Here is a 115,343-nt window from a genome sequence, read left to right as displayed (position 1 = left end):
TCTTTATTACAACAGGTAGAGCAACCCGCGTTAATTATTGCGCTAATAAGACGCATGTTAGGTGATAAACTCGATCAGCTAGTGGAGTACGATATCCAGCGACTCGCTTGGCAAGGTGATGAAAGCGCGTTAATAGATTTTCAGCAGCAGTTAAAACATAACTGGCCTAAATATGAAACCGCCATGTCGAGTTTACGACTGATTGCAGGGCACCCTCTTGATGAAGTGCCTAATGCCATTTATTTATCGGCCATGGATAGCTATAGCCAAGGGGTGTTTAATTTATATCGCTATTATCAACATCTCGCTGCCAATAAAACTCAGGACGAGGTGGCATCATGAGTGCATTTTCAATCGAGATGGTATGCTTTTCTGTCCCAAATATTAGCAGCGTAGACACATTATTATTTGACGATAACAGTGCTGTTTTTAATGAGTTGCAATGGCAGTCTTGGGATGCATGTGTTTACGATTGCATAATTAAATCTAAAGAATTAATGGCAGAAGTCACAGACAGCACATTGCCGATGATTTGGTTACTACCGGCATTATCATTTCAAGATGAGCTAAAACAGTTATTAGCTCAAAGCTTACAACAGTTATACCCCGATCATAGCAACGAGCTGATTTTTCATGGAACAACAGGTGCACACTCTGCTATAGCTTTGGCTGGTGAAAAAAAATGGCAAAAATTTAATGTAATTGCTTTAGATGCAACTTTTAAAGCAAATAAACAGCAACAGTTTGTATATCAAGGTGTAGGTGGTGCGTTGGCTGTAGTTGAAATGGTGCCTTGCGGGTGGTCGCAGGTAAGCCATGAGATTGCAGCATCTATTGATTTTAGCAAACATAATCAGCTAGCAGGTATGCTTACGCGATTAGCTGAACAAACAGAGAATAAGATTGATCTAATTTTTGCACCGGGAAATGGGGTAGATGATGATAGTTGGCTAAACAATTTACAGCTACTTATTAGCTTAATTGATGAGCACACATATTACGAACTACCCAATTATAAATTAGGGAAAATAGGCGCACTAGAAGGGTTAGTTAATTTGTACCAATTAACCACAAGCCCTGCAATTGTTGAGCATTTTAGTTATGCATTAATGCTCTCCCAAGAGCAAGCTAAGCATCAAGGTGCAGCATCATACTTATGGATAAGTGAGGAAGTAGACAGCTAATGCAAAGTAATACCGTTGTTTTACAAGGAATAAGTTACCCAATTTGCCTCGTCGCTGGTAAAGGTTCTGCGCCGTCGGGCTTTGTTGCTGTAGCAGCTAACACGCCTGAAAGTGCCAAAAATCAAATTGCGCAAATAGGCAGTGCGCTTACTAGCGACGCCGCTAAACGTTTAGACGTTATTAACTTGCTTAACCTTGCAGGAGTGAGCTGTTCGCGCGGTGCGTCAGCCCGTGAAACCGCGAGTGTATTAACCCAAGCTTTGGTTGCAGATAAAATTAGTTGTTATCACCAAAAAGCTAAGTCGGCTATTCAAGTAAGCGATAACACTAATAGCGGCGCAGCAGGTAAAAAGCCAAGTAGTAAGAGCAGTTCAACAGCCTCAGGTAAAAGTGCCTCTCAAGCGCCGGCTAAAAACAGTGGCGGTGCAAGTAATAATACCCCAAGTGAAGAACCAATCACCAAACAAGAGTGCCGCTCTGATCCAGTTTCTATGCTCTCGGGTGAAGAAATACTGCCGCTTATTGATTTCACCTTAGCAGGTAGCAAACAATTAATTTGGCGACGCCTATACCGTTCATCGCATGCGGATGTATGCAGTGTAATGGGGAATGGTTGGCGACATGACTTTATGGTGCAGCTAACTGAGCACTATTTACCGCCACCTAAAGTAGGCCCAAAACAAAAAGGCACCTACTGGTTAGAATACCAAGATGAGCATGGCGCTAAACACCGCTTTGAAAAAGTAAAACCGGGGCAATCGAGCTATCAGCTAAGCAGTAATTTAGCGTTGCATTACCAAACTAATGGTAAGCAAGTATTGGTAACCCCAGATGATCAGCATCTTACGTTTAAAGCTGGCGAAAACTTATGGTTGCTCGAAAAAGTTATTAACGAAAAAGGCCAAAGTATTGGTTTTTATTACGATGCGAAAGAGCGCTTGCATCGCGTTGAGGTAAATAAAGCGCGTGGCTGTATTTTAAAATATAACCCGCAAGGGTTGCTGGCAAACATTTCGGCTTATCGTACAGGTGATAACAACAAGCCAGTATTACTAACGCCGTTACTTGCGCAATATGATTATGATGAAAACAAAAACCTCGTTCGCGCGACCAATCAACAAGGTGAAACAGAGCATTATGGCTATAACGCCGCTAACTTATTAACTAAGCGTACTCGTGCCAGTGGTTTTAGCCATCATTTTGAATGGGACAGTTACTCATCGAGTGCTAAGTGTATAAAACAGTGGGGCGATAACAACACCTATACGTATCAGTTTGAATATAATTTAGACGCTGGTGAAACAACCTGTATAGACTCGCGTGGGCATAAAGAACACTTTGTACATAACGCGCAAGGTAAGTTAGTTAAGCACACCGACCCAAATGGTAATGTGTGGCAATACAGCTATAACGCACAAGGTCAAAAAGTTACTGAAATAAAGCCAGATAGCAGTGAAATAAAGTACAGCTATACCCCTTACGGTCAGTTAGAATCAATAACGCAGCCAGATGGCAGTGTCACTAAATTTGCTTACAACCAATTGGGTCAGCGTGTATTAACCACCTTGCCTGATGGCCAAACTATAACCCGTAAATACAGCGTGGCGGGTTTGCTGCAAAGTGAAACCTTTGGCGACGGTCGCACTGTACTTTACAGCTATGACAAATTTGGCCAACTAACCCAGCACATAAATAAAAATGGTCAAGTCACTAAATTTGTATGGAACGAACAAGGTGAGCTATTAGCAAAACACCATAACGATGAGCTTATTCGTTACAGTTACGACAGTTTAGGCCGTGTAAATGCCACCATTAATAACGCAGGTTTGTTGACTCAATATAAATACAATGAGCACGGTCAGCTTGCGCAAACTATTGCCTTTGACGAAAAAGACCCTGAGAACAAACAGTATCAACATTTTAGTTACGATGATGCGGGTAGGCTAATTAGCTCAAAAAACAGCAAGGGTGATACCACCGAGCAATACTTTGAAGGGCTAAGCCAGCCACATTGTGTTATTCAGCCCGATGGCAGCGCACTGCATTTAACTTACGATAAAGAGCGTAACTTAACCGCCATTGAGCGCAGCGACGGCCATGTATACCGCATAAGTTATGACGCTAACGAAAACCCAACGCAAGTTACTGGGTTTGACGGTACGCTACAGCAATATAAATACGATGCCTGCAATCGCTTAACCTCTGTTACACAGAGCGATAAACGCCATGTAAAAATAGAGCGTGATAAATTAGGCCGCGTGATTGCGCAGCATGCAAGTTTGGCAACCGATACTCACATCGTAAATAATGCCAATTACTACAACTATAACCTGCAAGGTAAAATTACTCGTGCGCACAATGCACAATCAACCTTAAAGCAGCAGTTTGATAAAGGCGGGCGATTACTGCGTGCTAAGCAAGTGCATAACCAGCAACAAGCGCATACCTTAAAATACAGTTACGACGACTACGGCAGAAGGCAATCACTGACCTTGCCAGATTCAAGTACGCTTAAATACAGCTACAATAAATTTGGTCAGCTAAGTGCTATTCATTTACAGCAAGCTAATAGCACGGCTGTTGAACTTGCAGCGCTTAGCTATGACAGTCAAGGTAATATTCAAACGCAAAAGTTTGGTAATGACATAACCCTTACCCAACAATTTGATGTATTTAACCGCCTAACACAACAGCAGTTAACCCATCCTGCGCAAGCACTATTCGATACCTGTACGTACAATTACGACAGCATCAACCAGTTGATTGCGCGTAAAGAGGAAGGCGTTAGTAGCCATAACATTAATTTTGAGTACAACAGCCTAGGCCAGTTAATTCAGCAAAATCTAGTAAGTTCTGAGAACACAAAAACCACGCAATACCAGTGGGACAGTTTTGGTAACCCAGTTAGCCAATCAAAAATTCAAAATAACGAGTTATCCGAACAACAAGCTACTCAGCACAATGATGATAGCGATGCCATCAATAAGGTTGAAAGTAATCAGTCAGAAAGCACACGTAATGTAATTCATAGTGAGTACAGTGATTCAAGTACAGCAACGGTTGCTAGTGAGCTAAGCGAAGACGATGGGGTTATTACAGGCATCACTGATGCAGACCGTTTAACCCACTTTGGCGACAGCGACTTTCATTATGATGAATTCGGTAACCAAATACGCGAAACCGGTAAAGGCATAAAAACCCGCCGTGAATATAACGCATTTAATCAGCTAAGTTGTTTTAATAACAACGGTACGCTTACTCAATACGACTACGACCCACTCGGTCGTCGTATTGCCAAGCACACCGAGCAGGGCAAAATTGACTACATTTGGGATAACGACCAGTTAATCGGCGAATACCAACACGGTGAATATACCTGGTATATCAACCTGCCAAATCAATTTCACCCAGTCGCACTGATTAAAAAAGGCGAGGTGTACTACTACCACCTAGACCAACTGAATACTCCACGTTTTGTAACCAACAACAAAGCAGAAGTCGTGTGGGAAAACCAAGCTGATGTGTATGGTTATGAGGAGTCAGAGGTAAGCACTACAAATAGCTTTACTCAGCCAATTCGTTTTCAAGGGCAATATTTAGACGAAGAGAGCGGCTTACATTACAATCGCTATCGTTATTACAGCCCTAAACAACAGCGCTTTATAAATCAAGATCCGATTGGATTAGTGGGTGGGATAAACCACTATCAATATGCACCGAATCCGGTTAATTGGGTTGATCCGTTTGGGTTGAGTTGTAAGGAAAATGCCTGGAATACGTTCTTAAAAAATACCAAAGGGCATTTTAATAGCACCACTGAAGCTGCAGATAGCTACAAAAAGGTAAAAGAAGTTTTACTTACACCTAAAGCTGAGCGACCAGAACCGTCGACATATTTACCACAATCATATATAGATGCACATATAGCGCAGTTTAATCAACAAGGTGCAGGTTTTATTTCTATTCAAAGTTGGATGCTAAACCCTGAGTACCCCACTTTACCGCCAAGAAAGTTTGTAGGGCTTAAAAGTGAAATGGACGCTATTATCGCTAAATACACTCAATCAGGAAATGATTGGAGAATACTTAGAGATGAACTTAGTTTAGGCGAAAACACAGACTTAAGTAATGATGAAATTACTTATATTACAGTCGAACCTGGCGATGAGCGATTTGAGTATGATATTCCAAATGGTCGCGAAGGTGGTGCATACGATGGGGAATGGGTCCCAGGAGGCAAAACCAAAGGTGGTATCACAGAGGCCGCGTTAATTAATTCTGAAACTGTCGTTCATAATAACAGTCTTGAAGAGCTATCTAGTAATTTCGAAAGTACAGCAAAACTGCAATCCGATGAGGATGATAAAAAAATGGAATTGCACAAGGTTGCATGCTTTAAGAAAAATACAAAAGGTACAGAAGCAGAATATGATCGTCAATTGAAAGGCCAGCAAGACGGCATTAATGATATGACAGTGAAAAAATATCTAGATAATCGTGAGGCCTATACAGAAATCGGTCGAAAAGGAACTGGATCAGCACAGAAAAAATCCAGAGAACGATTTAAATCGAATTTAATAAAAAAATATAAAAAAGAGCTCAGAAAAACCGAAAAATTGAGAGGGGAAAAGCTGACAATTAAAGCTGAATTATTGGCCAAAAAAGATATGAAAACACTCAATGCGCTCCATAATCCTGATATGGTTGCTGGTGGTAACGATGATAATGGCGATTTACTTGACTTAGGTGATGCGAGTGTTAATCAATCAATTGGTTCTCAATGGAAAAATAAAGGGGTTAACGATTTTGGAGATAAAGAGTCGTTAAGTCGAGTCGAAGCTATGGATGCTCAGGCTAAGAGTACGTTAGAAAAGTTGGGACCAGATGCAATGATGAATGTAAATTTACATAGGTGCTAGTAATGAATGAATATTTTGATGATTTTTACAATTATGAGGGGTTTGGCCCTTCAATTAAAGCAAGTATACCTAATCAAGAAACACTTGACTTTTATAAAGGTAGACTGCCAGAACGTTTAATAGAATATTGGAAAGAATATGGTTTCTGTGGGTGGGGAGATGGCATTTTTTGGCTAGTTAACCCTAGTGAGTACCATGACATTCTGCAAACGTGGTTGCAAGGAACTGAATTTGCCAAACGAGAAGAGCAAGGTATCGATAGTTATTATGTTATTGGGCGAAGTGCGTTTGGGGACTTAATTGTTTGGGGTAGCACATCTGGCCAGAGTATAGATATCAATTCAAATTTTGGTATGCTATTTCCTACCGATAATTCTACAGATTTAGAAGAAGATGGTGAAACATTAACGGTCGATTTATTTTTTGCATCAATGAGTAAAGAACCTCTAGATGAAAAAGACGTCGATGAGAAGTTATTGTTTGAAAGAGCCTACAAGGAACTAGGCCCCTTAGATTCTGATGAAATGTATGCGTTTGTACCTGCATTGGCCTTAGGTGGCACAAACAAACTAGAAAATCTAAAAAAGGTAAAGGTTATTGAGCATCTAAACTTTTTAGCTGACTTAGGTGAAAAACGGGTAATGGCTGATATTGTTGCTATGTCAAATGAGTTACATAAAAAGTAGATATGATTTTAGTAAGTTGCTAACTAAAAATATAAGTTGAGCAATTACACCTTTACTGTCATTGACTAAGAGATTTTACATGACAAATTTATTTGAAGTTTCGATAAAAAAAAATGAGACAAATAGCTTTTTTCGTGGAGAAAAAAACTATTTTGTAAGAACTCCCGATTTTGACCAGCATAATCATGGTGCAAACCTTGGCGGACATGTTGAATCTTTTTTAAGATCGGGTAATGGCAACGCTGAAGTTTTCGATAAAGCTTTTCTAAAGTTTTTGGAGTCTTTAGAGGTAAATAAAGAAGATTTGACACATTTTATGGCAAATCTTTCAGCTTTTTTTGCTTTAAAAAATAGAGGTAGATTGGAAGGTTCAACGCTCTTTAGAAGCCTCAATAGCAACGAATCAAAATTAGTTAAAAGCTATTTAACACAGATATCAAACAGTGAAATATATTTCAGTGAAAAGGATAGAATATATATACATGCAAATTTCATCTCTAAAAATGGTAATGATCTTTTATTAAATGTGCTGAAAGAAATAGATGGTATTAAATAAAGGTGGTATACGTTCTGGTTTTTTAAACTAAAAATAAACAGAAAACCTAAACTCCCAGTAGTTGAACACTATACTGTGCGGTAATTATATAATTTAAATAAACTTATATGGAAATAAAATGAATAAAATAAACACGGATGTAAATTACAGAACAATGGCGGGCAATGCGCGTTTAGTTATGCTGGGCGAATCGAGCCATAGTGCTGCCGGCTATAAATATGAAGCTATAAAAGCGATTAGGCAGTTAAAGGCTGCGGGTTTTACACATTTTGCTATAGAAATGCTGCCTAGCTCGATGCAGGAAAAAATAGAATTTTATCAACGAACAGGTAAAGGCTTTAATATAATACAGCAATATTTTGATAAATATTGGACACATGGTGATTTTACTCCTCAGGCCTATGGTGAGCTGGTAAAGGCGGCACGTAATGCAGGAATGAAGATAGTTGCATTGGATGTTTCTGTAGAAACGATGGAAGTAATGGACAGTGTATGCCCATCGACAAAAGCCGTGACTGGAGAATGTTTTGATGCGCATACGTTTAGAAACGATCTTTGGGCTTACAATTTAGCTACAATCCTCAAGAGATCTAAGCAGAATAAAATTGTTGCTTTTATGAGTCGATGGCACGCAGTTAAGAATTTAAAGTATCAAATAGGTGTTGATTCTTTAATTAAAGAGCACGGTATTCAAAATGTTCGTTTTATTGATTTTATTGGTGGCTTATCTTGTTACAGCGACAGGCCGTGTAAGGGAATGTCTAGCCAACAAGAGACTTTGAAAGGACAATACTTCTACAAAGAGGGCTTTCCGTATGAAAGTACGGTTAAATCATTTCAAGTCCACCTACCAGAAAAGCGTATTAATAATGATGGATCATTCCAATGGTAAAAGCACTAGTGACACTTGTGTTAGCAATTAGTTTTTTTACTTTTACGGATGTTAAAGCGTCTATGTTTGCGAATATTGATATTAATGATCCGAATTTAACCGTTGAAATTGCAGCTAAGCAATGCGAAAAAAGCTATATGCATGCACCTAACAAATTAGAAGAATGGTGTGAAAAAGCTTACGAAATGGGTCACTTGGAGTCCTTGTATTATATTGGTATGTATACTGGGGATGGTTCTCGTTATTTAGATGAATTAAATACTCGAATTGAACAAGGTGAAGCTAATGCTATTAACACATTAGCTTGGTTATACCAAAGCGGCCGTTTAGTTAAAAAGGATTTAAGTGAAGCTATACGCTTATACAAGCTTTATTTAGCACAAGAAAATAATCAAGCAATTACACTTAAAACTTCTACACATTTTGAGTTAGCTACAATTTATAGAAAGCTGGGTATGTGGGATAAAGTAATAACTCATACTCAATATGTAATTAATAATGCAAAAAGAGAGGGTCGTAGGGAGCTTGCACAGAGATGGCGAGATGAGGCTGAAACATACTTGAAAGAAAGTAATTTGTGAGTTTTTCACGCGTATTTAGCTTTTCACTTGGAAGTCATGTGACAAAGTATTTATTAATTAGTGCACTGTTTACTTTTAGCTTAATTAGTAATGCCGCTGGCCCTCGATGGGATAATTCAATAGATATAAATGCTCCTGATTTGACTGTATTAGCTGCCGCAGAGCAGTGCCATAAAAGCTTAATTAACGCGCCTGAGTATCACGAAGAGTGGTGTGAAAAAGCTTATGAAATGGGATACTGGAAGGCACTGGTTACGCTAAGCCTTCATAATGGAGATGGAACTCGATTATTAAAGGAGGCCAAAAAGCGGGTTGCGGCAAAAGAGCCAAAAGCTTATTCAACTTTAGCTTGGTTATATGGCAGTGGTATGTTTGTGGAGCAAGATATTAATTATGCTATTTCCCTTTACAAAGAATTTTTAGCATTAGATGCAGAATTGCCAAATTCGTTAGTTGCGGCTGCGCACTTTAAGTTAGCAAACTTATATGAATCGCAGCAGAATTGGCTTGCAGTAAATGAGCATGCACAATATGTTATTGACCACAGCCCTTTAGCTTATGATAAAGAACGAGCTGTTGATTTGTTAGAGTTAGCTAAAAAAGAAATTTTGATTAAGAATAAATCATTGAATGAATAGACTAGACACCCATTCTAATTTTGCAGTTTAGTAAACAAAGTACTACCACTTTATATAGCGTTTCGTTCGGCGTGCATTTTGTATAGTGATGAGCATTCTACAGGTCAACCCTCAATTTTCGCAGAGGCTGAGTTGAAGATAAGTTGCTTAAGCTCGAAAGGTGTTTTGTATTGATGTATGTGTTTACGCAGTTTTGAGTAACCACACTCAACACGCAGAGATAACTATAAGATTAAAGTTGTAATGAAATATGTAAGTCGATGCGCTTATCTAAGCGAGCTAATATAGAGGGAATGATTTGTTTTTTAGTGATAAGCAAAAAAATAAAGTGGAATTTTATGCACTTGTATATGTAATCTCGTTTTTATTGCCATTTCCTGCTTCGCTATATTCTGTTGCATTATCTCAATTAGGTGGTGTAGCACTTTGGCTGATTGGCTCAATAACATATATGATTGTTTACCTGCGAGTCGTGTCAGAATTACCAAAAGAAGATAGGTATTTTGTTACATGGGGTCAAGCAAGCTATTTTCCTCAACTGCTTTTTAAAGTAGCCCCTGTATTAATATTTATACTTCTTTGCTTGTTGGGAAGTTTATAGTGTTTAAAAACGATGAGGTGTTTTTATTATTCGCCCCATGGAAGCTTTTACGTAGGTTCTTATTAGTAACAATCATCTTACTTTTGGGAACGGTTTATTCAGGCATGACATTGTTAACACAGTACTTTGATACAAGTCCAGAGTGGCTGTTGGGCATTTTGTTTTCCGTTGGAATTATGTTTTGCTTTTTTAACTTTAAAGTTAGTCAAGGCTCTTTTCTATGTGCAAAGATATTGAAATACTATGCTCTATTTTTAGCTTTGATTTGCTTACCATCATTTATGATTTTAGAGGGAAGTGGTTATCATATAGCTACAGTTGCTAATATAGCCTTTATGCTGCTGTCTTTTTATCTCATTAAAGGAAATAAATACCAAGGCTTAATTAAATATCAATATAATTTTTTTAAGGATATAAAAGACGCTCGGGCCGCTGTTGAAAAAGAGATGGCTAAAGGAAATAAGAGGAAGAAAAAGTAAGGCTGCATAGCTTTGCTTACTTAATTGAAATATAAAGGAACATAGAGAAAAATGGGGTGACGAGTATTTTAGCCGCGCAATGTCATTATGGCGTGGAGTAAAGGAATGTTATTCAAAAAGTGAAGAATGTAACTTCACTGCACAAGAACTTTTATTTGCAATGAGCTATGAATATGCAGTTGCTCCTTACAGCTCTGAGAATAATAACGCTATTGAATCTTATAGATGGTGTTTTGAAAATTTAAATAAAAAACAAGGATAGGTAATGAATAAAATAAACACGGATGTAAATTACAGAACAATGGCCGGCAATGCGCGTTTAGTTATGTTAGGCGAATCAAGCCACAATCCCGCAATCTACAAATATGAAGCCATAAAAGCACTTAGGCAACTTAAAACAGCTGGCTTTACCCATTTTGCAATTGAAATGTTACCTCGTTCTATGCAAGAAAAAATAGAGTTTTATCAACGAACAGGTAAAGGGTTTAATGTAATTCAGCAATATTTTAATGATAATTGGGCTTGGGGTTATTTAGTTCCTAAAGCATATGGCGAGCTGGTTAAAGCCGCTCGGGAAGTAGGCTTAAAAATAATTGCGCTTGATTTGACTTTGGATGAGATGGAGGTTATTGATAAATCGTGTGATTATGATAATTCATTAGCAGGTAATTGTTTTAATAGTCACACCATTAGAAATATGGTTTGGGCTCAAAATATAAGTAATATTTTAAATCAAACTAATCAAAATCGCGTTGTTGCTTTTATGCATCGTTGGCATGCTGTTAGATCAACTAAATATCAAGAAGGTCTTGATACACTTGTGAAAATGGAAGGCACGCTAAAACTTAGATTTATTGACTTTATTGGTGGTACTGCTTGTTACTCACAAAGAAGTTGTGAGGGTTATTCTGATGAAAAGGGTAATCTTAAAAAGCAATATTTTTCACGAGAAGGTTTTCCATTTCAAACTGCAGTAAAATCTTATCAAGTACACCTGCCTGAAAATACCTCGATAGTAAAAGGTATATAGTAGTGAAAAAGTTAATTTATACTTTTTTTATACTTATATTATGTTCCGACTCATTTGCTGGAACTTTATTTCCAAAGCATGATATTAATGATCCTAAGTTATCCAAAAACACAGTGATACTTCAATGCCAAAAAAGCCTAATGTATGCGCCTAGACAGCTTGAAAAATGGTGCGAAAAAGCATACGAAATGGGGTATTGGCAGGCGCTAGAAGTTGTAGGTTTACATACAAGTGATGGAAGCCGTTATATCACGGAGGCTCAAGTACATGCTGAAAATGGTGATCCTGATGGAATTTTAGCATTGGCTTTTGCATATGAGTCTGGGCGTTTTGTTACTAAAAACCTACATAAATCGATTGCTTTATATAGTCAATACTTAAATGAAAACCAAGGTATTGAAGAAGAGAAAATGAGAGTAACCAGAACCCATGAAGCACTATATTTGATATATACAAAGTTAGGTGATATTGAAAACGCAGCTAAACAGAAACGCTTTTTAGATGAAAGTAATTATAAAGAAAATAAAGAAGCTATATTAAAAAAACAAATGCGAGAAGCGGGAATATCTATTGACTCAGAACAATAAAATGCAATTTTAGTAAAATTGATACTTTGATATTCGCATGACAGATTTAATTGAAATAAAAAGGAGCTATAAACGCCAAATTAAGGCGTTATAGAATTATTATGGAACAACAACACCAACAAACACTAACCAACCTTGTATACGATATTTACGAGGATCCAACTAAAATTGAAGAGCATCAAGAGCTTATTCAGCCATTACTGAGCGATTTAGTTGCAACTGCCCCTGCGGGTTTTGAAGGCATGGCGACGATGATCAATACTCATATTTCAAACGGGTTTAAGTTTAAAAACCCTAAAATACAAAAGTTTGAGCTCGAGTCGGGCTTATTAAAGCTTAAAACCTATCTTCAAAAAATAAACCTTTAATTAGTTTCGTAATTGCCAATACTCTCGGCGCAGTGTGTTGGCTGTAATCAAGGATGATAAATGACTCTTATAAACACCTGCATTTTAATGCTGTTTTTACAGCCATTATTTGTTTATTTAGCACTTTTTAAACAGTCAAAATATAGCGTTGAGCCAAAAAGCTCGTTAGATAATGAAGATTCAATGTTTTTATTTATCGCCCCTGGCTTATCGGTTTTTTACCTTGATCAGTTTTGGGTCGCGCTGCTTTATTTAGGTAGTGTGTGCTTATTGGGTGTATTGCTAGCTAAAATTGTAGAAAGCAAAGCAAACAAGCGATTAACCAGAGATGACTCAATAGGGTTTATGGTCGCCAGTTTTATCTTTTTTGGAATGATAAAATTAATTATTGTCGCGGTAGCGTATTTTTTTACCGATGACGCTTCAAGCGCGATAACAGAAGATTTAAGCCCAGCTAAAGAGCCCTCATTGACGATTAGCCAAATGTTTAGTGTGGATTATTTATACAGCCAATTTAAACCTACGGTTTATTTTTTAGCATTAATGGTAGTGACCTTAGTGCTCAAAATTATTGAGTACAAGTTTTCTTTGAAAGAGGCGCTTTCAGGCATACTTATTATGCTAAGCGCTATATTAGTCGGTATTTCCCCACTATTTGGCGAAGCTTATATATTAGGCTTAATTGCTAACTTTTTTATTTTTTTTATAGTGTGCTCTACATGTATTGAAATAGACAAAATAGGGGATGCATCGGGTGGCGCTATTGCTATTTTATATGGCTATATATTAATGATGGGACTTGGGTTTAGCATTATATGTAAGCTTGTTTATGAATTGTTTTTTTAGGGAATGATTTATTGCTTGTTTTTTGCTCTAAATGCTTGCAGTGCGCTTTGTACCCAATTAGAATAAATTTTAGTTGAAATGGTAATTTCATTAACGCTGATAGTTAAGAGTTTAAAACGTCATTAAATAGCAATACGACACGTGTATTTTGAGGCTAATAGTTGGGAGTTGTATATTTTGTTATCACGTTTTAAAGCTTACTTTTTGGTAATTATATCTATTACTATTATTTTTACTACAACACAGGCTTGTGCAGATATGTTTGGTTTTTTTAATAAACAGGATTTTGTTTTATCGGCTCCGATGAAGGGGCAGTTGTTAGATAAAGGGCAGCCTGTTGCAAATACTAAGGTTGTACGTGCGCTTACTTATGGTGATGAATATAAAGATGAAGCAATAACCGATGAAAATGGTTTTTTTACCTTCACAGAAAAATCTATAAAAACGAGTAAGCCTGCAAACATGTTTGATAATGAATCACTGGTTCAGCATGTTTACCTAGAAAATGGCACGCCTGAGGGCGTTGTTCTTTGGTACACAACCGTGTCTATGCACGAGGGGAGTGATACCCTAAAAAACTTACTCGCTAACTTAGAGTGTGATATTGCCGAAGAGCCACAAACATACGACATACCTATAGAAGAAGCGCCAGAGCATTTCTTTACGATATATGGTGCATGTAAAATGTAACTTTTAACATAATCATTTAAAGGGAATTTTATGAATACTTTAACTCCTACACAAGCTGTACAAGTTGCTTTGCTTGCTTATAAAGCAAAGAGTATTAAAAGTACCACGTTACTTAATAATTCTTTGCATCCTTCTCTGCGAGGTAGCTTTAACTTTGGGGTGAGCCCTGAAGCAGTGCAAGGAATATCTGGTGGTTTTTTCTCTCATTTATTTGGTTTAAGCACTGGTTTTGGTTTGCTAGGGCATGGCCAAGGGCTGTATCAGGGTGATTCAGTAATCACAATTCGTGGGACGGCTTCTCTTAGAGATGGCCTAACAGATGCACATTTTGGGTTAAGCGGTGGCTCTAACGGAAGTATGGTACATGCTGGGTTTAATAAAACCTTTTATAGTATGAAACCTGCACTACAAGAGTTCGTTGCTGCAAATATAAGAGATAAAATGACCGGCTGTGTGCACATTGTTGGTCATAGTTTAGGTGGGGCATTGGCTACGCTTTCAGCCGATTGGATAAAAGCAGAGTATTCGTTGCCGGTTAAATTATATACGTTCGGCTCACCAAGAGTGGGGCTTGATAACTTTTCACGGGCTGCCACTTCTCGTATTGATAAAATATACCGCTGTACACACGGCGCTGATCCAGTTACAAAAGTGCCTTTGTGGCCATTTTCACATGCGCCCTACAATGGCCAAGAAATTCGTCTTGATAATGGTCAGGGCCTTAAAGGCGCAGCACACAAGTTAAGTGGTACGCCAGGCTATGTTAATACTGCAAACAGTAATGATTGGGGTAATTTAACTGTAAAAGCAAACCACTTTTTAAGCACGCCGGTACGTTTGAAGTTTGAAGACAGAAATCAAGCTTCATTTAGTTCGCATTGGGCAGATAAACTTGGCGCTGCGTTAGTTACCTTATTAAAAGATTCGGGCTACTACAGTGCTGTTGCGGCGCAAGCAGCCATAGGTACAGGTTTAACTTTTTACGATATGCTCGCGCGAACGCTTGATAAAATAGCCAAAGCGTCAGCTTCATTTGCAACACAAACCTTAGGTTTACTCGGCCACATGTTAGTGTTTGCTGGCAAAGTTATTAGTAAAGCCGTAGAGCTGACTTACAGTTTTATTAAATCGGTATTTGATTCAACTCTAGGGGCATTATATCGCGCTGCCCGAGAAGGCTTAAATGGTCTAGATTAAGGTCTTATAAGCCTTAATCTCGCTCTAACAAAATGGCACCACTTTGGGTTTCACCTAAGTGGTCGTCTTTGTTATAAATAGGGCACTTACTCATTGATAAACACCCACAGCCAATACAGCCATCAACCCGCTCACGTAGACGTTGCATATAAGCAATGCGCTCATCAAGCTGTGCTTGCCATTGTTTTGAAAGTGCAGACCAGTCTTTTTGGGTAGGTGTGCGCTGCTCTGGTAACGTTGCCAGTGTTTGTTTAATTTCTTCCAGCGTGATCCCCATCGCTTGTGCCGCTTTTATAACTGCGACTCGCCTTAGTGCATCTGGTTTAAAGCGTCGTTGGTTGCCACTGTTTCGCCAACTGCGTATTAGCCCTTTATTTTCGTAAAAGTGCAGTGTAGATACCTTAACGCCACTGCGTTTAGCGACAAACCCAACCGTTAAGTTGGCTTCAGTAAGCTTTTTTTGTACCGCCATCACTTTAATTCCTTTTAAAAATTAAATTATTTTTTATTGACCTGAACTTAACTTGAGGTTTTAAGCTTTGCTCCATCATAAAAAAAGGAGCTAACCCAATGCAAGAAAAATCAGCACACAATATTGCAATCATATATTCAAGTGGTCGTAAAAATGGCAATACTACCGCGCAAGTTAATGCCTATAGTAAGCAACAAAGCGGCATTGTTTTTTGCTTAGATGATTATGTTATTTCACCTTATCGCTACGATAAGCAGTATCACAATGATGATTTTTATAATTTGTTTGAAGTGTTACTTCGCTACGAACATTGGGTGTTCGCATCGCCTGTGTACTGGTATAACACTACGCCACAAATGAAAGCATTTATTGATAGGATCACAGATTATATGGATGATGAGGCGTTAAAACCGAAGCTTAGAACTTTACGTCAAAAGCAGTTTTCACTGCTGTCTAATGCCGCATCTCCCTCTGCGCCAGATGCATTTATCGATATGTTTAAACATACCTTTAATTATTTAGGAATGACTTTTAAAGCGCATTCACATGTTCAGGCTAGTTAATCACGTTAAATAGCGTTAGGCTAAACAAAAAGTAAAAAGGATGATGTATGAAAACGTTACTTATTGGCTCAAGCTTACTTTTGGCTAGCTTTAGTACTCTTGCTGCAGAGCCTGCGCCTGTTATTAAAGACTATGGTTATTTTTATAATGTGCCCGAGCATGTGTCTGATTTAAGCCAAGCGCAGTTTAAGATAGCTTTTGATGTAGGTAAAGGCGCTGAAAAGGGCGCGCAAAATAATCATATTAATTCGTTAGCGCGATTTATTAATATGCATGTGGCTCACGGCGTAAAACCAGAAAATATTCAGCTTGCGCTGGTGGTACACGGTGGAGCCAGCGTTGATGTACTGCAAAACAGTGATTATAAAGCTCGGTTTGAAAAAGATAACAAAACCGAATCTTTAATTAAACAGCTGCTTGCTAATAACACGCAGGTATATGTATGCGGGCAGTCGGCAATGCATATGAAGGTAGCAGCAGATCAGCTTATACCTGGGGTGAAAATGGCGCTTTCTGCGATGACTACGCATGCGCAGTTACAGCAACAAGGCTATACATTGAATCCGTTTTAATGAATATTCTGTGTTTTGGTGATTCCAATACCTTTGGTATTTCTCCTGTTGATGGCAAACGGCTGAGCGAAATTGAACGCTGGCCTACTTTATTAAAGCAGCAGTTGGGCACCGGCTTTGAAGTGATTGAAGCCGGGGAGCCTAATCGTACTTTAGTCAATAACCCCCCGTTTATGGGAGATAAATCGGGCATTAAATATTTAAAACCGTATCTGGAAGCGCACACTGTTGATGTTGTTATTATTCAGCTTGGCACCAATGACTTAAAAGCACGTTTTGCACTGTCTGCTATCGATATTGGCAAAGCGCTTGAGGAGTTAATTTTAGCCATTAAAGCCTTTTATCATTGTAAAACAATATCAAAGATAATCATTATAAGCCCGCCAGAGGTTTATGAGGTTGGAAGTTATAAAAGTATTTACGCAGGTGCAGGTATAAAAGCTGAACAATTATCCATTGAGTTCAAAGCTGTCGCTGATCGTCACGCATGTGTGTTTTTAGATTGTTATCCGCTGATAAAGCCATGTAATAAAGAGGGCATACACTTACCCGTTAGTGCGCATAAAGAGCTTGCAAATAGTTTGACACCTATAATAAAAAAAGCCGCCGTGTACTAGGGTCTGTTGACCTTTGCGGATTAAAATTTGTTTAAACTAGGGGCGGTTTAATCGCGGCGCTCGGATTGTAACCTAGTGGGCTAAGTAAAAGCCGAGCAAAGCTTCCGCGTCCTGCTCACGCCCCTTACCTACATCCATGTAGGCAACAAAGAGTAAATCGCCCCTAGGCAGAACCCGAAGGGCAGCGTCTGTTTGGTATTGATGCTGCGTTATCGCCTATTTATGGGGAATAACCACACCACATAGGCTCTGCCTTGCCTAAATACCAAACAGACTGCTGCAAATTTAACCTTGAAAGATCAACAGACCCTAAACACAGCGGCTTTAATTTTTTGCTTAGGGAGTGTATTAAAATGCGTAACTAACGCTTAAGCGTGTTGTACGCGGCATAATGTAACGGCCATTGGGGGCGTCGGCATTGCGTGGGTCGCCTTCAGTGATGCCTTGCTCGTCGGTTAGGTTATCTATGGCTAATTGCAGTTTAATGCCTTCCATTGGTTCAATAATTAAACCTAAGTCTACTTTTTCGTATCCATCAAGTGTCACGGTGTTTTCGTTATTACCAAAGCGGTCATCCACCGCTGAAATTGTTCCATATAAAGTGGCGTACATGCCGTCTACTTCAAAGTCATAGCTTGGTGTTACGCGTACTTGCCATTTAGGCTGGCGCTGTGCTTCATTGCCTTTATTTTCTGGACTTTCAGTTATTTCGGTTTGTTGTAATGTGGTATTTAAATTAACAGAAAAGCCAGATTCATGATTAAAGTTGTAATCAAGTTCAACACCATACGCTTCGTTGGTTAAAATTTCAGCCGGCACACCCGGGCGACTTACAAAGGTATCGCCTTTTACTTCATTGACAAAAAAGGTGGCATAGAAGTCGGTAGAGTCTGAAATAAGCTTGTAACCTAGTTCGCCCTGCGTTACTTCTTTAATTAGTTTTTCACCCCCTTGGTATGCGCCAAAGTTATCTCTAAAGTCATCAAAATATGGCATTTTATAACCACGGTTAACACGGGCAAACACGCCCATGTCGTCATTAATTGAATAGTTTAGACCAGTTGTCCATGAGGTTTTACTTTCATCGTAATCAACAGTTTTAGTGATAATACCGTCAAGGTCTTCATCAACACTGTACTGCACATCATGGTTTTCTTTACGTACACCTAAATCAAGCGTAAATGCATCTGCAAATTTATATTGGCTTGTAAAGTAAAGGGCATTGGTGCGTGCATCGCCTGTTGAGCTAATATCGTAATTAAAACCACACCCGTCAGTGTTTTGGTTACATTCAATACCATTTAATAATTCACCACCGGCTTCCAGCACGTGATACGCCGTATTACCTAAGCTCCACCAATCACTCGCAGATGTGCTTGCGGTGTAATAACCAAAAGTGGCCGATAAATCGCCAAATTGCTTTGAAAAGGCTAAGTCGTTAGTAAACGAGCTTATTTCTTTTAATACTACCCAGCGACCCAGTTGCTGAATCGCGGTATCACTAGCGTATTCGGTATCAGTTACCGCACCGAATGCCGTTTGGCCATTGTCGGCCACTTCACCAACGGTTGTTGCTGAACCATTAGGTACTAGGCCAAATGTATTGGCATCGCCTTTGGTAATATTGAAGCGATCAATAAATTGCCAGCCATTATCAAATTCAAGTTTAATACTACCGCCGGATACATGGCCATCCCATCCTCGGCCATCACCTAGGTCAATGTCGTGTGGTTGCGCATTTGGGCCGGTAAAAATCGTCGCTTGACGGTTTAGTGTGCCAAGTTGGGTATATTCAGCATCAATGCCATTAACATTGAGTGGTGTTGGTAAGTACCATGCGCCATGATCGTCTGTTTGACGGGTATAAAAGTTAAGCTCGCCATTGTCTAACTCTTTAGTAATGTTAATTGTAAATTGGCTGCCTTTTTCAGAAGTAAAGCCTGCATCACGAATACCCGGTGAGCTTTTAACATAGCCGCCTACCATAAAATATAGGTCGTCGGTGATTTCACCACTTACTACAGCATCAACACGCTGTAAGTCGTAATCTGAGGTGGTGTATTTAAATAAGCCTTGAGTATCTTCACTGCCACGTTTTAATCTAAAGTTGGTTGTTAAACCAGGCTGACCATTGGATAGCACAGGATTAGGACCACCACGCAGTGCTTCCATTGTTTCAATCGTTTCATCGATTCTAAATAACGATGAGTTTTCTAAAAATGAAAGAGTAGGCGCGGGGTAAACTGGCGAGCCTTCAATACTGAGTGTTAAAAATGGCGCATCACCACCTCCTGGAAACCCACGCACAAATACGTTGGCACCAGACTCACCGCCAGAGCTTTCAACCCACACACCGGGAACGGCTTTAAATAAGTCAGCAGTACTTTTAGGTGATAATTTTATAATTTGTGATGAATCAATATTTGTTACAGCGTAGCTGGCATCAATCTTTCTGATCCCAACACCTGCGGGTGTACCAGAAACGACAATTCGCTCAACTTTTTTTTCTTTTGCTTGTTCTGCTGCAAGAGCAGCGTGTGTGCTTAGGGCTAAAGTAATTGCACAGGCTAGCATGCTTTTTGCTCTATTGAATTTCATGTGTGAGATCCCGTTTTTAGTGTGTTAAACAGTGTGTATTACAGCGAGGTTGATTAAATTTTAATGTAAACAGGCTGTATAAATTGAAACTCTAGAGATAAATGCAAACGTTTGCAATATTTATTTGTAAATTATTTATTAATAAGGGCTGTTGTTTTATTGAGCGTAATTACACAAGAGCGTAATTTTTGAGTTAATGGGCAAGCCAGTAAAAAATAATAATGCTATATTGTCAGTAAGTTAGATATAGCAACAGCCGCAGTGGAGCGTTTAGGGTTTTATGAATAATAAAAAAATTAAATTAGCTGATTTAGCAAAGCTTGCTGGGGTGTCTACCTCAACGGTTTCGCGCGCGCTGAATAATAACCCGCTCATTAAGCAAGAAACCCGCGACAAGCTTCAGCAGCTTGCAAAAAAACATAATTTTAGCCTTAACACGGCGGCTAGCCGTTTGCGTACGCAAAAGACCAATGTTGTTGCCGTCATTATTAATCTTGATGAGCAAACCGAGCAATCAATCAGCGATCCATTTTTACTCAAGGTAGTGAGCGAAATTAACCTTGCGCTTAATCAACAGGGGTTAGAGTTGTTGTTATCTAACTCTATTATGGCGCAAGATGACTGGGCTAATTACTTTATTAATGGCCGCCGAGCAGATGGCATTATTGTTGTGGGGCAAGGAAAAAACCAAACTAATATAGAAGCGGCTGCCGATGCAGGTATTCCTTTAGTTGTATGGGGGGATCCAAAAACACAAAGCAATTATCCTATTGTCGGCAGCGATAACTACTTAGGAGGAATGCAAGCGACCGCTCATTTAATAGAACACGGTGCTAAAAATATTTTATTTTTAGGCGATCCTGAGCATGGTGAAATTAGTGAAAGGCATCGTGGTTACGCTGCTGCACTTTCTACCCATAAACTTGAGCAGCATGTTATATCCATTGATCTTACCAGTCGCTCTGCGTATCAAGCAATTAACCAGTTATTACGTGAAAAAGGGTTGTATTTTGATGCGATTATGGCCTGTAGTGACATGGTTGCACTGGGGGCGATGAAAGCGCTGAAAGAGCGCTATGTGAGTATTCCCAACGATGTGGCTCTGGTTGGATTTGATGACATTGCCATGGCTGATATCAGCCATCCTTCACTTTCTACAATTAAACAAAACACCCAATTTGCTGCGACTTTGTTAGTTAAAAAGTTAATACAGCAGTTTTCAGGTGAAAAAGTCGAATCACAAGTTATTGATATAGAATTAATTACTCGCCAGTCAAGCAAACGTTAATCTAGTATGCATGTATATTAATTGTTAAATTTAAAATGCAAACGATTGCAATGATATTTATTCTACTCTAAACTCAGGATTCACTGACTAACACACACGGTAATTTACCAGCTATGGGTAATTTGCTTTATAAACGTTATGGCCTATGTCGCTATAAACGAGGCACGCAATGAGTAAAATAAAAATCACACTGGCAATTGCTGCAAGCTATTTTATTTTCGCAATATTATTAAATAGCGTAGGCACTGTTATTTTGCAGGCTATAAACACATTAGGAGTAAGCAAAACCGAAGCCTCGGTTTTAGAGGGGTTTAAAGACTTATCTATTGCAATAATGTCATTTGTTGTTGCTTCATTTATACCACGTTTAGGCTACAAGCTTGCAATGCTGCTAGCACTGATAGTTGTCGCTATAGCGTGTTTGAGTACGGCTGTAATAAGTGACTTTTACATGTTTAAAGTGTTATTTGCTGCTGTGGGTTGTGGTTTTGCGGTCGTTAAGGTGTCGGTTTATTCAATTATTGGCCAAGTGACTGAGGATGCAAATAGTCACTCATCATTACTGAACACCATAGAAGGCATTTTTATGGTGGGCGTATTAAGTGGCTATTGGGTATTCACCGCATTTATAGACCCTGTTGATAGCAATGCCTGGTTGAACGTTTATTACGTATTAGCAGCGCTTACGCTTTTGGTGATTATCAGTGTCGTAATAGCACCAATAAAGCCTGCTATCAAAGGTCAAAAAAGCAACTCGGGTTGGAATGACTTTATTGCTATGCTCAAACTTACCTATCAACCGTTAGTGCTGATTTTTATTATTAGTGCATTTTTGTATGTGTTAATCGAGCAAGGGGTAGGGACTTGGTTGCCTACATTTAATAATCAAGTTTTGCAATTACCAGTAGCCATTAGTATTCAACTAGCGAGTATTTTTGCCGCAGCTCTTGCTTTTGGGCGCTTAGTGGCGGGCCAAGTATTAAAGCATATTCATTGGTTTGTAGTACTTAGCTGTTGTTTAGTTGCTATGGCTGCATTGATCATTATTACCTTACCACTAACGGAAAACTTACCTAAAAGCGAGGTGAATAGTTTATTTGATGCGCCTCTGGCGGCGTTTGTTTTGCCATTAATTGGCTTTTTTATGGCGCCCATTTATCCGGTACTCAACTCAGTCATGCTCAGTGCGCTTCAAAAGCATCAACATGCTGCAATGACAGGGTTAATCGTTGTGTTTTCAGCACTTGGTGGCACCACAGGGTCGGTGATAACCGGGTATGTATTTGAGCACTTTAGTGGCCAGTATGCTTTTTATCTTTCACTTGTGCCCATTAGTTTAATTTTTATTAGCGTGATTATTTTTAAAAAACGCACCCATGCCATTTCACAACACGCAGTCAATAGTTAATAGATTAGGACAGTTATGAGTTTTTTTAATAGCCAATTATTTAAAGATGTACAAACACAGCACATATTTAGCGACTGTAAAACGTTTGCTGATGCAACAGCGCGTGTTGATTGGCAAAGTGCCTGTAAACAGTATGAGCAAATAGCACCCCTTGATAAAACTCAATTAAGAGACTTTGTTGATGCGCATTTTATAACAACACCTTTATTAACAATGAAAGGGGCTGCAAATACCACAAGTGTAAAAGGCTACATAAACTCACTGTGGAGCGGCCTTCGACGTGAAGCCGATACACCCAAAGCTAATTCTTTACTCGCTTTAAAGCACAGCTATATTGTACCTGGTGGACGTTTTCAAGAAATTTATTATTGGGATAGTTACTTTACTGCGCTGGGTTTAATTGATGCAGATAAAAGTGATGTAGTAGAAGACATGCTACAAAACTTCATAGACTTAATTAACGATTACGGCTGCATTCCAAATGGTAACCGCAGTTATTATTTATCGCGTTCACAACCGCCGATTTTAGCGCTGATGGTTGAGCTTTTATGGCAGCACACTCACAGTAAAACACATAATTTAGCTTGGCTTAAATTGTGTGTTGAAGCTTTAAGAAAAGAGCACGCATTTTGGATGCAAGGAGCAGATACACTCGATGATGCGCAAACAAGTGTAAAACGCGTAGTAACAATGCCATGTGGTGGGGTATTAAATCGCTATTGGGATGATGAGGCGGCTCCTCGCGCAGAGTCATTAAGAGAAGACTTAGCGCTTGCATCAGGATTTAGCGATGATAAAAAATCTGAGTTTTATCGTAATATTCGTGCTGCGTGCGAATCTGGGTGGGACTTTAGCTCGCGCTGGTTAGCCGAGTCAAACTTACTAAGCTCAATTCAAACGACAGATATTGTACCCATAGATTTAAATTGCCTACTGTACAATTTAGAAAATCAGCTTAGTGAATGCTTTAAATTGCTTGGTAATGAGCAACAATCACAAACGTACAGCGGCTATGCTGTAAAAAGAAAGTCGCTTATTAATCAATATCTTTGGAGTAATGAGAAGCGTTTTTTTGTTGATTATAATCATAAGCTATCTAAGCCGTCTGCTATTTTAAGTGCAGCGGCAAGTACCCCGCTTTTTGTTAATTTAGCCTCGCAACAGCAAGCTGAACTGGTTGCAAACGTATTGAGCAAGCAGTTTTTAAAAGTAGGTGGTATTGTAACAACGGTTGTTGATACTCCACAACAATGGGACAGCCCGAATGGCTGGGCTCCATTACAATGGTTTGCGGTAAAAGGCTTGCGTAATTATGGTATTGATCAATTAGCTACACGCATAATGAAAAACTGGCTAACAATGGTAGAACAAGATTTTATTGAAAATAAATGCTTGTTGGAGAAATATAACGTATGCACACCGCAACAAAAAGCCAGCGGGGGTGAATATCAAGTACAACAAGGATTTGGTTGGACTAACGGTGTTACATCACGCTTTTATACCCTTTTATAGGGTAACTAAACTCATTGGCTTATACCAAAAGAGCATTGTGTTTTGTAGTTAATTTAGGTAATGTAACGATTGTTGTAAATCTAATGTTTCAAGGATGAGTTATATGTTGCAAAAAAGCTCGGCTTTTATTAAGACAACGCTTCAATCGTCTTTCCATTCTCAAAACTACACAGTTATTTTAAGAACACTTCAAGCCATTTTTGGTGATATAAAAATGGACAGTACTATCCCACATATTGATCAGCGTGGTGCTTATGACATTTTTCTAATTGATGGATCTCAAAATGATTGGCAGGACTTGATCCCAGCAGATTTAATTTGTTTGGCTAAACAGTATAAGGTTGTGCTTTTTAATGTAGAACTAGAGCAAGTATGTGAAAAAAACTTATTACTTAATCATTTTAATGGGGTATTTTATAAATCGGCAGCAGCAGAAGATATATTTAAAGGCTTAGTAAGAATTTCTACTGGTGAGCTTTGGTTTACTCGTAAAGTAATCTCTAAGGCCTTTAATGATATTCTAAGTGTGGCCTCTTCGTTTAGCTCCTTAAGCGAAGATATCACGTTAAATGAAGCTGACTATAAACATTTAACTAAACGAGAAAAGTCGGTTATTCATTTAATAGCACAAGGAGCGAGTAATAATAAAATAGCGGACAAACTAAACATTAGCGACCACACTGTTAAAACTCACCTTTATAGCGCATTTAAAAAAACTAATTCGCGTAATAGAGTTGAATTGGCCAATTGGGCGCAAAGATATATTTCAGTATTATTACCCGTTGAGAGCTAATCGTTATTTGTTTGGCCACATCAATGACGTTGTGGCCATCTGCAAGAGTAGGTTAAGTTGCCTGTTTAGCCCATAAGCCTTTATCAATACCTTTGGTGATAAGATCTGTAAGCGCCTTTTCTATTGCTTGCGTTACGCAAATGCTCATTGGTTCATTATCACTAAAGCCCGCCTCAGCTTCCGCCAGACGTTTATAGCTAACATACCTAAAAAAACCTGCTCGCATTTCTTGGCTCAATACTTTTTTGCTGGTGGCTACTGATAATAGTACCTGGCCAGTTCTTACATCTACGGCACGTAAATAGATTGATATTGCATCTTCACGATATAGCTCTGATGCGCCAATACCAAAATATTCCATTCCTAAGCCACCCGTTTTTACATTGGTGTCGTAACTAATTATACCGCCTTCTAAAATGATTTTCGCAGTGGTTAACGGCGGTAGCTCGCCTTGATTAGGATTAGTCGCTTGTGCCGCTCTAATTATTTTTCTCTCTGTTAAAATATTTTGTAGACCCTCACGTTCAACCGGCGTAAACCAGTCAGACTCATGTAATGCTTGCACTAGAATAGAGTTTGCACCTTGAGTGACGGCCGTTGAAAACGAGCTAACATTAGTTTGTGGCTTATATTGACCAGTTTGATCGCGAAATGAATAAACCGAGACTGGAATGCTGCCCGCAGGTTTAGGTAAGCTTTTTAAATCAGAAAAGACATCTGTTGGCTCTAACGTTACCGCACTTTGTTTTGACGGAGGGATTAAATTACCCATAGTAGAGCAACCACTAAGAGAAAGAGCGATTGTTATTATTATTAATTTATACATTATCCAAACCTCGGTACTTCGATAACCACAACCGAGTCATCAATTACATTTGTTATTCTAACCGTGATAGTGTCGGTTGTACTGGTGATCACTTCTATTTGATAATCACCACTCATAAAAATGGAGTCTTGATTAAAAACACTGTCTTCAATATTTTCCCCAAAAGCCATGTCGGTGATTTCTCTCACCATTCGATTTAAGTATGTCCGCTCTAATGAATCTTGAAACTGCTCTGCATACCCTTTTTCGACAACCGGCGCTTTATGTTTATTTTGTGCTTGTGCCTTACTAAGCAGCATATTGGCATTGAGAGGGTTGCCACCAAAACTCGGGTTAATAGGGGTATAAATAATTTCAGTTGCGGAGACTGAAAAGCTTAAAGTTGTTATTATTGTTAATGCTATTTTTTTCATTGTTACCATCCATTCAATGCCATATCAGGACTCGCTGTTTGCATATTCGATCGCGCCATAGCGTCCATTACAGAGTGCACTGCTTGCTCTACTCGCTCGTCCAAAGGCTCTAACTTTCGTCCCAAATGGGTTGCATAAATAATCTTATGATTCATTATTAAAACTAATTTAGTACCAGCACGGGGTATAACCGTTTCTTTTATTTCTACATTAAAGCCAGCTGTTGAAGGCAGTTCACGCCAATAATTTGAAAATTCACTGTAAAATTGATACCCAAAGCGACTAATACTTTTGTTTAGTAATAATCCATCGATTTCTAAATCAGCACTGGCATTACTCAAAGGAGTAAAAAAAGTTAAAAGTATAAAAAGATAGATATATTGTTTATTTTTCATAGTTAAAATAAGGGAGAGGGTTACTCTCCCCGTCTCATCAATTACATTTGTGTAATTGTTGCTGTATTACCATCACCAAGTTGAGTGACAGAGAATGTACTGTTAAAGCCAATTACGTTACCTTCAACAGTGTTGTAGTTACCGGTTTGAGTAACAGAGAATGAAACGTTTTCACCGCCTAATAAAAACGCTGAATCTCCAGTTCCACCTACCCAGTTACCTTCGCCTTGCTGTGCAATATCAATAGAGTGATTACTGCCCTCTACCATTAAGTCAATAACGTTAATATCACCATTTTGAGCAATATCAATTTGGTTTGCGTTACTATCAAGGATACCCGCTAGTGTAACAATCGCCTCATTTTGATTACCGACTTGATTAACATCAATATCGTTATCGTTTGAAGTGAGAGAAACATCAGGGTATGAAGACTGCACTAAAATTGCGTTTTCATCGCCACCTGATTGGCTAAGATCAACATCGTTACCGCTACCATTAAAGTTAGCTAAATGAACCGAGTTAAAATCACTAACCTGGGTTACTGTAAATTCATTATTTGAACCAATCACACCCATGTATGCTTCATTAGTGTTACCAACTTGCATTGCTGTAAGCTCATTGTTATCGCCCATTAGCTCAGTAGTCGCAAGGTTTTCATCACCAATTTGATTAACTGTTACTTCATTGAATGAACCGTCAAAAAGACCAGACTCAATAGCATTATTCGAACCTTCTTGGTCTAGTTTTATTTCATTATCATTACCAGTAACGGCTGCAAAAGTAATGGTATTGTTATCACCGCTGCTTTGTTCAATAGCTATTTCGTTGTCATCACCAGCAATATCAATAAATGTAATGATGTTACGTGAACCATCTTGGCTAACGTCAATCTCATTTTCGTTACCGCGTAATGAGCCTATTTTAAATTCATTCCAGGTGTCTGTTTGTTCAATTTCAATAATGTTTTCATCGCCTGATAAGCTAAGTACTTCAAATTCTTGCCACATACCAGACTGAGATGAAATAATTTCGTTACCATTACCTCTCATGTCCATGTTGTAAAACCAGTGACCGCCATTTCCTTGTTCAACGTCAATATTATTGTCGCTACCAGTGATAATATTGATTGCTTCATTGTTTTGAAATAACCCTTGGCCGAATTGAGAAACATAAACGCCGTTGTTATCACCCGTTATGCGCGTAATGAAACCATTAGCAACACCATCTTGTGCATAAGTTTGTTGGTTGTTATCACCTGTTGTTTCAACTTCGGCGTAATTACCATTTTGTAATTGAGCTATTTTAACATCGTTGTTGTTACCGATTTCAGTAGCTAGTGCAGTATTGCCATCGCCATCTTGAGAGACTAATGCCGTGTTGTCAGAAAATGATTGCTTAACTGTTACAGCATTCTCAATGCTACTTACAGATACTTTAGCTGCAAGCTCAGAAGTTGAACCTGCTTTTGTTTCTGTGTTTGCGTTTGCTGTAAAGCTGGCGCCCATTGCAATTGCAATTGCACAGCTTAAAAGTGATTTATTCAATTTCATTATTATTCTCCTTGAAAGATAAAATAAAATACCTTGATTATTTATTAAGTTTTAAAAAGGTATTTTCGTTGCAGCATGCCGTGCTGCCATAATGTGTGATTAGCTTTTTATTCTTAAACGTAAAATGCTGTTTTAAATATGAACTAGGGTTTGGTCATTAGTACTTGGTAAGGTGGTTTGCCATTCACTAATTCATAACTGCTCAGTCACTGTATTCTTCAATGAGTTCATTTTGAATCATCTTTTTTAATGGTAATTTAAATTTATAAATTTCAATTACTTACTCGTTTAATTTGTATTTTCTATCTATTTACATAAAAAACCAGTAAAAAATAATGGGTTAATGCTATGTTAAAAATAAGTTATTTAATTCATTAAAATGGCTGCTATTAATGTTTTTTTTACTGTATTTCTAGTTAAAAATAATGGTTTTGTTCCTGATTTTGCTTTTTTTACTTGAGTTAGTGACTGATTACCCGTTTTCTTAACGCTTGCCACGTGATTACTTAAATTCATAAACGTAAATATTTCGCTTAGTAAAGCTAAGTTAACTTAATTACGGATAGAACAATGAAAACAAAATTATCTATTATTACACTTGCACTTTTACCTTGTTTAGCTGCGGCTAAATTGCCTGATGTTAACAGTACAACTCAAAAAGTAACTGCGAGCAGTGACTCGATTATTGTTAAATATAAAAAGAATGCTTCGCCGGAAATGCGTAAGCAAGCTCGTTCGTTAGTAAAAGCCAAAATATCTGATCTAAATAACGATGAAATTGATGATAACTTCACCTCGTTATTTTCTGGCCGCCTCGCAAAATTTAAAATATCAGGAATGAGCGCTAAAGAAGCAATTGAGCGCTTAAAATCGCATCAAGCTATTGAGTATGTTGAGCCTGATTACCGAGTGAGCATAGCAAGCGCAACTAATGACCCTCGTTTTGATGATTTATGGGGCTTAAACAACGAAGGCCAAACTGGTGGCACGGCTGATGCCGATATTGATGCACCAGAAGCATGGTCGATCTCTACAGGTAGTCGTGATGTTGTAGTAGGTGTTATTGATACGGGTGTTGATTATAGTCACCCTGATTTAGCTGCGAACGCGTGGGTAAACAGTGGTGAAATTGCCGGTGATGGTATCGATAATGACGGAAACGGTTACATTGATGACGTTCACGGTATTAATGCAATTACTGATGTTGGTGATCCGATGGATGACGAAGGCCATGGTACACACGTATCGGGTACAATCGGTGCCAGTGGTAACAATGGTGTCGGTGTTGTTGGTGTAAACCATGATGTTTCTATTGTTGGTTGTAAGTTTTTAGCCGCAGATGGTACAGGTTCTACCTCTGGTGCTATTAAGTGTATCGATTACATGGTTGGCCTTAAAAATGCGGGTGTTAATCTGCGTGTGTTAAATAATAGCTGGGGCGGCGGTGGTTTTAGCCAAGCGTTAGCTGATGCGATTACGGCTAGTGAGCAAGCTGATATTTTATTTGTTGCTGCTGCGGGTAACGATGCGGTTGATAACGATCAAAATCCACACTACCCATCTAATTATGAAAACGACAACGTATTATCGATAGCTAGTACTGATAGCAGAGATAATATGTCTAGCTTTTCTCAATGGGGCCTAACAAGTGTTGATATGGGCGCACCTGGCTCAGGTATTTTGTCGACCGTTCCTGGTAATAGCTATGCTACTTATTCAGGTACCTCTATGGCAACACCGCATGTAGCTGGTGCTGCTGCACTTGTACTTTCAGTTAATCCTGATTTAACAACACTAGAGCTTAAAGAATTACTTATGTCTAGTGGTGATGCTAATGCGGCATTAAATGGTAAAACGGTTGCAGGTACACGTCTAAATGTTAACCAAGCGCTAATTGATGCTGATCCAACTCCAGGCTTTAAATTATCTGTATCGCCGGTTTCTCAGCAAGCGACTGTAGGTGATACGGTTACTTATACCTTTACGATTGGCTCAATTGCACAATGGGAAGGTGACGTTTCACTGGCTTTAGCTTCAGATCTTACCGATGCATCACTAAGCGCAACTACCGCTCGTCCGGGCGATGAAGTTGTTCTAACAGTTGCAACTAACAGCGATACTCAGTGGGGAAATTACGACTTTACTGTTACCGCAACATCAGACGAGCAAGTTAAAGAACAAACTGTTAGCTTAATGCTTCAACCTGCTGGTTTAAATGACTTTACTTACAGCAGTGATGAAAACATCGCTATTCCAGATAATTCTCCAGAGGGCGCAAGCTCGGTTATTACGGTTGCTGATGATTTAACTATTTTTGGCACCACTGCTGATGTGGATATTACGCATACTTGGTCTGGTGACTTAGTACTTACGCTTATTTCAGCGCAAGGTACAGAAGTAACTTTACAAAGCAATGAAGGTGGCAGTGCAGACGATATTGTTAAGTCATTTACATCAAGCGTATTTAATTCTGAAGTGGCAACCGGAGATTGGACACTTCATGTTGAAGATACAGCTGGTGCAGATACGGGTAATATCAATGGTTGGTCACTTACATTTAGCGCTATTGGTGAGGTAAGCCCACAACCACCACAAGCTGGCTTTAGTGTTTCAGCACAAGGTTTAACTGCTACATTTGTAGATACAAGTCGTGATGTAAATGATGACATTTCACAGTGGAGCTGGAACTTTGGTGATGGTTCAACATCAACAAACCCAAATCCTACACATGTTTACGCTCAGTCAGGAAGTTATGAGGTTGAATTAACCGTAACGGATAGTGAAAATAACTCAGATACATTCACTCAAACAGTGGTTGTTAGTGATGTTGAAATTGAATTGAGCTTAAAACGCGCTAACAAGTCACGTCTTGATACTATGCGTGTTGAGTTAAACTGGGCAGAAGTAGGGGCTGAGTCACTTAGCCTATACCGAAATGGCGAACTAGTAGATACCGTATCAGATAATGGCCGTTACCGTGATTATGTGCGTAACGCAACATTACCGGCATACGACTATCAGTTATGCGTATCTGAAAACGTATGTTCGAATATTATTACGGTTTCATTTTCTGAATAAAACGTTTACCCCTTAGACATTCAAAGCCCAGCAATGCTGGGCTTTTTTATGGAATATCCCTTCTTAATTTTATAGTAATAAATAATTAGTTAATTTTATAATGTAACTATTTTGTATTTATTTTGTTTGTTATTTGTGCATTATTTTCTTGATATTTACGATATCCATGTTAAGTTTGTACCTGAAAGGTAAAAAATAATGAGTATAAACATCGTTAATGGAGGAGCCAATGAGCTCACGTAAAATAATAACAAATGCCTTTAATCTAAGTGCTTTATCGTTAAGTTTTCTTAGTTTAAATGTACACGCGTCTATTGATTGCAGTGCGTTAGAACAGTGGCAAATAGGCCAGACACACGTTACTGGAGATCAAGTGCAAGCGCAAAGCACAGCGTATGAAGCTAGCTGGTGGACGCAAGCCAATCCAGTGGAGAATGCTGGTGATTATAAAGATTGGAAAATTTTGGGTTTATGTGACAACGCTGTCATTGATAATGAAATTCCAGTAATTACCGAGTTAATGCCTGCAGACGGTTTTCAACTAACCGATAAAGACAGCGTTGTCATATCGGCGAAAGCAATTGATAACGATGGAGAGGTAACCACCGTTGAGTTTTTTGTTGATGGTATTTTTCTAGCTGCAGATACTTCATCACCTTACAGCGTTGATTGGCAAGCTGTGGCGGGTTCTCATCAAATAAGTGCAATTGCAATGGATGATCAAGGTGCGCAGTCATTACAAATCATCAATACCTTAACAGTTGCAGATGACGTTACTAATCCTGTTAATCAAGTACCCGTTGCATCAATTTCATTGAGTACCTTACCTGAACAGCTAATTGTGGGTTCACAAGTTGTGTTTGAGCTTTCAGGTAGCGATAGCGATGGTGAGATCACCGCGCTTAATTTTGCTATAAATGGTGATGATACTCATCAAGCGACATCAGCAACTAGTCAGTATACATGGCAGGCTACAGCTCTTGGGCAAGCCAGCTTTACACTTACAGTGACTGATAACGAAGGGGCTACAGCACAAACCACAAAAAACCTAAATGTTGTTGACTCTGCAGCGCCCGGCAGTGGTGTAACTGATTGTCAACCACAAGGGTTATATCAAACCCCCGGTGTTAATACGCCTTATTGTACTGTGTATGATGCTGATGGTCGTGAAGTTATGGGAGCTGACCACCCGCGTCGTGTCATTGGTTATTTTACTAGTTGGCGAAATGGTGCTAATGACCAACCAAGTTATCTAGTTAATGATATTCCATGGGATAAAATTACTCATATTAATTATGCCTTTGCGCATGTTGATGCCAATAATAAAGTATCTATTGGCGATCCTAATTCAGCAAATAATCCTGCTACAAACATGGAATGGCCAGGCGTTATTGGCGCTGAAATGGATCCTGAGTTTGCATACAAAGGACACTTTAATCTTTTAAATAAATACAAAAAACAACACCCACACGTTAAAACCTTGGTATCGGTAGGTGGCTGGGCTGAAACGGGGGGGTATTTTGATGAAACCGGCCGCGTTGAAAGTGGTGGCTTTTATACCATGACCACCCATGCTGATGGCTCAGTCAATTATGAAGGTATTAATGCATTTGCAAAAAGCACCGTTGATTTTATTGAAAAATATGGATTTGACGGCGTTGATATTGATTATGAATACCCATCTTCAATGAACGACTCAGGTCACCCCGATGATTTTCCTATATCCAACGCGCGCCGTGCAGGATTGAATGCCTCATACCAAGTGCTAATGAAAAAAGTACGTGAAGAGCTAGACCGTGCAGGTGAAGCAGCAGGTAAGCACTATTTACTCACTATTGCGTCTCCATCTTCTGGTTATTTATTACGAGGTATGGAAACCTTTCAAGCGGTTAAATATCTGGATTATGTAAACATTATGTCTTACGACTTACATGGCGCATGGAACTCACATGTAGGGCACAATGCTGCCTTATTTGACACCGGTTTAGACTCAGAACTGACACAATGGAACGTCTACGGCACTAATGAATTTGAAGGGATTGGTTACTTAAACACCGATTGGGCGGTTCGTTATTTCCGAGGGGCAATGGCTGCCGGTCGAATCAATATCGGTATTCCTTATTATACTCGAGGTTTTAAAGATGTGTCGGGCGGAACTAATGGTCTATGGGGTCAATCGGCTTTACCAAACCAAGCTGATTGTGCCACAGGTACAGGGGTTGGTGAAAAGAACAAGTGTGGTAATGGTGCATTAGGTATTGATAACCTTTGGCACGATAAGAACGACGCAGGTCAAGAAATGCCCGCCGGTTCAAATCCTTTATGGCACGCTAAAAATCTCGAAAATGGTATTGTTGGCTCTTACCTCGAAGTGTATGGCTTAACCCCCGATACCGATGCTGACGATCGCTTAACAGGTTCTTACACACGTTATTACGACAGTGTTGCCGTCGCACCTTGGCTTTGGAATGCCGATAAAAAAGTATTTCTGTCGATAGAAGATGAAGAGTCGATGGCCTCTAAAGTTGATTATGTTATTAACAACGGCCTTGGCGGTATCATGTTCTGGGAGCTTGCTGGTGATTTTGATTACGACTCAGCAAAAGGCGAGTACTTCATGGGGTCAACGCTTACTTCACTTGCATACGATAAGTTTAATCAAAGCGGTGTTGCATATGATGTACATGGCGGAAATCCAAACTTTACAGTGCCTGCTGAAGCTGTAGATATCACATTTGAAGCCAAAGACTTCCCTGTCGGTGATGATAACTACCCAATCAGCCCAACATTTGCGTTTACCAATAACTCAAGCCTTGATTTAAGCGGTGCAAAAATTTCATTTGATGTACCGGTATCAACCTCCGCTATTTTTAAATCCAACTGGAATGCACAAGAAAAACTGGGCATGGCAGTAGAAGTAAATGGCTCGAACGCAGCGGGTAATAATATTGGCGGTTTTGAGAACGAGTTCCACCGTTTCTCAATCACACTGAACAATGAATGGGGCGGTCAACCAAAAGACTTTAGCGCTGGTGCAACTGTGAATGCACAAGTGATGTACTACATGCCAATCACTGGGCCTAGCAACTTTACCATTGAAAAAGATGGAAAAACTTACGCATTCAAAGCTGAATACCCAATGCTACCAGGCGCAACACCGGGTGATGGCACGGGCAATCCAGATAACGGTGGCGGTGACCCTGTAGGTACGTGTGAAGGAGTTGATATAGCCACGATTCCTGTTTATCCAAATTTCCCTCAAACAGACTGGGCGGGCAACCCAAGTCATGCTGCTGGCGGCGATCTAATGGTGCATAACAACGCAGTTTATAAAGCCAAGTGGTGGACAACCTCTGAGCCGGGTGCAACAGCAGATTGGACCCTAAGTTGTAGCCTGTAATTTTCAAAAACAATGAGGGGTAGGCCTGAGCTTGCCCCATGTATTGAGTCTTAGAAAGGATAAAATAATGGCATCAATTAAACTTAACACACTATCGCTATCTGCAATCGCAGGTGGCTTGCTACTGAGTATGCTAGCACCGCAAGTACAAGCACATGGTTATATGGATAGTCCTAAAGCACGCCAAGCATTTTGCCAAGATGATGGCGGATACTGGTGGCCAGAAGATGGCACAAATATTCCTAACCTTGCTTGTCGATCAGCATATCTAGAATCCGGCACGGTGCAGTTTGTGCAAGCGATTGAATTTTCTGTTAATACTCCTGACTATTTAAATCAAACCGCAGTTGAGGCCAGTGTACCAAACGGCACTTTATGTGCTGGTGGCGATACAGCCAAACGCGGTATGGATTTACCATCACCACATTGGCAACGTAGTGACGTAGTGCCCAATGCTAATGGTGAAATTCAAGTTCGTTACCTTGCATCAACGCCACATAATCCCAGCTTTTGGCAGTTTTACTTAACTAAGCCAACTTTTAATGCCGCTACTGATGTATTGAACTGGCAAGACTTAGAGCTAGTTCAGGAGCATCAAAATGTTGACGTGATTAAAGACACCGATGGTGAGCGTTATTATCAAATGAGTGTGGCTATTCCACAAGGACGCAACGGTGATGCCATTTTGTACAGCCGCTGGCAACGAAACGATGTTGTGGGTGAAGGCTTTTATAACTGTAGTGATATAAATATTGTAAACGACGCTGCTCCAACCAATCCGAATGCGTGGGCAAGCCTTGGGTACTTTGTACGTCAAGGGCAAAATGCCATTGCAGGCGACACTGTATGGGCTCGCTTATTTGATGAATCTGGCCAAGAGGTGATTAATCAACAACTTAAAATCAATGCCGATAATCAAGCAAATTGGCAGCAAGTGTTGGCGTCACAACTTAACCTTGATTATGCGCATTTAGTGCAGATTGGTGTGCAAAATCAAGTTGGTGATGTTGTATTTAACAGCGCTGATGTACTAACAAACCAAGTCTATGGCAGCAATCCAAATTACACTTATACATTAAGCGTGCAGGGCACCCCTGATAATACAGCGCCTACTGTTAGTAAGCCAGAAAACCTAGTAGTTGATGAAAACACCACCACGGCTGTGCATTTACATGCGTTTGATGATGAGCAAAATGCGTTAATTTATACTTGGTCAGTACCGGCACCACTGAGTTTTACCGGTAGCGATGCCAATATCAACTTAATTTCACCTGAAGTTTCAACACCTACAGATTATACCGTTGTGGTATCTGTTTCTGATGGCCAATTAACGACCCAAACCGAGTTTGTTGTCACCGTTAATGACAGCGTTATCAATGATCCTGCTATAGCGCCTTGGAGCACTACTGAGGTTTATCAAGCAACAGATAAAGTGAGTTTTCAAGAGCGTGTTTACTTAGCTAAATGGTGGAATCAAGGTCAGCAGCCCGATAGTTCAAGTGCGTGGGAGCTTGTTGAGGGGGGTACTAATCCAGCAGCATGGAGTATTAAAAAAGCCTATCAAGCGGGCGCAGAAATAATCTATCAAGGACAGCGCTATCGCGCTAATTGGTGGACTCAAGGCGATACGCCAGGACAAGCCGATGTATGGAAAACACTGTAACTAAAAGCCTAAGTTTTGTAGTTCAAACTTATTAAACCAAAATAATCACATTAAAAATAGATAAGAGAGAAATATGAATATTAAACAATTAACCGCAGCTATGGGTGTTGCACTATTTGCCGGTTCTGTATCGGCAGCGCCTTCTACACCAAGTATTAATTGGGAGCCACAGCAATATTCGTTTGTTGAGGTAGACCTTGAGGGAAACGGCTCTTACAAACAGCTGGTTACCCGTGTTGAGCAAGTTAATATCAACATTGAATGGAGTGCGTGGAGCGGTGATGGCGGCGATAGCTATAAAGTGTACTTTGATGACATGCTAGTAAATGAGGGCACGCTTGCTGCTGGTTCTAAAAGTGGCACTATTTCATTTCCTTATGATAAAGCAGGCCGCCATACAATGTATGTTGAACTATGTGAAGGCGGCACGACCTGTGCGAGAAGTGCGGGTAAGCCAATTGTAATTGCTGACACTGACGGCGGACATTTAGCACCATTACCTATGGATGTTGACCCAAATAACCGTGATATTGGCGTTAAGCAAAATTTAGTGACGGGCGCTTACTTTGTTGAGTGGGGGATCTATGGCCGTGATTACGATGTAACGAATATGCCAGCACAAAACCTGAGTCATATTTTGTATGGCTTCATTCCAATTTGTGGGGAAAATGCGTCGTTAACTGGCGGTCCTAAGCGCGCACTGGAAACAGCCTGTGCAGGCTCTGCAGATTACGAAGTGGTTATTCACGACCCATGGGCCGCAGTACAAAAAGCATTGCCAGGGGTTGATGCTAAAGATCCCATTCGTGGTACTTACTCGCAGTTAATGGCACTAAAACAGCGTTACCCAGATATTAAAATTTTACCATCAGTAGGTGGTTGGACGTTATCAGACCCATTTGGTGGCTTTACCAATAAAGCAAACCGCGACACCTTTGTTGCCTCAATGGAAGAGTTTTTAAGAACCTGGAAATTTTATGACGGTGTAGATATTGACTGGGAATTCCCAGGTGGTGACGGCCCCAATCCTGATATTGGCGATCCAATTAACGATGGCCCAGCCTATGTGGCGCTTATGCAAGAGCTGCGCGCTATGCTTGATAAACTAGAAGCAGAAACGGGTCGTACTTACGAGTTAACCTCAGCCATTGGTGCTGGTTACGATAAAATTGAAGATGTAGATTATCAAGCCGCAAGCCAGTACATGGATTACATTTTTGCCATGACCTATGACTTTTATGGCGCATGGAGTAACGTAACCGGTCATCAAACTGCACTTTACTGTGGCGAGCATATGAGTGTTGGTCAATGTAATGGCACTGGGCTTGATGAAAATGGCGAACCTCGTAAAGGCCCTGCTTATACCACCGATAATGCAGTACAGCTGTTACTTGCGCAAAATGTACCATCGAAAAAAATCGTCGTCGGCACAGCCATGTATGGCCGTGGTTGGGAAGGTGTTTACCCGCAAAATGCAGCAATTGATGGTAACCCAATGACCGCCCCTGGTAATGGCCCGTTAAAAGGCTCTACGGCACAAGGCGTATGGGAAGATGGTGTTATTGATTACAAAGGCGTTAAAGCCAATATGATTGGTGCGGCGGGCACCGGTATTAATGGTTTTGAAGTGGGTTATGATGAGCAAGCGCAAGCCGCTTATGTATGGAATCGCTCAACCGGTAAACTAATTACTTATGATAGCCGTAAGTCAGTACTGGCCAAGGGTGCGTATGTTAATCAGTATAATTTAGGTGGTTTATTTGCATGGGAAATAGATGCTGATAATGGTGATATTCTAAATGCTATGCATGATGGTTTAGGAGGGGTAGTTGCGCCGCCAAGTAATAAAAAACCGGTTGTTTCAGTGTCTTCATCTGTGTCTGTTAATTCAGGAGAGAGCATCACAGTAACGGCTTCTGCAACCGATGCAGATAACGATTCACTGAGCTTTAGCTGGAGTGCTGATAGCGCGCTAGTAGTATCTGGACAAAATACATCATCACTGGTTATTACCGCGCCAACAGTAACTGCAGATACACAGTATGTTGCAACCGTTGCAGTATCAGATGGTCAAGCAACAGTAAATCGTGATGTTGTTGTTAATGTTATTGCGCCAACATCAGGCGGCGAAAATACAGCACCGAGTGTTAATGCAATTGCTAATGTTAGTGTTGAAGAAGGCGCATCAGCAAGTGTTGCTGTAGTTGCAAACGATGCACAAAACGATGCGCTTACATATACGTGGACAGTACCAACAGGCTTAACGTTAGTGGGCAGCGGTGCAAATGTAAGTATTGAGGCAGGCGCTGTAGATACAGATACAAACTTCACTGTTTCAGTTGCAGTCAGTGATGGCGAATTAACTACAACACAAAGCTTTAGCGTAACAGTGACAAATGGTGATACTACCACTCCACCAACAGGAGATTGGGATGCGAGTGTTGCATACGTTGGTGGCGATGTCGTCATTTATAACGGCGTTGAATATAAAGCAAAGTGGTGGACTCAAGGCGAGCGTCCTGATTTAGGTGGTGCGTGGGAGGCAACAACACAGCCTACAGATGGTACGGGTGTCGAAGTTTGGCAGCCAACGGCTATTTATAACAGTGGTGATGAAGTTTCTTATCAAGGTAATAAGTACCAAGCTAAATGGTGGACTCAAGGGAACGAGCCAGGCGTAACCGATGTATGGTTAGCACTTTAATGTAAAACCTTATTGTTTGATTTTATAAAAAGCAGCTTTCGAGCTGCTTTTTTTTATCGCGAACAGTCACTTTGATTGTTCAAAACAAGGCTTTATTACTAATAATTAATCCATTGACATCAGCATACACCCAATCACCGGTATTAATTGTGGTGTTTAACATATTAACCGGGTGATCTTTGGCACCTAAACCGCGCTTAGTGGTGCAGCGCGGCGTAGCGCCTAGCGCCATCACGGGTAAATCAAGCGTGGCAAGAATTTCAATATCGCGGCAGCAACCATTAATAATAATGCCTTGCCAGCCATTTTTTAGGGCTCGCTCTGCAATCATATCGCCAATGAAGGCAAAACGCTTACTGGCAAAACCATCAACAACTAACACTTTGCCGTCACCATTTTCATGTAATATTTTACCAGCAAACGAGTTATCGTCTGGGCAGGTGACGGTCACTACTTGACCATAAAAGAGAGTTTTATTACCAAAGTGTTGCAAGCCACTGTCAGCGACTTGCACATGGTCGCGATGTTCATCGTATAAATCGGGCGTAGTAAACTGTGTCATTGAGGGCATCCTGTAGGCCAACGGCAGTACATTAAAAGTAGTAATAATGTTTATCGTAGGCTAATTAATCATTCAGGTGTAGCTATTGTTGTAAATTGGCGTATAGATTTTAGTCGCAATATAAGCACTTTTAACGTTTTTTTATAAGTAACTTATGCTGTTACTTAGTTTTATTTTTTTAAATAAATTTGATTTTGCCAGAGCATTAGCCAAACGTCTCATTGTTGCGTGCTTTTTCATATGCTACGTTCAATTGTTATTTTAAAATTTGGGCTGCAATACTTGGCCCTATACACACATACAAAAAGAGAAGCGTGCTTTATGATCATCTTTTTTATTTGCCTAACTATTTTAATATTAGGCTATAAGTTTTATAGCCCGTTTGTTGAAAAGCAAGCGGGCATGGATTCAACGGTCGACACACCACAAAAACGCTTTAGCGAAGGTGTTGATTACGTTGCAATTCACCCTGTTCGTGCATTTTTGATTCAATTTTTAAATATAGCAGGCGTAGGCCCCATATTTGGCCCAATATTGGGTGCATTATATGGTCCGGTTGCGCTTGTATGGATTGTGCTTGGTAATGTTTTGGGTGGCGCTGTACACGACTTCTTCTCAGGAGTAATGAGTATAAAAGAAGACGGTAAAAGCTTACCGGAAATAGCAGGGCACTACTACAACGTTGTATTTAAAGGCTTTATGCTTATTTTTACTGCGATGCTACTATTTTTTGTTGGTGTTGTATTTATTATGAGCCCGGCAGGATTATTAAGTAACCTTGATATATTTAAGGATACAATATTTGCAAATAATACCTTTTGGGTTTTGGCCATTTTAGCTTACTACTTTTTAGCCACGTTATTACCCATTGATAAAATCATCACTAAGTTTTACCCTATTTTTGGTTTGTTAATGATTGTAATGACAGTAGCTATTGCGGTATCACTGCTAATAAACGCACCGCATTTACCAGTAGCGGGCGACTTTTTAGCATACTTTGAGGCTGATCACGCTCATGACTTCTTAGCACCAAATCCTGATGGACTGCCCACTTGGCCGCTGCTATTTATAACCATTACCTGTGGTGCTATTAGTGGTTTTCACTCAACGCAAGCACCTATTATTGCCCGTTGTTTAACCAACGAAAAATACGTACGCCCAGTTTATTATGGTGCGATGATGTGTGAAGGCATTGTAGGTTGTGTATGGGCATTAGCGGGTATTGCTGCCTTCCCTGAAGGCTATGCGGGTTTAAAAGCTATGCTTGATTTAGGCGGTCCAGGTTTAGTGGTTAACCATATTGCAAACAGCTACTTAGGTGTATTTGGCGGTATTATGGCAATTATTGCTGTTGCTGTTTTCCCTATTACCTCAGGCGATACGGCGTTTCGTTCACTGCGCTTGACCGTGGTTGATGCGTTTAGTATTTCGCAAAGTTTACGTAATCGTTTATTGCTAGCAATCCCTATTTTAACCATTGCCTACTTTATGACTAAGCTCGATTTCTCTGTGATTTGGCGCTACTTCGCATTCTCAAATATGCTGCTTTCTACCAGTGTGTTGTGGCTTGCGACCAAGTACTTATTTGACCGTGGTACATTCCACTGGATCACTAGTATACCAGCAGTAATCGCTACAGCAGTGACCTTGTCATACATAATGACCGCGGCAATAGGGTTAAACTTATCAAGTGATTTAGGTAAACCGATTGGTGCAGCGGTGGCTGTTATAGGGTTTATTGTATTAGCTGTTGTGCATTCAAAGCATAAAGTGCGTACGGCTTAATAAATCGTAATCTCAAAAATGTAAAAGCGAGCCTTATGAAGGCTCGCTTTTTTTATACTTGATCACCAATCGCTAAAAAGTGGCTTGTTCGAAGTAGCTGATATCATCTAGGGTTTTACTAATCATCATCGCACCCTCTAATAAGCTCACTGTTTGTATTGCCGCGCGAGCAGGGTTTTCTTCACCATTCACAGCGTGTGCTTGGGTTAACCAGGCTAAATTTTTATTAAAAAACCGCTGAACTTCAACCCGCACTTTATCAGGTAGGCTGTCGCTTTCTGCGCCGAGCAAGCCACATAAACACATTTTTTTATCAATCACCAGTGCATTTCTAAATAACTGAGTGTAAATATCAATAGGGTTTTTACCGTTTGCTTTGTGTGCCTCTGGTTCACCAAGTACAGCGATAAAGGCATCGGTATATTGATGCGCAAGCTCTGCACCTAAATCAGCTTTAGTTGGAAAGTGATAATGTACACTGGCACTTTTAATACCAATTTCATTGGCCAACTCTCTAAAGCTAAAATTGCTATAGCCACCAAGTCTAACTTTGTTTTCTGCTGCTTTTAACAGGGCTGCTTTTTTTGTCATTTTAAACTTCCTTCATATCGCTGCAAAAAATTATCAACCAGTAGGTAGTTATTTTCAAGCTCTTTTATTTTTAGTTTGCAAAGGTCGAGATCTTAATATAAATTACCTACCAGTAGGTAGGTAATTTATTCTTGCCAGTATTAGCTCAAACTGTGATTAAAAATATAAAGAGATAATTATGAAAATTTATGATGTAGAAAACTTTCCTAATCCATTACGTGTCCGTATTGCGCTTGCTGAAAAAAAGGCGACTGATAAAGTAGAGTTTGTTGCTGTCGATTTATTAAATGGTGAGCACCGTACTGAGGCTTTTTTAGCTAAAAACCCCTTAGCAGGCGTACCTGTTTTAGAGCTAGATGATGGAACGTTCATCGCAGAATGCACCGCGATTACTGAATATATTGATACCGCTTTTGCTGGCCCTTCATTAACAGGTGTTGAGGCAAAAGAACGCGCGGTGATTAATATGATGCAAAAGCGTGCGGAGTCAATGGTTCTTGATGCTGTCGCTACTTACTTTCATCATGCAACGGATGGTTTAGGCCCAGCGCTTGAAACCTATCAAAATGTTGCTTGGGGAGAAAAGCAAGGTGAAAAAGCGCGCCAAGGCTTTGTTTATTTTAATAGCGTATTAGCTAACTCTGCTTATGTTGCTGGTGAGAATTTCAGTGTTGCAGATATTACTTTGTACGCCGGTCTGGTGTTTGCAGGCTTTGCAAAAATAGCTATTCCTAGTGAGCTATCACATTTAATAGCATGGCAAGAAAAGGTCGCTCAGCGTCCAAGTATTGCCGCTTAGATATGGAGTCAAATATGAAAATTGCAGCTGATTTTAGCGAACGTGTTGTTGTACATAGCGAATCGTTAGAATGGATAGCCTCACCGATGGCGGGTGTTGATAGGCGTCCACTTGATAGAGTGGGCAATGAGGTTGCACGCGCAACCAGCATTGTACGTTATGCGCCAAACAGCCATTTTTCTGCCCATACACATACCGGCGGTGAAGAATTTATTGTGCTTGAAGGTGTTTTTCAAGATGAACATGGTGATTTCCCCAAGGGCTCTTATATTCGTAATCCGCCTGAGTCAAAACATACACCAAGCTCTGAAAACGGGTGCGTGATATTTGTGAAATTATGGCAGTTTCAGCCAGAGGATAGAGAGCATGTTCGCTTGCAAACTAATACCATGTGCAGCGTTCCTCACCCTGAGTTTAGTAATGTAAATGTAGTTTCTCTTTATAAAGATGCCTTTGAAGAGGTGAGTATTTTAGCATTTGCACCTAACAGTGAAATATCGTTAAACGCCTTAGGTGGGGGCGAGCTTTTAGTTCTTGAAGGCTCGCTTGAAGAGCAAGGCGATACATTAGTACAGCACAGCTGGTTAAGAGTGCCGCCTAACAGCGAAATTAAAGCAACAGCAGGTAGTGAAGGAGCCAGAGTGTGGCTTAAAATCGGTCATTTAACAGATGTTGAAAATCAAATAGCACGGCTTAAAAATGCATAATTAAGCATTTAATTAAAATGGGCACAATAAAAGTGATGTGCCTGTTTTTTGATCTACTTCACTATTGGTTAATAAGCTATCACCTATACTTGATGCTCATATTATTGTGGAGTTCGGGTTATGGTAAATTTAACACACGGCTTATCTATTGGTATTGAGCGCTCTGGTTGCGAGTTTTTTTTAACCTTAAAAGCTATAGGTACACTCACTCACAAAGATTATGAGGTGATCACGCCGATGATTGACTCTGCGCTTGGCGAAGTTAAACATCCTATTGTTAATGTACTCATAGATGGTACTGAGCTTGATGGCTGGGAACTTAGAGCCGCATGGGATGATTTAAAACTTGGCTTAAAACACAACAAAGAGTTTAAAAAAATAGCCATATACGGCAACAAAGACTGGCAATCAACCATCGCTAAATTAGGCAGTTGGTTTGTATCAGGTGAAATTCAATATTTTGAGAACGCCACTGTGGCTTTAGAATGGTTAAAAAGTAATGATGAAGAAGCGGATGCTTAAATAAAGGCCATAATCGGCCTTTATTTTTAAAGTATTTATACCAATTCGTTTAATTAAGTGATCTATTTTGAGGCTGGAAAAACGTGTTGATAGCTAGGCAAAAAATTTGCTATTTAGTTGTTCTAAATGAGAATTTTTTAACGCAGATAGCGACACGTTTAGCCTCGTAAAATAATTAAGTATTATTGCGGATTGGTATTATACCTCTTGAAGTGTAGGTAATGCGGGAAATGCCCCCTTGGCTAAGCAGGCTTTAGAGCCACAACGCAAACCAAAACTTAAAGCGTGTTTTACTAGGTGCTCATTATTAATTTTTTCGATAAGCGAGCTATTTTCATCGGTGTGATTTAAATAATATAACACGCCTGCAATAAACGCATCACCGGCACTGGTAGTATCCACAGCATTAATGATTGGCGCCGATTCATTTAATATAAACCCTTTATGGTAAACCATTGCCGGTGCAGGGCCATCGGTTAAAAATACCAATTTTACACCTATATTTAAAATAGACTGTAAGTAATCATCAGGTGATTGCTGTGTTTGCTCAGCTAAAAAGTTCAGCTCATCACGCGATAGCTTAACAATGTCGCAATAGGCATAACACGCATGTACATTGTGTTCAATGTCATTGCTATTTTGCCACAAGCTATAGCGTAAATTTACATCAAAGCTAACGAGTTTATGGTTGTTTTTAGCCAGCTTTAAAGCACACACGGTGGTGTTTGCAATGGCTGGATTGGTTAACGTGTTGGAACAAAAGTGTAGGGTACTCAATTCATCCCATTTGATATGGCTTAAGTGATCACTCGTTAACAGTAAATCGGCGGTATTGTGGCGATAAAAATTAAAGCTGCGTTCACCTTTTTCATCTAAACTCACAATAACCACGGCCGTTTGAGAGTCTTTAATCGTAAATAAGTACTCTGTACTTACTTTATATTGCGCAAGCGATTTACTTAATTGTTTAGCAAAGTAGTCATCACCCATACCGCCACAAAAAGCAGCCTTGCCGCCTAACTTTGCATAACCTACCGCTACATTGGCAGGGGCACCTCCTGCAATGGGCAAATAAGCACTGTTTTGAGAATCTTGTGGCAGCATATCAATAAGTAGCTCGCCGAGGCTAAGTAATTTGGTCATAGTGTAAATCCTAAAAAACCCAGCAGAGCTAGGTCAAAATTCAAGGGAGAATTATTAAAACTAATTAAAGTTAGTGTAACAATCGCTGAAAAACATAGCTTCAGCGCTTGTTACACTAAAGATGGTTAGTTAAACGCGTATTTAAGCGTTATTGATGTTGTGCGGCCATTAATAGTACGGGCGCGAATAATGTTATTATCTGGAATTGAGCCTTCTTCAGCTTCTGTAATACCTACCGTATCGAATAAGTTATTTACATTAAGTGCAATATTAAGGTTTTCAGATAAATCGTAACTTACAAAGCCATTTACTTGAGTGTAACCGTCAAATTTAAGGTCGTTATTGTCTTGAGCGTAAGCATCAGTAGTACCAATAAAGTTGACACCGGCAGCACCTTTATCAAAGCTATAACGAGCCATTAAAGAGTAGATTAAATCAGCTTGGCGGCGTGGCGTATTACCTACCACTTCAGGAGTAAGCGCATCCTTAGCAATTTCTGCATCTGTCCATGTTAAGTTACCACGAAAATCCCATGCATCGATGAAGTAAGTTGATTCAATTTCAATCCCTTTTGCTTCGTATTCACGGTCAAAAAAGGTTTGCGATGTTGCTTCAAAGTTTTGCTCTTCTGTTTCTGCATAAAACGCTGTTGCGAAAACTGAAAGTGAATCAAAACGTTTTTTAACCCCAAATTCATACTGGTTTACTTCATCAACGGCATCTTCATCAGCAACCGAACCGTCAGCGCGTACTTTACCAAATAAAAGTCGGTCAGCATTTGCGCGGCCACCTTTACTCAGTCTTGCAAATGTCGCAAGGCTTGAATCTATTTGGTAGTTAGCCCCAATTGAATAGGATGCATAATCCCAATCGTAATTTACTGGGCTAGCATTTGCGGTATCAATGCCTGCTACATTTTGTTCAGGAACTGAAATCACTCCATCGCGATTCATATCAACTGTAGAGGTTACTGCACCTGCGTAATTACCGCGTGCTTCACCACTATCGTAACGAGCACTTGCGTCAATACTTACATCACCCACTTTTGTTGAAAATGAAACGTACGGGGCGCGGGTATCGTATTCTGTATCGTAATCACGCTGACAACAGTTACCCCAAAAAGGCGTTCCGTATGCATATAAACCATTTTCAGAAAACGCTGTACCATCAGCAGCTGTTACATTTAGTAGCGCCGCATTATCGCCCTTAAGCTCCATTAGGTAAGAGTTCCATAACCATGACATAGCAATATTTTGCGTTGAAGCATAGTAACCAAATGTAACGCTTGTATCATCGCTTAGTGATTTAGTTAGTTTGAAGTCGTTCACAATAGAGTCAAAGTCGTTCATTGTGACGTCAAACGTATGAATACGCATGGCTAAATCGTCATTAAATGCAGCTCCGGTATTGGCATTACTAAGCGTTGCACCTGCGCCGCCAATACTTTGTGCAATAGCAGTCGCGCTGCCTACTTCAGCAGGAATAAGTGAATTAAAGTTACCGCTAACAGAGGATTTACGAAAACGGTTTTCAATACGCCAATCGTTATCTAAGTCAAATACGGCTTCAAAACCCACTGAGTCAACTTGCGGGTTCATGCCATCGCGAATATCGCCGCTACTAATTTGATTTTCGCCATTTAAACGCACTGTTTTAGTAAATAATGCGGAGTGTGGGGTATCTGATTGTGCGTCAAACCCTGGGATTGAGTCACCATTTGCATACATTGGCATTGGTAAGTAACCCACGCTTTTGTCATCTAAATGTTTGTAATAAAGACGCACGTAACCGTTTTCAAAGTCTTTGGTAAGGTTGGCTTTAATTTGCCCACCTTTATTTGATGTGTAACCTGTTTCACGCGGGCCTTCACCTTGGCGCACAAAACCACCTACATGAAAACGTACGCTATCACTAAGGTAAGTGCCGTATTCAAAGTCTGTACGAATAGTGTCGTAATCAAGGCCCAGTGTTGTAGAAACACTGCCTGATTCGTTTTCACCATTTTTAGAAATAAAGTTAATTATGCCGCCCGGTGCATTACTTGCTGCAGTCGAGGCCGAACCACCACGAATTGATTCGATAGTTTGTACGGTATTATCTAGGCGCATAAATATATCAGCGTTACCAAAAGCAATATCACCGTATTGCATAACGGGTAAACCGTCTTCTTGTAATTGTAAAAACTTAGCACCACCAGAGGCCACAGGTAAGCCGCGTACAGCAATGTTTGCGTTACCTTCACCGCCGGTTGATTCTGAACGTACGCCCGGAATAATTCTAAACGCTTCAGCAGTTGAACGCGGTGTAGATACTTCAACTTGAGCAAGCGATAAACTGCTCACTGATGAGCTTGATGCCATAATGGTTGTACGACGTGGTACACCGGTTACAACGATAGTCTCAAGACCTTTGTTAGCTTGCGCTTGTGTGTTTTGCTCTTCTTGTTGTGCATAAACGCCTTGGCTTACAGCCAGCGCTAAAGCACTCATTAAATATAAAGGTGTGTTGTGTGTTGTCATGTGAACGCCTCGTTTTGTGAGCCCGAAGGGGTTTGTTATTTTTACTTAATCGATTAAGTAAAAATAACAAATCTTTTACAATAAGCAAATTATTTTATTCTTTATTTGCTGTTTTTTTACTCATCTATTGATTTATATAGTGTTTTTTTAGCCCCCAATTTGTTGATTTACTCAGTTATTAGGTTGCTCTCTTGTAAAGCGCAGGCTGATGGGTCACGTAGATAGTTAAACAGCATCGCTAAAAATAAAATAATGGCAAAGCCGGTTGCAAGGTAAAAACCATAACGTACATGACCAAAGTAATCGCTGATCATACCCATAAATAAAGGCGCTAATGCGGCTGAAAGTGCAGTGAAAAATAATATAACCCCAGCAACTGCGCCATGTTGTTGTACCGGGAAGCACGATATTCCTTTGGAGTTTAAGGTCGGGTAAACCATCGACATAAATAACCCTGAAAGCGGCAATAAACCAACAGCCCAATCAACGCCACCGACTAAAGTACCCACATAACACAGTGCAATACCTAAACTTAAGTAAGCCATAACACCTTGCCAGCTATAGCGGTTTAATAACCACACAGCAATAAAACGCCCTGCGGCACGCAGTATAAAAAATATGGTGAGTGCATAGGTTGCCAAAAGGGGCCAAGAGCCTGTGTAGTCTTTTAACAGCGTCGGCATCCATACGTAAATGGCAACCTCGGTTGCAACATAAAGCGCAATGGCGAGCGAAAAGCCAAGCGCGTAGGGGTTTTTAATCATTTTCATGGTAGTAGCAAGTGAAGCGGGCTTTTCAGTACTTTTAACAACGCTCGGATACTCTGCACGCCACGCTAAAAACGCTAAAATTAAGCACATAATGCCGGCAATAATATATAAATAAGTCCAACTTACATTTTGTACCAGTAATACACCAACAAGTGCAGGTCCAACAATGGCACCAATACCAAAAAAGCCTTCTACTTTGTTCATGGTTTTAGTGTGCTCTGCGTTGCTATGAGAAATATCGCCTAATAACGCCAAAGCGCCGGTTTTAAATAAGCCAATAGCTAAACCAATACAGCAAAGCAAAAAAACAAAAAATATAAAGCTGCTACTAATGGCGAATAAAAAGCAACTCGCAGAAAATATTAATAACCCAAGCATAATCGTTTTTTTACGCCCGAGGCTATCGGCTAAAAAGCCTAAAAATAATCCGCTAAAGGCAATGAGTGCCATAGGCGCATAGTGGAATGCGCTGGCTTGGGTCATGCTTAAACCAAATTCAGTTATGAGCTCGGGAATGATCATGCCAACGGCATCGGAGGTCATGGCAAACATAAAAAACATCATATATGTGAGCCAGCGAATTTGTTGCAACGGATCGCTGCTTACGTGTGTGTGTGATTTTGTCATGTGCTTTCCTCGTTAAATGCGTTCTTAACACTCAGTAAGTCAGTCAGTTACTGATTATAGTATTAATGTCGCCACGATATTTGTATGTAAAATTTATAAAAATAACTTGTAAATTCGTACGTGCTAGTTAAAGATATATCTTAATCGATTAAGTTTCAACATGGTAATCACACAATGATGAAGAATAAAGTTCAATTGATCACATACGCTGATCGAATTACTGGCCAAGATATAAATGCACTTACCACTCTTTTACATGGCCCATTAGAGGGCGTTTTTGGTGGTGTGCACTTATTGCCATTTTATAACCCAATTGATGGCAGCGATGCAGGCTTTGACCCGATTGATCATAGTGAAGTTGATTCTCGAATCGGTACTTGGGACGACATAAAGGCACTCGGTAAAGACCATGATTTAATGGCTGATCTAATAGTGAATCATGTGTCGGCGCAATCTTTTCAGTTTCAAGATGTACTGGCTAAAGGTAAAGCGTCAGCATTTTGGGATTTATTTTTAACCAAAGAAGACGTGTTTCCCAATGGCATGAGCGAGGCTGAGCAGCAAGCTATTTACCGTCCACGCCCAGGCAGTTGTTTTACACCAATGAAATGCGGTGATGGTCAAACGTATGATTTTTGGACCACTTTTACCGACAATCAAATTGATATAAACGTAAAAGTAGAGGCGGGAATTACGTATTTAAATAATGTACTTACTAAGTTCTCTGCTAACAACGTTAATATTATTCGTTTAGATGCAGCGGGTTATGCCATTAAGCAGGCGGGTACTAATTGTTTTATGCTAGATGAAACGTTTGGCTACTTAGATAACTTATCAAAGCAAGCCAACGATTTAGGCATGGAAACCATTGCAGAAATTCATAGCCATTATCAAACACAAGTAGATGTAGCTAAGCGCGTTAATATGGTTTACGACTTTGCGTTGCCACCACTTATTCTACATAGCTTGTTTAATAACAATGCGGATGCATTACTCAAATGGCTAAAAATATCGCCGCGTAACTGTTTAACTGTGCTAGACACCCATGATGGCATAGGCATTATTGATGCAGGCCCAATGGGTGAAAAACCAGGCTTATTAAATGCAGAGCAAATTGATAACCTAGTAGAAACCATGCATGCAAATAGTAACAATCAAAGCCGCCAGGCAACAGGCGCGGCTGCCAGTAATGTCGATTTATATCAAGTAAACTGTACTTATTACAATGCATTAGGCGCTAATGATTTTGACTATTTGCTGTCGCGCGCAATTCAATTTTTTGCGCCAGGTGTACCGCAAGTTTATTACGGCGGCTTATTTGCCTGTGAAAACGATATGGAACTGTTAGCAAAAACCAATGTTGGCCGTGATATAAATCGCCCATATTTGAACGCGGCTAAAATAGAGCAAGCCCTTAATAAACCGGTAGTAAAAGGGCTCATAGAGCTAATTAAAATGCGTAATGAACATCCCGCATTTGCAGGTGAATTTTCGGCTCAAGGCGGCGCAAGTGTTTGTTGTTTAATGTGGAAGCTTGAACAACAATCAATTTCATTGAGGATTGACTTTGCAAGCCGTATTGCACTTATTTCGCAGGTTAATGGCACTCAAGAAAGCACTCTAAACTTACAAAGTTTATTGGCTTAAATAGCTTTATTTGTTGAAAATCAAAAGCCAAGCAGCCTCTGTTTGGCTTTTTTATTTGCTTTATTAACAGTGCTTAGCTACTTGCACCAATATCGAGTGCGTAACCTACTTCATATTGTTTTTCTTCTTTAGAAATAAATAAGTTAGCAGCCATAACGCCCTTTTCTTGGCTATTTTGATGAATTGTAGTAAGGCGAGGTACAAAACGAGCGGCTTCTTCTATGCCATCAAACCCCACAATACGCAGCTCACTGCCTATTTTTATCCCTTGTTTTATGGCTTCTCGCATGGTGGCAAGGGCAATTAAATCGCTCATGCATATAATCACGTTAGGGCGAGGGGAGGCTGTTAATACCTCTTTTGCGGCAATATTTGCAAAGCGCTCACTGCTTTCAGGAATATTCCAAATGCGGTCGTCGGCAACCGTTATATTAGCCTCACTTAAGGCGCGTTGATAACCACGCAAACGTTGATGCGAAATAGATTGGCCAGTTTCAAATTCGTGATGTTCGTATACCCGGCACAATACATTTTCATCAAGTAATCTTAAGCCTAATATAGCCACTTTATCATCTTGATTATGTAAAACATGTTTGGCTATTTCATAACTGGCTTGCTCGTTATTAACATTAATTGAGGCGTTACGGGCAATGTCAAAATCAACCGTCACCACATGTTTGGAGACTGTTTTTAGTTGCTCTACTAGTGCTTTATTGCGCGGGCGACCATAACAAATAAAACCATCGACAAAATCAACAACGCTGTTGAGGTTGTCACTATTGCCTGAAAACAATAAAACATTAATATTGTTTTTTTCAAGTACCGAGGTTACTCCCCGCATAAAACTGCTCGCAACAGGGTCTGATACCATGTATTCCACGCTATCAGGAAGGACTAATGCAACAATATTAAACGTGCCACTTCGCAAAGACTGAGCCGCTTTATTAGGGCCATAATACCCCAGCTCTTTGCACGCTTTAAGTATGGCTTCGCGGCGTTTAGCAGAGAGTTGATCCGGGCGATTAAACGCATTTGATACCGTAGCATTAGACACACCTAATTCTTTGGCAATACTCTTTAATGTCCAGCGGGTGGGTTTACTCATCGGTGACTCATTACTACTTACAACATTGCAAACAATCTAGCATATTAGGCTGTTTAATATAACAAAAACTGTTGTGTTAGGTTAGTGGCGACACGCTTTTGGTGCAATACCAAAAGTTTGCTTAAATAAACGACTAAAATGACTGGCGCTATTAAAGCCAAGGTCGTAGCACACTTTGCTTATAGCTTGGCCTTCTAATAAAAGCGTGCGGGCTTTTTTAAGCCTAAGTTGTTGCTGCCAAAGTGCAGGGCTAGTACCAAAAGCAAGTTTAAATTGCTGGTAAAACTTACTACGGCTCATACAGGTTATTTTGCATAAGGTATCGATGTCGAGTGTGTCGCTTAAATGCTCTTCAATATAATGCAGTGCATCACTTACGTTACTTTTTAGGCGCAGCTTGTCACAGTTGGCCAGCAATAAATCACGGCTTTGCTGTTGTAATAAACGGGTGATCAATTCGTTTAACGATAAATCAATTAAGTAGTGTCGCTCAGCGCCTTGCTCACTAAATAAATGCACCATGCGCTCTAATAACTGCTGAGTTTGCGTATTATGTTGGGTATGCACTAAATTAGGGGTGTATTCAAACAAGGTATCACTAGCAAAGCTTTGCTGCATATTAAGCGCATTAGCCACATTGGTTATTTTATCGGTGCTAATTTCAATCGCCAAACAGGTGGTAGGTGAGTTGATAGTTGCCTGTGGGAAATCAATCAGCACGCTTTGCTCGGGTGCTAATACAAACGATTCATGTGGTAAAAACGCTTTGTGGTATTGACTGCTCTCAACATGCATTATTTTTTTACCACTGAGCATAGCGCAAAACAGTAATTCGTTAGAATGCAACGCCACTTTTTGCGCACTTTTATAGGTATCGTAAATACTTAGCTCAGAGTTATCGGCAGCAAAGGTCACTTTGTTTTCAATCAGTACATCAAGTTGTTGGCGTTTTTTATTTAACTGAGATGTGTGCATGTTCAGCCTTTTTTCAATCGTTATAGAGCGTTTTTAATGTGGACTCACAGACAACTTTTTTGGACAGCTAAGCAAGTTTTTAAGCGCTTAATGGTCTAATGTCAATCAATACCGATTAAATATAAAGCAAGTTGCTACATTACTCTAACAAATTTCGGCTTAGACTTTTAGCTAACAACAACAAGAGAACACACATATGATTTACGCAAACCCAGGTTCACCAGACGCACTCGTCACATTTAAACAGCAGTATGGTAATTACATTGGCGGCGAGTGGGTTGCCCCAGTCAACGGCCAGTATTTTGATAATATAAGCCCAGTTAATGGCAAGGTATTTTGTAAAGTACCGCGCTCAGATAAAGACGACATAAACCTTGCACTCGACAAAGCCCATGCAGTAAAAACCCAGTGGGGCACTACCTCAGTCGCCGAGCGCAGCAATATACTATTAAAAATTGCCGACCGTATTGAACAAAACTTGGAGCTACTTGCAGTGGCCGAAACATGGGATAACGGCAAAGCGATTCGTGAAACCCTTGCCGCTGATATTCCACTGGCCGCCGATCACTTTCGTTACTTTGCCGGTTGTTTGCGTGCTCAAGAGGGCAGTATTGGCGAGATAGACGAAACTACGGTGGCGTATCATTTTCATGAGCCTCTAGGCGTTGTAGGGCAAATTATTCCGTGGAACTTCCCATTATTAATGGCCGCATGGAAATTAGCGCCTGCACTTGCAGCAGGTAACTGTGTAATATTAAAACCCGCCGAGCAAACACCCGCCTCAATCTTAGTGTTGATGGAAATTATTGGCGATTTACTGCCAGGGGGTGTTTTAAATGTGGTAAACGGCTTTGGTAAAGAAGCTGGTGAAGCACTGGCAACTAGTACGCGCATTGCTAAAATTGCCTTTACAGGCTCAACTCCTGTGGGCTCACATATTTTAAAATGTGCAGCCGAGAATATTATTCCTTCAACGGTCGAGCTTGGGGGGAAATCGCCTAATATCTTCTTTAGCGATGTTATGGAAAAAGACGACTCATATTTAGATAAGGCAATTGAGGGTGCCATTCTTGCCTACTTTAACCAAGGTGAAGTATGTACTTGTCCATCACGCTTGTTCATTCAAGAAGATATTTATGAGCAATTTATAGAACGTATTTTAAAACGTACTAAACAAATTAAACGTGGCAACCCGCTTGATAGTGAAACCATGGTAGGCGCACAAGCCTCTAAAGCGCAGTTTGATAAAATTTTAAGCTACATTGAAATTGGTAAAGAAGAAGGTGCTGAAGTATTAACTGGCGGCCATGTTGAGCAATTAAGCGACGAGCTAAACGGCGGGTATTACATTCAACCTACACTATTAAAAGGACGTAATGACATGCGCGTGTTCCAAGAAGAAATTTTTGGCCCCGTTATTTCAATGTCGACCTTTAAAGACGAAGCCGAAGCACTTGAACTGGCTAACAGCTCAGAATTTGGTTTAGGCGCAGGGGTATGGAGCCGTAATATGAATCGTGCTTATCACTTTGGTCGCAAAATAGAAGCAGGTCGTGTATGGACTAATTGTTACCATATGTACCCAGCACATGCAGCGTTTGGCGGGTATAAAAAGTCTGGTATAGGCCGCGAAACTCACAAACTCGCGCTTGATCATTACCAACAAACTAAAAACTTGCTAGTAAGTTACAGCGAAGATCCGCTTGGCTTTTTTTAATAACGCGTTTTAGTTTAAACAAACAACCTATAAGTAATGAAAGCGCTACATTTTTGTAGCGCTTTGTTTTTTTTAAACTAATACCGATAGCATTTGATTAGTGGTTAATTATAATGATAAAGAAATGATTTATTAATGAGGCGCTGGGTTGAAAAAGTAGATTAAAGGTTCTAGCTCAGGGCTGTTATGACTAGGTTTCAGGCTGTTTGTACAAGCTCACAGCTCGTCACTCGAAGCCGGCTCATTTTCTCCTCTGTGTTCAAAAAGGCTTTAATGAATTAATCACAAAAAGGATTATGGTGATGTTTGAAACGATTGCGATTTATTCAGGGTTAATAGCCACATTATGGATATTCATTGGTGTTTATGTAGCAAGTCGGTTTTATGAAGGTTACAGTCATTCTAAACAATTTTGTAGTGAATTAGGTGCAACGGGAAGCCCAACTGAAAAACTGTCACCGCTAATTAATAATTATCCTTTAGGTTTTCTATTTTGCTTTTTTGGCTGGTATTTGGCGCAATTGGCTAATGTTTCTATATTGGTTAATATTGTTGGTTGGTTAGTTATAGTGCATGGTATTGGTACCTGGGTTGCGGGTTATTTTCCTATGGATGCTGACCCATTTACTAAACATCCAACTTTTAGCTGCAAGGTTCACTCTTGGGCTGGTTTTATTATGTTACTTTCGCTGGTTGTAGCACCAATATTAATAGCTATTAGTCCGACCACAGAAATTACTCCTTTATACTTTCGTGTTTTTTCAATTGTTTCTGTTATCGCCACAGTTTATTATCTGTTTGCTATGGCTAAAGCAATAAAACTACAAAGTAACCCTGGTAGCTATCAACGTATCTCTTATGGTATCCAATTAAGTTGGTTAAGTGTTTTTTCAATAGTGTTAATGTAATTTTAAACTAATTTAAATCGCCTTCAATAATTTAGAGACTTAACTCACTAACGACTATGATTTATTTCAGCTTATTATTTGGCGCCACAACTCAAGGAAGGCTCATGAATATAAACCACGCTAAATTCCGTTTTATTTTACTAAAAGGTGTTCTAGGCTGGGGAATTCCTACAGCTATTTTATTTCAATTAATTATGTACTTTACAGGTGAGCAAGATTTTTTTGATGGAATCATTTCATCTTTAATAATATTTCCTTTAGTAGGCATATTATTTGGATACTTTTTATGGCATTCGAAATATAAAAAAGAGCGAAATAACTGAGATAACAACCTTAATCACTTGGTTTGTTGAAATTTTTTAGCTTTGATAACAAGAAGGTTTGAGTGAAAATTTGTGAAACCCAAAGGTTGGTTATTCGGCCATTTTCAATTGATGATGTGCCGGCATTAAGTGAAATTCTTAATGACGATGAAGTGATGAAATACTCAATTCGTGGTGTGTGCGATGAAGCTGCAACTCGTGAATTTATAAAGTGGTGTTTACAATGCTACGGATCATACGGTTTGGGCCCATGGGCACTAATAGATAAAAACAGTAACCTACTTATAGGGTTTTGTGGTGTTTCTCCACAAAGTGTCGCGGGTAACGAAGAGCCTAATTTAGGGTATCGATTAGCGGGCGATTTTTGGAATAAAGGATTAGCCTGCGAAGCGGCTAAAGGTGTTTTAAAGTATGTGTTTACTCAAACTACTCATCAATCAGTCGTTGTTATTATTGAACCTGAGCATATTGCGTCATTAAAAGTAGCAAAGAAAATTGGCTTTACAGACTACAGTACTCATGAATTTCATGGTCGTACCGTACAGTTATATCGATTAACTAAGGCGCAGTGGAGTAACTCACTTGTTTAAATAATACTATGTAGGTAGTAAGCTGAAAGAATAGTTAGTGTTGATTTGTTAAATATCAGTTTTTAAAAAGGAAATTTTTAATGGATATAGATTCTCATATAGTTCAACTTGAAAAAAACAACCGAAAGCTATTTAGTGCATCTCATTATTTGGGGCTTACGATAGCGATGGTTGTTATTGTTTTGTTGTTAATGTTTTATTTTAACCCATTGATAGGGCTTGCTTGTTCAGGTTTTGCTGCTTTCTTTTTAAACTTTTTCTATTCACAGTATAGCTTTAGAAAACTCAACGCCCGCATAACACTACTGCAAACCAAAATTGAACAAACGTCTAAGTAAGGTGTTGCTCTAAATTTAAAGCCAGTTCATTTTAAATCTTACTCGTTGTTAGCTGCTTTTAATGTTGTTAAGTTACTGCTATAAAAATAATTTGCTGATACTTATTTGATTTAAGGTATTTTTAGTTCCACCAAATGAGTTTACAGTAATTATATAACCTAATTTAAAATGGATTTTCATGAACATAAAAACAAAAATAGTTAGCCGTACTTTATTGAGTGCTTTATTAATTACGCCTACCTTGAGCATGGCAGAATTAGCAGTTACTCCTCAAACCTCAGCGCAATGGCGCAGTGTTACTGATCGTGATATTGAAGCTGCTTACAGTATTTCGGCAAAAAACCACCCCGGTATGTTTGATGTTAACAACCCAGTCTTTCCTGAGCTATTAAAGCAAGCAAAAGCAGAAGCACTTGCACTGTCTGCCAAAGCGAGCGGGCCGCAGGTTCATGTTGCAGCAATTGCGCGTTTTAGTACTGTGCTACAAGATGGTCATGCAGGTGTGTTTTCAAGCGTTGAACGACCTGCTCGTCGTTGGCCTGGTTTTAGTGCCGTTTGGCGGGGTGATGCATTAAAAGTGTATTACAGTGAAACAGATAATATAAATAAAGGTGATGTGATAAGTGGTTGCGATGGGCAAAGTACCGAGACGTTAATGCGACAAAGAGTGTTTAAATTTCATGGACAGGTTACACAACCTGGGCATTGGTGGCAGCAAGGTTGGCGGTTACTAATTGATGAGGGCAACCCATTTTTAACACCTCTAAAAGAATGTCAATTTATTAAAGCTAATGGGCAAGCTTACAGTAAAACCCTTGATTGGTCTGTTCGGCCAAAGAGTGTAAGTAAGCATTTAACACATGCTTATAATGGGGATGAGCTTACAACCGATTTAACTTGGCCTGCGCAAAACATAGCGTGGATTGCTATGCCCAGTTTTGCAAATAACGATAAGCAAACTCATGATTACAACAACCTGTATAAAAAAGTGGCGAGTCAACGTACTAAGTTACTCAGTGCAAAAACGGTGGTTTTAGATCTTCGCCACAACCAAGGTGGCTCGTCGTATTGGAGCTTAAAGCTTGCAAAAGCGTTGTGGGGTGAGCAAGTTGTTGAACAAAAAATGGATAACTACTCAAAAAATAGCCGGGTTTGGTGGAGAGCGTCAAAAGACAATACCAACTATGTAAAATCGTTAATTGACGTGGTAAAAGATCAACCTGAGGTCCATGAACTGATTAAAGAAATAGCTGCAGGTATGGCGCAGTCACTTGAAAATAATAAGCCATTTTACATCGAAGAGCTGCAAAATAAATCAAACCTAAGCGAAATTACAGTGCCAGTAAGTGACTTCGAAACACCGGTTCTTGTTATTGTACCGCCACAGTGTGCAAGTGCGTGTCTTGATGCCATTGATGTATTTAAGCAGTTTTCAAACACTCAGTTATTTGGCGCGCCAAGCAGTGCTGACTCACTGTATATGGATGTTCGATTAGCTGAGTTACCCTCAGGTTTAGGTAAAGTGATAGTGCCTAATAAAGTGTATGTGAATAGAGCAAGAGGAAAGGGCGATTATTATAAACCCGATATTGCCTATAACGATATTGATTGGACAACCGATAAGCTATTAGAAAAAATTAAACAGTTATAAAAAAAGCCGCTCAGTGAGCGGCTTTGACTTTTCAACTATAAGGGGTAATCAAAACTGTATTTGGGCAATGAATTAATTGCCCATAGAGTATCTAACGCCAAAGGCATAACGAGGGCCGTATTGAGCCGCGCTTAAGAACTGACTTTCGAAGCGACTGAATGAACGCTCGGTTTCGTTGGTTAAGTTCACACCTTCAAAGAATACCGTTGTGCTTTCGTTAACTTCGTAGTTCACACTAATATCCCACTGTAAGTACTCTTCTGCGTATTGTGGAGGAGCCGTAGCACCTGAGTCAGGTAAACCTTGCGCAATTAAGTACTCATCACGCCATGCACCGGTAATTTTCACCGATAAGCCATCTTTTTCGTAAAAGCCTTGTATGTTTGCAGAATCACTTAAACCAGCTAATACTGCTTGAGAGGCAAGGTAGTAGTTATCGTACTCTACATCACCATCAACAACGGTGGCATTAAAACCTGCACCAAAGCCTGAGTCGCCAAACAAGTGCTGAACAGCAAATTCAAAACCGTTTACTTTACGTGAACCAACGTTTTCAGGTGAATTGATGGTCCATTCAATCAGCGGATCAGACGCTGGATCTGGTAATATACGGTTGTTTTCACCAATGCCTACGCCATTAGCTACAATTTCATTGTAAATTGCAGTGTCAGTTGCTTGATCTCCACGACCTTCAATGGCGGCTACTGCATTGTTCCAACGCTCACCTAAATACACATCATGTAAACCTTCAAAGGTAGTTTTTACCTGGGTGTTATCAATCCAATTATCTACGTCTTTCCAGAATAGACCGACAGCAGCGTAACTGCCTTCGCTGTAATAATACTCAAGGCTTAAATCTAGATTAGTTGATTTAAATGGCTCTAAGTTTGGATTACCACGGCTACCACTTCTTGAATTTAATTTAGGTGATGGTGTTAAAGCCAAGTTACCTAACATATCGCCAAGAGTTGGTCTGGTGATTGTTTGTCCCCATGATGCGCGGGTTACTAAGTCATCCGTAAGATCGACTTTAATATCAATCATAGGAAGTAGTAAGTCGTATTGTCCTTCATAGTCTACTTCAACTAATTCGCCACCAGCGGCAAATTGAGTTAACCACTCTGAACCGCCTGCCCAGTAAACTTGTTCCGCTACACGACTTTTTGCTGGGCTGACAATATCAGTTTCTTCATAACGAAGACCTAAGTTTACAAATACGTCGTAGTCGCTAACGTTAAATACCCAGTTGCTAGAAAGGTAAACACTAATGGTTTCTTCTTCTACTTCGTTAGTTGGGAAGTTATCAAAGCTACCAATTCGGTAATAATCACTACCAATTACGTCTTCGGTCAAATAAGCACTTTGACGAGCAAATGCTTCATCAAGGTCATAAGTGTAAGCATAACCTGGCGCTACGCCGTTAGGACCAAATGAAAATTCATCAAGGAATCCGCTTAAATCAACCCTTTCGAACATCGCATCTGGGAAAATTTCAGCGAATGTACCGTTGTTAAAGCCAGGTGCATTGGCGTTATTAGAGCCGCCCCAACCACTGAGTGTTTGCTTAGTGTAAGCCGCACCAAATTTAACGGTTTCAAGACCAATATCTGTATAAGTAAATAATTTACCGTCTAATTGTACTTGAGAAACTTCTGACTCACCTGGTGTTCTGGTAAAAATACTGAAGTTAGAACCAATTTGATTTGGACTTACTTCTTGTGTGCCATTGTTCCAATTAATATTAAAACCCGGTACATCGCCTTCGCGGAAAAAGTATTCTTTAGTAGATAACTCTGCTGAGCCCAAAATAATACGGGCATTAGAGTTTAAGCCAGGATCTTTGCCATTATCTGTTGTGGTTTTTGAGGTATGGGCATCAAAGTTAAAACTAAGGTTTTCTGTTGCTAACCATTCAACATTAATACCGGTTGCTTTTGAGTCTACCTCGGCAGTTTCACGAAATGCCGTGAATGAGGCATCATCACCAGCTGAGTTATAGTAAATAGCGGTGCCATTTTCATCTAGCTCATAGGCATTACCATTACCACCAAACGAGCCGTTCCAAATACCCCACGATAACGAATTATTACCCGTTGTTGCATTTGAAATTGTGTGATCTAGTGTAAACGTTAAGTTATCTGTTGGTGCAAACTGAAATGTGGCTTGCGCATTTAAACGTTCACGCTGAATATCATCTTTTGAAAAGCTCACTTCTTGTGGGAAGAAAGCGGCAGATACAAATTCACCATTATCCCCAGCATTTGGATCGAAAAACTGCTTAGCTGGATTACCATCTGCATCCATTGGACGGTTATCAATTATGTTTTCAGCATCAACCGATAGGTTAGGGTTGACTAACCAAGAGCGTACATTGGCTGCTTGGCGCTGAAAATCACGACGGTGGTATGAAAAGTTAGCTGAAAAACCAAACATTTCGTCAGCAAAAGTATTGCTGTAAATACCTGCAATTTCAGGTGTTACTTCATCACCTTCTTCTACCGATGTATCGTGAATGCCTTTAGCCATCAATGAAAAGCGCTGACCCGGCTTTTGTAGAGGTTTAGCGGTAACAATATTTACAGTTGCACCAAGGCCACCTGTTGGTGTATCCGCACGCGCTGTTTTCATAACTTCAAGTGAACTAACACCTTCAGATGATAAGTTCTCAAAGTTAAATGAACGCGTAAAACCGGTGCCTGCCATTTGACGGCCGTTAAGTGTTACAAGGTTAAATGATGGGCCAAAACCACGTACGGTAATTTGGCTACCTTCACCGTTTGAGCGACTTACCGATACACCCGTAATACGTTGTAGCGATTCAGCTAAGTTAGTATCTGGAAATTTACCCATTTCTTCAGCAGAAATGGCATCTACCACGCCTGATGCATCGCGTTTTACGTCCATTGAACGAATGAGAGAGCCACGAATACCTTTTACTTCAATAACTTCTAGTTCAGGTTCGGCAGTATTTTGTTCTGCTGCATGAGCGATATTAAGCGTGCTTGCAGTGATGATAAGTGACACAGAAGCCGCTAATTGGCTTTTTTTAAAATTAAATGTGTTCATAATTGCTCTGCTTTTAACTAAATTTTACGATAAGTAGGTGCATATATGCACCTACCATTAAGTGACTTTTAATTATGGAACGCCAATGAAAGCGTTATCTACACGATAAACGGCGCCTTCACCTGTGTCCCAAGCTGGGAAAATCATCACTACATCTAACGCACTAACATCTAAACCTGCACCCGCTAAATCAGCAAGGGTAAAGGTATATGTTTGCCATTCACCAACAGTAGGTTCTATACCTTCAATGCTGTCAGTTAGTGGAATTTCGACAGCTGAGCTACCGTTATCAGACTCAACTTTGAAAGTCCAAACTGAATCAAGATTATTTGGTTTTGAAATCACCTTTAACTCAAACGCTATTACACCGTTTTCTAATATTGAAGTAGCATCGAATGCTTCACCGCTTCCGCCTGCAGCTGTGCGGCTATTAAAGCCCATTACTGTTGCTGTTGCGCCAATAGTAAACTCAGCAGTTAAACCGTGCTCTTCATCATCTAATACCTCAACTGGCGTTGAGCCACCGCAGCAATCCCACATTGGCCAATTTAGGTTTTGTTCATCACTGAAAAGGTCGACTTTTGGTAAGTCGCCTTCAATCGCAACATTGGTAATTAAATATTCAGCGCCTGCACCTGTTTGCCATGCTGGGAATACCATTAATACATCAATGGCACTTAAATCTAAGCCTCTTTCTTGTAGTAAAGAAAGTGGGAATGTATAGGTTTGCCATTGGCCAGTAACAGGAGTAACACCTTCAGTACTATCGCTAAGGGCTACATCGCCTGTATTAGGACCACCATCACCCGCTTCGGCTTTTAATAACCAAGTAGTTGAAGATGTTGGAGGTGTTACTACTTTCATATCAAATGATACACGGCCATTTAAATCAAGCAATAAAGAAGCGTCAAATGGCGACGATGACCCTGCAAAGCCATCAGGGAAATGACCGCCACGGGTAGAAAAACCAAGCACAGTCCCGTTATTATCGTTAATGTTAAACTTAATTACGTCGCCTTTGTCAGCATCGGTAATGGTTTCTGGTGTGGTTCCGCCACAACAATCCCAAGCGATCCAGTTTGCGTTTAATGTGCCATTAAATATATCAAGGTTTCTTGCAACACCATCACTTGGTGGAGTAGGTACAGGGGCTTTACCTTCAACGAGTGCATCTTCTAGGCTATCGTAACCTGGGCGTACTGTTTCACAGCCTTTACCTGTGGTTGGGTTAGAGGCACATTCGTAAACACGCACGTAATCAATTTCAAAACTTTGACCTTCTGCAAATGCTGCAGCGTCAACGCCTAAGTTATTTACGTTTTCAGGCCAATCACCACCAACAGCATTGTTTAATATAAGATAAAAGTCTTTATCAAATGGGGCATTATCCCAATGCGTTGTTAGCTCGCCGCTACCTTGTTCAAAGTATTCAGCAAACCAACCTTTATGCTTTAAGCCAACGGGTTCATCTTTTGAATTGTAACGAACTTCAGAGCGACGTTGAGTGGCGTATAAATAGCCATCTACGTACCAGCGAATTTCGCCTTCTTGCCATTCAATTGCGTAAGTATGAAAATCGTCTGCAGGATTCATCCCTTCAGGGAATGTATACGCTTTACCAGAACTTGAGTTATTTGGCCATTCGCGACCATAGTGAAGTGTGCCATGAATATTAGCTTCAACGGTGCCATCTTCAGCAACTGTTTTTAAATTTACCGCTTCTAAAATATCAATTTCGCCAGAGCGCGGCCAAGTACCATATTCTTCATCGGTTGGCATCATCCAAAAAGCTGGCCAGCTACCTTGACCCGAAGGCAACTTTGCACGCATTTCAAAGCGGCCATAAGTAAAGTCTGCGTTGTAACGGGTGTTTAAACGGGCTGATGTGTATGGTTTTTCTGCGCCTTCTTCTGCAGGTAAGGCGACTATGTTTAGCACACCGTCTTTAATAAAGGCGTTTTCTTCACTGTCGGTGTAACATTGTTTCTCGTTGTTACCACCGCCAGCGCAGTTTAATTCAAAGTTCCACTTGTTAGTATCAATACTAGTGCTGTCAAACTCATCGTTCCATACCATACGCCAGTCAGAGACTGGTTCAGTAGGGTTTACTTTTTCAATATCTGTAGTAGTGGTTGCTGCGTCACCACCACAACCCGCCAGAGATGCTAATGAAATAGCAGCCAAAAGGCGAGTAATGCGTGTTGTTTCAATGTTCATAACTGAACCCCGTTCAACTGATTATTGTCAGAATATAGTGTATTTGTTGATTTTTTCATTTTTGTAAGCGCTTACATTTTTATGTGTGATAAATGTAAGCGCTTACAAATAATATGGGGGATTTTTAACTGGGTCAAGAATTTGTTTAAATAATTTACAATTGATTTACTTTTAACAGGGTGTTTTTGTTAACAGGAACGGTTAAACGCCCAAGTAATGTTATAAATAAAGGTTTAAAAGGTGTACATGGGCGTTTTCATTAGCCGTATTGCTATTTTTTAAATGGCATTATTAACAATTGCCACAAGGATGAATTTTGTTCGGGGTTTGGGTATTGGCTCAAACCAAGTGCAATACGTTTATCAGGCTGGTTTGCCTGTGATTTATAGCTGCCAAAAAGTCTATCCCACCAAGTTACACTAAACCCAAAGTTACTGTTTGTTTCTTCGGGGTTTTGGCTGTGATGTATGCGGTGCAGCGCTTGGGTAATAAGGATGAGGCGCAGTGGTTTTTCTATTGCGTTTGGCAAGCGAATATTTGCGTGGTTAAACAGTGCTAACCCATTGAGTGTTATTTCAAATATAAGTACTGCAATGGCGGGCACGCCAAGAGCAGTTATGGCGGCAAGCTTTATCAATATGCTAAGACCTATTTCAATAGGGTGAAAGCGCAGCCCAGTGCTTGTATCTACGTGCGCATCAGCATGGTGAACACGGTGTAAACGCCATAAAACTGGAATTTTATGAAATAACCTGTGTTGCCAATAAATCAGTATATCTAGCAACAGCAGACTAAGTATAATTGCTACTGAAAGAGGCATAGTTAGTTGATTAAACACACCGATACTATGTTCTTGGTTATAAAGCGCGGCGGCGGTTAACCCTAAAGGAACCGCTAACCGAGCAATCACTGAAGAGGTAAATACAAGACCAAAATTCGCAACCCAACGTTTAGTGGCTTTTATGGGCGATTGCCGTGCAGGGGCTTGCCACTCAAGCAGCATCATTATGACTAAAATACTTACAAAACATCCAAGCCGCCACCATAATTCGTTATCCATTGATAGCCTCCGTTTTACTGATATTAGCTTCTTGTTGTTTTAATGTGTGATAACCGCCATAAATACGGGTGAAAATCGTTATGGCGCAAGCTGCAGCAAATAAGCTGGCCATTATGGCAAAGTGCTGCGGCCAAATACAAAAGGCAACAAATAAGGCAATGGTTTCTGTGCCTTCGGTTAAGCCATTTAAGTAGTAAAAACTTTTATATTTAAATTGTGGTTTGTCGAGTTTAAATTTTTCAGCGGCAATCGCAAAGGCCAAAAAGCTGGAACCGGTACCTATAAAAGTAGACAGTAAAATAGCACCTGCAATGGCATTTTGTGCTGGATTAGCCAAAATAAAGCCCAGTGGAATCGCTGCGTAAAATAAAAAGTCGAGAGTAATATCTAAAAACCCACCCGCGCTAGAACTTTGATTAGCATAGCGGGCTAATGCGCCATCCAGTCCATCTAAAATTCTATTCAACGCAATGGCGATTAATGCGCCATACCACATTTCAAAGGCAAGTAAAGGCACGGCAAACATACCCACTAAAAAACCAAAAACAGTGAGTTGATTAGCTGTAATGCCGCTTTTATTAATGAGCATAACAACCGGTGTTAGTAGTGGTTTTATAATGGGGGTAACAAATTTATCTAACATACGTATTGCCTTGAATATGAGTCAGGTTTTAAGCATCAGTGCCTAAAGTAATCACTTTGCCAGCTGTTGCCTCCGCGTCACTGTGGTCGTGTGTAACCATAATGGCAGGCAATTTATGCTCGCGTATTTGACTAAACACCAGTGCGCGGGTATCAACACGCAATTGGGTGTCGAGTTTACTAAAAGGCTCGTCGAGTAAAATAGCTTTAGGTTCGCTGAGCAACATGCGTAGCAGTGCAACACGCGCTTGCTGCCCACCAGATAGGCTGTCGGGATGGCGGGCTGCCAATCCTGTTAAGCCAACTTGTTCTAGGGCGTGGTCTATTTTTTCAAGACGCTGCTTTTTATTGCCTTTGGGCATAGCAAAGGCAATATTTCCTGCCACTGTTAAATGCGAAAACAATAAAGCGTCTTGGTAGAGCACCCCAATATGGCGTAAATGCGGGGGTGTGTTATCTATATTTTGATCATTTAGCCATACTTCGCCTTGTGCCCTAAAGTCTTTGGGCAAACAGCCTGTAAGCCAATTTAATAAGCTTGACTTGCCACTGCCCGATGGCCCCATAATGGTGAGTATTTCGCCGCCATTTACTTGCTCGTTTAAGCTTAGTAACAGCTCGCCTTGACGGTAAAGCTGACAATCTTTGATGTGTAATGATGACTGCATTAAATAGCCTTAATGGTTTTATAGTTAAGCGCGCGCTTTAAAAAAGTATTTAGGTAACACCCATGCCACACCAAAACCAATTAGCGGTAATGCCATTTGTAAAATGGCGTAAACTGCACTGGTGCGTTTGCTTGCGCCATTAGCAAGGGTTACGGCTTCGGTGGTAATGGTACTTATACGCCCGCCACTGGCTAAAAGTGTAGATAAATATTGGCCAAAACTAATCGCCAGTCCAAGCGCTATCGCGATTAAAATAGGGGCGAATAGTTGTGGCAATTTAACCTGTAAAAACACCTTGCAGGGACTTGCCCCCAAGCTTGCGGCAACGCGCGCTAATCGAGGGTCTAAACGCCTGTAACTATCGGCAATAGATAAAAAAACATACGGTAAAACAAATAAAACGTGCACAAATATCACATTAAAAAAGGCATGCTGGCTATTGAGCAGTTGTTGTAACCACACAATACCAAATAAAAACGCAATACTGGGCACTAATAAAGGAAGATAAATAATTAACTGTGTCCATTTCGACATGGGTTTCGTGTTTAACTGCTCGGCTTCTAAGCACAGCAATACCATAGTGATAGCAAACAGCGTACTTATTACCCCTATTATTAAGGTATTAAACAAGGGAGTATGTATTTGTGTAAATGCATGTTGAAAATGCAGAAATACCACGCTTGAGGGCACGGTATCCGGAAAACGCCAATAGCCCGCTATTGACCACATCACTAACCCAATTAGCGCAGCAACAATAAAAATTAAAATTAGACTCGTGAAAACATGAGTAAATGTGCAGATCAATTGATGTGCATACTGGCGGCGGCCATTAATAAGTGATTGCTTAAAAACTAGAGCAATGATTTTTTCAAGCAATAGCCACGTTAAGAGTAGTCCAACAGTGACCGCTAATTGTAACAGGGCACCCGCCGAGGCTTTTATTCGCAGGTTTAAATCTACATCGTTAAACCAGTGCATTATAGCAACGGCTAAAGTGGGAGGGGTATTTGGGCCAAGAATGAGTGGCATTTCAACGCTGGCGCTGGCATAAGCAAGTACTGCAAAAATAGGTAAACGTAACAGTGGGTATAAACTGGGTAGCACCACTTTAAAAAACGCCACCATAGGGTAATAACCTAAATTAACCGCAATTTGATGCTGTTTGCGTAGCTTTTTGCCAAGTTCGGGTTGCGCCAAAACACCCAATGCAATCAGTAGTAAAAAAGGTAACTCTTTAAGCACAAGCCCAATAATAATGCTCCAGCCAAAAGCGTCGTAAGGTAACGCGCCTTCTGGCGCTAATTGCCAGCCAGTTAACCATGGAGAAAATAAACGAGTAAATAACCCCGATGGCGCAATTAAAAAACTCACCGCAATCGCGGCAGCGGCATGCGGAATAACCAATATTGGACTTAAAATATATTCAATGCGTTTAAGCCACGCACTATTAAAAAACGCGCCAAGCATAATGATCATCAGCACAAACGCGATTAAGGTACTAATAAGACCTGTTCGTATGCTCAGCTCTACCATGTGTGTCAATCCAGGCGTTTGCCATAATGCGTTAAATCCTGCTAAGCCAATATTTGTTTCATTGAGTGCCGGCGCCCAACCAAAGGCAGGTAAAAGCACGCCGATTACCCCCCCTAAAACGGGTAAAGTAAGCAATGCAACCAAACAGTAAGGACTTAGTTTGACCAAAAAGGTAAATAGGCTATTTGAAGCGGGTACTTTATTCATTGGCTAACCCCATAGCGCGTTTGCCAACCTTGCATTATGGCATTAACCCAACTTGGGTGAGGCTCACTGAGTGTGCGTTTTATGCTATTAAAAGGCAGCGCACTTGGGTGCGGTTGTGTGGTTTTAAATAAGGCTTGTTGCTGGGTATTTAGCATTGATTGGATCAACACGGTTTTATCGCCCCAAATAGTGGGCTTTTGTTTATGAGCTTGCGCTTGAGGGCTTAATAAAAAATTAGCGACTAACTGTGCGCCTTGTGCATGGCTTGCATTATACGGTATTGCTACAAAATGGGTGTTATTTAAACTGCCATCATGCATAGCATAACTGCGGGTGCTGGTGGGTAAATCAAAGCGTTGTACTGCAGCGGGCACTTCTGGCGCTGAAAAGGTAAACCCGATACTAAGCTCAGTATCGTCAATTAAGCGGCGCATTTGTGCGCCACTTTGCATAAAATGTTTGCCGCTGCGCCAAAGCGTAGGGTGTAATTTATTTAAAAATACCCACAAAGGGTTGAGCACCTCAGTGGTGTTTTTATCTGTAGCTGGCTGGTTTAGCTGTGCTTTTAATTCATCATCGCTGTTGTTATGTAGTACCACTAAAGCGTATTTTAAAAAGCTCATGCCTAAAAAATCAGGCGGCTTTGGATAACTAAAACGCCCAGGGTTTTGCGCGCTCCAAGTTAATAACTGATTTAGGGTGGTGGGTAATTGATTCGTTGTGCTGCCATCTATTGCTAGGCTGTCGTAATAAAAAGTGAGCGACGCTTGCCCCCAAGGCGCTTCCATCCCGTTTGTAGGCAAACCAAAATCAAAGTTTACCGCGGGGTTATTATTAGGATCGGTTAATGCAAAATTTGGCAGCGTCTGGGCCCAGTCTTTAAGCAGCAAGTCATGCTTACTCATAGCGGCAAAGTTAGCGCCATTGATCCAAATTAAATCGACACTGCCTTGAACGTGATTATTGGCTGATTTTTCTGCTAATACTCGGCTTACTGCTTCGCTGGTATCGCTTAATTTTACATGCACTAATTCAATATCATATTGCGCTTTGACCTGCTCAGCCACCCATTGAATGTAGGCATTTATTTGCGGATCGCCGCCCCATGCATAAAAATAAACGCGCTGGTTTTTACCTTGGCTTTGGATAGTTTGCCAGCGAGTATCAGAAAAAGAGGTTGCAAGGGCTTTAAAGTTAACAATTAAAACAATGCACAAAGCAATACTCAAAAAACAGTATCGGCTGAGTATTTGTATTGGCTTAACGACGTGCATTTAAATTCCAGTTGTAATCTAAAAATTTAATTTTCATGTCATTATTTTGCAGCGCTTCTTGTTGAGCGGGTAGCAGTTTTAATGCATCAGCGTATTGTGCTAAAAACGGGTGTAATGTGTTTGCTCCTTTAAAGCCTTGTTCAAAATCACCGCCGTACCATTTAAAAATAGACGATACATTTAAAGTATTGCCTGTTGCCATGTTGCGGGTGTTGTCTGACAAAAAACGAACAGTTTGCTGGTGTAATTGCTCTTCTAGTTTATCTGCCGAGTAGGCTTCTTCACGAAGTGCAGGGCAACCAATACTGGCGCAGTTTACTGCAAAGTGAATACGCGGGTCGTTGTATTTACCACTACTACGAATTAACTCATGCTCTATATCATCAAGACTGCGTGTTTTACCTAGCAGCGAAATAAACTCTTTACTCCACGGTGAACTAAAAAAGCTACCTAACTCTTTGATTGATTCAATATTAGGGTACTGCGTTAATATTAGTTCAACGGTAAAGGCATTATAGGCATTAATTAAAAACGCCAACTGTTTGTGTTTGTCCCACGTGTTAAATTCACCTGGTGTGATGGCTGTTAACGTATTTAAATATGCTTTTAATTGGGTATGCTCGTGTTTAATTGCAGCGTAATCAACCTCAGTGCTGTGCCCATGATTAATAGCGACAACATGTTTAGTTAATAGCGTGTTCCAACTATCGTGCAGGTTTTGTGCACTACTTTTAAACGCCGTGACCAGTAGTGCACTTAAAACTAAAAACTTCAATAACGTATACAAAGGCTTAACCTCGGCGCCATGCATGGTATTTTTCAAGCATGTTTAAAACAGTTTGTGGAGAATGGTTACGTTTCCATTCACCAGCGGCATATTTGTTGCCTTCTGCCCATGTTGGGTAGCTGTGAATTGTGCCTAGAATTTTATTAAGGCCAAGGCCGTGTTTCATGGCTAAAACAAATTCAGCAATTAAATCGCCTGCATGCTCAGAAACCACAGTAACTCCGAGTATTTTGTCTTTTCCTTTAGGAGTGATCACCTTAATAAAGCCATTATTGGCGCTCTCAGTAATGGCGCGGTCTAACTCTTCAAACTCAAAGCGGGTGATTTCATAGTCTATGCCTTTATCAATCGCTTCTTGCTCGTTTAGGCCTACGCGCGCGACTTCTGGATCAATGAAGGTGGTCCATGGAATAACACGGTAATCTACTTTAAACTTTTTAAAGTGGCCAAATAAGCCATTAACCGCCGCGTACCACCCCTGATGAGCCGCAACGTGAGTAAACTGGTACGGGCCTACAATATCGCCTGCGGCAAAAATATTAGGGTAGAGTGTTTCTAAGTAGTCGTTAGTTACTATGGTTCGATTAGTTTCTATACCAAGCTCTTCAAGGCCATAGCCTTTGAGGCGTGCGCTTCGGCCAACGGCACACAGTAGCTCATCATATTCAATATCAATTTCGGTGTCGTTGTGTTTCACCACGAGGTACTTTTTACCCTCGCGTGCTTCACAGCGCAGCGCTTGGTGTGAGGTTAAAATATTAACGCCACTATCGGTCAGTGATTGGTGTGCAAAAGCTGACACTTCAACATCTTCTTTGATCATAACGCGCTGAGTCATTTCAACTTGCGTCACACTTGAGCCTAAACGAGCAAAGCTTTGTGCAAGCTCACAACCAATCGGGCCCCCACCTAAAACAACCAGTTTTTTGGGCGCTTCGTCGAGCTCGGCAAATTTGCTCCATAAAGTATCGCTGGTAACGTAACCGGTTTCTTCAATACCTGGCAGTGGCGGTACAAACGGGCGAGCACCGGTGGCAATAACAAGTGTGCGAGCGGTAAGAGTTTGCGTGCTGCCATCGTTAAGTTTAATTTCTACTGTCCACGGGTCAATCAATTTTCCATAGCCTTTTAAAACCTCCACACCTAAATTTGTGTAGCGCTCTATGCTGTCGTGCGGGGCTATATCAGCAATGACTTGATGTACACGTGCCATTACTTTTTTAAAGGAAAACTGCGGTGTAGTGTTTTCAAGGCCATAGTTTTCACCATGGCGCATTTGCTGTGCTATTTTTGCACTTTTAATAATCGCTTTACTAGGCACACAGCCAGTGTTTAAGCAGTCACCACCCATTTCGCCTGCTTCAATTAAAGTGACTTTGGCTTTTACTGCGGCGGCAATATAGCTGGTAACTAAGCCGCCTGCACCCGCGCCAATAACAATCATATTACGGTCGAATTTTTTGGGCTTAGTGTAGTTTTTATAAACCCGTCGTTTTTTAAATACATTTAAAATCGCTTTCGCAATCAGTGGGAATACTCCTAATAGAGCAAATGACAGAATTAAATCTAGTGACAAAATGCCCGATAAACGCTCAATTTGTGCAAGCTGAGTACCGGCATTCACAAATACAAAGGTGCCTGCCAACATACCAATTTGGCTCACCCAATAAAAAGTCCACGACTTAATAGCGGTTAAGCCCATTAATAGGTTAATTAAAAAGAACGGAAATACCGGTACTAAACGCAAAGTAAAAAGGTAAAAAGCGCCTTCTTTATCTACGCCTTTATCGATAGCAGCTAAACGCTCAGGAAACCGTTTTTTAATGGTGTCGCGTAATAAATAGCGTGACACTAAAAAGGCAAGGGTAGCACCAATCGTTGAGGCAAACGACGCCACCAGTAAGCCTTCTATTAAGCCAAATAATGCGCCTGCGGCCAATGTTAAAATAGCTGCGCCAGGTAAAGAGAGAGCCGTTACTACCACATAGAGTAAAAAGAACCCGCCAATAACTAACAACGGCGATTGCGCTTTGTATTGGTTAAACTGATCCATCGACCCTTTTAAGCCATCGAGTGTAAGCAACTGGTGCAAATTAAAATGAAAGAACATGCCAATACCGGCTGCTGCAATCAATACTAACAATAGTTTTTTAATCATATTATCTCTTGGGCTTAAAAGTTATGCGTTAGGGTAAGCTTGGCGTTTATTGGTAATTCAGGAAATGCCAATGTTGCGCCAAAATAGCCGCCTTCAAACACTGGACGCCAGTTATCTTGATTTGTGACGTTGTTCACATCTAATCGCAACTTAGTGCTAGGCGTAAACGCGTAGCTGGTATTGACGTTTAAAGTGTATTGGTCACGAATTTTTACTGTTTGTAAAAAGTCCAGCGGGTAACTCTTTGTATATAATGCTGAAAAACCTGCCTGCCATTTCTCATTAATAGAATAACTACCGTTAACGCTTAACGATTGCTCAGGAATACCTTGTACTTGGCTATTTGAAGGGGCAAACGCTGTATAACTTGGCGCGCCTATACCATTACCGGCAATAATATCTGGGCGTGAGTTATCAAACGCATCAGCAATTTGCGCAGAGTCTTGGCCAGTTGCAGAGTTATCGTAGCGTGCGTCAATATAGCTATAACCTGCACTTAACCAATATGGGTAGGCGTCGTAAAATACTTGGCCTTCAAAACCTGAGGTACGAATACCGGTATTGCTGCCATCGCGGTTGCGTAAACTACGGCGCTGGCTAAATAGGGCGCCATCAGCATACCAATCGCTGTTGGTAGGCGCGTATTTTAAGCCAAATTCTACCAGCGTGTTTTCGGTTGCAAAGTTTTGCGCACTAATCGTGTTGTCACCACCTAAGGTGTTACCACCGGCCATACTATTTGAAGTCGCTTCGTTGTAACTTGCTGCGCCGTAACTTGTAAAATCAGTATTGAGCTTGTAATTAAAACTGATTTGGCCAGATTGCAGCGTGTCGTTAATGCTATCACTGGCTGCTGTTTGTCCTTGTGGCGCAATCGGGTCGTGTGCTTCTACGTCATAATAATCAACGCGGTAACCCACACTGGTGCGTAATTTATTTGTCCACTGTGAGTCTTGTTGTATAGCAAAGCCAGTTTGCCAAGAACGCGAGTCGGTGGTGTCTGATAAGTTAAAATCACCACTGCCATCACCGTTTATATCGTATTGACCACCTGGGGATACAAATACACCGGGGCGCAGCTCAACTAAGCGTGCTTTTTGCGCATCGGTTAATTGAATACGACGGTTTGAAAGTGGACCCGTTAAATCAATTGGCGTGTCGGCCTCGGTGGTAAATTGGCTGTAGCCAAGTACTTTGTTGTAGCGTACATCAAAGGCTAAGATAGTTTGCTGTTCATTATTCCATTGATACGTTAGTTCAGTGCGGTTTTGTGCGGTATCGGCACCATCTATAATTTCAACAAAACTGTTTTGAGCCACTTCATCACGTTTTAAGTGCTGAAAATAACTAATATTTTTAAGCGACGCTTTATCTGAAAGCTCGCGCTTATAAATACTGTGTAATAGGTAAGTAGTGGCTTCGTTTTGGTTATCAGGGTCGGTAAGTACCGTGCTGCGATCAATGTTAACTAACCCTGTAGGAGATACAATTGAACCCGCTGCGGGTACTGTGCTGCCGTTTGCTTGAACGCCTTGGCCGGTAATGTAAAGGCCATGGTCGATGAGTGCTTGAGTAGGGCGGTTAATACCTGCGTTGTCGGTAAACTCAACCTGATATAGCTCAAAGTTAATATCCCAGCTGCTTTTATCATCAGGCAATACTCGCAGTGCTGCAAAAAGACTGTCACTTTTAGTCCCTGAGTAATCGTAGTAGCTTCCATGATCAAGGTGTTCATAACTCACACGAAAACCAATTTTGTCTTTTACAATCGGTGCGGTGTAATCAAGCTGAGCGGTGTATTGATCCCAACGACCCGCAGAGAGCTTCGCTTTACCTTTGTGTTCTTCAGTGGAGGCTTGCTTAGAGTGTAAATTTACAAAACCACCATTGCGCTGGCTTGAACCAAACAATACTGGAGGAGCGCCTTTAACTACATCTATTTGTTCTACCGCGTTAAATGATAACGGCACACCAAAGCCGTTATTACCTGCTTGGCGACGAGTTCCATCTTGAAAAAGCTCACCTAATTGGCCACGAATAGTGGGTAAGCTTGGTGCACCAAAGCCACTGGCGGCATACGTATTAGGGCTCACAGCAAGTACATCTTGCAAGGTGGTAATGTTAAGTTGTTCTATTAGCTCTTTTGAAATAGGCGTGACTGAACGTGCTATATCTTGCAGTGCTAAATTATCGCCAAAGGGACCATTTATGGTCGCATCTTTAACAGAAAGTCCTTGAGAATTTAAACTTTGGCCCGCTACTTCAATACGCTCTATAGCATTTTCTGTTACAGGCTTTGTTGTAGCAAAAGCAATAGCGGGTGTATTTAATAAAGCGGCTATAGATACGGCCAAGTATGAATATTTCAAACGTTTTCTCTCTGTAATTGTATGTTGATGGTTATAAAAGACCGAAAGGCTTAAAAATAACTTTCAGCAATTTAACAATATTGTTATTTATTAAAATATTAAAAATAGCTGCTTTGTTAATCGATTTATTAAACAAGCTTAACAGCTATTTACAATTATTATGAAATAAAAGGGAGTTTGTACGGTCTTTATTGCTTATTAGTTTATTTATATCTTTTTTAAGGAAATTTTATGACAGGTTCAATGAATACTGATGTACAAAATCGTTTGCAGTGGTCTTTATTATCGCTTCGGTGTGGGGTGTTTATAATGATGGTAATGTGGACGCTAGATAAATTTGTAAATCCGGGGCATAGCGCCCGAATTTTTGAACACTTTTATGGGATCAGTGGCTCTACCGATACTATTGCTTATATTTTAGGTGCACTGCAATTATTGCTAGTAATAGCATTTTTGGTCGGTATTAAAAAACGTATTACTTACGGTGCTATTTTTATAATGCATGGTTTATCTACGCTTTCTTCATATAATCAATACATTGATGGCTTTAATAATTTACTGTTTTTTGCGGCGTGGCCGATGTGGGCTGCGTGTTTTGCGCTTTATTTATTACGCGATCAAGACGTAAAATTTACGATTAAATAATAAAGGCAAAAAAAATGGTTATAAGCGTTAGCCTATAACCAATAAAGTACACAGGGAGTGTAGGAAGTTCTGTTGTACACAGTAAACGGTTAGTTACCCATATACTGTGTGTCATTAAAAGCGCTTATTGGCGCTTTTAATCAAATAAAGTGGACTGTAATAAATACTTATTTTTATAAAAGCAAAGCTAATGCCAACTTTTAATGCATTGAAATATATGGCTATTTATTATTTATAAGTAGAGGCTTTGCATAATGCAGGTAAATTTTTCTATATTGCAACGGTAAAGGTTACCGACTTTGCAATATAAAAAAATGGCAAGGCTTTTTAAAACTGAGAGGAGTTTTAGTATCGCTGATTTAAAAATCAGCGGCTACTTCAAATTCTAAACGTTGATGAGAAATAGGGTGGGTGAAGGCTAAATACTCGGCATGTAAATGTAAGCGCTCTGCCTCTTCACCATAATGAGTATCGCCAACTATCGGGGTATTTAAACCTAATTGATGAGCGCAATGCACCCGTAACTGATGTGTGCGCCCTGTTTTAGGGTATAACTGCAGTCGGGTGGTGTTGTTTTTGCGCTCCAGTACATGCCATGTTGTTAACGACGGTTTACCGGTTTTATAACACACCATTTGGCGTGGTTTATCATCAAAGTCGAGCACAAGGGGTAAATCAATCACTCCGCTATTCTCAGTAATATTGCCCGCCACTAAAGCAACGTAACGCTTTTCAATTGTGCGTTCAATAAACTGTTTTTGCAGCGCTTTGTGCGCGCGCTTATTAAGCGCAATAATTAACAGCCCTGAGGTCGACATATCTAATCGATGCACAATAAGTGGGCCAGAAGCCGCGGGGAACTGAGTTTTAATACGCATGTACACTGAGTCATCAATATTAATTCCTGGCACCGATAAAAATTCAGCGGGTTTGTTTATTACCAGTAAATCATCGTCTTGATAAACAATAGTTAAGTCTTTTCCTTTTGCAGGGTTTGTTAGTAATGGATTTTCTTCAACATTTAAGCCTTTTAGCATATGACCTAAAATGGGTTGGCATTTGCTATAACACGATGGGTAATAATGTAAGTGATGCCTAATTGCTGATTTAGGCGGTGCACCCCACCAAAATTCGGCCATAGCCACTGGTTTTAAATGGTGCTTGTATGCATATTGTAATAATTTAGGGGCGGCGCAATCCCCCGCTCCCGAAGGCGGCGTGTGCTCAGGAAGTTTGGCAAAAATAGCATTCAGATCGGTCACTTCACCGTGTGCATTTAAAAATTGGTATTGAGCAAATAATTTCTTTTGTAGGTTTTTTGAGAGTGTTTTGCGGCGCTTTTTTAATCCGTTAATTTCACCCAGCATAGCTGCTTGGGTTTGCTCAAGCGCTGTAATTTGCGTTTGCCAGTCTTGCTTTAATGCCTGCAGTTGTTTTTTCTCAACAATACTTTGCCCAGCTAAGGTTGTTTTAAGTTGTTCAAAGTCATCGGCATTGAGTTGCTCTTGGCCAGTTTGGCGTTGCTCTTTTCGCTGTTTGCGGGTCACTTGCATGGCTTGTTGTTTGGCTACAAGTTGCTGTTCATAATTTTTACGTGCTGTAGCTAATTGCTGCTCAAGGGCTTGATAATTTTCACTGTTTTCTAATGCCGTAATTTGCGCATTAATGGCGTTAATGATTTGGCTTTGCTGACTAAATACAGCATCGTCTATGTGTTTAAGTGCAACATTAGGTGCAAAATTCAGTTGCTCATCTATGCCCGCTATTTGTCCCGAATAGGCGCTAATAAACCCCAGTTGTTGCGCCTGATTCTGAACGACTAGCACACCAAACATTTTACCCGCATCAATATCATCCGTATCTAAAATAGCCTTATCGAGCTTTTTTAATTGCTGTTGTAATTGCTGTGCAGCGGCAACGGCCAAAGGGTGCGGTTTATAATAAAATGGAAATGTAAACTGCTCAGGCAGAGCAAGGGAATCGACGTTTTCATCAAAAACGGTAAAGCAGCTAGCAGGGTTTGACATGGCAGTAAAATTAGCAGTTAACAAAATAATTGCCGAGAGTTTAACATAAGCTGTGCTATGTCACTAAGGATGCGTGCTCGCCAATTTAGACCTATAAAAAAGGCCAACATTTTTATGTTGGCCTTTTAAAATTAAACGCGTTTATAAGTGCTTATTTATTTGCGTCTTTGACTTCTTTTAACTTAGCAGCATGGTCAATTTCAAACGCTGGCATCTCTTTTTTGCCTTCCATTAAATAGTTGTCCATCCAGCGCATTAAACGCAAGCTGTAGTCGTATTGCGCTGCCACTTTACGGTTACCATGACCTTCACCTGGGTAATAAACAAGACGTACATCCTTACCTTGCACTTTCATGTAGCGGTAAAGCTCCATAGATTGTGCAGGGTGAACGCGAGGGTCGTCTTTACCATGCATAATAAGCAGAGGTGTTTCAGATTGGCCTGCCCAGTAAATAGGGCTGCGTTCTAAGTACCACTGCCATTTATCCCATGGGTATGAACGCGCATGAACTAGGTTCATTTCGTTAGAAATATCAGTAGTACCAAATTTAGACAGTTGGTTAGTGACACCCACAAACATAACGCTTGCAGCAAAGTGTTTGGTTAGTTTTGTTGCGCCCCACGCCGATGCATAACCACCGTACGACCCCCCTGTAATACCAACACGTTTAGCGTCTACTAAACCCATATCAACAAGGTGATTTTTAAAGTCAACTAAATCGTCAAACTCTTTACCTGCGTAATCGTTTTGGCCTAATTTTGAGTAATCTACGCCTTTACCTGTAGAGCCTCGGTAGTTAGGATAAAACACCGCATAGCCACGTGCTGCACCCATTTGACCTGGGCGTGAGTAGTTAGTGACCCAGCCGTCTTTATCATGGCTTTCAGGGCCACCGTGTACCGACATAATCAGTGGGTAGCGTGTGCCTTTTTCATAATCTAATGGGTAAACGAGCACGCCATCAAGCTCAACGCCGTCGCGTGCTTTAAGGGTAATGGTTTCTTGCTTGGCAAAGCGTTTATCATTTAACCAGCTATTTGAATCGGTTAAACGTGTTGCTTTATTGCTGCGCACAATAAACACTTCGTTAGGGTGTTTTGCGGTATTACCACGAAGTGCGAGTGTTTTATCTGAATCTGAAACACTCAATTGTGAGGCAATAAATTCACCTTCTTTGACTAATTTTTTGTATTTATTAGAGCCCGTTTTAATGCTCGCTACAAAACTTTGCGTGCCTACATTGGCAATAAAGTTAAGTGTATTACGCTTATGCGACCATTCAAAATCAACAACGTGGCCCATAAAGTCAGGTAACCACTCAGTGATTTCAGCGGTTTTAGTGTCAGCAATAAATAAGCGGCCCGTTGCAGGATCGTGCTTATCTTCTGCACCTAAAATAGCAATGTATTTACCATCATGCGACAGCTCTGCATCACCTAGCTTGCCTTCAGTTTTAAACGATAAGGTTACTTTATTGCTAGCAATATCAAACAAATGCCACATAGATTTTGTGTATTTATCATCAATCAGTGCGGTAGGTTGGGTTTTAACCAGTAGTTTTTCGCCATTAGCTGCCCAGTTAACATCACTCACGTAATTATCAACGTTGAGTGCGGTGGGGGTAAGTGGCTTATCCGCTTTAGCTAAGTCAACAATAAAAAGCTGCTTGTTCTTTAAGCCCATTTCATATACTTCAGCTTTAAAGCCAAGTTTTTTAAGTTCTTTTTCTGACTTGTCTGCTGCAGGCATCGCTAAAATAGCCACCTGTTTGTTGTCTGGGCTTAATTTGTAGCTTGAAATTGATGTGTCTTTTAAAGCAAGAACAGGTTGTGCTTGGCCGCCATCAACAGGTATTTGGTAAAGCGAGGTAAATTTATCGTCTTTTAATTTCGCTAAAAAGTAAATTGTTTTACTGTCGTTTGACCATTCTATGCTTTTAATGTTAACCGAGCCGGTAATAAAAGGACGTTCAACGCCTTTATCATCCACAACATAAAGTTCACTGTAATTACTGCCGTTCTCATCAACATATAATGTACGCGGTAACGATCGTGTAAACGCAACGTTGTCGCCATCTGGGCTAACACTGGTTTGGATCACAGATTTAATTTTTGGAATGTCTTCAACAGTGATGGCCGATTGCGCAAATGCAACTGAGCTTGAAAGCCCAATTGCCAGCGCTAAGCTAGTTTTTAGCATTGTTATTTCCTTTGCTTTATAAGATTTACCTCATTATAACAATGTGTAACCAATATACTAAAAAATGCGATTAATCCTCAAAAGAGGACGTTAAGTGAAGTGATTCTTGTGCAATACCGCGCATACATTTATAGACTCTTTTTAGGAGGAAGCGCCACGTTTGCAAAAATAAGTCCTGCCACGAGCGACATAAATATTAAAAACGTTTGCTGCCCAATATGTTCAGCATAAACAAAGTCTTGACCTTCAATGAGTGAGTTTAAACCTATGTACGTTTTGCTCCCCGGCACTAACACAATTAAGCCTTGCATAGCCACAATGGAAGCAGGGGCATTAGCAACTCGATTAAATAAGTTACTAAATACGCCCACTGAAAATGCGCCAACAAAGGTACCCAGCGTGTAATCTAAATACATGGCAGAGCCAATACTGGTGCCGTAGGCTATAAATCCTGAGGCAATAGACCAAGCAGCATGTTTAAACTTAGTTCTAAATATCACAATTAAGCTGCTACATAGTAAAAATATAGCCAACCACGCTGTCCATTTAGGCAGTGGCTCTGGCTGTACAAAATCAGCTTGGCCAAAAATAGCAAAGCCAATAGCAATACCAATAAATGCACCAAAATAAAGTTTAAACAGCAACATAAACGAGTCCATAACGCGTGCTGTGCCAGATACTAAATGCCGCGCTGCGAGTTCAGCTAAACCAAGTGCCAGTGCTAGGCCTGGAATAAACACAATAATGGCCGACAGAACAATTAAACGAATATTAATATGTGCATCTAAATGAACGCTAATGGCACACGCCAGTACCGCTGAAACAATGGCCACTAAGGGTTCTAACATGTGGGCAACGCGCTTAGAACGTGCCGACCACAGCACAAATAAATAAACAACAAAGGTTAATAAACCAGACCACAGCACGTCATTCCAACTGGTGCCCATTAACATAGCAAATGCGCCGCCAGAGGTAGCAAAGGCAATACCTGTAATCACTCTATTGTAAGGGTTTGGGGCATCAAAAATGATATCAAGTTGCTGATCAACTTCTTGCAACGTTAATTCATCATTAAGCATTTTATTAACGAGATCATCGGTATCTGCAAGTGAGCCTAAGTCATGATCGCCAGGGTCTACACGGGCTACATGGGTGTATTCATCTTCATGACCATCAGTCCAAATAACAAAGGTAACCGATGTTGGCGACATGACAAACGATGATTTAAGACCAAGGTAAGTCGCCACTTCCATTAAATGGGCTTCTAAGCGATATGCCGGTGTACCGTACTTATGAAGCATTTTGCCCAATTTAACGATAAATTTGCGTTTTTCTGTAAACGTTGCGGTTTTCAAATTTGTTTTGAACCAACTATTAAATAACTAAGCTAAAAATATAGGCAATAATGCTAAAATTGCCCAAGTTTATTTGCGGCGATTTTAAACACAAATCGCCGTCTGTCTAGTCATTTCTCACCGTTATTTTTTATTTTTTTCTGCTATCCATTGCGACATGTATTGTGTGCTGCGCATGGTGTGATGTTTTAGCATTTGACCGGTGAAATTTTTCATTCTGTGTGCCGATAAATTTTGGCTTACTAATTGAATTTTTTCGATTAAATTGTGGCTCAACTGCGCTTTATCATAAAGTGTATGAAGTAACTCATTACCAGCTTTTTGTGCAGCTATAAACTCAGCCTGATTGGTATAAATTGAGACAGCAGCGTTTGCAAATTCTTCTGCATTTTGAGTGATAGCCCCAGGCCATGGTAAATGGCTATGCATACCTTCGCTACCTATTGGCGTGGTGACGCTTGGGGTTTGCATGATCATGGCCTCTAAAAGTTTGCCTTTTATGCCAGCACCAAAACGAAGCGGGGCTAAACAAATGCGCGCGCTTTGCATTACTTCATAAGCATCATCTGCCCAGCCTTTAATTAAAAAACCGGTTTTAGGGTTATTAAGTGCGGTGGCTTTAGGTGGCGGGTAAGAGCCATAAATGTGCAGTTCTGCCTGTGGTAGTTGTTTGCGGATAAGCGGCCAAATTTTTTGTAAATACAGTACCGCATCCCAGTTTGGGGCATGTCTGAAATTACCAATGGTCATAAAATGTTGGCGTTGTTCATACGATTTAGTTTGCTCAGGTAAGGCACTTAAATCAACCATAAAAGGTAAATGATGCAACACACTAGGCTCAACTTTAAACACTTCATTGAGTAGTTCCATTTCATAGCTTGAGATAATTAAGCTGAGATCACAGCGTAAAATAGCGGCTATTTCACGTTTAGCTATGTCTGATAGTAAATCGCTATGGTTGAATTCACGCTCACCTTTATGGGCTTCATGGCGGGCATTGCGCAGGCATTGTAAATCTTCGGTGTCTAAAATTTTAAGTGCATTTGGGCAATGCTTATCTACGCGCCAGCCAAATTGTTCTTCCATCATAAAACGGTCGAACATAACAATATCTGGGTTGTAGGCTTTAACGTAATCATCAAAACTATCGCAGTTAAGTGCGATGCTTTGACTGGTGATGCCGTAATCGTTCAGATTTACCATGTGCTCTGTAGGTTGTGCAGGCGTAGCAAATTCAACATCCCAGTTTTGCGATTTAAACGCATTAAGTAACGACATCATGTGCGTACCCGCAGCAGACGAATTGGGCTCTGGCCATACATAGCCAATTACCAGCACTTTTTTCATTGGCTAGATCTCTTATTATTAGGGTCTGTTGACCTTTCAAGGTTAAATTTGCAGCAGTCTGTTTGGTATTTAGGCAAGGCAGAGCCTATGTGGTGTGGTTGTTCCCCACAAATAGGCGATAACGCAGCATCAATACCAAACAGGCGCTGCCCGAAGGGTTCTGCCTAGGGGCGATTTACTCTTTGTTGCTCGGTTTTTACTTAGCCCACTAGGTTACAAACTTCGCGCCGCGATTAAACCGCCCCTAGTTTGAACAAATTATAATCCGCAAAGGTCAATAGACCCTAGTTTATTTGCGTGCTTTTTCAGCAGTGTAAATACGCTGCGTTTTGTTTAGTCGTAGTACATAACGACAACACAGTAACGATAAGTAAATAGTCGCGTAGTTTAACTTATTCGCCTTACTTAAGCATCATTTAGCTGATTTTATCCTTGCTTAACACTTTATGAACAAGGTAAAACGTGTTTATATAGCGGGTAATATTTAACAATAAAAAAGGATGAAAACATGAATGCTTTTAGGCTATTTATTGCCTTGGTAGGCTGCATTGTTTTATTGCCTGCAAGTTATGCAGAGCAAGGATATCAAACCCCTTCACCGGCGCTTGCTGCACTCGTAGATGCTAAGTTAGCACCAACTAGCTCTTTATCAAATGATGGTCAATGGCTTGCTCTGTTTGAACGCAAGCGTGTTGTGTCGCTTGATGAGCTGGCCAAAGAAGAATTTAAGCTTGCGGGAATTAAGCTTAATCCTGCTAACTTTTCACGCTCACGGGTAAGTGCAAAGTACAGCGCGTTAGAGCTTAAGCATGTTCAAAGTGGAACAGTAATAAACGTTAATAATTTGCCTCAGGGGATTATTCGCTCGCCGCGTTGGTCAGCAAATAGCGAACATTTAGCGTTTATTGTTGAACAACCGGATAACGCACGGCTATGGGTTTATAGCGTTAAAACCAAACAAGCTAAGCAGTTAAGTGAGCTTGCACTTAATTCTGTACTAACTGCTACACCTTATCAGTGGTTACCCGATAGCACGGCGATTGTGGCTAATTTAGCGGTAAACTTAGACAAACCAAGATTAACCAATGATACCCAAAGCACAGTGCCGGTTATTCAACAAAGTACTGGCGAAAAAGCCCCAGCAAGGACTTATCAAAACTTATTGACCAGCCCGTTTGATGAAGCACAATTTAAATTTTATGGTCAAGGTCAATTAGCGTATATCACGCTTGATGGCAAAGCACAGCCGATTGGCCGTGCCGGTTTATTTAAATCGTTTTCAATTTCGCCTGATTCAACCAATATTTTAGTCGCGACCATCGACGAGCCATTTTCGTATCAAGTGCCTTACAGCCGTTTTGCAACTACATGGCAAATATGGGGAATGCGTGGCTATGCATTAGTAGAGCTGGCAAAGCAACCTCTTGCCGACAACATTCCTCAAGGGTATGACAGTGTTCGCACTGGTCGTCGTGATTTTGAGTGGCGAGCCGATCAGGGCGCGGAGGTTATTTGGGCCGAAGCGCAAGATGGCGGCGATATGAAAACTGAGGTTGAGCATCATGATTACCTTTATAGTTTACGTGCACCGTTTAAACGCGACCCTAAATTATTTGCCAAAGTAGAGCGTCGTTTTGCTGGCATACAATGGGGTAATGATAACATTGCCATGCTAAGTGATTGGCGCTTTAGTGACCGACAAGTGCGCACTTATGTAATTCAACCACGTAATGCTGATAGTAATCGCGTGTTATTTTCAGAGCGAAGCTACAATGATGCCTATAAAGATCCTGGTAGTGCCATATATGAACGAAACGACTTAGGCACGCGTGTTATAAAAGTCGTAGGCGGACGTTACATTTACCTTCGTGGAAACGGTGCATCTGAGCAAGGAAATATTCCATTTTTAGATCAATATGATGTAAAAACAAATAGCACTAAGCGAATATGGCAATCGGCTGCACCTTACTACGAGCGAGTGCGAGCTTTATTAGACGATGAAGGTAAGCGTATTATTACTATTCGTGAGTCTAAAACGCAGCAGCCTAACTTTTTTATTCGCGATTTAGATAAAGATAGCTTAACGCAACTGACCCAATTTGAGCATCCGTATCCAGCATTTAAAGGGGTGACTAAAGAGCAATTACGTTATACCCGCGATGACGGTGTTGAGCTTTCCGGTACGCTTTATTTACCGCCAGGGTATGACAAAACACAAGGGCCATTACCAGTATTGATGTGGGCATATCCACTTGAATATAAAGATAAAGCGGTTGCTTCACAAGTACGTGAATCTGAATACGAATTTACCTACATAGGTTACTGGGGCCCAATGCCTTATTTAGCTAAAGGAATTGCGGTATTTGACGATCCTAAAATGCCGATTGTAGGTGTTGATGGTAGTGAGCCAAATGATCACTTTAGAAAACAGCTGGTTTCTAGCGCCAAAGCAGCGGTAGATGTACTGGTTGAAAAGGGTATTGCTGATAAAGATAATATCGTCATTGCAGGGCACTCTTACGGTGCATTCATGGTGGCTAACTTATTAGCGCATAGCGACTTATTTAAGGCTGGTATTGCCCGCAGTGGTGCGTATAACCGCACATTAACGCCGTTTGGTTTTCAAGGTGAAGAACGTGATTTTTGGCAAGCACAAAGTGTGTATGCAAGCATGTCACCGTTTTTCCATGCTGAAAAAATTAACGAACCTATGTTAATGATCCACGGTCAAGAGGACCCGAATTCGGGAACTTTCCCAATGCAAAGTGAGCGTATGTATGCTGCACTTAAAGGCCTAGGGAAAGAAGCGCGTTTAGTGATGCTTCCTTACGAAGCCCACGGCTACCGTGCCCGTAAAAGCTTATTACACGTACTGTGGGAGCAAGAGCAGTGGCTAGATAAGTACTTGCTAAGTGATAACGTTGAACCAGTTGATATGGAAGAACAACCGATTCAATAGTGTATTATGCCGTGAGATCAAGAAGATCCACTCTTAATCTCACGGCACTTAAAAAATAAGGCTTTCGAGCTACGGGTCTCGGGCCTAGAGCCTCGGGCTAAGCTCGGTGCTCTTAGCCCGACTCTCGATGCTGTTATTTCTAATTTACCGATAGCTATTTTTCCTTTACCCTTTCATTCAAAATTAACACCATTTTATTAACCTATTGCGAGCTTTAAATGATTGATGTAGCTGCACTTGCGGTATTTGTTCCTACCTTCTTTTTTGTGTCTATTACTCCGGGTATGTGCATGACACTGGCCATGACTTTAGGCATGAGTATAGGCGTGCGCCGAACTTTATGGATGATGATTGGTGAACTACTCGGTGTAGCAACAGTTGCGGTAGCCGCGGTGCTAGGTGTAGCCAGTGTTATGCTTAATTACCCCAGTGCATTTGATATTTTAAAATGGCTAGGTGGCGCTTATTTAATCTACATTGGCATTAATATGTGGCGTGCAAAAGGAAAAATGTCGGTTGATACGCATAACACAACAGCTGTGAGCCGATATTCATTATTTTCACAGGGGTTTGTAACCGCCATTGCCAATCCAAAGGGATGGGCGTTTATGATTTCCTTATTACCTCCTTTTATTAACGTGCAATACAGTGTTGCGCCGCAATTAGCGGTGCTGGTGGCCATTATTTTGCTCTCAGAGTTTATCTGTATGATGATTTACGCAACAGGTGGTAAAAGCCTGCGGTTATTTTTAACCAAAGGCAATAACATCAAGTGGATGAACCGAATTGCGGGGAGTTTAATGGTGCTAGTAGGAGTTTGGCTTGCAATTAGTTAACTATAAACAAACCTTAACCTGAACTTAGGTTATTTAAATAGCTGAAAATGATGCGTTAAGTGCTTTAATTGCAGCTTTTGTTTTTGCTGCTAATGTGTCGCGTGCAGGCGTTAGAGCAAATACATCGTAATGGGGAAGTTGCCAATCAGTGCATATTTCTAAAAGTTCTCCTGTAGCTAAGAAATTGCGTACTTCAGGCTCAGGCAAAATAGCATAGCCTAACTCGTCGAGAACAAATTGAATCACAGTTTGCATATTATTAATGGTAATACGCGCTTTTGGTAGTGTTGTACTTACGCCGCGAGTAAGGTGCGTAAGCGTCGGATCAACAGCTATATGCGCAATGCGGTTATGCGCTTTTAGGTCATCCAGTGTGATTTTTGGCTGCTGTGCTAGTGCATGATTTTTATGAACACACAGTATTAATGGCCAACTAGCGAGCTGGCGTGCAATTAAGTTTGAGTCTTCGAGAGGGCCAATCGCCAGCACTAAATCTATACCTGTTCTGATCATATCAATGGGCTCGTCAGAAAGCGTTAAGTGCACATCTATATCATTAAATTGGCTAATTAAATGCTTTACAGGCTCACTTAGTAACCCACCTCCAAAACCAACAGGGGCTGCTAGTTTTAATTGCCCACTCGGGCAATTTTGTAAATACTGTAATTGTTCTGATGTAGCTGTTGCAACGGCAAGCATTTGTAAACAACTTTGATAATACAGTTCACCCGCCTCGGTAAGTGTTAATTCTCGAGGGCTTCGATTAAATAAACTCAAACCTACATCTTGCTCTATTTGTTTTATTTGCTGGCTAATTGCAGAGGTTGTCATTAAAAGGTCTGCGGCAGCTTTACTCATACTTCCCGTTTGCACAGTGCGAACAAATATATTCAGGTTTTTAGTTAACTTATCACTCATACCGTTAAGCCTTACTTAAATTAGCTTTAATAAAAATAGCGTTGTGAGAAAGGGAACTTCTCACTATTATCGCAAACGCTAATTATTATCATTTACATGCTAAATGTCACGGAGAAATATCATGAACACGGTAAGTTGTAAGTTAAGGCCGGTAACTGCATTTATTTTAAGTACTTTTGCAATTGCTAACCCTGCTTTTGCTGATGAAAAAAAACAAGATATGGAAGTAATGGTTGTCACTGCTTCTGGTTACGAACAAATGCTCAAAGAGGCACCTGCAAGTATTAGTGTTATCGACAGAGCGCAGCTAGAAAAACGCTTTTATCGTGACTTAACCGACGCAATGGCTGATATTCCGGGTGTAATAGTGACTGGCGGAGGTGACAGAAAAGATATTAGCTTGCGTGGTATGGCAAGCCAATACACGCTCATTCTTATCGATGGACAACGCCAAAGTTCAAGAGAAACACGACCAAATAGTGATGGCCCGGGCGTAGAAGGTGCCTGGACGCCGCCAATTTCTGCGATTGAGCGTATTGAAGTAATACGTGGCCCTATGTCGTCGCTGTATGGCTCTGATGCAATTGGTGGTGTGATCAACATTATTACCCGTAAAGCGCCAGATCAGTGGTATGGAGAACTACGTTTAGACAGCACCATTCAAGAGCAAAGTCAGTCAGGTGATATAAACCAAGTCAGCTTTTTCACTTCTGGAGGCATTATTCCAGATTTATTGGGCGTGCAATTGTATGGGCAGTTTTCAAAGCGAAATGAAGATGATTTTACAGCTGGATTTCGAGGCAAAGAACAAAGTAATGTAAAAGCTAAGTTCACATTAACACCTAATGATAGTCACGAATTAATGTTTGAACTTGGCTCGGCAAAACAAACATTAGATGAAACACTTGGTAAAACAGTTGCCGAACTTGCCCCAGGAGAAAGCTGTGGTCGACGTGGCTGCCCTGAATCAGCAACTACTGAGTATGAGCAACAAACATACTCTGTGTCACACAATGGTTTTTATGACTTTGGCTCGTCGCGTAGTTACATTAAATACGATAAGTTTGATAATAACTCACGTGAAATGTATGTCGAAAATACCGACATTCAAACGACATGGAGTTTACCGCTTTATAGCAATCATAACTCTACGTTTGGTGCGACCTATTTAAAAGAGTCATTGGATGATTATACAAGCAATAAAATTAGCGACTTAACCCATGTAGAAAACGAGCAATGGTCTGTTTTTGGTGAAAACGAATGGGCAGCAACGGATGACTTTAAGCTCACCGCAGGCCTACGTTACGATCATGATGGCAATTTTGCAGGTCATTGGAGCCCACGTTTGTATGGTGTTTATAGCGCATCTAAAGCGATCACTATTAAAGGCGGCATATCAACCGGTTTCCGTGCGCCAAATATTCGCCAATCTACCGCCCAATGGGGACAAGTGAGTCGTGGCGGTAATATTTATGGTAACCCTGACTTAAAGCCTGAGCAATCAGTTAACTATGAAATGGGTGTTTACTATGATTCTGGACGCGATTTAAGCATATCGACAACCGTTTTTTATAATGAATTTGATGACAAAATAACCCGTATAGCTTGCCCATTAACGCAGTGCACAGATGGCCCAAATCAGTTCGGCTCCATGCCAACTACGTACATTAATGTGGATGAAGCCATAACCCAAGGTATTGAGCTATCAGTAGATTACGATATTTCAACTGAAATTGATTTGAGTGCTAGTTATACCTACACCGATTCAGAGCAAAAAACCGGTCAATATAAAGGGAGCCCACTTAATCAGCTACCAAAACATAGTTTACAAACGTCTTTAAATTGGCGTCCAACAGATAAGTTAGGCGGATGGTTACGTGTGCAATATCGTGGAGAAGAAAGCCAGCCAACGACAGGGCCTTCACAAAGTAGTTTAATTGCTCCTGATTATACCATTGCCAATTTAGGCGCTAATTATCAGCTAAGTGACAGCGTTAAACTTGGTGCTGGAATTTACAACTTGCTTGATAAAGAGATCACAGAGCAAGAGTATGGCTATGTTGAAGATGGCCGTCGCTATTGGGCGTCTTTAGTGTGGCAGTTCTAAACACTTTTTAATAATACTAAGTAAACGAGTACGCTAAACCGTGCTCGTTTTTTGGTTTTATTTAGGCTCTTGTTCAATAATGTTTAAAAAGCAAAAAAGGCGGTTGGCTTTTTAGCTGTAGTCGCTTATTCTAGCTGCGTAATTTAGTCATTAAATGTAACTTTAAAGTTTACTAATAATTTATAACTTTCTTCAATCCCCAAAGGTATGCCTCGTTTGAACCACATAGCAAAACAAAAAGCCAACCCTGTATTTTTAGTAGGTGTCGTTTGAAAATACCTAAACGCTTACAGCCATTAGTTGATGATGGTTTTATTGATGAAGTGATCAGCCGGTTAATGAGCGGTAAAGAGGCCGATGTATTTGTGGTGGCCTGTGGCGATGAAATTCGCTGCGCTAAAGTATATAAAGAGGCCAGTAAGCGCAGTTTTAAAAAGGCAGCACAGTACCAAGAAGGGCGAAAAGTACGTGGTGGCCGCCAAGCCCGTGCTATGGGTAAGCGTTCAAGCTATGGCCGTCAATTAGAAGAAGAAATTTGGCAAAATGCCGAGGTTGACGCGCTGTCGCGTTTATCTTCAGCAGGTGTTCGCGTACCGCAAACTTACGGCTGCATTGACGGTGTTTTGTTAATGGAACTTGTAAGTGATGATGAAGGCGATGTTGCACCACAGCTTGGTGCAGTTGATTTAACCGAGCAACAAGCCATTGAGCAACATACATTAATGATGCATTACATCAAATTAATGCTGTGCGCTGGGATTATTCATGGTGATTTATCGGAGTTTAACGTACTTGTTGATAGCAACGGCCCAGTAATTATTGATTTACCCCAAGTGGTTAACGCCTCTGCTAATAATAGCGCAGAAGCCATGTTTGCCCGTGATGTAAATAACATGCGCCGCTATTATGGCCAATTTGCACCGGCGTTATTACACACGCAATACGCCAAAGAAATGTGGGCATTGTTTGCAGATGCTAACTTAACCCCGCACTCAAAACTCAGTGGCGAATTTGAAGACGACAGCGAAGCTGCAGATGTAGATTCAGTACTTGACGAAATTCAAGCCGCCTTTGATGAAGAGCAAGAACGTAAAGAACGTATCCGCGACGCCGATGAGCAATAACCATTAATTTACGTGCTGAGTTTTGACTATTAGATCAAAACCTAGAAGGCAAGTAAGGGCGATAACCGGACATTGAAATTGGCTAAATATCGTCGTTAATTGATTGGTTAAACTGCTCTTTGCGCATATATTCATGAAAATGAGCGTAGAATCGGCAGAAATATGCGCGATGAGCGCACTATAAAATTGTTACATGATGAAGAGAAACCTACCCTCATGGATTTGAAGAATTACGCAGAAATGGTTTATTTCCAATTCTACCGGAAGGTTGAGGAGTTGGATTTTTTTATCATAGAGGCTGCTGATAACGCATTTAGCTATAAGGATGCACCGGTTCCCAAAGATAATTTTTACTTTGATAAGATGCAGTTTACCTTCTCTGCTTGCATTAATGCCCTTGTATCAACTTGGGAAGTTGCCAAACTAAGTAAGTCCTTAGCTAATGAGTTGGACGGACTTCCTGAAAGAGAAGGGCTGGTTTCAGAAAGAGAACTTGAGAATCATCCACAAATTTTCGCTGAGTATTTTAAATGCGATCCGGCTGTGCACTACTGGTTTCGCTTCATGAAAGACGCGAGGAATGCAAATGCCCACGATGGTACGTTGGCGTTAAATGGTGGTAATGTTAAAGAATTCCTATTCCAAACTGACTTGCATAGGTACAAATGGGATAGGGGATATAAACGGTTTGCATACGTATCTTCAGAGTCTCCGAAGGGAAATGCTGTTTGTGTGATATTAAAAGCGGCGATTGCTCTTGTTCCGGCTTTTGAGAATAAACTAGAGCGGCCTGCACTATCCCTTGACGACCATTATGCTTCTGCAAAGTTTAAGCTTGAATCCATACCTGGCCTGCTAGACAATTTTCGAGAGAAAGAGTCTGAATTAATAGACTCTATGGTTCAAGCTCAGGTTGGTGGCCAGAAGAATCGCAGTTGTGAGAAGCAAGTTGAATCATGGACTCGGAAACTAGAGAGCATGTAACAAGGCCAGTCACGTCGACGTCTACTGCATTGCGGCTTCGCCTCCATTTTTTAGCCGCGCGTGCTGGCGGCGTTAGCATTAAGGAGTCAACTTGGATAGTCTATTGAAAATAACATCGCTACTTAATTTTTTAATTTATACCGTTGTGGCGATCTTTATTCTGATATCTCAGGGTGAATTTTATGAAAACCATTATTGGTTTTTAATTGCTTTTTTGGGTGTTTCTATAGCAGCGTCAAACTTAAAGCCTGTTAATGATGTACTTGTTGGTATTCTATTCTCAGGGCTTACAGCTAATCTCTTATTAGTTGCCTCGATATCAACAGGTATAAAAATCAATAGTGCTACATTTTTGATTTTTTTCGGGTACTTATGCGCAGGCTGCTTTTCTGTATGGTTCTTTATCGCACGGAATAAGTATCAGAGTTTTAATGCTAACAAGTGACTATGGTGCTCAATGTCCTCTCATAGCACACAGGCATACTTCGGCAAAGAGCGATGAACGATCATTCAGGTGAGTCGTTTTTAACTTAGTAAGAATAAAAAGAAACCCTCCCTTTTTACATAGCGAAATAACCTACATTAAGCATAAAATTTATAGCTGGTAATAACTTACACTATTTGTTATTAATATAAGTTAATAAAATGAGGGCATTTTCACGCTGGAATGTGGAAAGTGTTAACTGATAAAGCGGTTATATGTACAAGGAGTTATGGTGAAGAAATTCTTCAAATATCTAGGTTTTGGAATTTTAAGTGTTGTTATATTTTTCATTGGTATTGGAGTTGTTGCATCCATAAATACTGTTGATAAAGAGGCCGTCTTTGAGCCTTTTATTGTAAAGGCAATCCCCAAGTTAACAACGTGGGAAGTGACTCCTTTTAAAGAGCTAATGTCTGAGCAAGGTTACACTAGTGCAACTTCAGAGCAATGGGAGTTGTACGTAAAAAAGGTTGCTAAATTAGGTGTATTTCAATCAGTCGGTAAAGCAGAGTTGCAAAATTGGAAAACGTTATCTCCAGTTGGTAGCTCAAGTGTGACATATGCTGTTTATCAGGTACCCGTAACCTTTGATACAGGATTAGCTCATATTCAATTAGGTTTGCAGTCATCTGACGGTAAAGTTGAAATAAATAGTATAAAGTTTTTATCTGATTTGTTGATGCAATAGTACATATAACAAGGCCATAAATTATCGGATACATAATGATTGGTCTTGTTTCGTGTTGCTGCACACCTTAGTAAACTTAAACACTAGTTGTTCATTTTACTGAGTATATTTTTAGGAGTAGCCTTTGAAGTACATAACTATATTTTTAGTCCTTTTACTGGTTGGTTGTAATAGTACTGATGAAGTGGCAAATTCAAGTATTGTGTATATCAATGCGCAAACAGATTCACCTGCTAAATGGGTTGTGAAGATTGAACCAAAATATCCTGAAGATGCGGCTAAAAAAAGCGTAGAGGGCTACTTAAAGTTCAAAGCAATAGTTAATGAAGTTGGAGCGTTAGAAAGAGTTGAAGTAATTGAATCTGCCCCAAAAGGTGTGTTTGAAAAGGAAGGTTTACGGGCTTTAAAACTATGGCGATTTAAGCCTGCGTTATTAAATGGTAGGCTGGTTAAGGTTGAGTACGCTGGTACTCTCGAGTGGAAGTTATAATGTCTCTAGGGATGAGCATATCATGGAGATCTAAGCAACCTAAACAAAAGCGATGTGATAGGTGTGAACTGTATTATTCTGAATTCTTGGATAAATGTACGCATTGTTCCGATTTAAACGAAACACAATTACTTATGCTTAAGGCTAAACATCAAGAATCTCTTAAACACAATGCAACGCTTGGTAAATACTTATTTATAGCTGCTGCAGTAATTGGTGTATTACTTTTTGTTAGTTTTTTATGGTAGCGTTGGGTTTTTCCTTAAGTGGAAGAGGGTAAGTTAACAGAGAAGAACCTCAAATACATTCAACCTAAAAATTTATATCCATCCGGTAACTTTTAAATTAATCACACTGAACTATCCGTCCACGTAATATTTTTTGTTATTTAATTAAACCTAAAACTCCTTCCTTAACTAAATAAGTCTGCGCTTCATCTGTATGGGGCTTAAACTTTTTCCAGCGGCCTATGGCCTTGTTGTTAAGCGGTTGGCGTACTTGCATTTTGCTGGCGGTTGATACCGGTGCGGTGTTTAAATGAAAATCAAGGCACTGTGGTTGCCAGTCTAAGTCGCAATAGCTCACTAACTCTTTTATCTTTTGCTCTGGAGCGGCTACAAGTTCTTCGTATTTTACTAGTTTAATATTGCTGTGCAGGGTGCTGAAGTGCTGCATCAGTTTATAAAAGCGGCTGTAAAATTTAGCTGTGTCGAGTAAGTCTAACGAGTAGGCATAATAGGGGTTGTTAATGGTAAATAGCTGACGATAGTTACCAATACAGGTGTCCATGGGGTCGCGAAGTAGACAAATTATTTTGGCGTTTGGCAGGGCTTTGGTAATTAAATCGATATAAAAAAAGTTAAATGGTAGTTTATCAATAAAGTGTTTATGGCTGCCGGTAACTACACGGGTCGCCTCAAGGTAAGTGCTACCAAGTTTTGCAAAATCAAGCTGGTAAGCTTGGCTTAAGGTGTCTGTATCGAGTACTTGAGGCGTGGGTGTTTGGCTAAGCTTTTTTACACTTAGGCCAAAATCTTGCAGCTCGCCAGCCGATTGTACGTCGCTGTGGCTTGATAAAATTCGCTCAACTAATGTGGTGCCAGAGCGCGGCATACCTAACACAAAAATTGGCTCACAGCTTTGGTTGCCAGCTGTTTGTTGGTTTTTATATTTAACACTGAGCTGTTTAATGTGTGCGAATAGTGCCTCAGACGCTTGATTATCAAACGCCTTATTAGCGTGTTTTGCTTTTTTACCTTGTTGTAACGCGGCAAAGGCTGCTGAAAATTCTCCTAGGTCTTGATATTCTTTTGCGAGCGCATGACCTATATGCAGTTTAGCGTCAGGATGATTGACCTGTTCAAATACGTTTTTTAATCGCGCTATGTGGTTGTTTTGCTCAGTGACTTTAGTTAAATCAGCTAAAGCAAAATGACTTTGATGATGAAGCGGATTCAGTGCAATGGCATTTTCAAACGCGTGCTGCGCCTTTTCAAACTGGCCTAAAAATTTAGCACATACCCCATAGTTATAATAAAACTGCGGCTGACCAGTATTACTCGCTTCAGCCAAACTTAACGCGCATTTAAAATAGTCAGCAGCATGCTGATGTAAACCCGCTTGGGTGAGTGCCACGCCTAATGTATCGGCATCAAGTGCTTTACTAATATGTTCAGGCTTAACGCCGAGGGCGGTGCTTTTCGCTTTTTGTAAATCGCCAGTAAGGGCGTAACACTTGGCAAGTTGCGCTGTATATTCAATAGACTTAGTAAAGCTTAATGCTTTTTCAATTAGCTTTATTGCTTTATAAATTTGGCCAACCTGTAAATTAACCATGGCGAGTAAAAAGTAGCCATCAGCAAAGTCAGGCTGCTGTGTCACTAGCTCAACCAGTGCTTTATGCGCTTGCTGAATATTGCCTTGGTTTAAGTTGTTTATAGCGCTTTGGTGTAGTTGCTTTAAGTTTGGCTGCATGAATACTCTTATAAATAATGTACTTACAAATAAAAAGGCTCAAAATTAATTTGAGCCTTTTTATTGTACTTAAACTTATCGTTTAATTATATTTCAAACTTATAGTTAAATTTAATGCCAACAGTAAGCGGGCGATTAATATAGTAACCATAGTTACGTTGTATGTCTGCGCCATTGGCTGTTGTAATATCCGCATCCGAACGACGAACAGAGGTAACCGCATATTTATTAAATAGGTTATCTACATATAAAGTGGCCGACCACGCATCGGCGGTTAATTTAGCTGAAATATTACTTAAGCTATAACCTGGTAGTGCTTCACCGTTGTCACGTAGGCCTACTTTTGAAATTACATCACTTTGTGCAGTTAAACCGTAGTTAATATCGAGGGTTTTATCATTTAACACGTCTGTTTGGTAGTTAATCCCCATAGAGAACTGATGCTCTGGCGAGCCTGGTAAACGGTCGCCATCTACCGCACCATCAGTGCCATCGGCATTAAATAAATACGGTGCGTCTGAGGTTAGCTCTGCTTTTGTATAGGCATAAGTTGCATAGGCAGTAAATGAGTCTGATAAAATTGCACGCGTGGCAATCTCAATCCCTTTCGCATTAGCGCTACCTGCATTTGATAAATACGGTAGTTGGCCTACTGTTGTTGCCCCTGCAATTTGTGCGTTATCCCAATCAACATTGAATAGCGCGGCGTTAAAGTGTAGTTGGCTTCTAAACCATGTACTTTTAAAGCCTAGCTCATAGTTAGTTGTGGTATCTGCTTCATACAGCATTTCATCAGGTGTACCACAGCCTGTTTGTTGATCCTCAGGTAAGGGCACAGGACAAGGGACTAGGCCATTTGAGCCGCCAATTCTAAAGCCTTCGCTAACAGTGGCGTATCCCATTACAGTATCAGTAAACTGATACTTAGCATTAAATTTAAATAGATTACCGTTGTCACCCGCTTTGTTTTCTTCAAAATTAACTGAAATTGCATCAGGTGCAGCACCTTCATACAAGGTATTTGCTAATGGAAAGTCAAAAGCCGCTTTTGACTCAACATCGTATTCGTAAAAACGCGCGCCAATGGTAATGTCGAGTTTATCGGTTACTTGGTAACCCACTTCACCAAAAAGCGCTGATTCAGTGACTTTGCTGCCAGTAATTTCTAAATATTCTAAAGAGTCTGGTCTAAGTTGTGCGCCACCAAAATTATCAACCGCGAACTGATCAAAGCCTGGTGTGTACTCTCTGCTTGATGCATCGGTGTCGGTTTTGTTGTAAAAACCACCAACAATCCAGCTTAAATCGCTATCACTTTGTGAGACTAAACGCAGTTCTTGGGTAAAGGTGTCTTTTTCGTCAATTTCACGGGTAAAGGCTGAAAACGAAGGAAACTCTTCGTAGCCATAGTCTAAGCGAATTAAAAGGTCAGTTTGATCACGTTGCCCATCGGCGTCAAATTGAGAAATACCGGTAGCTGAGACCAGCTCAGCAAAACCTAAGTCGGCTTTAAGTTCAAGGCTCAGTAATTGGTCTTCTTTTATCCGTGGCTCTTCATAACGGTACGCTGACTCGTATTTGCCAATGCGATCACTTAAGCCATTGTTAGCATTAAGGCTGTTGTGATGAACAATGGAACGACCCTCAGTATCTTGCTTTTGATAGAAGTAGTTTAATGTACCTTCGAATGACTCGTTTGCCTTGTAACGCAATGAAATACGCCCAGTTGTGGTTGTTTCACCGTTGGCGTCTTTTACATTTTTAAGATTGCTGTTGACTGCATCAAGGTTTGTCCAATCAGGGTCGGTAATCGATACACCTGGTTCACGAACGGTGTAGGCGTAGTCAATAAACCCTGGGTCTTCATAAATATTTAAGCTGGTACGAACAGCAAGTTTGTCTTCAATTAATGGTAAATTGAAGATAAAGCCCGCTTCACCACCGACCGAATCACTTTCTTGAGTTTGAAAAACATCACCAAATACTTCACCTGAGGTGAAATCAAGCTCTGGCTCTTTAAGCATGTAACGAATAGCGCCACCAAGTGTGCCTGCCCCATATAATGTGCCTTGCGGCCCAATAAGTACTTCCACTCGTTCTACATCAACTAAACGCATATCAACTGAGACAGGAATTTCATTAATATAAGTGGCAACAGTGCCACCATCTGATGAAGGCCCTGATGAATTAGTATTTAAACCACGGACTATAATAGGTGAACCAGCACGGCCACCTTGATCTGTAATTGTTAAGCCCGGTACCCAACGTGCTACATCGGCCAGCTCACTGATGTTTTGATCTTTCATTACATCAGCATCGAGCGCGGTAATGTTAAGAGGCGCAGCTTGAATTGAGCCACTTCGGCGCGTTGCTGTAACCTCAATAACTTCAAGCGATTTGTTCTTTTCAATAACTTGCTCTTGTGCCACTGCATTACTGCTAAATAATACACCGCTCAGTGCGCTTGATACAGCCAAGGTTAACAGGCTTGGTTTAAACATAAAAAGTGATCCTAGTTCAATAAAATGTGTTTATAAATGAGCGGTAATAGTATCAGGGTGTTTTAGTGATGGAAATAAAAATATGAATTTTAATTCACTTTTTTAGAATAAAAATATAAAAATGAGTTTGAGTGTTTCACGCTGTATATTAAATAAACAAAGGCGTTGCTTTAAAATCAACCAAAATAATAATTGTGCCTAATATAGATAAAAACTGGATAATGAATAGTTTAAAACGTCATTACTTATATTTTTATAAACACTATAAAAATGAATATTCCCCCCCCATAACCTTTATAAATACACGTTTAATTATTGATAACACCAACAGCACAGTTTAGCTGTGGCTGTGAGTCAGTTATATGAGGATTTATAATGTCAAAGCTGTTTTCACCATTGTCACTTGGTAAATTAAGCCTAGAGAATAGAATTATTATTGCACCCATGTGCCAGTACTCGGCCAACAATGGCGCTGCAAGTGACTGGCATACCATTCATTTAGGGCAATTGAGTTTAAGTGGAGCGGGTTTACTTATTTTAGAAGCGACGGCCGTTAATCCCGAAGGGCGAATTAGTTACGCCGATTTAGGATTATGGGATGATACTACCCAAGCTGCATTAGCAAAAAGTTTAACGGCCGTAAGACAATACAGCCCAATGCCTATTGGTATTCAATTAGCCCATGCAGGTCGAAAAGCGTCAACCGATAAACCATGGGATGGCGGTGGGGTACTTATGCCCGATCACCTCAATGGTTGGCAAACGGTTGCGCCATCAGCCATTGCCTATGATGAAAACAGCCCCACTCCCAAAGCGATGAACCAAGATGATATAGATTCGCTCATAAGTGACTTTGTTAATGCGGCAAAGCGCGCTGACGAGTTAGGCCTTGATTTAATTGAAATACATGGCGCACACGGTTATTTGCTACACCAGTTCTTATCGCCGCTGGCAAACAAACGTGATGATCAATACGGTGGTAGCCTAGAAAATAGAATGCGATTATTACTCGACGTATTTAAAGCTGTAAGAACGGCATTTCCAAGCAATAAAGCGGTGGGTGTACGTATTTCAGCAACCGATTGGGTTGATGATGGTTGGGATTTACCGCAATCAATTGAACTGGCAAAAGCGCTTGACGCGTTAGGGTGTGACTTTATTCATGTAAGCACTGCGGGTTTAAGCCCTGAGCAAAATATACCTGTTGCTAAGAATTTTCAGGTGCCGTTTGCAACCGCCATTAAACAGGTTGTGAATATGCCAGTGATAGCAGTGGGTTTAATTACCGAGGCACAGCAAGCTGAAAGTATTATTAGTGATGAACGTGCTGATGGTGTCGCTTTAGCGCGGGGTATTTTATATAACCCACATTGGCCTTGGCATGCTGCGGCCGAGTTGGGCGCGCAAGTACAAGCACCAAAGCAATATTTGCGCTCAAGCCCACATGGCCAGCCATCCCCTATAAAATAGTGAATGACTTAACTACAAAACCCAAGCAAATAGCGTGGGTTTTGTGTGTCTCGGTAGTTTAATATTTAATTAAATATTAAGCAGGAACTGGCTGCTTTTTACTGTTTGACGTTGAGCTGCCAACCGAGGCAATAATAACTAATAAAATAGCGAGCCACTGCCAAATGCTAAGTAGTTCACCTAAAATAACTAAGCCAGCGAGTGCTGCAATAGCGGGTTCAAGGCTCATCATAATGCTAAACCCTTGCGGCGACATATTCCGCAATGTGATCATTTCTAAAGTGTAAGGTAGGGCACTTGAAAGTACCGCAATGGCAATACCTAACGGAATAATATCCCAAGTAAATGCGGCACTTTGTGATATGCCACCATAAGGTACAAGCACAATAGCTGAAATGGTCATGCCCATCGCTACCGTTGCGCCACCAGAGCTTTGGCTGCCGGTTTTTTTACCAAATAAAATATAACCTGCCCAACACGCACCCGCTGCAAGCGCTAAAATCACGCCAATTGGATCTAAACTTTCTTGGCCTTTCATATCGGGTAACAGTAATAATATTCCGGTAATTGCGCAAGCAACCCAAAATAAATCACGCTTTCGTCTTGATGAAAATAACGCAACGGCAAGTGGCCCGGTAAATTCAAGCGCAACACCAATACCCAGTGGAATACGTTCAATGGCGTAATAAAATAGAATGTTCATGCCGCCTAGGCTCAAACCATAAATTAAGATGGGTAAACGCTGGCTTGCAACCGGAAAGTGTCTCCAAGGTTTAAAAATTAAACAAAGAATAGCGGCAGAAAAACCTAAACGTAAGGCCGTTGTGCCCTCAGGGCCAACAATAGGGAAAAGCTGCTTAGCCAGTGAAGCCCCAGACTGAATAGTGATCATTGCAAGCAATATGCATAAAATAGCCAGTAATAGCTCTTTGGTTGATTTTTGCATGGTCGTCCTTAAATATTGCCATTTAATTGCGGCGCATATTACCTGCTTTTACCTACGCAGGTAAATGTAAATTAACGTTTTACATGGAGTCCCCAGTGATGAGAGGCTATCACTGGGCTGAATGAAAAATAAGCGTTACTCTTTTTTAAGATTGAGGTGGCAGGTAATGAGGGCTGACTGATTGAGTAAAAATTTATAGTTTAGCTTTACTATCTGCAGGGTATATAACGCCTAATTGTGCGCGGGCGGTATCGAGTACCGTCATCACATCGCGTGAAAGCTGGTGGTTGTTAATATGTGACTCTAATGCATTTTGCTCAATCATTTCAATAAAGTGCGCCACTTCATACTTCATAAAATGCTCATCAAAATCTGCACTTATTGTTTCTTTTTGGCCATTATTAGCGATGAATTCCACTTTTTTAAGTTGCGATACAGCTTCAATACGAATACGGCCTAACTCACCTTGTATTTCGGTGATGTTCTCGCCTTGCGATATTTTTGAATAACTAATTACCGCTTGTTTATCTGCATAATTTAAAAGTACATCGCCGGCACCATCAACACCGGTTTCTAGTAATACGCCACTGGCGTGCACACTGTTTGGTGCGCCCCACAGTGCTATAAGTAAATAAAGTGGGTAAATACCCAAGTCTACTAATGCGCCATTTGCAAATTCAGGTAAAAAGGTATTAGGGCGCTCGCCGTTTTTGAGCTTATCGTAACGTGACGAGTATTGGCTAAATTGGCCAATAAATTTACGCGGTGTACCGATTCTTTTTAATGCGTTTTTTAAAACAGCAAAGTTAGGTAAATGCGTTGTCATCATCGCTTCCATGTACAAACGTTGATGTTTTTGAGCAGCCGTTAAAATAGCAGTAAGCTCATGACTATTTGCTGCTGAGGGTTTTTCGCCAAGTACGTGTTTGCCCGCAGCTAAACATTGCACAGCATAGTCTTTATGCAGGCTATTTGGTGCGGCAATATATACTGCCTCTACAAGCTCGTCTTGGCAAACAGCGTCAATGGAGGTAAATATTTTTGCTTGAGAATGAGTGGGGTGATTAGCTAAAAATCGCTCAGCGCTACTTTCTGCCCGAGAACACACACCGTATAAATTAAAATTACTCAGAGTACTTGCCGCATCAAGTAGGGTGTCGCTAATAAAATTGGTACCTACAATCACAAAATTCATGTTTAGCCTTTTTATGTATTTTACACAGCTTTGCAGTTTAACAATATTTTGCTCTAAATGCGCGGGCAGAGCAGTTAAACCAGCGTTTTACACTGGCACTTAATGTGGCTTGTTCTTGATAACCTAACAGCTCGGATATTTGTGAAATAGAAAATTGGTTTTGCATTAAATAGTGTTCACATAATGCGCGGCGAGTGGCATCTTTTAGTTTTACAAAGCTGGTGTTATGTTTTTTAAGTTCACGATGCAAGGTGCGAGGATGTAGATTAAGTGCCGTTGCTATCGTTTGGTTTGAGCATTGAAAAAGGGGCAGCATAGGTCGAATAAGCGCACTTACTTGCGAAGGTAACGACTGAGTATGCGCATTATTAGCGGCTAAAAAGTTTAATGCGGCTTGTACTTTGTGTTGATCAGAAATATTAAGTGGCAATAATAAATCGTTTTTGGCGATTAAAATACCGGCGCTATTTCTGTGTTCAATAACGTTACAGCCAAAGTGTTGATGATAAGCCCGTATATTTGCATCAATCTTTTGCGGTAAAAATACCTTAATGGGTTTACATTGATTTTGGCTCACTTTTTTTAAGGTAGCGAGCGCCAGTGCAATTGTTAATTCAATAACTTGATTTATAACAGGTAAAGGCTTGAGTTTTATTTCGAATGATAAAAATATATTTTGGTCATCTTCAAGTGTATGCGTGGTTAAATTAAGTGCGGGTGTATGTAAGTGCAGGTATTTAATTACCCATGTAAGCGCTTCACCTAAATCAGTTCCACTTTTAGCGGCGATAGCGATATGCCCTAAAATATCAAAACTTTGTTTGCTAGCGAGTTTAAGACCAAAACTTGGGCAGTTTAAGCTATAAGCGCAGTATTCTAAAAGTTCGGCATAATGCCGATAAGTTAAGCTTTGGGTTTCAAGGGAGTTTAACGTTACCTCAATGGCGCAATGGCGCATAATGCTTGCTGTATCACCACCTAGTTCGGTTATTAATGTATCAATTCCCTGTAAAGAAGTGGCTTTAATTAGGCTGCTCATAACAATTGCATTAGTGAAAAGGTGTCTAAAAATATCAAGTTTTTAGTAGATAATCCATGCAAAGTAGTTTTTTTAATGGGAGATATTTTATGCATACCACCTCATTTGATTACATTGTGATTGGCGCAGGCAGTGCCGGCTGTGTTGTTGCCTCGCGATTATCTGAAAATAAAAATGTGAGTGTGTGTTTAATTGAAGCCGGCGGCCGTGACCAAAGTGCTCTGGTGCAAATGCCTGCGGGAGTTGCAGCTAGTGTGCCTTATGGCATTAATAGCTGGCATTACAATACGGTGCCACAAAAAGAGCTTAATAACCGCTGTGGATTTATGCCCAGAGGTAAAGTGCTTGGTGGTTCAAGTTCAATCAATGCCATGGTGTACATAAGAGGGAATAAAAAAGACTACGACAACTGGGCCGCTATGGGAAATACCGGCTGGGATTATACCAGTTTGCTGCCTTATTTTATCAAAGCTGAAAACAACAAAACCTTTACCAACAGCCCAAATCATGGTGTAAATGGCCCCTTACATGTGCAAGAGCTAAGTTTACCAAGCCCAGTTAATCAGCTGTTTTTAAAAGCATGCCAAGAGCAAGGCGTGGCCCTTAATGACGATATTAATGCGCAGCAACAGCTAGGTGCGCGGTTATCGCAGGTCACTCAACATAAAGGGGAGCGTTGCAGTGCGGCAAAAGCGTACTTAACACCTAATTTAGCTCGTAAAAACTTAACCGTGCTCACTGATGCGCAGGTAAATAAAATTAATTTTTGCGGGAGAGCTGCAACTGGTGTAACAGTTGCAGTTAATAATAAAAGCTATGTGCTAAATGCCCATAAAGAAGTTATTTTAAGTGCCGGTGCGATTAACTCTCCCCAACTTTTAATGTTATCGGGAGTGGGGCCTGCAGATCATTTAAAGCAGCATAACATTGAGCTTGTAACCCCATTAGAAGGTGTAGGCAGTAATTTGCACGATCACTTAACCGTTGTGCCATTATACAAAGCAAAATATTCGCAAGGCACATTTGGAATAAGTGCCAGCGGTGCGTTTAATATTGCAAAAGGATGCGTTGATTGGTTTGCCAAACGCGAAGGAAAGCTGACCAGTAACTTTGCCGAGTCGCATGCGTTTGTAAACTTATTTACAGATTCTATTGTGCCCGATGTGCAACTTGAATTTGTTATTGGGCTGGTGGACGATCACAGCCGTAAACTGCATTATGGCCATGGATACAGTATTCATAGCAGCATAATGCACCCTAAAAGCCGCGGCACTATTCGTTTAGCGGATGCCAACCCTTTAAGTGCGCCACTCATTGATCCTAATTATTTAAGCCACCCCGATGATTTACAGGTTATGCTACTTGGGCTTAAAAAAACATTGAGCATAATGCAAAGCAAAGCGTTTGATACTATTCGTGCAGATATGGTGTATCCGCTTGATATTAATGATGATGCGCAGCTTATTGAGTTTATTAGGCAAACAGCCGATACAGAATATCACCCCGTAGGAACCTGCAAAATGGGCCAAGACGATATGGCTGTGGTTGATAGCGAATTACGTGTTCACGGTGTGCAAAATTTACGGGTGGTAGACGCCTCTATTATGCCCAGTATTATTACCGGAAATACCAATGCTGGGGTAATAGCAATTGCAGAAAAAGCAGCTGATTTAATAAAGCAAGCTGCACTTTGTGACTAACTTGACTTATAAAACGCTGTTAACCATTGCTGCCAGTCTTGCTCTAGTTTGAGCATTTGCTGGTGCTTTTTAGCGGAAAAATGTTTGTTTTTATCTTCATCCGCTAAAAACGGCCCCACACGACAAAGCGGGCAATAATCATCAGTTAGATAATTAGGGGTTGTTAACATATCACTTAGTTCGGGTAGTGTATTTTCACTAAATACATAAGTAATACCGCTGGTGTCTTTGACGTGTTTGTCACGGTCGACATTGCGAATTTTATAGCCATCAAAGCGACTGATATCGAATGGCATTTGTCCTTGGTATGCCGCGTTTAAATGGGTATTTAAACTCCCCTCAATATTCCACTCACGATACGGTTTAACATCTTTTGAGGTTATATAGCATAACCCAGGGCCTTGTGGGTTCAAGGCAAACTCATTGGCATATTTTATAAATTGATGCAGTAACGCACGGTTAAGCACGTTCATGCTGTTATTACGTGTATTTTTCTCAAATGCGTCGCGACCAATAAACGCAGGAATAAGTGGAAATTGAAAAATCACTACATCAAAGCTGTTTAGGTGCTCGGCTAGTTGTTGCCAACATTGTGTGTTGGTGACATCAAATTCATTAAGCACATCAATTTTATGTGCTTTAAGTGAGGCAAGCGCGTTATCGGGGTATTTTTCTGTAAGAGTTGCAGCTGCATCATAGGTTGAGGCAACTAACTTTTGCGGTTTAATGTGGTTGTAAAGCGCGTTTGAAAACGATAAGTCGCCATCACCTACCGTGAGTATGTTCCAATTTGGGTTTAAATACATATTAAATTATATGTTTTTATTAGTAACAGGCGATGTGTCAGGATGCGGTGTATTAATCAGCTGTTGATGCAACCTATACATAGCTAAACGCGTTTTTAACCCTTCAATGGCAACTTGTTTAAGAATTAAGTTAAAGGTAATCAAAATAGCAAACACAATATGAATAGGGCCATGAGTAAAACCGGCTTGAGGGTCGTAAATGGCTAAGCCAAATAAAACAAACAACACCACCATAAATATTTCAATGAGCTGATTTGAATAAAAAGAAAGACGCCCCTCACTTTTATGATCTTTTTTTATGCTAATAGCGCAAAAAAACGGGATAACTTTAATTTTAAAAGCCGCGTTTTTTTCTACAAAATTCTCACCAAGGTCAGTAAGCTGTTGGCGTAATTGGTCTATCATGGTGTGTCCTCTCAATACAGTGCGCGGATGTTACCCTATTACAGACCAATGGTTAAGCCATGGCGTGTTATTTAGGGTAAATACTCATACCAATAATTAAGATATGACACACAAATACCACTGATGTGAGCACAAAACGCATTTTTTGATAATCTTTATGATAACCCTGCCACTGTATTGTGGCCTTTTCAAAAATCAGTACTAACCAAAAACTCGCGCCTAACCAAGCAAGCATCCACTCAATCGGTAAGAATGATAAAAACGGAATAGGAATGACCGGTAGCACTGCTTTAATCGCATCGGCAAAGCTTTGTTGGCCTGCATGCCATAAATTACCCGCCATAAACGCTAAAATAGCAATGCTGTAAAAACTAAAAAACTCTAAATTTACACTATTACTGCCAACCATGAGTGGCCAGCCCACACAGCCTAAAAATGGCAATAAGCCCAAATAGCCTAGTTGAATGTGATTGACGAATTTTTCCATAAATGAAATGCCTTTGAAGGTTGTGTAATGTAAACCACGTTATTGTAGCAAGGATGTGCAGTGTAATCTTATTAAAATCTATATAGCGCAACTGACTATGAGTGGTAGTTGAGTTGTAACTGCTTTAACGCTTAAAAGTAAGCAGTAGATCACTCCTTGGGTTTGCAATCTTAAAAATCGATTGTTTTAATCTAAACAATCAATTTTATTTAATTTCTCAATGGCCTTATTGTATTAATCAAGCCAACGCATACAGCGTTAACTTTTTATAAATACACTAAACATAAATGAGGAATACTATGAGCACTTCATTGATTAACACAAAATTACAACCTTTCAATGCAACAGCTTACCACAATGGTGACTTTGTAGAACTCACTGAAAAAGACGTATTAGGTAAGTGGTCTATCTTTTTCTTTTACCCAGCTGACTTTACATTTGTATGCCCTACAGAGCTAGGTGACCTTGCAGATCATTACGCACAGTTACAAGAAATGGGCGTTGAAGTTTATTCAGTATCAACAGATACACACTTTACGCACAAAGCATGGCATGACACGTCAGACACCATCGGTAAAATTACTTACCCAATGATTGGTGACCCAACAGGGCGCATTACACGTAACTTTGGTGTAATGATTGAAGATGATGGTTTAGCACTTCGCGGTACATTTGTAATGAACCCTGAAGGCGAAATTAAAGTTGTTGAAACACATGATTTAGGCATTGGTCGTAGTGCTAAAGAGTTAGTTCGTAAAGTACAAGCAGCGCAATACATTGCAACACATGATGGCGAAGTTTGTCCTGCATCTTGGCAGCCAGGTGAAGACACATTAGCACCTTCACTAGACCTAGTTGGTAAGATTTAAACCTTACCACTAACCAAAAATTTAGAGTAGAACATGACTCTAAACCCAGTGAGCCTGTATAGGTTCACTGGGCACTTTCCCACGCCATCACACGTTTCTAAAATTTCGCACATGCACTGATGGCATGGGAACCTTGCTGTTTTAATTTTCCTTAAGGGGCTAAGCCATGTTAGATAACAACATAAAGAACCAACTAAAAAGCCATTTTGAATCGCTGACTCAGCCTGTTGAGCTGCTTATCGCCTTGGACGACAGCAAAAAATCAACAGAAGTAGAAAGTCTAGCAAACGATTTAGCGTCACTAAGCGATAAGTTTAGTGTAATAAATAATCCCGATACTAGCGCCCGCAGGCCTTCTATGGTGGTGCATTCACCAGAAAAAAACACCCATATTACCTTTGCAGGTGTACCTATGGGACACGAATTTACTAGTTTAGTGTTAGCGCTATTACATACGGGTGGTCACCCTAGTAAAGCAAGTAAAGATGACATTGAACAAATACAAACACTTGAACAAACACTTAATTTTGAAGTGTACATTAGCTTGAGTTGCCAAACCTGCCCGCAAGTTGTGCAGGCACTCAATACTATGGCAGCAACAAATAGCAATATTAAAGCCACCATGATTGATGGGGCATTATTTCAAGATGAAGTAGAGCAAAGAAACATACTGGCTGTACCCGCTGTATATTTAAATGGTGAACCCTTTAGCCAAGGGGCCATGAGCCTCACTGATATTTTAAATAAAGTGGATAGCAAAGGTGCACAGCGCCAAGCAGCATCACTCAATGAAAAGTCGGTGTTTGATGTACTTGTCGTCGGTGGTGGGCCAGCTGGTGCTTCGGCAGCTATTTATTCAGCACGTAAAGGGCTCAATACTGGGGTTGTAGCAGAGCGATTTGGCGGTCAAGTTGCTGATACATTAGCGATTGAAAACTTTATTTCAATTAAAGCAACGCAAGGGCCAAAAATGGTGGCTCAGTTGGAAGAACACGTTAAAGAATACGATGTTGATGTTATGCACAACCAACGCGCGGCAAACCTGCAAAAAGGCAGTAATGGGTATGATATTACGCTAGAAAATGGCGCTGTATTAAAGGCAAAATCACTCGTACTAGCAACCGGTGCACGCTGGCGCGAAATGAATGTACCCGGTGAGCAACAATATAAAGGCCATGGCGTTGCATACTGCCCGCACTGTGATGGGCCTTTATTTAAAGGTAAACCGGTCGCGGTTATTGGTGGTGGTAATTCAGGTATTGAGGCGGCAATTGATTTAGCCAATATAGTTGAACACGTTACTGTACTTGAATTTGCTGATACGTTACGCGCCGATGAGGTACTCATTCGTAAAGCTAATAGCTTAAAAAACATTACTATTATTAAAAACGCCCAAACCACGGAAGTACTAGGTGATGGCAAAAAAGTAACGGGGTTAAGCTATACCGACCGCCTTAGCGGCGAGAGTAAACAGTTGAACTTAGCCGGTATATTTGTACAAATTGGTTTAATACCTAATACCGAATGGTTAAAAGACAGCGACCTTGAACTGAGCCAATTTGGTGAAATACTCATTGATGCCAAAGGCGCAACATCGTTACAAGGCGTTTATGCTGCTGGTGATGCAACCACTACGCCATTTAAGCAAATTATTATTGCGATGGGGGCGGGCGCAACAGCAAGCCTAGGTGCGTTTGACTATTTAATTCGTCAAACGCCCGATGCAGAGCAAAGCGCTGCTTAATAGTGTTTCAGCTTAAAGTCTCTTGATATAACAGCTCTCACCCATAGCTGTTTGTTCACCCAAGCCGCCCTCTCCAAAGGCGGCTTTTTTGAGTGCTATTTAAGTCGGGTAATACCCACTAAAATACAAACTGCGCCACCAATAAAGCCAAGCCAGGCTTCCATAGGTGTTTCGCCGTTTAATGCGCGGGTAACCTGAGAGGCTGCTGAGTCATAAACGTCATAGCCCCATATTGCCAGTGCGATACCAATAACAATAAGTACAATACCAATAATTTTATTTGTCATAATGATCCTTTGTTTTCTAGTGCAAGTTAATCTGAGCGACACTCGTTATTATAATGTGGCTACGCTCAGCCTTTTTAATGTGTTTGAAATTGCTTCTTCTATTGCTGGAAGCTTAAATGGTTTGGCTATAAACATATCCATGCCCGCTTGTTTACAGCTTAGTTTATCTTGGGAAGAAGCATTAGCCGTCAGAGCGACGATATATGTGCTTTTGGGGCTACATATGTTATTAGATCTTAATTGTTTGGTAGCTTCAAAACCATCAAGTATTGGCATAATACAATCCATAAATATAAGATCGTAATGCTTTTGTTTGCACTTTAAAATTGCGTCTTGCCCGTCTATGGCAAAGTCTGATTTTATATTAAACTTATCCAGCGCAGCTTCTAACACAAGGCGGTTTATTTCGTTATCATCAACCACCAGTACTGATAATTTGGCACCATGATTATTAATCGATTTAAGACTCGGTGTATGTATTTGTTGTTTGCCAAGTTCAATCGGGATAGTTAAGGTAAAACACGTACCCACATTAATCTCACTCGTTACTTCAATTTTGCCATTCATAAAACCAACGAGTTCTTTAACAATTGCTAAACCTAATCCGGTGCCGCCTTTATTGTTGTTAGCATCAACCTCTTGGGTAAAAGGCTTAAATAATGAGTTTAAATACGCTTTACTCATGCCGCGACCCGTGTCGGTTATTTTAATGGTAAGTAAAGGGTGTTTTGTGTCTAATGCTAATTGCGAATAGAGAGAAACAGATCCATGCTCTGTAAATTTTAATGCGTTACTCAGTAAATTAGAGACAATTTGGCTTAATCGAGAGGTGTCGCAGTATACCCAAACATCATTAGGAATGAGGTTAGTGGCTCGTAGTTCAATATTTTTATTGCTAAACAATACCGAATATAAAGAAACCAAATCGGTAAATACCGTTTTAAGTAGGGAGTGGTGAGGTTCCAGTTTTAATTCACCATGATTTATTTTTGAAAAGTCGAGCACTTCATTGATAATATTCAATAAAATATCAGCACTTCGCAGGGCGACTTTAATTTTTTCCGCCCGCTTGTCATAATCGTGTTCATCAATGAGAGTCGCTAACATTCCCGTAATACCATTAAGCGGGGTTCTAAGCTCATGACTAATTTTGGCAAACAGCATACTTCGGTCTTGGAGGAGTTGTTCTGCAAGTGCTTTTTTTTGTTTTAACTCTTCGCGTAACTTTACGGCTTCAGTTATATCTTGAAAAGTACCAAATAACCGCACACATTGGCCGTTGTTAAACTCGGCCTCACCAAAGGTTGAAACCCAAATGTTCTGTTGCTTAGCGGTAACTATTTCCAGCTCTAAATGCCATTTATCACCCTTAGACACCGCATTTTCTACTGCTTTACTAATACTATCTCGGCTTTTGCCCGCTTTATAAAACTCGATAGCGGTATTCATATCAGGAGTGAAGCCTTCTTCGGCTTGATGAATACGTCGAGTTTGTTGGCTCCAAAAAATAGTATTTTCTATTAGGTCGACTTCCCATGTACCTATATTTGCTACGTTTTCAAGCTTTAATAAAGTGTCACTATTTTTAGTGAGATTGGCTTTATCCTGATTGCGCGCCAATTCCGAGCCTAACCACTGCGCTAATAATTCAATATAATCATAGGCTTCATCGCTAAAAGGAGCGCATTCTTGAGCAGATGAAAAGTTAACAGTTCCAAATACGTCTTTGCCTATTCGTATAGGCGCACCAATGTACGCTTCTAATTGGAAATTAATATAGCATGGATGATTTGCAATACTACTTTGCGACGCATTATGAAATGCGAGTGCAGAGTTGGCCGACAAGGTATGCGTGCAATAGGTGCCGTTTAATTCAAACTCTGTACCAATTGCAAGAGAATTGTCAGGGGTGATGGCATGTAAAACAATATAAGAATCATTTTTTACGCGGCTGATAATAGCCAAATCGAGCTGAAAAACATCGAGCCCAAAAGCAAGTAAGTCTGCAATTTTTTGATCAAAGCTAAGCTGTTGATCAGAGACTATATTATGAAAGCATCGAAGAAAATTCACAAAAAACCTTAATTTATTTAGTACGTACACAAAAACAAAAGCAAGCACTATGCCTAAACATAATCTATTTTTTGACAATAAGCCATTAACACATAATTCCTTACTACATTAACTCGCGGGTTTAAAAATTAATAGCTTGAATTAGATGTAAATTCAGGGTTATATCACTATGTAGTTCTTCTGAGTCCACGCTGTTTATTAATAACCCTTCTTGTATTACCTGTGTATGCTCAAGCACGTTGAGTAACGTTCACCATAAACATATTTTATAATTTCAATAGCTTTGGGTGTATGAGTAAATGCAATTTTGACTTCGAGCAATCTGTTTGGAATGGTTTTATCGCTCATAACCATTGCTACCAAATCTAGGTTTATCCAAGTAACTTTTAGCTTCGCTTATGCCCATTTGATAGCCTGAATTGAGTATAGCTCGATTTTTAGTGGTGCGGCCGACTTTAAACCCTGTTGGTGGTGCAATAATATTTATTTTGCAATCTGACGGAGCATTGTGCAAAAAATCAATACTGTCATTATAATTTTTAGAACGCTGTATGGCGGCCTCTGCAAGCGCAGGGCTCTGTTTATAGAGTTGTTTAGTTAACCACGGTACTTTGTTGTCTTTTTTACGATAGCCTAAAGGTTGGGAAAGGATAACTGTTATTTCTGATGCACCCATTTCATAGGCTTTTTTTATCGGAATAGAATCGGCAACGCCACCATCGGTCATTGCGATCCCGTTTATTGTTGGGTAATCCCGATAAGCGATTGGGATGGCGCAAGAGGCTTTTAATTGCTCAACCATTTCATTGCCCGTTGCTTGCAAATAGTGAGCTTTACCTGAATCTATTGCTGTTGCAACAATATAAAAATCGTAAGGAGATTGCGAGAATTCGTCGGTATTCAAGGGGATTTCACGAACTGTTTCTTGCCACAGCCAATCTAAATCAAATAGATGGCCGCCTTTGATAAAACGTGCGAGATTAATAAATTCTGGCCTGCAGGAGTAATCGGTAATCACTTTGTAGTTGCGTGTTGGCTGCTTACATAAATAGGCTGCCACATTTGTAGCACCAGCTGATACTCCAAAATACCGATTAAAGGGTTGATATCCTTGCTCTAAAAACTCATCAAGCACACCTGCAGCAAAAATACCGCGCATTGCACCACCTTCAACGACTAACGTATGATTATTGTTCGTCATGCTCATTTCCATCCTTTGATAATACCTCATGCTAACAAGTGATTTGCGTATGTGCGAGTAACTTTTTATTGCGGCTCGCTACTTTTAAATTGCTTTCTGTAAGCGGAAGGTGAAATAGAGAAAGCGGCTAAAAACTGCTGTCGAAAGTTAACACTCGATGAAAACCCAGATTGATTAGCAATTCTATCTATATTGTGGTTACTTGTTTCTAATAGCTGCTGCGCGATGGTTAGACGTTGACTCAGCAGCCATTGTGTAAATGTAGTGCCCATTGCTTTTTTAAAAAGTCGAGAAAAATTACGGCGACTCATACTTGCTTTACTGGCGAGTTCATCGATTGTTAAAGGTTTAGTTAAATTTTTTAGTGCCCAAGTGATAGCCGGCTCTAAACGGTTACTATCGATGTGTCGAGGAATGGGTTTTTCTATATACTGTACTTGTCCTCCACTGCGGTGAGGCGCCACAACCATGCGTCTGGCCACGCTGTTGGCAATATCTGCGCCGTGATCACGACGTAATAAATGTAGGCAACAATCAATTGCGGCAGCGGCGCCTGCTGAGGTAAAAACATTTCCTTCATCAATGTACAGTACATCGTTATCAAAGTTTACTTTTGGGTATTTTTTTGCGAAGTCGTTAGCCCATACCCAGTGGGTTGATGCTGTTTTGCCATCCAATATACCTGCTTCAGCAAGCACAAAAGCGCCTAAACATAAACCTACCATTCTTGCTCCACGAGCATGTGAACGGCGAAGTGCATTAAGTAAAGCTGTTGAGGCGGGTATATCAGGATCGCACCACGCGGGTACTATGACAGTATCAGCAGTTTCAAGTATTGACAGGTCTTGTTTTATTTCTATGGGAAAGCCAGAAAGTGTTGGCACCAGACCTACAGTTTCTGTACATACTGTAACTTTATATGGACGAGCGCCCACGCGGTCTAAGTCTTCACCAAAAATACTACACGGAATAGATAGGTGAAATAAACTGATATTGTTATAAGCAACAATCGCAACGGTATGTTCATAGAGTAATGTCATTTTGGCCTAATATCATCGACTACCGTCCTTTAGGACACTATTTGCAACCGACTATAAAGTATAAGCTGTCACGGTGCAAACGCAGCAACACGGCTGTCACAGCCGTGATAGCTTATAAACTTAAATTTAACTCGGTATTAAAGGATAAATTATGACGACGACGCTTCGTGAACTTAATGGGCTTGACTCAACACCCGCTTCACTTACAAACGCCACACTTATATTTGTTGATTATCAAAATACTTATACACAAGGTATTATGGAGTTAGAAGGGTGGCAAGATGCTCTTAATAATGCGGCAATTTTACTGGCTGATGCACGTGCTGCTGGTTCTAAAATTATTCATATTATGCATGATGGTGGTGAAGGCTCGCCTTACGATATTAATGCCGAAATAGGCCAAATACACTCAAGTGTCGCGCCAATTGCGGATGAAAAAGTTATCGTTAAAACAGCTCCCGATAGTTTTGTAGGAACAGACTTAGGCGAAGAAGTAGATGTAATTGGTAATAATAAATTGATCATTGTTGGGTTTATGACCCACATGTGTGTGACATTTACAGCGCAAGGTGCATTTTTAAGAGGTAACCACGCAACGGTAGTCGCTGACGCGTGCGCTACAAGACCATTACAAACTTCAGTAAGTGATGTGTTGGCATCTGATCTACATAAAAGTGCCTTAGCAACCATTAATGACTTATATGGCGTGGTTATCCCAAGTGCTGATGACTTAAGCTAAGAAAGTGTTTTTAATTTATAAATTTAAATGGGCAATTTATTGTTCATTTAAATAGCACAAAGTGGTTATTAATATAATGATATGACTTTCATTGTGAAAAGAGTAATTTATGATTGTTTATTATTCAAAAATACATATTTGATTTCTGCCAGCTTTCTTTGCTTTATATAAAGCGATGTCAGCGCTTTTTATTAGGGTTTCTGTGTGTGTATCTGCATTTGGATAACTACAAAAGCAACCAAAGCTAAGTGTTATGTAAGGGGCAATAGGAGAGAACTCATGCGTAATATTAAGTGCTTTTATTTTTTGCTCAATTAACAAAGCAAATTTATGGCATTGCTCTATATTCGTAGCAGGTAAAATGATTGCGAATTCTTCACCGCCATAGCGAGCTGCTATGTCACCCTCACGCTTACATAAACTTTTTAAAGCACGAGCAACGTGTTTTAACGTTTCATCGCCTTTGTGGTGGCCATAATTGTCGTTATAGCGCTTAAAAAAGTCGATATCACACATAATTAAACTAATTGGTTGGTGTTGTCTTGCAGAGCGTTTAATTTCGCTCTTTAGGGAAGTATCAAAAAATCGGCGGTTGGCAATATCAGTAAGTGCATCGGTGTTTGCTAACTTATTTAATTTTGTATTAGCGTTAATTAATTGTTTTTGGGCTAACTGCAGCTTTTTTTTATAGTTTATGTTTTTGAGTGCGTTATTAATAATTTCGCCTACGAGCTTGATTCTTATTAAATCTATTTTGCTCCATTGGCGTTTTGTGTTAACACAGTCACAGCCAATAAAACCAACAAGCTCTTTGTCAAAGCGCAGGCCAACACATAAGACAGACTGAATACTCTGCGCTTCAAACTCTGCTTTTTCTGAATTCGCTTCCGGTGGTAACTGAGCAACATCATTAACTTTAAATAGGTGTGTTAAGTTCATTACATCAAAAAAGTAGGGTAGTTCGGCTTTAGGGACGTTTTGCAACCTATCTTTGTAGGCAGTTATGCCGGTGTTCACCCATTCATGCGTATTGGTTAAAGTTTCACTATCGGTATTAAATTCAAATAAGTAGCTTCTATCTGCTTTACAAACGGTGCCTATGGCTTTGAGTGCAAAGTTAATTTGTTGATCAATATTGTCATTTTGAATATCAATTAGTTTGGTGGATATTTTTGAAATAATATGGTCAAAATTATATTGCTCTGCATGACTATGGTCTTGCTCTAAAGTGATCATAGAGACAGAGTCATCAATGATTGAGTGGTTCACATTTAAAAGCTGAGGCGTGAATTCACACTCTAATAAAACAGCTGTTATAGTAGATGTGAATAATTGCTCAACGGTAACAACCGTATCATCATTAAAGTCGCGAAGCGTAATACTGTTAAAAACATCGCTGCTAAGCGCGTCGTCACTATTTATGTTAAGTAACGTTTTGGCATGTTGGTTTAAGATGTAATTATGTGTTTTATTGTCATAAACAATCACCGCTAAATTAATTAGATTAAAAACCTGCCAAATTGTATTGTTTGAGTCATGGCTCACGGGTTTCTCCGCATTAAAATATGATAACTGACCATATTTATGAATTAATTATTATTTTTGTATCTGCTTAGTTATTTTTAGTACAGTTTTTTGTGTTTTACTAAGTTTTTAGTGCGTTTATTTGGCCTACGTATTACAATTGTGACTGTATATCATTACGTATTTCCCAATTTGCTTTATTTCATAAGCTTACTTTATTTTTAGTGAAGGTCTATTATATTTCATGACAGAAATAACCACACATCACGCTTCTCGTCGCCGTTTGTTAATTGCACTTGCAATTACCTGCTCATTTATGGTGATTCAATTAGTGGGTGCGTATTACGCAAACTCACTTGCAGTACTTGCTGATGCAGGGCATTTGTTTGTTCATAATAGCTCTTTGTTCATTGCTCTCATTGCGTCTAGCTTTGCTATTCATTTAGCTAAAACCTATAACGATGGCCATCAAAAAGCAGAGCTAATAGGAGGGTTGATCAACGGCGTTTTATACCTAGCCATTAGTTCACTTATTTTATATGAGGGCACTGAGCGCTTTATGCATCATAAAGGGGGACATGAGCTGGTTATTAATAGTTACTTGATGTCGGTAATTGCTGCTATTGGTTTTTTATTTCATGGCGCAGCGGCATGGGTGCTTTATAAAGGCCGTAAGGCGAGCATTAATGTGTATGCCGTGTTTTTACACTCGTTTTTTGATTTAATATCAACGGTTTCTACTTTTGCTGCTGGTGTACTTATATACATAACAGGCTGGAATGTAATTGATATTTTATCGAGCATGTTAATTGC

General features: G+C 40.3%; 94 protein-coding genes and 1 pseudogene (2 of these 95 running past the window's edge). 54 read left to right on the top strand and 41 right to left on the bottom strand.

Features of this window, described 5'->3' with window-relative positions; all coding sequences use genetic code 11:
- The 18 genes and pseudogenes from N523_RS0102895 to N523_RS0102815 form a co-directional block, all read left to right on the top strand.
- Positions 1–342, top strand: partial view of a hypothetical protein gene (locus tag N523_RS0102895; RefSeq protein WP_028834232.1) — the 3' end only. It extends 684 nt beyond the left edge of the window; the window shows 342 of its 1,026 coding nt (coding positions 685–1,026); its start codon lies beyond the left edge, outside the window; the stop codon is at positions 340–342.
- Positions 339–1,184 (top strand): hypothetical protein, encoded by an 846-nt coding sequence (locus N523_RS0102890; protein ID WP_028834231.1) that lies wholly within the window; start codon positions 339–341, stop codon positions 1,182–1,184. Before N523_RS0102895 ends, N523_RS0102890 begins: the two co-directional genes overlap by 4 nt.
- A complete protein-coding gene (locus tag N523_RS0102885; RefSeq protein WP_028834230.1) occupies positions 1,184–6,103 on the top strand; it encodes a polymorphic toxin type 15 domain-containing protein in 4,920 nt (1,639 codons plus the stop codon). Before N523_RS0102890 ends, N523_RS0102885 begins: the two co-directional genes overlap by 1 nt.
- Before the next feature lie 2 nt (positions 6,104–6,105).
- Positions 6,106–6,789, top strand: coding sequence for a GAD-like domain-containing protein (locus tag N523_RS0102880; RefSeq protein ID WP_028834229.1), 684 nt, complete (start codon positions 6,106–6,108; stop codon positions 6,787–6,789).
- A gap of 79 nt (positions 6,790–6,868) precedes the next feature.
- Positions 6,869–7,345, top strand: coding sequence for a hypothetical protein (locus N523_RS0102875; RefSeq protein WP_010389354.1), 477 nt, complete (start codon positions 6,869–6,871; stop codon positions 7,343–7,345).
- A 118-nt stretch (positions 7,346–7,463) separates the two neighbouring features.
- Positions 7,464–8,237: a ChaN family lipoprotein gene (locus N523_RS0102870; RefSeq protein ID WP_010389352.1), complete on the top strand. Its 774-nt coding sequence runs from the start codon at positions 7,464–7,466 to the stop codon at positions 8,235–8,237.
- Positions 8,231–8,818 carry a hypothetical protein gene (locus N523_RS0102865; RefSeq protein ID WP_028834228.1) on the top strand — a complete coding sequence of 196 codons (588 nt, stop codon included), beginning with the start codon at positions 8,231–8,233 and terminating at the stop codon, positions 8,816–8,818. Before N523_RS0102870 ends, N523_RS0102865 begins: the two co-directional genes overlap by 7 nt.
- Before the next feature lie 38 nt (positions 8,819–8,856).
- Entirely contained in the window at positions 8,857–9,456 is a 600-nt protein-coding gene (locus tag N523_RS0102860; RefSeq protein ID WP_028834227.1) for a hypothetical protein, read from the top strand.
- Between the two features lie 88 nt (positions 9,457–9,544).
- Positions 9,545–9,664 (top strand): annotated as a pseudogene (locus tag N523_RS19720) (Mobile element protein); the annotation flags it as partial.
- Positions 9,665–9,754: 90 nt separating this feature from the next.
- A complete protein-coding gene (locus N523_RS0102855; protein WP_010389349.1) occupies positions 9,755–10,057 on the top strand; it encodes a hypothetical protein in 303 nt (100 codons plus the stop codon).
- Positions 10,057–10,536, top strand: a complete 480-nt coding sequence (locus N523_RS0102850; RefSeq protein WP_051440301.1) for a hypothetical protein — start codon at positions 10,057–10,059, stop codon at positions 10,534–10,536. Before N523_RS0102855 ends, N523_RS0102850 begins: the two co-directional genes overlap by 1 nt.
- Positions 10,537–10,615: 79 nt before the next feature.
- Positions 10,616–10,798, top strand: coding sequence for a hypothetical protein (locus N523_RS18865; protein ID WP_231485751.1), 183 nt, complete (start codon positions 10,616–10,618; stop codon positions 10,796–10,798).
- Between the two features lie 3 nt (positions 10,799–10,801).
- Entirely contained in the window at positions 10,802–11,566 is a 765-nt protein-coding gene (locus N523_RS0102840; RefSeq protein ID WP_028834225.1) for a ChaN family lipoprotein, read from the top strand.
- A gap of 2 nt (positions 11,567–11,568) precedes the next feature.
- The gene (locus N523_RS19195) at positions 11,569–12,153 is read left to right on the top strand and encodes a hypothetical protein (protein ID WP_051440300.1); all 585 of its coding nucleotides are present in this window, start codon (positions 11,569–11,571) and stop codon (positions 12,151–12,153) included.
- Positions 12,154–12,254: 101 nt separating this feature from the next.
- Positions 12,255–12,521 carry a hypothetical protein gene (locus tag N523_RS0102830; RefSeq protein ID WP_010389341.1) on the top strand — a complete coding sequence of 89 codons (267 nt, stop codon included), beginning with the start codon at positions 12,255–12,257 and terminating at the stop codon, positions 12,519–12,521.
- A gap of 60 nt (positions 12,522–12,581) precedes the next feature.
- Positions 12,582–13,367, top strand: a complete 786-nt coding sequence (locus N523_RS0102825) for a hypothetical protein (protein ID WP_028834224.1) — start codon at positions 12,582–12,584, stop codon at positions 13,365–13,367.
- Between the two features lie 177 nt (positions 13,368–13,544).
- Positions 13,545–14,057, top strand: a complete 513-nt coding sequence (locus N523_RS0102820) for a DUF6795 domain-containing protein (protein WP_028834223.1) — start codon at positions 13,545–13,547, stop codon at positions 14,055–14,057.
- A 30-nt stretch (positions 14,058–14,087) separates the two neighbouring features.
- Complete coding sequence (locus N523_RS0102815; protein WP_028834222.1) at positions 14,088–15,254, top strand: lipase family protein; 1,167 nt, start codon at positions 14,088–14,090, stop codon at positions 15,252–15,254.
- Between the two features lie 13 nt (positions 15,255–15,267).
- Here the strand turns inward: N523_RS0102815 and soxR are convergent, their stop codons facing one another.
- Positions 15,268–15,726, bottom strand: coding sequence for a redox-sensitive transcriptional activator SoxR (soxR, locus tag N523_RS0102810; protein WP_028834221.1), 459 nt, complete (start codon positions 15,724–15,726; stop codon positions 15,268–15,270).
- 98 nt (positions 15,727–15,824) lie between these two features.
- Between soxR and N523_RS0102805 the strand changes: the two genes are divergently transcribed.
- The 3 genes from N523_RS0102805 to N523_RS0102795 are packed head-to-tail and all read left to right on the top strand — an operon-like array spanning position 15,825 to position 17,478.
- The gene (locus tag N523_RS0102805) at positions 15,825–16,289 is read left to right on the top strand and encodes a flavodoxin family protein (protein ID WP_028834220.1); all 465 of its coding nucleotides are present in this window, start codon (positions 15,825–15,827) and stop codon (positions 16,287–16,289) included.
- Between the two features lie 47 nt (positions 16,290–16,336).
- Positions 16,337–16,861, top strand: a complete 525-nt coding sequence (locus N523_RS0102800) for a DsrE family protein (protein ID WP_028834219.1) — start codon at positions 16,337–16,339, stop codon at positions 16,859–16,861.
- Positions 16,861–17,478: a GDSL-type esterase/lipase family protein gene (locus N523_RS0102795; protein ID WP_028834218.1), complete on the top strand. Its 618-nt coding sequence runs from the start codon at positions 16,861–16,863 to the stop codon at positions 17,476–17,478. The genes N523_RS0102800 and N523_RS0102795 overlap by 1 nt, the downstream gene beginning before the upstream one ends.
- Before the next feature lie 348 nt (positions 17,479–17,826).
- Here N523_RS0102795 and N523_RS0102790 read toward each other — a convergent pair whose 3' ends face one another.
- Positions 17,827–20,076 (bottom strand): TonB-dependent receptor, encoded by a 2,250-nt coding sequence (locus N523_RS0102790; RefSeq protein WP_028834217.1) that lies wholly within the window; start codon positions 20,074–20,076, stop codon positions 17,827–17,829.
- 280 nt (positions 20,077–20,356) lie between these two features.
- On the opposite strand from N523_RS0102790, the gene N523_RS0102785 reads away from it, so the two are divergent.
- The 4 genes from N523_RS0102785 to N523_RS0102770 all read left to right on the top strand — a co-directional run bounded on the left by N523_RS0102785 (position 20,357) and on the right by N523_RS0102770 (position 25,077).
- Positions 20,357–21,364 carry a LacI family DNA-binding transcriptional regulator gene (locus tag N523_RS0102785; RefSeq protein WP_010389326.1) on the top strand — a complete coding sequence of 336 codons (1,008 nt, stop codon included), beginning with the start codon at positions 20,357–20,359 and terminating at the stop codon, positions 21,362–21,364.
- 169 nt (positions 21,365–21,533) lie between these two features.
- Positions 21,534–22,772: an MFS transporter gene (locus tag N523_RS0102780; RefSeq protein ID WP_028834216.1), complete on the top strand. Its 1,239-nt coding sequence runs from the start codon at positions 21,534–21,536 to the stop codon at positions 22,770–22,772.
- Between the two features lie 15 nt (positions 22,773–22,787).
- Positions 22,788–24,284 (top strand): alpha,alpha-trehalase TreF, encoded by a 1,497-nt coding sequence (treF, locus tag N523_RS0102775; protein ID WP_028834215.1) that lies wholly within the window; start codon positions 22,788–22,790, stop codon positions 24,282–24,284.
- Between the two features lie 103 nt (positions 24,285–24,387).
- Positions 24,388–25,077 (top strand): response regulator transcription factor, encoded by a 690-nt coding sequence (locus N523_RS0102770; RefSeq protein WP_013462996.1) that lies wholly within the window; start codon positions 24,388–24,390, stop codon positions 25,075–25,077.
- A gap of 52 nt (positions 25,078–25,129) precedes the next feature.
- Here the strand turns inward: N523_RS0102770 and N523_RS0102765 are convergent, their stop codons facing one another.
- The 4 genes from N523_RS0102765 to N523_RS0102750 are packed head-to-tail and all read right to left on the bottom strand — an operon-like array spanning position 25,130 to position 28,261.
- Positions 25,130–25,903: a CsgG/HfaB family protein gene (locus N523_RS0102765; protein WP_024602690.1), complete on the bottom strand. Its 774-nt coding sequence runs from the start codon at positions 25,901–25,903 to the stop codon at positions 25,130–25,132.
- Positions 25,903–26,325 carry a curli assembly protein CsgF gene (locus N523_RS0102760; RefSeq protein WP_016900115.1) on the bottom strand — a complete coding sequence of 141 codons (423 nt, stop codon included), beginning with the start codon at positions 26,323–26,325 and terminating at the stop codon, positions 25,903–25,905. Before N523_RS0102760 ends, N523_RS0102765 begins: the two co-directional genes overlap by 1 nt.
- Positions 26,319–26,711 carry a curli production assembly/transport protein CsgE gene (locus tag N523_RS0102755; protein ID WP_016900116.1) on the bottom strand — a complete coding sequence of 131 codons (393 nt, stop codon included), beginning with the start codon at positions 26,709–26,711 and terminating at the stop codon, positions 26,319–26,321. The genes N523_RS0102760 and N523_RS0102755 overlap by 7 nt, the downstream gene beginning before the upstream one ends.
- Before the next feature lie 41 nt (positions 26,712–26,752).
- Positions 26,753–28,261: a curlin gene (locus N523_RS0102750; protein WP_028834214.1), complete on the bottom strand. Its 1,509-nt coding sequence runs from the start codon at positions 28,259–28,261 to the stop codon at positions 26,753–26,755.
- Between the two features lie 570 nt (positions 28,262–28,831).
- Between N523_RS0102750 and N523_RS0102740 the strand changes: the two genes are divergently transcribed.
- The 4 genes from N523_RS0102740 (at position 28,832) to N523_RS0102725 (ending at position 39,106) form a co-directional block, all read left to right on the top strand.
- Positions 28,832–31,339: a S8 family serine peptidase gene (locus N523_RS0102740; RefSeq protein WP_028834213.1), complete on the top strand. Its 2,508-nt coding sequence runs from the start codon at positions 28,832–28,834 to the stop codon at positions 31,337–31,339.
- Between the two features lie 229 nt (positions 31,340–31,568).
- The gene (locus N523_RS0102735; protein WP_028834212.1) at positions 31,569–34,739 is read left to right on the top strand and encodes a glycosyl hydrolase family 18 protein; all 3,171 of its coding nucleotides are present in this window, start codon (positions 31,569–31,571) and stop codon (positions 34,737–34,739) included.
- Positions 34,740–34,806: 67 nt separating this feature from the next.
- On the top strand, positions 34,807–36,402 hold the full coding sequence (locus tag N523_RS0102730) for a lytic polysaccharide monooxygenase (RefSeq protein WP_028834211.1): 1,596 nt from the start codon (positions 34,807–34,809) through the stop codon (positions 36,400–36,402).
- Between the two features lie 73 nt (positions 36,403–36,475).
- The gene (locus tag N523_RS0102725) at positions 36,476–39,106 is read left to right on the top strand and encodes a glycosyl hydrolase family 18 protein (RefSeq protein ID WP_028834210.1); all 2,631 of its coding nucleotides are present in this window, start codon (positions 36,476–36,478) and stop codon (positions 39,104–39,106) included.
- Positions 39,107–39,185: 79 nt separating this feature from the next.
- Here the strand turns inward: N523_RS0102725 and N523_RS0102720 are convergent, their stop codons facing one another.
- Positions 39,186–39,668 (bottom strand): putative 4-hydroxy-4-methyl-2-oxoglutarate aldolase, encoded by a 483-nt coding sequence (locus N523_RS0102720; RefSeq protein ID WP_028834209.1) that lies wholly within the window; start codon positions 39,666–39,668, stop codon positions 39,186–39,188.
- 321 nt (positions 39,669–39,989) lie between these two features.
- Between N523_RS0102720 and N523_RS0102715 the strand changes: the two genes are divergently transcribed.
- Positions 39,990–41,453, top strand: a complete 1,464-nt coding sequence (locus N523_RS0102715) for a carbon starvation CstA family protein (RefSeq protein ID WP_028834208.1) — start codon at positions 39,990–39,992, stop codon at positions 41,451–41,453.
- A gap of 72 nt (positions 41,454–41,525) precedes the next feature.
- On the opposite strand, the gene N523_RS0102710 is transcribed toward N523_RS0102715, so the two are convergent.
- The gene (locus N523_RS0102710) at positions 41,526–42,044 is read right to left on the bottom strand and encodes a TetR/AcrR family transcriptional regulator (RefSeq protein ID WP_028834207.1); all 519 of its coding nucleotides are present in this window, start codon (positions 42,042–42,044) and stop codon (positions 41,526–41,528) included.
- Positions 42,045–42,222: 178 nt separating this feature from the next.
- On the opposite strand from N523_RS0102710, the gene N523_RS0102705 reads away from it, so the two are divergent.
- The 3 genes from N523_RS0102705 to N523_RS0102695 all read left to right on the top strand — a co-directional run bounded on the left by N523_RS0102705 (position 42,223) and on the right by N523_RS0102695 (position 44,072).
- Positions 42,223–42,843, top strand: coding sequence for a glutathione S-transferase (locus N523_RS0102705; RefSeq protein ID WP_028834206.1), 621 nt, complete (start codon positions 42,223–42,225; stop codon positions 42,841–42,843).
- 14 nt (positions 42,844–42,857) lie between these two features.
- Complete coding sequence (locus N523_RS0102700; protein WP_028834205.1) at positions 42,858–43,550, top strand: cupin domain-containing protein; 693 nt, start codon at positions 42,858–42,860, stop codon at positions 43,548–43,550.
- 120 nt (positions 43,551–43,670) lie between these two features.
- Positions 43,671–44,072 carry an STAS/SEC14 domain-containing protein gene (locus tag N523_RS0102695; RefSeq protein ID WP_028834204.1) on the top strand — a complete coding sequence of 134 codons (402 nt, stop codon included), beginning with the start codon at positions 43,671–43,673 and terminating at the stop codon, positions 44,070–44,072.
- 198 nt (positions 44,073–44,270) lie between these two features.
- Here the strand turns inward: N523_RS0102695 and N523_RS0102690 are convergent, their stop codons facing one another.
- The 3 genes from N523_RS0102690 to N523_RS0102680 all read right to left on the bottom strand — a co-directional run bounded on the left by N523_RS0102690 (position 44,271) and on the right by N523_RS0102680 (position 49,131).
- Positions 44,271–45,215, bottom strand: coding sequence for a carbohydrate kinase family protein (locus tag N523_RS0102690; protein ID WP_028834203.1), 945 nt, complete (start codon positions 45,213–45,215; stop codon positions 44,271–44,273).
- A gap of 125 nt (positions 45,216–45,340) precedes the next feature.
- Positions 45,341–47,734, bottom strand: coding sequence for a TonB-dependent siderophore receptor (locus N523_RS0102685; protein WP_013463014.1), 2,394 nt, complete (start codon positions 47,732–47,734; stop codon positions 45,341–45,343).
- Between the two features lie 167 nt (positions 47,735–47,901).
- Entirely contained in the window at positions 47,902–49,131 is a 1,230-nt protein-coding gene (locus N523_RS0102680; protein ID WP_028834202.1) for an MFS transporter, read from the bottom strand.
- Positions 49,132–49,305: 174 nt separating this feature from the next.
- On the opposite strand from N523_RS0102680, the gene gtfA reads away from it, so the two are divergent.
- Entirely contained in the window at positions 49,306–50,778 is a 1,473-nt protein-coding gene (gtfA, locus tag N523_RS0102675; RefSeq protein ID WP_028834201.1) for a sucrose phosphorylase, read from the top strand.
- A gap of 73 nt (positions 50,779–50,851) precedes the next feature.
- Here the strand turns inward: gtfA and N523_RS0102670 are convergent, their stop codons facing one another.
- Together N523_RS0102670 and N523_RS0102665 are read right to left on the bottom strand one after the other, a co-directional pair.
- Positions 50,852–51,883 (bottom strand): LacI family DNA-binding transcriptional regulator, encoded by a 1,032-nt coding sequence (locus tag N523_RS0102670; RefSeq protein ID WP_016900594.1) that lies wholly within the window; start codon positions 51,881–51,883, stop codon positions 50,852–50,854.
- 81 nt (positions 51,884–51,964) lie between these two features.
- Positions 51,965–52,858 (bottom strand): AraC family transcriptional regulator, encoded by an 894-nt coding sequence (locus N523_RS0102665; RefSeq protein ID WP_028834200.1) that lies wholly within the window; start codon positions 52,856–52,858, stop codon positions 51,965–51,967.
- A 196-nt stretch (positions 52,859–53,054) separates the two neighbouring features.
- Between N523_RS0102665 and exaC the strand changes: the two genes are divergently transcribed.
- From exaC to N523_RS0102635, 6 genes are all read left to right on the top strand, one after another.
- A complete protein-coding gene (gene exaC / locus N523_RS0102660) occupies positions 53,055–54,575 on the top strand; it encodes an acetaldehyde dehydrogenase ExaC (protein WP_016900596.1) in 1,521 nt (506 codons plus the stop codon).
- 302 nt (positions 54,576–54,877) lie between these two features.
- Positions 54,878–55,483 carry a DUF998 domain-containing protein gene (locus N523_RS0102655; protein ID WP_028834199.1) on the top strand — a complete coding sequence of 202 codons (606 nt, stop codon included), beginning with the start codon at positions 54,878–54,880 and terminating at the stop codon, positions 55,481–55,483.
- Between the two features lie 104 nt (positions 55,484–55,587).
- Positions 55,588–55,806 (top strand): hypothetical protein, encoded by a 219-nt coding sequence (locus tag N523_RS0102650; protein WP_024602708.1) that lies wholly within the window; start codon positions 55,588–55,590, stop codon positions 55,804–55,806.
- 62 nt (positions 55,807–55,868) lie between these two features.
- Positions 55,869–56,396, top strand: coding sequence for a GNAT family N-acetyltransferase (locus N523_RS0102645; RefSeq protein ID WP_028834198.1), 528 nt, complete (start codon positions 55,869–55,871; stop codon positions 56,394–56,396).
- Positions 56,397–56,476: 80 nt separating this feature from the next.
- A complete protein-coding gene (locus N523_RS18855; protein ID WP_036949696.1) occupies positions 56,477–56,734 on the top strand; it encodes a hypothetical protein in 258 nt (85 codons plus the stop codon).
- 178 nt (positions 56,735–56,912) lie between these two features.
- Positions 56,913–58,385 (top strand): S41 family peptidase, encoded by a 1,473-nt coding sequence (locus N523_RS0102635; RefSeq protein ID WP_028834197.1) that lies wholly within the window; start codon positions 56,913–56,915, stop codon positions 58,383–58,385.
- Positions 58,386–58,457: 72 nt separating this feature from the next.
- On the opposite strand, the gene N523_RS0102630 is transcribed toward N523_RS0102635, so the two are convergent.
- The 10 genes from N523_RS0102630 to N523_RS0102585 all read right to left on the bottom strand — a co-directional run bounded on the left by N523_RS0102630 (position 58,458) and on the right by N523_RS0102585 (position 74,366).
- Positions 58,458–61,451, bottom strand: a complete 2,994-nt coding sequence (locus N523_RS0102630) for a TonB-dependent receptor (protein WP_028834196.1) — start codon at positions 61,449–61,451, stop codon at positions 58,458–58,460.
- Positions 61,452–61,523: 72 nt separating this feature from the next.
- A complete protein-coding gene (locus N523_RS0102625) occupies positions 61,524–63,668 on the bottom strand; it encodes a glycoside hydrolase family 16 protein (protein ID WP_028834195.1) in 2,145 nt (714 codons plus the stop codon).
- A 271-nt stretch (positions 63,669–63,939) separates the two neighbouring features.
- A complete protein-coding gene (locus N523_RS0102620) occupies positions 63,940–64,728 on the bottom strand; it encodes a sterol desaturase family protein (RefSeq protein ID WP_028834194.1) in 789 nt (262 codons plus the stop codon).
- Positions 64,721–65,371, bottom strand: coding sequence for a CDP-alcohol phosphatidyltransferase family protein (locus N523_RS0102615; RefSeq protein ID WP_028834193.1), 651 nt, complete (start codon positions 65,369–65,371; stop codon positions 64,721–64,723). Before N523_RS0102615 ends, N523_RS0102620 begins: the two co-directional genes overlap by 8 nt.
- A gap of 28 nt (positions 65,372–65,399) precedes the next feature.
- Positions 65,400–66,038: an ATP-binding cassette domain-containing protein gene (locus N523_RS0102610; RefSeq protein WP_028834192.1), complete on the bottom strand. Its 639-nt coding sequence runs from the start codon at positions 66,036–66,038 to the stop codon at positions 65,400–65,402.
- Between the two features lie 24 nt (positions 66,039–66,062).
- A complete protein-coding gene (locus N523_RS0102605) occupies positions 66,063–67,778 on the bottom strand; it encodes an ABC transporter permease (protein WP_028834191.1) in 1,716 nt (571 codons plus the stop codon).
- Positions 67,775–69,052 (bottom strand): ABC transporter substrate-binding protein, encoded by a 1,278-nt coding sequence (locus N523_RS0102600; protein WP_028834190.1) that lies wholly within the window; start codon positions 69,050–69,052, stop codon positions 67,775–67,777. The genes N523_RS0102605 and N523_RS0102600 overlap by 4 nt, the downstream gene beginning before the upstream one ends.
- Positions 69,039–69,863 (bottom strand): DUF547 domain-containing protein, encoded by an 825-nt coding sequence (locus N523_RS0102595; protein WP_028834189.1) that lies wholly within the window; start codon positions 69,861–69,863, stop codon positions 69,039–69,041. Before N523_RS0102595 ends, N523_RS0102600 begins: the two co-directional genes overlap by 14 nt.
- On the bottom strand, positions 69,844–71,997 hold the full coding sequence (locus tag N523_RS0102590) for an FAD-dependent oxidoreductase (RefSeq protein WP_028834188.1): 2,154 nt from the start codon (positions 71,995–71,997) through the stop codon (positions 69,844–69,846). Before N523_RS0102590 ends, N523_RS0102595 begins: the two co-directional genes overlap by 20 nt.
- Positions 71,998–72,011: 14 nt before the next feature.
- Positions 72,012–74,366 (bottom strand): TonB-dependent receptor, encoded by a 2,355-nt coding sequence (locus tag N523_RS0102585; RefSeq protein ID WP_028834187.1) that lies wholly within the window; start codon positions 74,364–74,366, stop codon positions 72,012–72,014.
- Positions 74,367–74,597: 231 nt separating this feature from the next.
- Between N523_RS0102585 and N523_RS0102580 the strand changes: the two genes are divergently transcribed.
- Positions 74,598–75,011, top strand: a complete 414-nt coding sequence (locus N523_RS0102580) for a hypothetical protein (protein WP_028834186.1) — start codon at positions 74,598–74,600, stop codon at positions 75,009–75,011.
- Between the two features lie 359 nt (positions 75,012–75,370).
- Here the strand turns inward: N523_RS0102580 and N523_RS0102575 are convergent, their stop codons facing one another.
- The 4 genes from N523_RS0102575 to N523_RS0102560 all read right to left on the bottom strand — a co-directional run bounded on the left by N523_RS0102575 (position 75,371) and on the right by N523_RS0102560 (position 81,940).
- Positions 75,371–77,038, bottom strand: a complete 1,668-nt coding sequence (locus N523_RS0102575) for an RluA family pseudouridine synthase (protein ID WP_028834185.1) — start codon at positions 77,036–77,038, stop codon at positions 75,371–75,373.
- Between the two features lie 151 nt (positions 77,039–77,189).
- Positions 77,190–79,238 carry a S9 family peptidase gene (locus tag N523_RS0102570; RefSeq protein WP_028834184.1) on the bottom strand — a complete coding sequence of 683 codons (2,049 nt, stop codon included), beginning with the start codon at positions 79,236–79,238 and terminating at the stop codon, positions 77,190–77,192.
- Positions 79,239–79,366: 128 nt separating this feature from the next.
- A complete protein-coding gene (locus N523_RS0102565; RefSeq protein WP_028834183.1) occupies positions 79,367–80,593 on the bottom strand; it encodes a threonine/serine ThrE exporter family protein in 1,227 nt (408 codons plus the stop codon).
- Positions 80,594–80,716: 123 nt separating this feature from the next.
- Positions 80,717–81,940 carry a glycosyltransferase gene (locus N523_RS0102560; RefSeq protein WP_028834182.1) on the bottom strand — a complete coding sequence of 408 codons (1,224 nt, stop codon included), beginning with the start codon at positions 81,938–81,940 and terminating at the stop codon, positions 80,717–80,719.
- A 508-nt stretch (positions 81,941–82,448) separates the two neighbouring features.
- Here N523_RS0102560 and N523_RS0102555 point away from each other — a divergent pair.
- Together N523_RS0102555 and N523_RS0102550 are read left to right on the top strand one after the other, a co-directional pair.
- Positions 82,449–84,899, top strand: coding sequence for a S9 family peptidase (locus N523_RS0102555; protein ID WP_028834181.1), 2,451 nt, complete (start codon positions 82,449–82,451; stop codon positions 84,897–84,899).
- 218 nt (positions 84,900–85,117) lie between these two features.
- Positions 85,118–85,735 carry a LysE family translocator gene (locus tag N523_RS0102550; RefSeq protein ID WP_013463054.1) on the top strand — a complete coding sequence of 206 codons (618 nt, stop codon included), beginning with the start codon at positions 85,118–85,120 and terminating at the stop codon, positions 85,733–85,735.
- A 33-nt stretch (positions 85,736–85,768) separates the two neighbouring features.
- Here N523_RS0102550 and N523_RS0102545 read toward each other — a convergent pair whose 3' ends face one another.
- On the bottom strand, positions 85,769–86,653 hold the full coding sequence (locus N523_RS0102545; protein ID WP_028834180.1) for a LysR family transcriptional regulator: 885 nt from the start codon (positions 86,651–86,653) through the stop codon (positions 85,769–85,771).
- A 121-nt stretch (positions 86,654–86,774) separates the two neighbouring features.
- Here N523_RS0102545 and N523_RS0102540 point away from each other — a divergent pair, with 121 nt between their 5' ends.
- From N523_RS0102540 to N523_RS18850, 5 genes are all read left to right on the top strand, one after another.
- Positions 86,775–88,760, top strand: a complete 1,986-nt coding sequence (locus tag N523_RS0102540) for a ligand-gated channel protein (RefSeq protein ID WP_028834179.1) — start codon at positions 86,775–86,777, stop codon at positions 88,758–88,760.
- Between the two features lie 269 nt (positions 88,761–89,029).
- Positions 89,030–89,884, top strand: a complete 855-nt coding sequence (locus N523_RS0102535; protein ID WP_028834178.1) for a PA4780 family RIO1-like protein kinase — start codon at positions 89,030–89,032, stop codon at positions 89,882–89,884.
- A gap of 162 nt (positions 89,885–90,046) precedes the next feature.
- Positions 90,047–90,868, top strand: coding sequence for a hypothetical protein (locus N523_RS0102530; RefSeq protein WP_028834177.1), 822 nt, complete (start codon positions 90,047–90,049; stop codon positions 90,866–90,868).
- 713 nt (positions 90,869–91,581) lie between these two features.
- Complete coding sequence (locus N523_RS19605) at positions 91,582–92,040, top strand: hypothetical protein (RefSeq protein ID WP_010389244.1); 459 nt, start codon at positions 91,582–91,584, stop codon at positions 92,038–92,040.
- Between the two features lie 124 nt (positions 92,041–92,164).
- Complete coding sequence (locus N523_RS18850; protein WP_028834174.1) at positions 92,165–92,530, top strand: energy transducer TonB; 366 nt, start codon at positions 92,165–92,167, stop codon at positions 92,528–92,530.
- Positions 92,531–92,914: 384 nt separating this feature from the next.
- Here the strand turns inward: N523_RS18850 and N523_RS0102505 are convergent, their stop codons facing one another.
- Positions 92,915–94,504 carry a tetratricopeptide repeat-containing sulfotransferase family protein gene (locus N523_RS0102505; protein WP_028834173.1) on the bottom strand — a complete coding sequence of 530 codons (1,590 nt, stop codon included), beginning with the start codon at positions 94,502–94,504 and terminating at the stop codon, positions 92,915–92,917.
- Between the two features lie 86 nt (positions 94,505–94,590).
- Entirely contained in the window at positions 94,591–97,005 is a 2,415-nt protein-coding gene (locus N523_RS0102500) for a TonB-dependent receptor (RefSeq protein ID WP_028834172.1), read from the bottom strand.
- Positions 97,006–97,380: 375 nt separating this feature from the next.
- Here N523_RS0102500 and N523_RS0102495 point away from each other — a divergent pair, with 375 nt between their 5' ends.
- Entirely contained in the window at positions 97,381–98,475 is a 1,095-nt protein-coding gene (locus N523_RS0102495) for an NADH:flavin oxidoreductase/NADH oxidase (protein WP_016899599.1), read from the top strand.
- Positions 98,476–98,551: 76 nt separating this feature from the next.
- Here N523_RS0102495 and N523_RS0102490 read toward each other — a convergent pair whose 3' ends face one another.
- The 3 genes from N523_RS0102490 to N523_RS0102480 form a co-directional block, all read right to left on the bottom strand.
- Complete coding sequence (locus tag N523_RS0102490; RefSeq protein ID WP_016899600.1) at positions 98,552–99,421, bottom strand: EamA family transporter; 870 nt, start codon at positions 99,419–99,421, stop codon at positions 98,552–98,554.
- A gap of 193 nt (positions 99,422–99,614) precedes the next feature.
- Positions 99,615–100,616 (bottom strand): Gfo/Idh/MocA family protein, encoded by a 1,002-nt coding sequence (locus N523_RS0102485; RefSeq protein WP_028834171.1) that lies wholly within the window; start codon positions 100,614–100,616, stop codon positions 99,615–99,617.
- A gap of 37 nt (positions 100,617–100,653) precedes the next feature.
- Positions 100,654–101,655, bottom strand: a complete 1,002-nt coding sequence (locus N523_RS0102480; RefSeq protein ID WP_028834170.1) for an AraC family transcriptional regulator — start codon at positions 101,653–101,655, stop codon at positions 100,654–100,656.
- Positions 101,656–101,744: 89 nt separating this feature from the next.
- On the opposite strand from N523_RS0102480, the gene N523_RS0102475 reads away from it, so the two are divergent.
- Positions 101,745–103,355, top strand: coding sequence for a GMC family oxidoreductase (locus tag N523_RS0102475; protein WP_028834169.1), 1,611 nt, complete (start codon positions 101,745–101,747; stop codon positions 103,353–103,355).
- On the opposite strand, the gene N523_RS0102470 is transcribed toward N523_RS0102475, so the two are convergent.
- The 3 genes from N523_RS0102470 to N523_RS0102460 form a co-directional block, all read right to left on the bottom strand.
- The gene (locus tag N523_RS0102470; protein ID WP_028834168.1) at positions 103,352–104,161 is read right to left on the bottom strand and encodes a class I SAM-dependent methyltransferase; all 810 of its coding nucleotides are present in this window, start codon (positions 104,159–104,161) and stop codon (positions 103,352–103,354) included. The genes N523_RS0102475 and N523_RS0102470 overlap by 4 nt on opposite strands.
- A gap of 6 nt (positions 104,162–104,167) precedes the next feature.
- Positions 104,168–104,566 carry a hypothetical protein gene (locus N523_RS0102465; protein WP_028834167.1) on the bottom strand — a complete coding sequence of 133 codons (399 nt, stop codon included), beginning with the start codon at positions 104,564–104,566 and terminating at the stop codon, positions 104,168–104,170.
- Between the two features lie 67 nt (positions 104,567–104,633).
- Positions 104,634–105,053: a DUF3429 domain-containing protein gene (locus N523_RS0102460; RefSeq protein WP_016899606.1), complete on the bottom strand. Its 420-nt coding sequence runs from the start codon at positions 105,051–105,053 to the stop codon at positions 104,634–104,636.
- A gap of 299 nt (positions 105,054–105,352) precedes the next feature.
- Between N523_RS0102460 and ahpC the strand changes: the two genes are divergently transcribed.
- The gene (gene ahpC / locus N523_RS0102455) at positions 105,353–105,922 is read left to right on the top strand and encodes an alkyl hydroperoxide reductase subunit C (RefSeq protein ID WP_008115650.1); all 570 of its coding nucleotides are present in this window, start codon (positions 105,353–105,355) and stop codon (positions 105,920–105,922) included.
- A 166-nt stretch (positions 105,923–106,088) separates the two neighbouring features.
- Positions 106,089–107,666: an alkyl hydroperoxide reductase subunit F gene (gene ahpF / locus N523_RS0102450; protein ID WP_028834166.1), complete on the top strand. Its 1,578-nt coding sequence runs from the start codon at positions 106,089–106,091 to the stop codon at positions 107,664–107,666.
- 95 nt (positions 107,667–107,761) lie between these two features.
- Here the strand turns inward: ahpF and N523_RS0102445 are convergent, their stop codons facing one another.
- The 4 genes from N523_RS0102445 to N523_RS0102430 all read right to left on the bottom strand — a co-directional run bounded on the left by N523_RS0102445 (position 107,762) and on the right by N523_RS0102430 (position 112,267).
- Complete coding sequence (locus N523_RS0102445) at positions 107,762–107,953, bottom strand: DUF3185 family protein (protein WP_013463077.1); 192 nt, start codon at positions 107,951–107,953, stop codon at positions 107,762–107,764.
- Positions 107,954–108,001: 48 nt separating this feature from the next.
- Positions 108,002–110,026 carry a hybrid sensor histidine kinase/response regulator gene (locus N523_RS0102440; protein ID WP_028834165.1) on the bottom strand — a complete coding sequence of 675 codons (2,025 nt, stop codon included), beginning with the start codon at positions 110,024–110,026 and terminating at the stop codon, positions 108,002–108,004.
- A gap of 337 nt (positions 110,027–110,363) precedes the next feature.
- Complete coding sequence (locus tag N523_RS0102435; RefSeq protein WP_028834164.1) at positions 110,364–111,227, bottom strand: patatin family protein; 864 nt, start codon at positions 111,225–111,227, stop codon at positions 110,364–110,366.
- A gap of 65 nt (positions 111,228–111,292) precedes the next feature.
- A complete protein-coding gene (locus N523_RS0102430; protein WP_028834163.1) occupies positions 111,293–112,267 on the bottom strand; it encodes a GlxA family transcriptional regulator in 975 nt (324 codons plus the stop codon).
- A gap of 151 nt (positions 112,268–112,418) precedes the next feature.
- Between N523_RS0102430 and N523_RS0102425 the strand changes: the two genes are divergently transcribed.
- Positions 112,419–113,006, top strand: coding sequence for a cysteine hydrolase family protein (locus N523_RS0102425; protein WP_036949683.1), 588 nt, complete (start codon positions 112,419–112,421; stop codon positions 113,004–113,006).
- A 120-nt stretch (positions 113,007–113,126) separates the two neighbouring features.
- Here N523_RS0102425 and N523_RS0102420 read toward each other — a convergent pair whose 3' ends face one another.
- On the bottom strand, positions 113,127–114,551 hold the full coding sequence (locus N523_RS0102420; protein WP_028834161.1) for a sensor domain-containing diguanylate cyclase: 1,425 nt from the start codon (positions 114,549–114,551) through the stop codon (positions 113,127–113,129).
- Between the two features lie 223 nt (positions 114,552–114,774).
- Between N523_RS0102420 and N523_RS0102415 the strand changes: the two genes are divergently transcribed.
- Positions 114,775–115,343: the 5' portion of a cation diffusion facilitator family transporter gene (locus tag N523_RS0102415; protein ID WP_013463085.1), read on the top strand. 325 nt of this gene lie beyond the right edge of the window; 569 of the gene's 894 nt are visible here — the first part of the coding sequence; its start codon is at positions 114,775–114,777; the stop codon falls past the right edge of the window.

This window comes from Pseudoalteromonas sp. 23_GOM-1509m (genome assembly GCF_000518425.1).
Classification (GTDB): Bacteria; Pseudomonadota; Gammaproteobacteria; order Enterobacterales; family Alteromonadaceae; genus Pseudoalteromonas; species Pseudoalteromonas tetraodonis.
Note: the sequence above shows the minus strand (reverse complement) of the source record. Positions and strands in the feature narration are given on the sequence as shown.

Excerpts from the sequence above, each read along its gene's own strand:
- N523_RS0102890 (WP_028834231.1), top strand. The coding sequence starts at position 339 with ATGAGTGCATTTTCAATCGAGATGGTATGCTTTTCTGTCCCAAATATT.
- N523_RS0102545 (WP_028834180.1), bottom strand. The coding sequence starts at position 86,653 with ATGAGTGATAAGTTAACTAAAAACCTGAATATATTTGTTCGCACTGTG.
- N523_RS0102770 (WP_013462996.1), top strand. The coding sequence starts at position 24,388 with ATGTTGCAAAAAAGCTCGGCTTTTATTAAGACAACGCTTCAATCGTCT.
- N523_RS0102500 (WP_028834172.1), bottom strand. The coding sequence starts at position 97,005 with ATGTTTAAACCAAGCCTGTTAACCTTGGCTGTATCAAGCGCACTGAGC.
- N523_RS0102590 (WP_028834188.1), bottom strand. The coding sequence starts at position 71,997 with ATGATTAAAAAACTATTGTTAGTATTGATTGCAGCAGCCGGTATTGGC.
- treF (WP_028834215.1), top strand. The coding sequence starts at position 22,788 with ATGAGTTTTTTTAATAGCCAATTATTTAAAGATGTACAAACACAGCAC.
- N523_RS0102780 (WP_028834216.1), top strand. The coding sequence starts at position 21,534 with ATGAGTAAAATAAAAATCACACTGGCAATTGCTGCAAGCTATTTTATT.
- N523_RS0102710 (WP_028834207.1), bottom strand. The coding sequence starts at position 42,044 with ATGACAAAAAAAGCAGCCCTGTTAAAAGCAGCAGAAAACAAAGTTAGA.
- N523_RS0102625 (WP_028834195.1), bottom strand. The coding sequence starts at position 63,668 with ATGAACATTGAAACAACACGCATTACTCGCCTTTTGGCTGCTATTTCA.
- N523_RS0102720 (WP_028834209.1), bottom strand. The coding sequence starts at position 39,668 with ATGACACAGTTTACTACGCCCGATTTATACGATGAACATCGCGACCAT.
- N523_RS0102490 (WP_016899600.1), bottom strand. The coding sequence starts at position 99,421 with ATGCAAAAATCAACCAAAGAGCTATTACTGGCTATTTTATGCATATTG.
- N523_RS0102595 (WP_028834189.1), bottom strand. The coding sequence starts at position 69,863 with ATGCATGGCGCCGAGGTTAAGCCTTTGTATACGTTATTGAAGTTTTTA.
- ahpC (WP_008115650.1), top strand. The coding sequence starts at position 105,353 with ATGAGCACTTCATTGATTAACACAAAATTACAACCTTTCAATGCAACA.
- N523_RS0102800 (WP_028834219.1), top strand. The coding sequence starts at position 16,337 with ATGAAAACGTTACTTATTGGCTCAAGCTTACTTTTGGCTAGCTTTAGT.
- N523_RS0102435 (WP_028834164.1), bottom strand. The coding sequence starts at position 111,227 with ATGACGAACAATAATCATACGTTAGTCGTTGAAGGTGGTGCAATGCGC.
- N523_RS0102580 (WP_028834186.1), top strand. The coding sequence starts at position 74,598 with ATGACAGGTTCAATGAATACTGATGTACAAAATCGTTTGCAGTGGTCT.
- N523_RS0102875 (WP_010389354.1), top strand. The coding sequence starts at position 6,869 with ATGACAAATTTATTTGAAGTTTCGATAAAAAAAAATGAGACAAATAGC.
- N523_RS0102430 (WP_028834163.1), bottom strand. The coding sequence starts at position 112,267 with ATGACATTACTCTATGAACATACCGTTGCGATTGTTGCTTATAACAAT.
- N523_RS0102870 (WP_010389352.1), top strand. The coding sequence starts at position 7,464 with ATGAATAAAATAAACACGGATGTAAATTACAGAACAATGGCGGGCAAT.
- N523_RS0102540 (WP_028834179.1), top strand. The coding sequence starts at position 86,775 with ATGAACACGGTAAGTTGTAAGTTAAGGCCGGTAACTGCATTTATTTTA.
- N523_RS0102610 (WP_028834192.1), bottom strand. The coding sequence starts at position 66,038 with ATGCAGTCATCATTACACATCAAAGATTGTCAGCTTTACCGTCAAGGC.
- N523_RS0102865 (WP_028834228.1), top strand. The coding sequence starts at position 8,231 with ATGGTAAAAGCACTAGTGACACTTGTGTTAGCAATTAGTTTTTTTACT.
- N523_RS0102470 (WP_028834168.1), bottom strand. The coding sequence starts at position 104,161 with ATGTATTTAAACCCAAATTGGAACATACTCACGGTAGGTGATGGCGAC.
- N523_RS0102480 (WP_028834170.1), bottom strand. The coding sequence starts at position 101,655 with ATGAGCAGCCTAATTAAAGCCACTTCTTTACAGGGAATTGATACATTA.
- N523_RS0102785 (WP_010389326.1), top strand. The coding sequence starts at position 20,357 with ATGAATAATAAAAAAATTAAATTAGCTGATTTAGCAAAGCTTGCTGGG.
- N523_RS0102725 (WP_028834210.1), top strand. The coding sequence starts at position 36,476 with ATGAATATTAAACAATTAACCGCAGCTATGGGTGTTGCACTATTTGCC.
- N523_RS0102505 (WP_028834173.1), bottom strand. The coding sequence starts at position 94,504 with ATGCAGCCAAACTTAAAGCAACTACACCAAAGCGCTATAAACAACTTA.
- N523_RS0102620 (WP_028834194.1), bottom strand. The coding sequence starts at position 64,728 with ATGGATAACGAATTATGGTGGCGGCTTGGATGTTTTGTAAGTATTTTA.
- N523_RS0102880 (WP_028834229.1), top strand. The coding sequence starts at position 6,106 with ATGAATGAATATTTTGATGATTTTTACAATTATGAGGGGTTTGGCCCT.
- N523_RS0102815 (WP_028834222.1), top strand. The coding sequence starts at position 14,088 with ATGAATACTTTAACTCCTACACAAGCTGTACAAGTTGCTTTGCTTGCT.
- N523_RS0102630 (WP_028834196.1), bottom strand. The coding sequence starts at position 61,451 with ATGAACACATTTAATTTTAAAAAAAGCCAATTAGCGGCTTCTGTGTCA.
- N523_RS0102465 (WP_028834167.1), bottom strand. The coding sequence starts at position 104,566 with ATGATAGACCAATTACGCCAACAGCTTACTGACCTTGGTGAGAATTTT.
- N523_RS0102635 (WP_028834197.1), top strand. The coding sequence starts at position 56,913 with ATGAACATAAAAACAAAAATAGTTAGCCGTACTTTATTGAGTGCTTTA.
- N523_RS0102600 (WP_028834190.1), bottom strand. The coding sequence starts at position 69,052 with ATGCACGTCGTTAAGCCAATACAAATACTCAGCCGATACTGTTTTTTG.
- N523_RS0102555 (WP_028834181.1), top strand. The coding sequence starts at position 82,449 with ATGAATGCTTTTAGGCTATTTATTGCCTTGGTAGGCTGCATTGTTTTA.
- N523_RS0102715 (WP_028834208.1), top strand. The coding sequence starts at position 39,990 with ATGATCATCTTTTTTATTTGCCTAACTATTTTAATATTAGGCTATAAG.
- N523_RS0102550 (WP_013463054.1), top strand. The coding sequence starts at position 85,118 with ATGATTGATGTAGCTGCACTTGCGGTATTTGTTCCTACCTTCTTTTTT.
- N523_RS0102755 (WP_016900116.1), bottom strand. The coding sequence starts at position 26,711 with ATGAAAAATAAACAATATATCTATCTTTTTATACTTTTAACTTTTTTT.
- N523_RS18865 (WP_231485751.1), top strand. The coding sequence starts at position 10,616 with ATGTCATTATGGCGTGGAGTAAAGGAATGTTATTCAAAAAGTGAAGAA.
- N523_RS0102790 (WP_028834217.1), bottom strand. The coding sequence starts at position 20,076 with ATGAAATTCAATAGAGCAAAAAGCATGCTAGCCTGTGCAATTACTTTA.
- N523_RS0102460 (WP_016899606.1), bottom strand. The coding sequence starts at position 105,053 with ATGGAAAAATTCGTCAATCACATTCAACTAGGCTATTTGGGCTTATTG.
- N523_RS0102825 (WP_028834224.1), top strand. The coding sequence starts at position 12,582 with ATGACTCTTATAAACACCTGCATTTTAATGCTGTTTTTACAGCCATTA.
- N523_RS0102765 (WP_024602690.1), bottom strand. The coding sequence starts at position 25,903 with ATGTATAAATTAATAATAATAACAATCGCTCTTTCTCTTAGTGGTTGC.
- N523_RS19605 (WP_010389244.1), top strand. The coding sequence starts at position 91,582 with ATGGTGAAGAAATTCTTCAAATATCTAGGTTTTGGAATTTTAAGTGTT.
- N523_RS0102840 (WP_028834225.1), top strand. The coding sequence starts at position 10,802 with ATGAATAAAATAAACACGGATGTAAATTACAGAACAATGGCCGGCAAT.
- N523_RS0102885 (WP_028834230.1), top strand. The coding sequence starts at position 1,184 with ATGCAAAGTAATACCGTTGTTTTACAAGGAATAAGTTACCCAATTTGC.
- N523_RS0102730 (WP_028834211.1), top strand. The coding sequence starts at position 34,807 with ATGGCATCAATTAAACTTAACACACTATCGCTATCTGCAATCGCAGGT.
- N523_RS0102680 (WP_028834202.1), bottom strand. The coding sequence starts at position 49,131 with ATGACAAAATCACACACACACGTAAGCAGCGATCCGTTGCAACAAATT.
- N523_RS0102495 (WP_016899599.1), top strand. The coding sequence starts at position 97,381 with ATGTCAAAGCTGTTTTCACCATTGTCACTTGGTAAATTAAGCCTAGAG.
- N523_RS0102805 (WP_028834220.1), top strand. The coding sequence starts at position 15,825 with ATGCAAGAAAAATCAGCACACAATATTGCAATCATATATTCAAGTGGT.
- N523_RS0102425 (WP_036949683.1), top strand. The coding sequence starts at position 112,419 with ATGACGACGACGCTTCGTGAACTTAATGGGCTTGACTCAACACCCGCT.
- N523_RS0102665 (WP_028834200.1), bottom strand. The coding sequence starts at position 52,858 with ATGCACACATCTCAGTTAAATAAAAAACGCCAACAACTTGATGTACTG.
- N523_RS0102560 (WP_028834182.1), bottom strand. The coding sequence starts at position 81,940 with ATGAAAAAAGTGCTGGTAATTGGCTATGTATGGCCAGAGCCCAATTCG.
- exaC (WP_016900596.1), top strand. The coding sequence starts at position 53,055 with ATGATTTACGCAAACCCAGGTTCACCAGACGCACTCGTCACATTTAAA.
- N523_RS0102695 (WP_028834204.1), top strand. The coding sequence starts at position 43,671 with ATGGTAAATTTAACACACGGCTTATCTATTGGTATTGAGCGCTCTGGT.
- N523_RS18855 (WP_036949696.1), top strand. The coding sequence starts at position 56,477 with ATGGATATAGATTCTCATATAGTTCAACTTGAAAAAAACAACCGAAAG.
- soxR (WP_028834221.1), bottom strand. The coding sequence starts at position 15,726 with ATGGCGGTACAAAAAAAGCTTACTGAAGCCAACTTAACGGTTGGGTTT.
- N523_RS0102750 (WP_028834214.1), bottom strand. The coding sequence starts at position 28,261 with ATGAAATTGAATAAATCACTTTTAAGCTGTGCAATTGCAATTGCAATG.
- N523_RS0102605 (WP_028834191.1), bottom strand. The coding sequence starts at position 67,778 with ATGAATAAAGTACCCGCTTCAAATAGCCTATTTACCTTTTTGGTCAAA.
- N523_RS0102530 (WP_028834177.1), top strand. The coding sequence starts at position 90,047 with ATGCGCGATGAGCGCACTATAAAATTGTTACATGATGAAGAGAAACCT.
- N523_RS0102615 (WP_028834193.1), bottom strand. The coding sequence starts at position 65,371 with ATGTTAGATAAATTTGTTACCCCCATTATAAAACCACTACTAACACCG.
- ahpF (WP_028834166.1), top strand. The coding sequence starts at position 106,089 with ATGTTAGATAACAACATAAAGAACCAACTAAAAAGCCATTTTGAATCG.
- N523_RS0102485 (WP_028834171.1), bottom strand. The coding sequence starts at position 100,616 with ATGAATTTTGTGATTGTAGGTACCAATTTTATTAGCGACACCCTACTT.
- N523_RS0102570 (WP_028834184.1), bottom strand. The coding sequence starts at position 79,238 with ATGCTAAAAACTAGCTTAGCGCTGGCAATTGGGCTTTCAAGCTCAGTT.
- N523_RS0102740 (WP_028834213.1), top strand. The coding sequence starts at position 28,832 with ATGAAAACAAAATTATCTATTATTACACTTGCACTTTTACCTTGTTTA.
- N523_RS0102795 (WP_028834218.1), top strand. The coding sequence starts at position 16,861 with ATGAATATTCTGTGTTTTGGTGATTCCAATACCTTTGGTATTTCTCCT.
- N523_RS0102760 (WP_016900115.1), bottom strand. The coding sequence starts at position 26,325 with ATGGTAACAATGAAAAAAATAGCATTAACAATAATAACAACTTTAAGC.
- N523_RS0102705 (WP_028834206.1), top strand. The coding sequence starts at position 42,223 with ATGAAAATTTATGATGTAGAAAACTTTCCTAATCCATTACGTGTCCGT.
- N523_RS0102655 (WP_028834199.1), top strand. The coding sequence starts at position 54,878 with ATGTTTGAAACGATTGCGATTTATTCAGGGTTAATAGCCACATTATGG.
- N523_RS0102650 (WP_024602708.1), top strand. The coding sequence starts at position 55,588 with ATGAATATAAACCACGCTAAATTCCGTTTTATTTTACTAAAAGGTGTT.
- N523_RS0102690 (WP_028834203.1), bottom strand. The coding sequence starts at position 45,215 with ATGACCAAATTACTTAGCCTCGGCGAGCTACTTATTGATATGCTGCCA.
- N523_RS0102735 (WP_028834212.1), top strand. The coding sequence starts at position 31,569 with ATGAGCTCACGTAAAATAATAACAAATGCCTTTAATCTAAGTGCTTTA.
- N523_RS0102830 (WP_010389341.1), top strand. The coding sequence starts at position 12,255 with ATGGAACAACAACACCAACAAACACTAACCAACCTTGTATACGATATT.
- N523_RS0102445 (WP_013463077.1), bottom strand. The coding sequence starts at position 107,953 with ATGACAAATAAAATTATTGGTATTGTACTTATTGTTATTGGTATCGCA.
- N523_RS0102700 (WP_028834205.1), top strand. The coding sequence starts at position 42,858 with ATGAAAATTGCAGCTGATTTTAGCGAACGTGTTGTTGTACATAGCGAA.
- N523_RS0102670 (WP_016900594.1), bottom strand. The coding sequence starts at position 51,883 with ATGAGTAAACCCACCCGCTGGACATTAAAGAGTATTGCCAAAGAATTA.
- gtfA (WP_028834201.1), top strand. The coding sequence starts at position 49,306 with ATGATGAAGAATAAAGTTCAATTGATCACATACGCTGATCGAATTACT.
- N523_RS0102475 (WP_028834169.1), top strand. The coding sequence starts at position 101,745 with ATGCATACCACCTCATTTGATTACATTGTGATTGGCGCAGGCAGTGCC.
- N523_RS0102575 (WP_028834185.1), bottom strand. The coding sequence starts at position 77,038 with ATGTCAAACCCTGCTAGCTGCTTTACCGTTTTTGATGAAAACGTCGAT.
- N523_RS0102685 (WP_013463014.1), bottom strand. The coding sequence starts at position 47,734 with ATGACAACACACAACACACCTTTATATTTAATGAGTGCTTTAGCGCTG.